Genomic DNA, 112,254 nt, shown 5'->3' on the forward strand with positions numbered 1-112,254 from the left:
CGGGTGCGGCCCTTGCCCGGCATCTGGGTGTGCTTCTGCACCCACATCAGCACCAGGTGCGCCGATATCAGCGCCAGCAGCGCCCCCGGGATGAGCAGGATGTGCAGGGAGTAGAACCGGGAGACGACGTCGTCGCCCGGATACTCCCCGCCGAACAGGAAGAACGTCACGTAGGTGCCGACCAGGGGCACCGACATGATCACGCCCTCGGTGACCCGCAGGCCGGCGCCCGACAGCAGGTCATCCGGAAGCGAATAGCCCGTCAGCCCCTCCAGCAGGGCCAGCGCGAGCATCGTGACCCCGATGATCCAGGTGAGCTCGCGCGGCTTGCGATAGGCGCCGGTGAAGAACACGCGCAGCGCGTGGATCATCATGCCGCCGATGAACAGCAGCGCCGACCAGTGGTGGATCTGCCTGACGAGCAGCCCGCCGCGCACGTCGAAGCTGATCTCCAGCGTGGAGGCGTACGCCTCCGACATCTGCACGCCCTTCAGCGGCGCGTAGGCGCCGTCGTAGATCACGTGGCCCATGCTCGGCTTGAACCAGAAGGTCAGGAACGTGCCGGTGAGCAGCAGGATGACGAACGAATAGAGCGCGATCTCGCCCAGCAGGAAGGACCAGTGGTCGGGGAAGATCTTGCGCAGGTTGCGGTTCAGGAAACGGGCCGCGCCCAGACGCTCGTCAAGGAACGACGATGTCCGGGCGATGGTGCCGGGGACCGCCTTCGATCCGGTTCGCATGGGCGCGACTCCCTTTCTGTCCGCGTTCACACCTAAGACGCCGGAGAGCGCGGATTTGTGACATCGCAGAAGCCCGCCGCAGTGGGTGGGATGTCACATTCAGCGGTGGTCTCGCGTCTTAGGAGTGACTGGCGCGCGTTCCGAACCACGGCGAGGTGATCCATGGCGACGTCCTCACACATCGGCCCCGGCTCATGGCGGATCGTCCTGGAGGCGACCGAAGTGAGGCTGACGACGAGCAGGCGCAGAGGTCCTCGGCTCCTGTACGCGCCGCCACGCCTCGACGGCGCCTTCTACCTGCGCCCCAACGCCGCCCTGGCGGGATTCGCGCTGCGGCTCCCCCTGCCGTCACACCGCGCCGAGCCGCCGGTGCTGCTCTGGGAGTCGGCGGAACTCGACCGCGACGCGCACGCGTGGCTGCGATTCGGACGTCAGGCGGTGCGCTCACCCGTCTCGGTCGTGTGCGCCGAGATCCCCGGCGAGCGCCCCTACGTGAAGATCGTCCTGGAGACGGTGTTCTCCTCGACGCGTTTGCGTCTGCCCGCCTGGCTGCCCCCGCGACCGGTGACGCTCAGGCTGTTCAGCGAGCTGCGTCACGGGTGAAGCCGGTAGAAGCGCCAGAAGCCGAAGTCACGGATCGGCAGCACGTCGAGGCCGGCGAATCCGGCCTCCCGGGCGTAGCGGCGCAGGGTGGCGGGGCGCATGACGGTGCCGGTGGCGGCCGACGGCTGCTCGCTCATCCCGTCCGGCAGGCAGATGAGCAGGCTGAACCCGTACATCAGCCGCTCGACGTCGTCCGCCTCCGGGGTGAACGTGTCGCCGACCGCCTCGTCCATGACGACGACGGTGCCGCCGGGCACGAGCGCCCTGCGGGCGGCGGCGAGGGTGTCCACCGGGCGCGGCATGTCGTGCACGCACTCGAAGGCGAACACCGCGTCGTACCGGCCCTCGCCGAGCGCGGCGGCGTCGCCGTGGCGGAAGGCGACACGGTCGCCGAGCCCGGCGGAGGCGGCGTTGCGGCGGGCCAGGTCGACGGAGGGCGCGTCGATGTCCACACCCTCGACCTTCGCCTCCGGGTACGCCCTGGCCAGCGCGATGGCCGACCAGCCGCCTCCGCAGCCGACGTCGGCGACGCGGGCGCCGGGGCGGCGCAGCAGCGCGTGCAGGTCCGGGATCCCGGCCAGGGCGTCCGGCAGCGCGTGCTCGAACCAGGGCCGGTTCATGTCGGCCTGCGACTCGCGCATGTCCGCCCCGAACGCCGCCCAGCCGACCCCGCCACCGGTGCGGTAGGCGTCCAGCAGGGCGGGCAGCTGCTCGGCGGCGGCGGCGAGCATGCGGGCCAGCGGCGCGAGGTAGGCCAGGCTGGACCGGTCGGTCAGCACCTCGGCCGCGCCCGGCGGCAGCGCGAACCGGCCGTCCGGCGCGACCTCCAGGATCCCGGTCGCGGCCTGCTGCTCCAACCACTCGCGGGCGTACCGCTCGGTGCCGCCCGCTCGTGCGGTCAGCTCGGCGGGGCCGGCCGGGCCGTGCTCGGCCAGCGCCCGGTACCAGCCGAGCCGATCGCCGAGGTGGATGGAGAGAAGCTCTATGGTGCCGAGCGCCGACCGAAGGAGTCGATCGGCGAACTCGTCGGTGCTCGTGGTCATGTTCGTCCCCCGTCCACTACCGGTACCTCGTCGAGGATCGGCGCCCACGGGTGACTCCTCCCCAGCTCAGGGCGGTCGATGCCCTGAGCCGGGGAGGTCGCCGGTCAGGTCACCGTCACGGTGTGCAGGAGCTTGTTCAGGCCGGTCGCGCTCTCCCAGGTGCCCTGGTTGGCGAGACGGACGGCGTACTCGGCCCGGGCGGGGAGCCGGGGGTCGGGGAGGTTGAGCAGCAGCTCGTAGCCGCCGGGAGGCAGGATGGCGGGCAGGGTGAGGGTCCGGGTGAGCGTCGTGGTGTCTCCCGCCTGCCAGCGGCGGGGGTCGGCGGAGAGGGGGAGGCGGTGTACGGCGGAGGTGGTGGTGTTCCGCAGGACCAGTTCGGCGCCTCGGGGGTTGACGGGGGCGGCCCATCCGTCGTTCCTGATCGTGACGGTCACCGGGAGCGCGCCGCCGCGCGGGGCCGTGGTGGGGTACGTCCCGCTGGTCAGGGCGAAGCGGTAGCCGAGGCTGCGGGTGATCTCGGGCAGGCAGCCTCCGGTGTTCCAGCCGGCGAGGACGCCGGTGTGGTAGTCGGTGTTGAGGTAGGACCAGTGGAACCGGGTCAGCTCGTCACGGGCGGTGGGGCAGTCGGAGCGGGGCGGGTTGGGGGCGCAGGTCTCGCCGCCCATGACCACGTGCGCCGTCTCCGCCTGCAGGTACGGATACTCGACGGCGATGTTCTCATAGGTGCCGAAGTCATCCGGACTGGCCAGGAAGCAGTCGTTGTGGTGGCCGAGCCGGGCGAGCGGTGAGCCGTCGTACGCCTGGCCCGGGGGCAACGGGCTGGTCGCGTACATCGTTCGCTTGAACTTGGGGGTGCGCAGCTGGACCATGCGGTCGCGCGGCAGCACACCGAGGATCTTGTCGACCACGGCCTTCCTGTTGGCCCAGTCCGCGGCGGTCACGGTGCCGGCGTTGCCGAAGTTCTGGGTGTAGTACCACTCGCCCCAGGCTCCGATGAAGCCGGCCTGCATCAGGTAGATGACGTCGGCGTTGCCGCTCAGGTAGGGGGCGAGCTGGTCCAGGTGGGCCAGCACGCGGTCCTTGGGGGCGTCGGCGCCGTCGGGGTCGGCGGTGTAGGCGAACCGCAGGATCGTCTTCAGGCCCGCCGCCCGGACGGTGTCCAGCTGCTGCTGCAGCTGGGTCAGCGCGGCCTGGCTGATCGGGCCGTTCCTGAACTCGGCCAGGTAGAAGACGCACATCACCAGGGAGATGTGCTGGTCGGCCCGGTAGCCGCGGAGGGTCGCCAGGGAGAAGTCGTTCTTGTCGCAGTCGCCGGTGTGGTGGTACAGGCCGCGTTCGGGGTTGGCGAAGGCGTCGGTGGTCGGCGTGTAGGTGACGGTCCTGCCGCTCCCGCCGCCGCCGCTGTAGGTGTGGGTGTACCTGGCGGAGGTCTCCAGGGGCGCTTCGACCTGGAAGACGAGGTCGGCGTCGTTGGGTGTGGCGGTCTCTCCGATGTCGGTACGGTTCAGCGTCCAGCGTGCGGTGCCGCCGGCGTCGGAGTAGGTGACCGGCCCGACGAGCGCCCAGCTCCAGCCGCTGCCGTTGTGGCGGTAGAGGCCGGCGTTCTCCAGCAGGTAGTCGGCTCCCGCGCCGGCCTGGGGGAAGCCGGTGGCGGGGTCACGGTCGGTGTCGATGTAGGTGCGGGCGTAGGCGGGGGCGCCGGTGTGGGCGAACTGGTACGTCACGGTGGTGGCCGTGTTCGTGGCCGACTGGCCGGTGATGGCGGCGTGCGCCGGGGGCGCGGTGAGGACGGCCGCGCAGGTGAACGCCATGAGGGTGAGGACGCGCGTGAATTTCGACATGCGGCTCCTAGGGGGCGAGAGTCACGGTCGGGAGGGTGCCGGAGGCGGTGGGCAGCCGGTCGGCGGCGGAGTTGTTCTTGATGAAGCCGAGCCTGAGCCGTTGGCCGGGCGAGAGGCCGAGGTCGGCGATCGGGATGGCGGCTTCGACGACGGTGGCGTTGCGAGCGAAGGACACCTGGCCGCGTGGGGTCCAGGACCAGCCTGATCCGCCGTGCCGGTAGAGGTTGGCGTTCTCCAGCATGTGGTCGGCGCCGGACGGGTTGCTCCAGCCGGCCGCGGCGAAGCCTGTCGCGGGGTTGACGTCGGTGTCGAGGAAGAACTGTTCCAGGACGTTGAGCCCGGTTCCCTGGGCGAGCACGTACAGGTTGGTGCCGTCGCTGACGGCGGAGAGGGATCGCACGCCGGAGGTGCCGGTCATCAGCGGCGTGACGCCGGCCCAGTCGGCGGCGGAGCCGTCGATGGTGAAACCAGGTACGGGGGTCGGCGTGGGGGTGGGGGTGGGCGTCGGTGTGGGGGTGGGAGTGGGGGTCGGGGTCGGGGTCGGGGTCGGGGTCGGGGTCGGGTTGGTGCCGCCGGGGATGGTGAACTTGACGGCGGAGCCGCCGAAGTTGGCCACCCGGAACCAGGTCCAGATCTCCGTCCCCGCCTTCGAGTCGGGGAAGACGTGGTCGCGGGCGAACTCCAGCTCCGCCCGGTTCCCCGACTGCGTCACGCGGACCGGCCAGCCCCGGTTGGCCGGCGCGTTGGGACCGGCGAACCTGAAGGCGTCGCCCTGCCCGGCCCCGGCGTGCGGCAGCAGATAGGCCTGGTTCAGCGACTCCAGGTAGACGCGGGCGTCCGGCGAGGTGGGCCACCACGGCTGCCACCCGGAGGGGCCGTCCCGGTCGTGGTCGAAGTAGATCATCTCCTGGGCCAGGTTCAGCGCCTGCCTGGCCTCGACCATCATGAAGAACTTGTCGCGGACGAACTTCGTGTAGACCTTGGTGATGCCCTTGGCGTTGTTCCCCGCGGCGTCGTCGAAGATCGGGGTCTGGCCGGACCACTCGGCGAAGGACCCGTCGGCGACGAAGCCGTCGTACAGGTCGACGGGGTGCGCGCCGGCCTGGCTGGGCGCCTCCCGGCCCTGGGCCTCCAGCCAGCGCTTGGCGTCGTCGTAGATCGCGGAGTTGAAGTGGTTCGCGCCGCTCACGTCGTAGCCCAGGTAGCCGCTGTTCGCCACCACCTCGTTCATCCACTTGTGCGTCCCGGAGGCGGGCACCCGGAAGTCGATGACGACCACGTTGAAGCCGTCGGCGGCGTTCGCCTGGGCGTTGACGTACTCCTTCCAGAAGCCGCCGAAGTTGTCCCGGTGCCGGTAGGTCGGTGTGGAGGGGACGGTGTTCCAGTTGTCGGCGTAGCCGGGACTGGTGTCGTAGAAGCCGGGGATGTAGGTGTTGTAGTACCAGGACTCGGTGACGAACACGTTGATCGCGTGCCGGTAGCGGGCGGCGAACCGCGATGAGCCCTCGTCGGGGTTGAAGTACCAGTAGCCGCGGTTGGCCGCCACCACCTTGGCCGGGTCCACCGCCTTGACCTTCTCCACGAGCTCGACCATGCCTTCGGCGGTGAAGCCGAAGTTGCCGCGCGGCCCCCAGGAGACCGACGGGCCCGCTCCCCCCACGGGGTCGGGGGTGTCGACGGTGTCGAGGAAGACCCCGTCGTACTCGCCGTCGTGCACGATCTTGTCGACCTGGTAGGTGACGAACTTCTGCCAGGCCGGGTCGCCGGCGTTGATGTAGCCGCCGCCGTAGTTCTTGTTGACGTCCACGACGCCGTCGCCGTCCTTCCAGTACCCGCCGTACAGGTACCTGGCGTCGTTCGTCCAGGTGCCCTGCTGGTCGAGGTACCAGGGCATGACGCCGCGGTTGCGCCACCGCAGCCTGTTCCCCCAGGAGGAGTGGTCGGGGGCGATGTCCAGCCCGGTGTACCCGGCGTAGCCGTCGTCGTAGGTGCCGTCCGGCGCGGCCCCGCCCTCGACGTCCAGGTGAGCGCCGGAGGCGTCGTAGTTCCACGGGTTCGGCCCGTGCAGCGGCCCGGACGGCCCGCTGTACCCGGCGGGGAGCAGGCCGAGCTCGATGCCCTTGGCGATGGTCATGTGGCCGGAGGAGCCGGGGACGATGGACGGCAGCATCTCCCCCACCGAGAGATAGCCGAGCACGGTCACGTCGTCGGCCGTGCCGAGTGCGCCGTCGAGCCCTCGCTTGATCTCCTGGACCTGGGCGCTGGTGACCGTCTCGAAGTAGAAGTGGTCGGCGGCCACGTCGAGCACCCGGAGGGTGGGTTCCAGCACGACCAGGTCGTAGCCCTTGAGCTGGTCGGTCTTGGCCTGGTCGAGCGGGCCGTACCAGAAGGCGGTCCGGCTGTTGCGGTCGAGTGTGGGGACCTTGCCGTAGAAGGGGGTCCGGCCCAGTTCGAAACCGGCGGCCTCGCCCCTTCCCGGCCCGAGCACGGTCACGGACACGGTCACGGTGGCGATCATGAGGATGGCGGCGAGGAGTAATCGGCGGGCACGGTGCGGGGCGGACAGGGGGGTCATGGCGGTTCGCTCCTTCGTTGCCGGACGAAATCAGGAGACGGTGATCACCGGGCCGTACGTCTCGGGCGAGCTGCCCGAGCCGTGGAAGACGACTCGGTGGGCGCCGGTCAGTGGCACCCGCCACACGAACAGGTCGTCGGCCGAGGACACCAGCGGGTTCAGGTCCACGGGCGTCCAGTTCCAGCCGGTGCCGGTGTGCCGGTAGTACCAGGAGTTCTCGATGAGGTAGTCGGCGCCGATGCCGGCGACCGCGAAGCCGGTGGCGGCGTCGTTGTCGTGGTCGATGTACACGTGGTGGAAGTCGAAGGGCAGGTTGTAGCGCGCCTGGTAGGTGGCGCCGGTGTCGGTGACCGAGCCGGTCTGCTCGGAGATGGGGTCGCCGCTGGGCTCGGTCGTGGTGACGGTCAGTGGCCGGGCGGGCGCGGACTCGTTGCCGCTCGCGTCCCTGGCGACCACGGTGAAGGTGTACGAGGTCGCCGGGGTCAGGCCGCTGACCGGGACGGAGGAGTCGGCGGGCAGCAGGGCGGCGGGCAGCCGCAGCAGCCGCCGGCCGTCCATGAGGACGTCGTACCAAGCGGTGTCCCGCGTGTGCGCCCAGGTCAGCCGGGCGCTGGCCACCTTGACCTGGTCGGCGCTCAGCCCGTCCGGGGTGGTGGGCGGCTCGGGGTCGGCTCTCCTGGTCCGCACGGGCACGGCGGTGCTCGCGGGCGAGGCGTTGCCGGCCGCGTCGCGGGCCTTGATCGTGATCGCGTGCTTGGTGCCCGGGTCCAGGTTCTTCAGGGTGACGGCGGGGACGCGGCCGGCCGTGCCCGCCACGCGCAGCCCGTTCACGTGTACGTCATAGCCGACGGCTCCGGGCGAGGGCCGCCAGGCGAGGGTGAGCGTCGTGGGGCCGCGCTTCACGGCCCTGGCCGGGCCGGGGCGCGCGGGCGCGGTCGTGTCCGGCGACCTGGCCGCGTCCAGCTCGGCCTGCCAGTAGTCCGGCAGCGTGTCCCAGGGGTTGGCCAGCACGTCGGGAGTGACGTACATGTGACCCGCGGCGCGCTCCCTGCCCAGGCGCAGCGCCTCGGTCATCTGGTCCTGGGTGGCGGTGGCGTGCACGAGGTGCCAGAACCGGCGCGGGTCCAGGCCGCGCTGCCAGGCGGGCGGCTGCCAGCCCTGGTAGGTCTCGTACGTGCCCTCGAACGTCAGGCTCACGTCGGCGATGTCGGCGTAGCACTGATCGGTGCCGATACCGGGGTTGATGACGGTGAACGCGCCACGGTGCAGGCTCTTGATCGACTCGTCCAGCGCCCGGTAGGTGTCGGAGTAGGCGTTGCCGGGGCCGCAGACGTTCTGCACCTCGTCCAGGAAGACGCCGCCGAGACCGTGCTCGCCGTACAGCTCGTACCAGCGGGCCACGTCCTGCTGCGCCTGCGCGAGCCAGGCGAGCGGGGTGGTCTCGCCGAGCCTGGTGGCGCGGCCGGTGCTGCCGAGGTAACCGGTGGCCACGTAGCCGAGCACGGTGACCCCGGCGGCGCGGGCGTCGGCGATGGCCTGGGCGTAGCCGGGGTCGAAGTCCTTGCCGGGACCGGAGAACGGGTTGGCCACGATGATCCCCACCCCGGGCTGGGCCACCTGCTCCCAGAGCTCGCCCGGGGCGAAGTACGCGGGCACGGCCAGGGAGACGCCCGCCGGGGCGTCGTCCGCGTGGGCGGTGCCGGATAACGAGGCCAGCAGGAGAACCGCCACCGCGGCGGTTCGGCGTGCATGCATAGGTCAGCCTTTGCTGCCGGTGTGGGCGATGCCCTGGATGAACTGGCGTTGCAGGAACACGAACACGGCGATCACGGGGAGCGAGGCGAGCAGCGAGCCGGCCATGAGGACCGGGTAGTCGGTCTGGTACTGGCCCTGAAGCGCCGCCAGCCCCGCCGACAGCGTCATCTTGTCCGGGTCGGTGTTGACCACGAGCGGCCAGAACAGGTCGTTCCACGCCCACAGCAGGGTCAGGATGCCCAGCGCCACCAGTCCCGGCCGGGCCAGCGGCAGCATGATCGACCAGTAGATCCGCACCGGACCGGCGCCGTCGAGGCGGGCCGCCTCCTCGATCTCGCGGGGCAGCGCGAGGAAGAACTGCCGCAGCAGGAACACCCCGAACGCGCTGAACAGCCCCGGCACGATGATCGCCTGGAGGCTGTTGAGCCAGCCGAGCGACGACATGATCTGGTACTGCGGGATCACGAACAGCTGCGGCGGCACCATGAGCACCGACAGGAAAACGCCGAACAGCACGTTCCTGCCGGGGAAGCGGAGCCGGGCGAAGGCGTAGGCGGCCATCGAGCAGAACAGCACCTGCCCGCTCACCCGCCCGGCGGCCATCAGCACGGTGTTGAGGAACTGCTCGCCGAACGGCAGCAGCTCGAAGACCTTGGCGTAGTTGTCCCAGCGGCCCTCGGGCAGGAAGGTCGGCGGCACCGCGGTGGCGCTGCTCAGCGTCTTGAGCGAGGTGATCACCTGCCAGACGAACGGCGCCACCATCGCCAGCGACGAGGCGATGAGCACCACGTGGACGCCGAACGCGCCGCGACGCTCAGACATAATGCACCCACCTCCGCTGGAGCCGGAACTGCACGATCGTCAGCGCCGCGATGAGCACGAGCAGCGCGATCACGATGGCGGCCGCGTAGCCGCGGTCGTTGGTGACGAAGGCGCGCTCGTAGAAGAGCTGCACGACGGTCTGCAGCCGCGAGTACGCCGGGTTGGCCCGCGCCGCCTGCCCGGACCCGGTCATCACGAAGACCAGGTCGAACAGCTGCAGCGAGCCGATCACCGAGATGATCGAGATGAAGAACGCGGTCGGCGACAGCATCGGCAGCGTGATGGTGAAGAACTGCCGGACCCGGCCGGCGCCGTCCATGGCCGCCGCCTCGTACAACTCCTTGGGGATGGCCTGCATCCCGGCCAGGAAGATGATCAGGTTGTAGCCGATGCTGCTCCAGATGCCGACCACGACCAGCGCGTACATGGCGGTGGCCGGATCGGCGATCCAGTTGGGCCCGTCGACGCCGACGACCGAGAGCGCCTGGTTGACCAGGCCGTAGTCGCCGTTGTAGAGCCAGCGCCAGAGCATCGCGACCGCGACCGGCATGGTGACCACGGGCAGGAAGAACGCCGTCCGGTAGACGCTCACGCCGCGCAGGCCCGGCCGGTTGATCAGCGCGGCGAACACGATGGCGAGAGGGATCCCGATCAGGCCGAGCGCGGTGTACATCAGGGTGTTGAGCATCGCCTGGCCCACCTCGGGATCGGCGAACAACCGGGTGTAGTTGTCCAGCCCCGTCCAGGTGTGCCCGCCGAACGCGCCCCACTCGGTGAAGGAGAAGTAGGCGGTCTGCAGGACGGGCCACAGGTTGAAGATCGCCAGGCCGAGCCCGGTGGGGGCGATGAACGCGTACCCCCACAGGGCCTGGCTGCGGTGTCCGCGCGGCTTCGCGGCGTGGGCCGCCCGGGCGGTGGTCATGTCACTCCTTGGCCAGCAGGTCGTTCATGCCGGCCGCGAGGTCGGTGGCGGCCTTCTCGATCGGCACCTCCCCGGTCCACGCCTTGGTGAGGTGGGTGAGCTCTGCCTCCTGCCAGGCCGCGGTGTTCTTGGAGACCGGGTACGGCACCGCGTAGGCGACGGCGTCGAGGAACGTCTGCAGCTTCAGCTCCGGATGGGCGGCCACCCAGTCGTTCTGCGTGCCGTTGTAGGCCGGGATAGGACCCTTCTTGCCCAGGATGTCGGCGGCCGGCTTGGAGCCGAGGAACTTGACGAACTCCCACGCCTCGGCCGGGTGCTCGGTCTTGGCCGACATCACGTTGGCCACGCCGTGGATGACGGTGGCCTGCTTCTCCCCCGTCGGCAGCGGGGCGACGTCCACCTTGTCCTTGGTGTAGTCGTTCTTGGTGAACTCCGCCACGTTCCACGACCCGCCCCAGTACATCGCCAGCTTGCCGGCCTCGAAGAGCTGGAGCGTGGCGGTGTCGGTCATGGTCTTGAGGTCGGGCGACTGCTTGGCGGCGATGAGGTCGGTCCAGAACTTCAGGCCCGCGATCGTCTTGGGGTCGTCGTAGCCGGACTTCTTGCCGTCCGGCGAGATCACGTGGCCGCCGGCCTGGTAGATGGTGTTGTACTGGTATTCCTGGAAACTCGTGAGCTGGGCGCCGACGGCGTACACGCCCTTGTCCGGGTCGGTGAGCTTGGCCGCGGCCTCCTTGAAGTCGGCCCAGGTCCAGTCGTCGGCCGGATACTTCACCTTCGCGGCGTCGAAGAGCGTCTTGTTGTACCAGACGCCCACCGTGTCCATGTCCTTGGGCAGGCCGTACAGCTTGCCCTCGAAGGTGTACAGGTCCACCAGCGGCTTGGGCCAGACCGAGGTGTCGACCTGCTCCTCGATCGGCTTGATCACGCCGTTGGAGGCGTACAGCTGGAAGTTGGGGCCGTTCATCCAGAAGACGTCGGGCGCCGCGCCGCCGCTCACCGCCGCCTTGAGCTTCGTCCAGTAGTCCGCCCACGGGGTGAGCTGGACGTCGACGGCGATGCTCGGGTGCGTCTTGGTGAACTCCGTGGCCAGCTCCTGCATGACGGCCTGCTGGGTGGCGTCCCAGACGCCGTAGGACAGCATCACCTTCTCCGGCGGCTGCGTGCCCGTGGCGGCCTGCTCACCACCCCCGCACGCGGTGGCGAGCAGCGCCGCGCAGAGAATGGCCGCACCTCTCCGTGCCGACTTCCACATCTCCCGGTCCTCTCCTAGAACGTGGGAGTAATCATGGAGTCCAGGGAAATTATTGGCAAGAGTCCATGTGTCACAGATGGCTCACGAGCGGCGCGCGGCCGTCGAGAACGCGTTCCTCGACGTCGTCGAGCGCCAGCCGCACGGCGCCGAGCACCACGGCCTCGTCGCCGAGCGCGGACATCAGCACCTCGGGCGTCCGGATGCACCAGCGGTCCAGCTCCCGCTTGAGCGGGTCGATGAGCACGTCGGCCGAGCGCGAGAAGCCGCCGCCGAGCACGACCATCTGCGGGTCCAGGGCCAGGACCAGCGCGGACACGCCGAGCGCCAGATCCTTGACGTAGCGGCGCACCGCCGTGGCCGCCGCCCTGTCACCGGCCCTGGCGGCGGCGAACACGTCGCCCGCCTCGCCGTTGGCGGCGCTCAGGTGCTCCTGCGCGCGGATCCAGCCGAGCACGGGCAGCGCGCCGATCTCGCCGGAGGCGTTGGCGAAGCCCCGGTGCAGCTTGCCGTCGATGACCAGGCCCGCGCCGGTACGCAGCCCCGCCAGCAGGAACACCATGTCCTTGGCGTAGCGGGCCACGCCGCGCCAGCACTCGGCCAGGGCGGCGAGCTTGCTGTCGTTCTCGACCAGCACCGGGGCCGGGGCCAGCCGGCGCAGGTGCGTGGCCAGGTCCACGCCGGTCCACTCGGGCAGCGCCTCCGACAGCACCACCCGGCCGACGCCGTCCACCAGGCCGGTCGTGCCGACGCCGGAGGCCCAGATGTCGCCGCCGGTCAGCCCGGCGCCCTCCAGGCACTCGGCGACCGCGCGGTCCACCGCCTCCAGGCGTTCGAGCCGGCCCATCTCGGGCGTGACGGCGACGCAGGCGCTCTGTTGCACGTCGCCGTCGAGGTCGGCGATCACCGTGCGGATCTTGTGGCCGCCGATGTCGACGCCGAGCACCCGGCCCGCGTCGGCCCTGAATCGGTAGCGCCTGGCCGGGCGGCCCACCCCGCCCGCCGTGGCCCCTGCCTCCGCGACCCAGCCCTTCTGCAGCAGCTCGCGGACCACGTCCTCCGTGGAGGCTCGCGACAGCCCGGTGCGCTTGGCGACCTCGGTGAGCGTGAGTGACGGCCGGCCCTGCAGTGCCTTGATCACGGCCAGCGCGTTGAGCTGCCGCAGCCGCGACAGGTCACCACCGCTCAGCTCCTCGGCCATCGGCCCCCCTTGCTGTCAGCTTCCCAAGACCGAATAATGACACTCTCCATGATAATTCTTCGGGGAAGGTTCCATGACTGAGGTGACTCTAGCCGTCGTCGGCGGCGGCCTGCGAGGACTCACGTACGCCCGCCGCGCGCACGCCACGAGAGCAGGGCGGGTGGTGGCGGTGGCGGAGCCCGATCCGCAGCGGCGAGCGGCGTTCGCGACGGAGTTCGGGATCGAGCCGGACCAGGTGCATCCGGGCTGGAAGGAGCTGGCGGCGGCCGGGCGGGTGGCGGACGCGGCGATCATCGCCACGCACGACCAGCTGCACACCGAGCCCGCGGTGACGCTGGCGGACCTCGGTTACCACATTCTCCTGGAGAAGCCGATGGCCACCGAGGAGCGGGAGGCGGTCATGATCGCCGACGCGGCCGGCCGCAACGGCATCATGCTGGCGGTCTGCCACGTGCTGCGCTACACGCCGTACACCCGGGTGGTCAAGGAACTGCTGGACGAGGGACGGATCGGGCGGCTGGTCAGCGTCCAGCACCTGGAGCCGGTGGGCTGGTGGCACCAGGCGCACTCGTTCGTGCGCGGGCACTGGCGGCGCGAGGACACCTCGGCGCCGATGCTGCTGGCCAAGGCCTGCCACGACGTGGACTGGCTCGTGCACCTGTTCGGCCGGCCGCCTGCCCGCGTGTCGTCGTTCGGCTCGCTGTCGCACTTCCGCCCGGAGGAACGGCCCGAGGCGGCGGCCGACCGGTGCCTCGACTGCCCGCTGGAGCCGTCGTGCCCGTACTCCGCGCCACGGCTCTACCTGGGCTGTCTCGGGGATCCGGACAGCGAGTTCTGGCCGCTGTCGGCCGTCACGCAGGGGCGGACCGAGGAGGAGGTGCTGGCGGCTCTGCGGACGGGGCCGTACGGGAGGTGCGTGTACGCCTGCGACAACGACGTCGTCGACCACCAGGAGGTGGTGATGGAGTTCGACGACGGGGCGACGTGCTCGTTCACCATGAGCGCCTTCACGCCGATGGAGCACCGGCGCACACGCCTGTTCGGCACCCACGGGTACATCGACGGCGACGGGCGTGAGCTGCGGGTGGTGGACTTCCGCACCGGCGACGAGGAGCTCATCGCAACGGGGGGCGCAGCGGGCCCGTCGGCCGCCGACGGGCACGGGGGCGGCGACGAGGGGCTGACGGACTCCTTCCTCGCCGCCGTGGCCTCGGGCGATCCGGCCCTGCTGCGCTCGGAGGCGGCCGAGAGCCTGATGACGCACCGCGTGGTGTGGGCCGCCGAGCGCGCACGCCGGACGGGCACGGTCGTGTCGCTCGACCGGTGAGGCGCTCACACGTTCTTGACCATGCCTCCGTCGATCACGTACTCGTTGCCGGTGATGTTGCTGGGCGCGGCCAGGAACGCGATGAGCCGCGCCACCTCCTCCGGCGTGCTGATGCGGCCGGTGGTCACGCCCAGCCCGCTGATCGCCTGCTCCACGAACGACTCGTGGGGGACGCCCTGCTCGCCGAACTGCTCGGCGATGACCTTGGTGAGCGCGTTGAGCGCGGCCTTGGAGACGTTGTAGTCGGCGGGGCCGGCGGCCACGGTGCGCGCTCCGACCGAGGAGACGTTAATGACCGTGCCGCTGCGCTCGATCAGGTGCGGAAGCGCGTGGTCATTCAGCCCCCTTCCGGGAATACGAGGTAGATCTTGACGCAAGGGCCTGTCTGGCGACACCACGAAAACTGCCGGTCACCGTCGTTTACCCGCCATGTTCAACCGGGGTTCCCGGGGGAATTTCTGGCGATAAGCGCGCGGAGAGATGCCGTGGCGTTTGGTGAATTGCTGGCGGAAGACCGCGACGGTGTTGTAGCCGACGTGATGGGTGATCTGCTGGATGGACAGGTCCGTGGCCTCCAGGAGCTCCGCCGCCCGGTGCAGGCGCTGGGCCGACAGCCAGGAGTAGGGCGTGGCGCCGGTGACGGCCTTGAAGCGGCGGATGAAGGTGCGCTCGCTCATCAGGGCGCGGGCGGCCAGGTCGGCGATCGAGATCGGCTGGTCCAGGTTGGCGCGCAGCCAGTCGATGACGCTGGTGAGGGAGGCGTCATCGCCGGCCGGGACGGGCCGATCGTGGTACTGGGCGTGGTCCCCCTCGCGGTGCGGGGCAGCGACCATCTCCCGGCCGATGGCGTTGGCCACGGCAGCGCCGTGCTCGCGGCGCAGCAGGTGCAGGCAGAGATCGATGCCGGCCACGCCACCGGCTCCGGTGATGAGGCGTCCCTCGTCGACATAGAGCGCCCGTGCCTCCACGCTCACCTCGGGGAACCGGGTGGCGAAGTCGTCCACCAGGCTCCAGTGCGTGGTGGCCCGCCGGCCGTCCAGCAGCCCGGCGCTCGCCAGCAAATACGCCCCGCCGCAGAGGGCGACGATGATCGCCTCCCGCCGGTGAGCGGCCCGCAGCGCCGCGGCCACGGCCGGAGACAGCCGCGGGATCGACGCGTCGCCTGGCAGCACCACGATCAGGTCCGCCTCGGCCAGCTCGGCCAGGCCATGCGTCACCCGTAACGGCAGGCCGAGGTCCGTCTGCACCATGCCCGGCACTTCCGCGCACACCCGGAAGTCGAACGCCGACAGCCCCAGCCGGGTGCGATCGGCGAACACCCAGCCGATCCCGCCCAGCGCGAAAGCGCTCACCCCGTCCATGACCAGCGCCACCACCGAACGAAACGGCGCCCTCACCCGGCGACGCCGACCACCGGAGGACGCTCCCGGACGATCAGTACCCAACGTACACAGCATGGACAGCACCCCTTCACCAGTCGGATCCAGCATCACCACGTCAGAGCAGGAACGGGTTCTCCCCGGACGCGACGGCCGAGAACAGCGCGGACCCGTGCCTGTCGTACAGGTGCCGCTGCAGGGCCGGACCGAAGCTCACCCGCGCGACGCCGAGCCCGGCGAGCTCGGCCCGCGACAGCTTCCCCTGCCCGTACGCGACGTTGATCGGCCCGGGGATGCCCTTGGCCAGGGCCCCGATCACCTCGGGGTCACCGGCGCCGATGGGATAGACGCAGTCCGCGCCGGCCGCGAGGTACCGGGCACCGCGGTCCAGGGTGGCGGCGAGCTGCTCCTCCGGCGACCCGGCCCGGCGTACGAACGAGTCCGTACGCGCGTTGACGACCAGGTCCACGCCCAGCGACACCGCCGCGCCGCGCACGGCGGCCAGGAAGTCGATCTGCTCGCCGACGTCGATCATGGCCCCGGTCGGCGGGTCGGAGTCCTCCAGGTTCAGCCCGACGGCCCCGGTCGCGGCGAACCGCTCGACCAGTTCGGCCGGCGCGAGCCCGTAGCCACGCTCGAAGTCGACCGTCACCGGCAGGCTCACCGCCCGGACGATCCGCGCGGTCGCGGCCAGCACCTCCTCGACCGGCGTCGCCTCTCCGTCGGCGTAGCCGAGTATCGCGGCCGTGGCGGCGCTGCTCGTGGCCACGGCCGCGAACCCGGCCGCCTCCACCATCCGGGCCGAGGCCGCGTCCCAGGCGTTGGGCAGCACGAGCGGATCACCCGCCACGTGCGCTTTCCGCAGCGTGGCGGCCTTCTCCTGTGCCGGGCGGGACAGCTCTGTCATCGAGTCCTCCATGTCATGAGTGATCCTCTGGGGCATCAGGCGCGCTCCCTCTGGGGTACGGCGCTCGCCACCAGGGATGGCGTGGCCGGTCGCCTGCCCGGCATGCCGAGCGCGACGAGCACGCCGGTGAACGCGAACGCGGCCACCGTGCCCATCGCCGCCGTGAATCCCGCGCTGAAGTCCCCGGCCGAGGCGTAGCCCCCGGTGCTCGCGAAGACGGCCACGGTGATCGTCACACCGAACACCCCGCCGAAGATCCGCAGCATCATGAACGCGCCGGACGCCTGGCCGATCTCCTGCGGCCGCACCGCTCCGACCACCGACTTCTGCGCCGCGGGCATGGCCATGGTCAGCCCGACCCCGCTTATGACGAGCGCGGGCAGGAGCTCGGGGTAGCCCGTGTCAGTGTCGGCGACCAGGGCGATCCAGCCCATGCCGACCGTCTGGAGCAACAGCCCGCCGACCACGAACGTGCGCTCGCCGTACCTGTCGGCCAGTCTGCCGGCGATCGGCGCGCAGATCATCAGGGTCGCGGTCCACGGCATCAGCCGCAGGCCGGCGCCGAGCGGCCCTTCGCCGTGCACGGTCTGGAAGTACTGCGCGAGAAAGAACAGCGTGCCGTACAGCGAGGCGAACACGCAGAAGTTGGCCGGGTTGGCCGTGGCGAACGCACGCACCCGGAAGAACCGCATCGGCAGCATCGGCGCCGGCGTGCGCCGTTCCCACAGCACGAAGGCGATCACCAGCGCGACGCCGAGCACCAGCGCGCCGAGCACCTCCGCGCTGCTCCAGCCCGCCGCGTTGCCCCGGACCAGGCCCCAGACGACGCCGAACGCGCCCAGCGTCACCAGCGCGACCCCGCCGAGGTCGAAGCGGTTGTTCGGGCCGAGGCTCTCGTGGACGCGCCGCGCCGTGAGCATGATCGCGAGCAGCCCGATCGGCAGGTTCAGCCAGAAGATCCACTGCCAGGCCAGCCCCTCGGCGATGACGCCGCCGATGAACGGGCCGCTGAACGTCGCCAGCCCGGTGATGCCCAAATACAGCCCCATCGCCTTGCCCCGCTGCCGTGGCGGGAACAGCGCGCTGATCAGGGTCAGCGACAGCGGCAGCACCAGCGCGGCGCCGGCCCCCTGCAACGCCCGCGCCGCGATCAGGACGCCGATGTCCGCCGACACCGCGCACGCCACCGACGCGACGGTGAACACCGCCAGCCCGGCGATGAACATCCGCCGGCGGCCGAACCGGTCCCCCAGCGCCGCCCCGGTCAGGAGCAGCACCGCGAACGTCAGGTTGTAGGCGTTGACCGTCCACTCAAGCGCTTCGACCGATGCCGTCAGATCCTGCCGGATCGTGCTCAGCGCCGTCGTGACGACCAGGCTGTCCAGGGCCATCATGAACGACGCCAGCGAAGCGAGCCCCAACGTCCACGCCTGCTCGGACGTCATCCGTCCCCCGTCGGAGCTCACCGTTCCCCCTTGCCGTCGGTGTTCACACGCAGCGAGCGGGGCAGCCCGAACCGGGTCAGCAGCGAGTTGTCGTGGAACCGCGTCAGCGCGGTGATCCGGTCACCGGTCAGGGTGAGCACCAGCACGCCGTGCGCGTGCAGGATCGGCGTGCGCGGGTCACGGACGTAGCAGCCGAAGGCCGGTTGGCCGTTCGCCCGCGTCGGGATCAGCATCTCGCTGCGGCACGCACGCAACGCGACCGTGGTCAGGAAGTGCCCGATGGCGTCCTTGCCCTGGTACTCCAGCGGCATCGGCGGCATGGTCAGCCACGCGTCGTCCGTCAGCATGGCCACGATCGCCTCGACGTCCCCGGCCTCGAAGGCGCGGGTGAAGTCAGCCACGATCCGGCGTTCCTGGGGCGAGTCCGGCAGCGGGGCGCTCTCCCGGCCGGGCAGCTCCCGCCCCAGCACGCCCCTTGCTCGCTTCAGCGCGCTGGTCACCGCGTTCTCGGTGGTGTCGAGCATGGCCGCCACCTCGGCGGCCCGGAACCCCAGCACGTCCCGCAGCACCAGCACGGCCCGCTGCCTCGGCGGCAACCGCTGCAGCGCCGTCAGGAACGCCAGCGACACCGACTCCCTGGCCTCGTAACGCGCCTCCGGTCCGGGCAGGTGGTCGGCGATCTGGTCGAGCAGCACGTCGGGGTACGGTTCCAGCCAGCTGGGCTCCTCCCGGCGGTGCGACGGCTCGGGCAACTGGACCTCCGGCTGGTAGGCCGCGCGTTCGTGCGGACGACGGGCGCCGGAGCGCAGCGCGTTGAGACAGCGGTTGGTCGCGATCCGGTAGAGCCAGGTCCGCACCGACGCGCGCTCCTCGAAACCACCGATCCCCCGCCACGCCGCCAGCAGCGTCTCCTGCAGCAGATCCTCGGCGTCCTGCACCGACCCGAGAATGCGGTAGCAGTGCACCTGTAACTCCCGCCGGTACGGCTCGACCAGCCGGCGGAACGCCTCCCCGTCCCCGCTGCGCGCCAGCGCCGGCAGATCCTCGGCCGGGGCATCGGTCCCCTCGGACGGCGGTATCCCTCGCATATCGGCTCCTTCCAGCCAACGACCCCTCTCGAATGGATAGACACCGCCGATCCCGAAAACTGGTCGGCCGGGGCGCGGGGAATCAGCGTGGCGGGCGCTGGTCGATGATCCGGCGCATCTTGCCGACCGACCGCTCGATGCCGTCGGGCTCCAGGACGTCGACCCGCACGCTCACGCCGATGGCGCTCCTGACCAGGTGACGCAGCTGCTCGCCGCCGGCACGCGCCAGGTCCGCCGTGGCCGTCGGCCGCCGCTCGACCCGTATCGTCAGCGCGTCGAGCGGGCCTTCGCGCGTCAGGACGCACTGGAAGTGCGGGGTGAGCTCACGGACCCGGAGCAGGAGCTCCTCGATCTGGGTGGGGAAGAGGTTGACGCCGCGCAAGATGATCATGTCGTCGGTGCGGCCGAGGATCTTCTCGATGCGCCGCATGGGGCGTGCCGTCCCCGGCAGCAGCCGGGTCAGGTCGCCGGTGCGGTAGCGGAGGACCGGCATCGCCTCCTTCGTAAGCGAGGTGAGCACGAGCTCGCCCTCCTCGCCGTCCGGGAGCACCCGCCCGGTGAGCGGGTCGACGATCTCGGGGTAGAAGTGGTCCTCCCAGAGGTGCAGCCCGTCCTTCGTCTCCACGCACTCCTGCGCCACGCCGGGGCCGATCACCTCGGACAGGCCGTAGATGTCGACCGCGTGCATGCCGGTCCGCTCCTCCACCTCGCGGCGCATCTCGTTCGTCCACGGCTCGGCGCCGAAGATGCCGACCCGCAACGACGACTCGCGGGGGTCGATGCCCTGGCGTTCCATCTCCTCGATCAGCACGAGCATGTACGACGGGGTCACCATGATGACGTCGGGCCGGAAGTCGCGGATGAGGGTGACCTGGCGTTCGGTCATGCCGCCGGAGACCGGTACGACCGTGCAGCCGAGCTTCTCCGCCCCCGCGTGCGCCCCCAGGCCGCCGGTGAACAGCCCGTAGCCGTACGCGTTGTGCAGCAGGTCGCCCGGACGCCCGCCGGCGGCGCGGATGCTCCGCGCCATGACCGTCGCCCAGGTGTCGAGGTCGCCGCGCGTGTAGCCGACCACGGTGGGCCGCCCCGTGGTCCCCGACGACGCGTGCACGCGCGCCACCTCCGCGCGCGGCACGGCGAACATGCCGAACGGGTAGTTCGCCCGCAGGTCCGCCTTGCCGGTGAACGGCAGCAACGCCAGATCCGCGAGCTCCCGCACGTCGTCCGGCCGCGCACCGGCGGCGTCGAGCGCCGAGCGGTAGTGCCGCACGTTCTCGTACGCGTGCCGTACGGACCAGCGCAGCCGGTCCAGCTGGAGGGCGCGCAACTCGTCGACGGAGGCCGACTCGATCGGCTCCATCCACAGGTCGGGGGTCAGGGCTCTCATGGTGGCTCCTCCTCGTCCGGCATCCGCCTGGCCAGCGTGCCTCAGCCGTCCGCCCCGATCCAGCCTTTCCCCGACCGGTCATCGCCCCCCGAGCCTTCCCCGGACACGACCGTCAAGGGGGTCCGGCCGCAGGCCGTCCAGCCTCATGAGAGGCTGCAGTGGTGACCACGACCGGGCCCGCCGACCCCGCCCCGGCCCGCCGACGCGGCCGCCCCGGCTACGACCAGGCGGCGATCCTGCGCGCCGCCGTGGAGCTGTTCAACCGCAAGGGGTACGACGCCACCAGCATGGGAGACCTGGCCAAGGAGCTCGGGCTGACGAAGCCGGCCATCTACCACCACGTCACGAGCAAGGAGCAACTGCTCGGCCAGGCCCTGGACGACGCCCTCGACGAGCTCACCGCCGTCGTGACCGCGGCCTCCCAGGACGCGGCCGGGACGAGCGCCTACGAGCGCCTGCGCGAGGTGGTGCGGCGCAGCGTCGAGGTCCTGGTGGCGCACCAGCCCTCCGTCACGCTCCTGCTCCGGGTGCGCGGCAACAGCGAGGTCGAGCTGGCGGCCCTCCAGCGGCGCCGCTGGCTCGACGACCGCCTCGCCGCGCTCGTCGCCGACGCCGTCGCGGAGGGCGCCCTGCGCGACGACGTGCCGCCGACGCTGGTCAGCCGCCTGGTGTTCGGCATGGTCAACTCGCTGGTCGAGTGGTATCGCCCGGACGGCGCCTACGACCGGGCGATGGTCGCCGAGGCCATCGCCGCCATCGCCTTCGACGGCCTGGCCCGGCACGAGGCCTGAACGGGCGGGGTCACCACGTGTAGAAGCCCTGGCCCGTCTTGCGGCCGAGGTGCCCGGCGGCGACCAGGTCGCGCAGGATCCGTGGCGGCTCGAACCGGTGCCCGAGCTCGCGCGCCAGGTGCTCGGCGATCGCGAGCCGTACGTCCAGTCCCACCACGTCGGTGGTCCGCAGCGGTCCCATCGGGTGGCGGTAGCCGAGGGTCATCGCCGTGTCGATGTCGGCCGCGCTCGCGACGCCCTCTTCGAGCATGCGCATCGCTTCGAGCGCCAGGCAGACGCCGAGGCGGCTGCTGGCGAAGCCCGGCGAGTCCGAGACCGTGATCGGTGTCTTGCCGAGCGCCGCCGCCCAGTCCCGGGCCCGCGCCACGAGCTCGGGGTCCGTACGGGGCCCGGTGACGATCTCGATGAGCTCGCTCACCGGGACGGGGTTGAAGAAGTGCAGCCCGAGGAAGCGTTCCGGCGCGGCCAGGCCGGCGGCGAGCGCGCCGATCGACAGGCTGCTGGTGTTCGAGGCGAGCACCGCGTCCGGCGCCCGCCTCTCGGCCAGGGCGAGCACCCGGACCTTGAGCGCCGCGTCCTCCGGGACCGCCTCGATGACGAGCTCGCACGGAGCCAGATCGGCGGGGTCGGCCGTGGTCCGCAGCCGGGAGAGGGCGTCCTCGGGCGGGACGGCGCCGCCTTTCGCGCGGGCCTTGGCCAGGCCGTCCGCCACCCGGTCCCTGGCCTGGCCGGCGGCCTCGGGCCCGTCCTCCACGACGATCACCCGGCTGCCCGAGGCGAGGAACGCGTGCGCGATCCCGGCCCCCATCCGCCCGCCCCCGAAGACGCCCACCGTGCGTGGCAGGCTCGGTGGCGGGGTCACTGGCTGAGTCATGAGCGTCGTTCCTTCCGCCGGTCCAGGAATGCCGTCATCCGAGCGTGTTTCTCCTCGGTCTCGAACAGAACCGCCTGCGCGAGGTCGTCGACGAACGGGTGCGCGGCCCTCGGGGCGTGGAAGACGGCCTTGGTGAGCCGGGTCGCCAGCGGCGCCCTGGCGTTGATCCGGTCGGCGAGCCGATGACCGGCGGCGAGCAGGTCCTCGGGCTCCACCACCTCGTTGAGCAGATGCGCGGCCCGCGCCTCTTCGGCCGTGAGGACGCGGCCCGCGAGCAGGATCTCCTTGGCCAGGGGTTCGCCGACGAGCTCGGCGAGCCGCCAGGCCGCGCCCGCCGCCGCGAGGATGCCGAGGTCGGTCTCCGGGTTGCCGATCCGCGTCCGGGGTGTGCCGATCCGGAAGTCGCAGGCGTAGGCGAGCTCGGCCCCGCCGCCCAGGGCGTACCCGTCGACGAGGGCCACCGTCGGCATCGGCAGCCGGTGGATCCGGTCGAAGATCTTCGAGTTGATGCCCCGCAGCGCGTCGTCCCGGTCGCGCTCGCGGAGCTGGGAGATGTCGGCCCCCGCCGCGAAGGCCGGTCCGGTGCCGGTGAGCAGGACAACGCGCGGCCCCTCCTCGACGGCGGCGCACGCCTCGTGCAGCGCGGCGACCAGCTCGCGGTCGATCGCGTTGCGGACCTCGGGCCTGTCGAGCCGCCACACGACCCGGTCCGCCGCCTCTTCGACGATGAGGGTCATGGGCGCTCCGCCAGGAGGGCACGGGCGGCGAAGGCTTCGGTCACGTGGAGCTCCTCTGCGTAGGTGGAGGTCAGGCGTCGTAGTCGACGGTGACGTTCGCGCTGACCGGGAACGTCTGGCAGGTGAGGACGAACCCGGCGTCCACCTCATGCTGGTCCAGGGCGTAGTTGCGGCGCATGTCCACCACGCCGTCGCGGACGACGGCGCGGCACGTCCCGCAGACGCCGCCCTTGCAGGCGAACGGCAGGTTCGAGCGGGTCGCCTGGGCCCCCTCCAGCAAGGTCGTCCCCCGTGAGACGGCCGCCGTCGCCCGCAGGCCGTCGAGCACGGTCGTCAGCACGCTGGTCGCCCCGGCCGGCACCCCGTCGGCCCGCCGGGGCATCGGCGGCGGAGCATCGACGTAGAACAGCTCGACGTGGACGTTACGCGCGGGGACTCCGAGGCCGGCGAGCACCTCCCGCGCGTCCTCCACCATGCGCAGCGGCCCGCAGAGCCACACGTGGTCGAACGTCTCCACCGGCACCAGCTCGGTGAGCAGGCGGCGCAGCCGGTCGCCGTCGAGCCGGCCGGAGAACAGCTCGACGTCGCGCGGCTCGCGCGACAGCACGTGGACGACCTGGAGCCGGGCGCCGTACCGGTTCTTCAGGTCGCCGAGCTCCTCGGTGAACATCACGGTGCGGCTCGTCCTGTTGCCGTACAGGAGCGACACCTGGGCGGCGGGGTGGGCCAGCACGGTGGAGGCGACCGACAGCATCGGGGTGATGCCGGATCCGGCGGCGACGCACAGGTGCCGCTCGCCACGCGCCGGGTCGGCCTGCCAGGAGCCGGTCGGCGTCTGCACCTCGATGCGCGTGCCGGGCGTCACCTCGTGGACGAGCCAGGAGGAGAAGAGGCCGCCGGGGATCTCGCGGACCCCGATCCGCGGCGCGGCGCCGGCCGGGGCGCAGATGGAGTAGGACCGCCGGTGCTCCCGCCCGTCCAGCACGCGGCGCAGGGTGAGCGACTGGCCGGCCCGGAAGGCGTACGCCTCGCGCAGTTCGCCGGGGACGGCGAACGTGATCGCGGCGGCGTCCTCGCACAGCCGGTCGACCGCAGCCACGGTCAGCGGGTGGAAGGCGGTGGACGCCCGGGTCGCCACGGGGCCCCGGGCGAGCGTGGTCATCTCATATCTCCTTGACATGCTCGAACGGTTCAAGGCAGTCGTTGCAGGTGTAGAGGGCCTTGCAGGCGGTGGCGCCGAACTCGGAGGTCAGCCGGGTGGCCGGGGAGCCGCAGCGCGGGCAGGCGGGGGCGCGCCGGGGCGGCCCGAGCGTGAGCGCCACCGGCCCGGATGTCCGGCGAGCCGGGCCGGGGGGCGAGAGCCCGGCCTCCCGCAGGGCGGCCCGGCCGCCTTCGGAGATCCAGTCGCTGGACCAGGGCGGGTCGAGCACGACGCGCACCTCGACGCGGGGGAAGCCGGCGTCGTTCAGCCGGTGGACGAGGTCGTCGCGCATCGTGGCCATGGCCGGGCAGCCGGTGTAGGTCGGGGTGATCGAGGCGACGACGATCTCGCCGCCGTCCGCCGCCCGCTCCACGCCGACGCCCCGCAGCACGCCGAGGTCGGCGAGGGTGAGCATGGGCATCTCCGGGTCGCGTACCCGCGCCGCGACCTCGGCGGCGCGGTCGGGGGCACGGTCGGGGGCGCTCACCACAGCCCGCTCGGGTGGGCGCGGGCGACCACCTGCATCTCGGCGAGCAGGAGGGCGAGCGCGTCGGTGTGCCGGCCCTCGCGTCCGCTGCCCGGCAGGGGCAGGCGGCCGGGGCGGGGGACGTCGCTCATGGCGAGCACCTGGTCGAGGAGGGCGTCCACCTCGCCGCGCGTGGTGGCGGGATCGACGGCGACGCCGGCCCGCGCGAGCGAGAGCTCGACGGGATGTGCGGACACCGGCTCGGCCTGGAGCGGCCACAGGGCGTCGAGGGCGGTGACGAGCCTGCGGCGTGACTCCTCGGTGCCCTGGGCGAGGGTGAGGAACCAGCGGGCCGCCCAGTCCCGGTGGTAGGCGAGCTCCTTGACGCCCTTGGCCGCGACCGCCGCCAGCACCGTGTCCCTGCTCGCGCGCAATCGCTCCAGCAGCGCCAGCCGGGCCGCCGAGAACAGCAGCAGGCGGGCGACGACGTGCGCGAAGTCCCCGTTCGGGACCTCGGCGAGGCGTACGTTGCGGAACTCCCCCGCGTCGCGGAAGAACGCCAGCGCGTCCTCCGGCGGCACCGGTGAGCCCTCGGGGAGCGCGGGCAGCACGCCGGGGTCGGCGGCGGCGGCCCGCGCCAGCAGCAGGCGGGCCTGTCCGAGGAGGTCGAGGGCCATGTTCGCCAGCGCGATGTCCTCTTCGAGGTCGGGCGCGCGGCTGCACCACTCCGACAGGCGCTGCGACATGATCAGCGCGTCGTCGCCGAGCATGAGGCAGTACGCGGCCAGCTCGGCGTGGTCGACGCCGTCGGGCACCGTCGTGTCGACGCCCGCCAGTGGGTCCTCGAAGTCGATGCCGAACGCCCACTGCGAGGAGTCCCCGCCGACCAGGCCGTCGAAGATGCTGCCGTGATCGTCGCTCACGGTGGTCCGCCTTCCTGGAGGTCAGATGTGCGGCACGTTCCCGGGGATCTCGTAGAACGTCGGGTGCCGGTAGACCTTGTCGCCGTTCGGCGCGAACAGGGGGTCCTTCTCGTCGGGGCTGGAGGCCGTGATGGCGTCGGCGCGGACGACCCAGATGCTCACGCCCTCGTTGCGCCGGGTGTAGACGTCCCGCGCGTGCCGCAGCGCCAGCACGTCGTCCGGGGCGTGCAGCGAACCGACGTGAACGTGGTTGAGGCCGCGCTTGCCGCGCACGAACACCTCGTAGAGCGGCCATTCCCGCCGGTCGGCGCTCATCGGGCGCCCGCCTCGGCGGACCGGCCCGCGAAGGCGGTGGCCGCCTCGCGCACCCAGGCGCCGTCCTCATGGGCGGCCCGGCGGTGGCGCAGGCGCTGGGCGTTGCACGGCCCGTCCCCGCGCACGACCGCGGCGAACTCCTCCCAGTCCGGATCGCCGAAGTCGTAGTGCCCGCGCTCCTCGTTCCAGCGCAGGTCCGGGTCGGGCAGCGTGACGCCGAGGGCATCGGCCTGCGGGACCGTCATGTCGACGAACTTCTGACGCAGCTCGTCGTTGGAGTTGCGCTTGATGCCCCACGCCATCGACCGCTCGCTGTTGGCGGACCGGGCGTCCGGCGGGCCGAACATCATCAGCGACGGCCACCAGAACCGGTCGACCGACTCCTGCACCATGGCGCGCTGGGCGGCGGTGCCGCGCATCATGGTCATGAGCAGCTCGTAGCCCTGCCGCTGGTGGAAGGACTCCTCCTTGCAGACCCGGATCATGGCACGGCCGTACGGCCCGTAGGAGGTGCGGCAGAGCGGCACCTGGTTGCAGATCGCAGCGCCGTCGACGAGCCAGCCGATGGTGCCGACGTCGGCGTAGGACAGGGTCGGGTAGTTGAAGATCGAGGAGTATTTCTGCCGGCCGGCGAGCAGCAGTCCGGTCAGCTCGGCGCGGGAGACGCCGAGGGTCTCGCACGCGGAGTACAGGTAGAGGCCGTGGCCGGCCTCGTCCTGCACCTTGGCCAGCAGGATCGCCTTGCGGCGCAGGGAGGGGGCGCGCGCGATCCATGCGCCCTCGGGCTGCATGCCGATGATCTCGGAGTGCGCGTGCTGGGCGATCTGGCGTACGAGGGTTCTGCGGTAGGCGTCCGGCATCCAGTCACGCGGCTCGATCCGGTCGCCGCGCGCGATGGTGGCGTCGAACGCGGCCTGCAGTCGCTCGTCCACCTCCGGCTCCACAGGAGTCGTCATCATCCCTCCATATTTACTTATCGCTCGGTCAGTAATACGGTGACACGACCGGGGGCACGTACGCAAGAGGGCGTCCGCCCGGCCGCCGAAAGGAGACGACTTGACATCCTCCGCCCGCCTGAAGGCAGGGGATTCCAACGCCAACTACCCCATGAGGAGGAGGTCGCGTTGAGGTTCGCGGTTCGTCGGCTCGCCCAACGGCGGGCCTCCCCGCGCGGACACGGCATGCCCTGCCGCGTGTGCGATGTTTCTGGCCGCGTTCACGTCGGCGTTGCCGGCGTATCCGCAGGACCGGCACCGGAAGGACGCTTGGCTCTCGCGCGCCTGCCGGTCCACGATCCCGCACGCCGAGCAACGCTGACTCGTGTACGCGGGGCCGATCCTCACGACCCGGCCGGGAGCCTTCTGCTCCAGCCGCGCCACCAGCCGACCCCACCCGGCGGCCAGGATGCCCCGATTCAGGCCCGCCTTCTGCCGAACACTGCGGCCCGGCGCATCGATGGTGCCCTTGGCCGAGCGGACCATGTTAGCGATCTTGAGGTCTTCGACGGCGATCACGCCGAAGCGGCGGGCCAGATCGGTGCTGGTCTTCTCCACCCAGTCCTTGCGCCGATCCCTCTCCCGGGCCTTCATCTTCGCGATGGCCACCTTCACCCTGCCGCGCCGGTGCGACCCACGCTCGGCCCGCGCCAGCTTGCGGAGGAGGCGCAGGAGCCGGGCCTTCTCAGCGTCGCGGAGGGTGGGAGCGTTGAGCAGCTCGCCGGTGGACAGCGCCGCCGACACGGCCACGCCCCGGTCCACGCCCACCACCTCCCCCGCACCGGGTGCGGGGATCGGCTCAGGGATCGCGGCGAAGGCCACATGCCAACGCCCGGCCGTGTCGCGGGTGACCCGATACGACTTCACACCCTCAGGGACGGCACGGGACCAGCGGAACCGCACCCACCCCACTTTCGGAACCCTGACCTCGCCGACGTGGCGGGACAGACGTCGTACGTCACCCGTCTTGACCGCGACGATCCGGAACCCTTCGCCCTGCCCCCGCCTGCGCCACGTCGGCCTGCGGTGCGTCCCGCCGAAAAAGTTCGCCATGGCCTGCGCGAAGTCCTTGAGCGCCTGCTGCTGGACGATGATCGACCCCGCGCGCAGCCACGCGAACTCGCCCCGCGCCTGCGTGAGCTGCCTGCACTGCTCGGCGAACCCCGGCGCGCTCTTACGCCCCGGCCTCCAATGGGCGTGCTGCTCCACCGCCAGATTCCAGACGAACCGGGCGTGCCCGCAATGCTCCAGCAACGCCACCTCCTGAGCAGGCGAGGGCTGGAGCCGGTAACGGGACACGCCGATCAAACTACCGACCGTCACCGACAAAACCAGGAGGCCAAAGTGCCCCACTGTTCCGGCTTTACTCCCCGCCCTGAAGGACGGGGCATCCAGCCGGTAGGCACCAGATGAGCGCGCTGCTGGAGAGCTACGCCGCCGGACGATGGTTCCGCGCGGCGGACGAGGGACAACCCCTGTCGGACGCCGCCACGGGCGAGGAGGTCGCGCGCGTCTCGAGCGTGGGTCTCGACGTCGCCGCGATGGTCCGGCACGCCCGCGACACCGGCGGGCCGGCGCTGCGATCCCTGACCTTCCACGAACGGGCGGCCCTGCTCAAGGCGCTGGCCAAGCACCTGTCGGCGGGCAAGGAGGAGCTGTACGCCCTGTCGGTGCGCACCGGCGCCACCTCGCGGGACACGATGATCGACGTCGACGGCGGCATCGGCACCCTGTTCAGCTACGCGAGCAAGGGGGTCCGCGAGCTGCCCAACGACACGGTCGTCCTCGACGGCGCCCTGGAGCGGCTGGGCAAGGGCGGCACCTTCGTCGGCCAGCACCTCTACACCTCGCGACCGGGTGTCGCGGTGCAGATCAACGCCTTCAACTTCCCGGTCTGGGGCATGCTGGAGAAGCTCGCCCCGGCCCTGCTCGCCGGGCTGCCCACGATCGTCAAGCCCGCGAGCCAGACCGCCTACCTCACCGAGCTCGCCGTCCGCCAGATCATCGCGTCGGGGCTCCTGCCCGAGGGTGCGCTCCAGCTCGTCGCCGGCGGCGCGGGCGGGCTGCTCGACGAGCTGACGGTCCAGGACTCCGTGGCCTTCACCGGCTCGGCGCACACCGCGGGCATCCTGCGCCGCCATCCGAACGTGCTCGACGGCGGCGTCCGGCTCGGCGTCGAGGCCGACTCGCTCAACTGCTCGATCCTCGGGCCCGACGTGCGGCCGGACGATCCGGAGTTCGCCCAGTTCGTCAAGGGCGTGGTCACCGAGATGGCGGTCAAGGCGGGTCAGAAGTGCACGGCCATCCGCCGGGTGCTCGTGCCCGGGGCGATGGCCGGTGAGGTGCTCGACGCGCTCGCCGCCGGCCTGGCAGACGTCACCGTAGGCGACCCGCGCAACCCGGACGTGCGGATGGGCGCGCTCGCCAGCCTCGGCCAGCGCGACGAGGTGCGCAAGGCCGTCGAGGCGCTGACGGCGAGCGCCGAGGTGGTCTTCGGCGACCCCGAGGGCGGGGCCCTGCTCGACGGCGACGCCGAGCGCGGCGCGTTCATGACCCCGCTGGTGCTGCGCGCCCGCCCCGGCGCCGCCGAGCCCCATGACGTGGAGCCGTTCGGCCCGGTGGCCACCGTGCTCGCCTACGACGGCGTGGAGGAGGCGGTCGCGCTGGCCGCCCGGGGCAGGGGCAGCCTGGTCGCCTCCGTCGCCACCCATGATCCGGGAGTCGCGCGCTCGGTGGTGCTCGGGCTCGCGCCGTGGCACGGCCGGGTGCTCGTCCTGGACCGGGACGACGCCCGGGAGTCCACCGGGCACGGCTCGCCGCTGCCCGTCCTCGTCCACGGCGGCCCCGGTCGGGCCGGCGGCGGCGAGGAGCTGGGCGGTGTCCGCGGCGTGCTGCACCACATGCAGCGCACCGCCGTCCAGGCCTCCCCGGACCAGCTCACCGCCATCACCGGCCGGTGGACGACGGGGGCCGCGCGCACCGAGTCCGGCGTCCATCCCTTCCGCAAGTCCCTGGCCGAGCTGCGCGTGGGCGACACGATCAGGTCGGCGGCGCGAACGGTGTCGCTCGCCGACATCGAGCACTTCGCCGAGTTCACCGGCGACACGTTCTACGCGCACACCGACGCCGCGGCCGCCGCACGGAACCCGCTGTTCGGCGGCATCGTCGCCCACGGCTACCTCGTGGTGTCCCTCGCCGCCGGGCTCTTCGTCGACCCGGCGCCAGGACCGGTCCTGGCGAACTTCGGCGTGGACGGGCTGCGCTTCCTCACCCCGGTCAAGGCCGGGGACAGCATCGACGTGACGCTGACCGTCAAGCAGATCACCCCGCGCGGCGGCGCCGACTACGGCGAGGTCCGCTGGGACGCCGTCGTCGGCAACCAGGACGGCGTGCCGGTCGCCACCTACGACGTGCTGACCCTCGTCGCCAAGTCCTGGCCGTCCACCCAGGCCCAGGAGGCCTGACCTCCCTCAGCCCTCCCGTGCCGCCCACTCCGTGCCCAGGCCGCGCGCCTCGTCGAACACCAGCCAGGTGCGCGTGGCCTGGACACCGGGGATGTCCTGGATGCGCTCCAGCACCACCCGCCTGAGCGCCTCGTTGTCCGGCGTCCTGACCAGGACCAGGATGTCGTAGTCGCCGCCGACCATGGCGAAGTGCTCGACGTACGGGGTCTCCCGGAGCCGGGCCGACACCGTGCGCCAGGAGTTCTGCTCGATGGTGACCGAGACGTACGCGCTGGTGCCCAGACCCGCCTTGTGCGGGGCGATCTGGGCGGTGAAGCCGGTGATCACCCCGTCGTCCATCAACCTCGTGATCCGGGAGTAGACGTTGGCACGGGAGACGTGCACGCGCTCGGCCAGGGTGCGCATCGAGATCCGGCCGTCACGCAGCAACTCGGCGATGATCGCGCGGTCCACCTCGTCCACGTGGCTGGCCGAATGTCCCGGCCAGCCTCCTTCGGCGCCGTCGTGGGACGACATTTGGCCCTCCTCAAGTCCCGATATGACCCGCTTGTCGCACATCATGCCCGATGTCTTGAACAGATGGCTCCAGAAGCGCACGCTTCGCTTGTCAAACGTCCAGAGAAAGTGAGCGTCGCCATGTCCGTGAGGAGAACGGTCGACCGTTTGCTGCCCTCACCCGTGCCGGTGCGCTTCGTCGCCGAGGACGGCACGGCCGTCCAGCCGCCCCCCGGTTACCCGGCGCCGGCGGACGAGCGGCTGCTGGAGGCGTACCGCAGGATGGTGCTGGGCCGCCGCTTCGACCGGCAGGCCACCGCGCTGACCAAGCAGGGCCGGCTCGCCGTGTACCCCTCCAGCCTCGGCCAGGAGGCCTGCCAGATCGCCGGCGTGCTCGCGCTGCGCGAGGACGACTGGCTGTTCCCCACCTACCGGGACTCGGTGGCCCTGGTCTCCCGCGGCCTCGACCCCGTCGAGGTGCTCACCCTGCTGCGCGGCGGCTGGCACTGCGGGTACGACCCCGCCCGCACGCGGGTCGCGCCCCAGTGCACCCCGCTGGCCACGCAGGCCATCCACGCCGTCGGCATGGCCGACGCGCTGCGCCGCAAGGGCGAGGACCGGGTCGCCATGGCCTTCGTCGGGGACGGCGGCACCAGCGAGGGCGACTTCCACGAGGCGCTGAACTACGCCGCGGTCCTCAACGCCCCCGTGGTGTTCTTCGTGCAGAACAACAAGTACGCCATCTCGGTGCCGCTGGCCAAGCAGAGCGCCGCGCCCGCGCTCGCGTACAAGGGGATCGGTTACGGCATCCGCTCCGAGCAGGTGGACGGCAACGACCTGGTCGCGGTGCTGTCCGTGCTGACCACGGCCGTGCGGCACGCGCGGACGGGCGGCGGCCCCTTCCTGGTGGAGGCGCACACCTACCGCATGGACCCGCACACCAACGCCGACGACCCCTCCCGGTACCGGGAGGCGGCGGAAGTGGAGCGGTGGCAGGCGGCCGACCCCCTCGCCCGCCTGGAGACCTACCTGCGCGAGCGCGGCGTGCTCGGCCCGGAGGCCGTCGACTCGGCCCGGGAGGCCGCCGAGGAGTTCGCCGCGCGCGTCCGCGACCGGATGAACGCCGACCCCGTGGCGGATCCGTTCGAGCTGTTCGACCACGTCTTCGCCGAGGCAACGCCCCAGCTGCGCGAGCAGCGGGCGCTGCTGGCCGCCGAGCTCACCGCCCCGGAGGACTGAGATGACCGCGATGACGATAGCGCAGGCGCTGAACGCCGCGCTGCGGGACGCGATGCGGGAGGACGAGCACGTTCTCGTCTTCGGCGAGGACGTGGGCCCGCTGGGCGGCGTCTTCCGCGTCACCGACGGGCTGACCAAGGAGTTCGGCGAGGAGCGGTGCTTCGACACCCCGCTGGCCGAGGCGGGGATCGTGGGGCTCGCCGTGGGGCTGGCCATGGGCGGCTTCCGCCCGGTGACCGAGATGCAGTTCGACGCCTTCGCCTACCCGGCCTTCGAGCAGATCGCCTCGCACGTCGCCAAGCTGCGCAACCGCACGCGCGGGCGGCTGTCACTGCCGATGGTGATCCGGATCCCGTACGCGGGCGGCATCGGCGGGGTCGAGCACCACTGCGACTCCAGCGAGGCCTATTACGCGCACACCCCCGGGTTGAAGGTCGTGACCCCCGCGACCCCCGACGACGCGTACTGGCTGCTGCGGGACGCCGTCTCCGACCCCGATCCGGTGATCTTCATGGAGCCCAAGCGGCTGTACTGGTCCAAGGACGAGACCACGCTCGGGGACCGGCGGGCCGGCGGGTTCGGACAGGCGGCGGTGCGGCGTACGGGGCGTGACGCGACGCTGGTCGCCTACGGGCCGAGCGTCTCGGTGGCGCTCCAGGCCGCCGAGGTCGCGGCCCGGGACGGCATCGACCTGGAGGTGGTGGATCTGCGGACGATCGTCCCGTTCGACGACGAGACCGTGGTGTCCTCCGTGCGCAGGACGGGCCGCTGTGTGGTGGTGCAGGAGGCCCAGGGGTTCGCCGGGGTGGGCGCGGAGATCGCGGCCCGCGTGCAGGAACGCTGCTTCCACTCGCTGGCCGCCCCGGTGCTACGGGTCACGGGATTCGACATCCCGTACCCGCCCCCGATGCTCGAACGCTCCCACCTGCCGGACGCCGACCGGGTCCTCGACGCGGTCGACCGGCTCCAGTTCGGCGACGAGCCCGACCTGCTCCACCTGGCCGGGGAGGCGTCATGACGACCACCGCCACCGGGCAGGTGTTCCGCCTGCCCGACCTCGGCGAGGGCCTGACGGAGGCCGAGATCGTGGACTGGAAGGTCGCCGTGGGCGACACGGTCGAGATCGACCAGATCGTGGTGGAGGTCGAGACCGCCAAGGCGGCCGTGGAGGTGCCGGTCCCGTACGCGGGGACGGTGCTGCGACTCCACGCGGAGCCGGGCGCCGTCCTACCGGTGGGCACCCCCCTCATCGAGATCGGCCCCGCCGCCCCCACGGACGCCACGGAGGCCGCCGCCCCCGGTGACACCGCGCGAGCCGCGGGGGCCGCGGGGGCCGCGAGCGCTGCGGACCGCTATCGCGAGGAGGAACGGGCCGGCTCCGGCAACGTCCTGATCGGCTACGGCACCGCCCCCACCCCGACCTCTCGCCGACGCCACCTCTCACGCACCCCCACCCCCCAACAACCCCCCGAGCCCACCCTCCAGGCACCCGAGCCCACCCTCCAGGCACCCGGACCCGCCCGACAGGCACCCCAGCCGGCGCGCCGGCCCTCCGAACCCGCCCGACAGGCACCCGGACCCGCCAGACAGGCACCTGAGGCAGTGCGCCCGCCCTCCGAGCCCGCCGGACAGGCATCCGGCCCCCAGCCCGCTCCCGCACCGAATCGCGCGCCCGGCCAGGCGCCTCGTGTGATCTCTCCGCTTGTCCGCAGGGTCGCCCGTGAGCACGGGGTGGATCTCGCCGCCGTCAACCCCACCGGCCCACGCGGAGTGATCCTCCGCCGTGACGTCGAACGGGCCATCGCCGACGCCGGGACACCGCCGCCCACAGCCGAAGCGCCGCTGACGGCCGAATCGGCACCCACGGCCGAGGCGGCGCCGACGGTCGGAGCGGCGCCGACGGCGGAGCGTGTCCCGCTGCGTGGGCTGCGCCGGGCGGTGGCCGACAAGGTGACCCGCAGCCGCAACGAGATCCCCGACGCCACGACCTGGGTGGACGTGGACGCCACCGCCCTGCTCACGGTCAGGGACGCGCTGAGACGTGCCCGCCCGGACCTGGGCATCGGCCTGCTCGCGATCCTGGCCCGCGTCTGTGTGGCCGGCCTGCGGCGCTTCCCCGAGCTGAACTCCTCGGTCGACACCGGCCGCGCCGAGATCGTCCGGCACGGGCACATCGACCTCGGCTTCGCCGCCCAGACCGATCGCGGCCTGATGGTGCCGGTGGTCCGCGACGCCCACCTGATGACGACCGCGCACCTCGCCGCCGAGCTGGCCCGGCTCACCGGCCTCGCCCGCGCGGGCGAGTTGCCGCCCTCGGCACTGACGGGAGGCACGTTCACGCTCAACAACTACGGAGTCTTCGGCGTGGACGGATCCACGCCGATCATCAACCATCCGGAGGCGGCGCTCCTCGGCGTCGGCCGCATCATCGACCGGCCCTGGGTGACCGATGGCACGGTCGTGCCCCGCAAGATCGCCCAGCTGTCCCTCACCTTCGACCACCGGGTCTGCGACGGCGCCGCCGCCGGCGGCTTCCTGCGCTTCGTGGCCGACTGCGTGGAGAACCCCGCCATCCTGCTCGCCCACGTCTGAAGGATCCCGCGAGACTACTGAGAGGAGCACACCGGATCGGGCCACAGGAAGCGGGCGGCCAGGAGCGCGACCAGCCCTCCGGCGAGGTTCATGGCCATCCGGGCCAGGGACACGGTCCACGGCTCCGGATGGCTGAAGTCGGCGAGCAGGAGGTACATCATCGGCATCCAGATCGCCCAGCAGGTGTAGTTCGCCGCCCGGTAGGTGTGCACCAGCACGCCGGCGACGCCCACGAACAGGGCGGTCACCGGCGCGGACGGCCGGCCGATGGCCGGTGACCGGAGACCGGCGACCGCCCTGGGACGAGCCGGATCGGGTCGGCGAACAGCAGCTCGCCATCCGGCCCGCGCACCTCCAGGTCGTTGCGGTGGGCGGTGTAGGCGTGCCGTTCGCCACGCGCCAGCCGCCCGGCCAGCATGGTCTCGCCGACGATTTGACGAGATTCAATCGTGCCCGGGAGGGTCGCGTTCCGCTTGCTGCTCAACGTCGCCTACCGGCTCCTGGGCTCGCTGACCCGGAGGATGTCGTCCAGGACGGCGTACACCCGCTGGTACGCCATGTCCCCGCAGCAGCGGGGGCCATCGAGGCTCCTGGCGGCCGGCTGACGACTGCCCGACCGTACCGAGTGGAGCGCCTGGTTACGTCTCGCGCCTGTTCAGCAGTTTGGGCAGGGCCGCCAGCGTCGCCCCGCCCGCGCCGCCGCCGCCGAGCAGGGCGCCCGGCCATTCCGCGCCGGTGGCCAGGACGAGCGCGCAGGTGATCGCGGCGATCATGAACGTCACAGTGAGCGTGAGCAGCTGACGCGTGGTGAACATCGGTCCTCTTTCCTCAGATGCGGTCGTCGGCCCAGAACTCGATGAGCTCTTCGGGGGTCAGGTCGTCAGGACGCGCGGCGGGCGGCGTGCGTCCCGTCGCGAGCACCCAGGTCGTCAAGAGCGTGACCAGCAGGTGTTCGTCCGCCGGGCAGGGAGCGTCAGCGCAGTACGCGATGCTTGACGGACGAGCCGTGAGTAACGGCATGGGGGGACGGCCTCCCGGAGAGCGGCGATGAATGCGGCCAAGCATGCGTCGTCGTGAACGCAGTCGGCCAGCGGTCCAAACGCGCTCGGACGGAGCCGTACAAGACCGGAAAGGAAGTGCCGGGAGGTAAACGTCCGCTACCTTCCGACGTCGTCCGGATTTATCCTGATTCATCCGGCGACAGTCTCTTCAATAGGGACAAAAGCCCAGCAAGGTCCCCCAATCGGTGCCCAGTGCTGCTCTTGAGGCTGTTGTGTCAACGATCATCCGAAGGGGTTACAGCGACCGGACGAGATGGAATCTGCGAAGTGTCCTGGACTGCGAGACTATTTCTGAAAATATGGCGACACTAGATGACCTTCCGACGCCACCAAGGACGATGACTAACACACTCAGGTCAGGATCCCATTCCGCCTTCATAGCTGCGCTCATAGAGCTGCGGGAATCGGCCGGCCAGCCCAGCTATTCCCAGATGAAACGGCTGTCGCGCGCGCCGGCCGTCCCCAAGGAACTGCCTGAGAGCACGCTCAGCGACATCCTCAACGGCAAGCGTGAACGCCTGCCCGACTGGGAGCTGGTCGCCTCCTTCGTGATGGTCTGCCGGACCCACGCCGAGCGGACCGGCCTGGCCACGGACCCCCTCGGCACCGTGGAGCAGTGGCAGGCCCGCTGGCGTGCCGCCAGGACCGAACAGCCGAGGCCGCATGCCATCGGGTCGTACGATCTCTACGGCACACCCGCCGACGAGGCCGAGCGGCGCACCACCCGGACGGTCGCGCGCCTGGTCCGCCAGGCGGCCGGCGGCGACGCCGAGGCCGCCTACCGGCTGGCGATCATCCACGTGCTGACCGGTGAGGCCGCGGCCGCGCGGTACTGGATCTACGCGGCGGTCCAGCGCCGTCATCCCGATGCCGAGACCTTCGCCGGCGATCCACGCCCGATCGAGTTCGCCGCACACCAGTCCTTCTCCTACGGCCAGGCCTACGAGCAGGAGGGCCCGGCCAAGCGCGACATCGCCAGGTTCTACTACAGGCTCGCAGCCGACCGCGGTCACCCGCGCGCCGCCGAGTGCCTGCGGGCCCTGCGCGCCGTCCCGTTCGGCAAGCTGCTCCCCGCGCCCGTCGGCACAGAGCATCGTCCCGAGGCCGGATGACCTGAAGGCGAGCACTGATCGTCAGAGTAGAGTCCAGGAGAGTGCGCAGGCGATTCGGTGAGACTCGGACGGCGGATGTCCTGATCGTCCTCCTGGCGTGGTCACTGTCCACCCCGGGAGTCTCCGGGACGGCCTTCGCGGCCCAGCTCATCATCGGCGGGTCGGCCTCGGTCGCACTGCTCTGGCGCCGTGAGCGTCCTGTCCTGGTCCTCTGCTTCAGCCTCGCCTGCACGCTGGCGCTGTTGCTGCTCGTGCCACACCCGGTGTTACCCGCCGCGCTCGCCTGGGCCCTGTACTCCGTGGGCAGGCGCACCCCGTCGCGCGTCGCCTGGACGACGGCCGCGATCAGCGGGCTCCTCTACGGCGGCATGCTCGTGGTCCTGCACCTCACCGGCGCGCCGATGCTCGCCCGTGACGGGGACGGGCCGCTGCTCTCCGCCCTCCTGCTCGCCGTGCTCCTCCAGCTCCCGATCGTCCTGCTGGTCGCGCTGGGCAATCTGGTACGGCTCCGCCATGAGCTGAAGGAACGCGACCTGGCCGAGTCGGCGCGCAACGCCGTCCAGGTGGAGCGGGCGCGGATCGCACGCGAGTTGCATGACGTGGTGGCCCACCACATCACCACCATGAACGTCCTGCTCGGTATGGCGCGTACGGTTCTGCGGCAGGATCCCGGCCGGGCGGAGGAGACGATCGTCACGGCCGAGCGGAACGGCCGGGACGCCATAGCGGAGCTGCGGCAACTGCTGCACGTCCTGCGGGCCGAGCAACCCGGGGGGACTCGGGACGACGATCACGCCGCCGGGGTCGCCCTCCTGCCCTCCCTGGCGGACCGGGCGCGGGAGGCCGGTCAGCGCGTCACCCTGGAGGTGGCCGGGGAGCCCTTCCCCCTGCCGGCGACCGTGGACCACACGGTCTACCGGATCGTCCAGGAGGCGCTGACCAACTCCCGCAAGCACGCTTCCGGCGCCATGGTCACCGTCACGGTGAAGTATCTTGCCGGCATGATGGACGTGCTGGTCGGCGACGACGGTCCGGCCGGGCGGAGCACGACGGCGACAGAGGGCTTCGGCTTGCGGGGGATGGCCGAGCGGGTCGCCCTGTGCGGCGGGGAGCTGCGCATCGAGGCCGTTCCCCAGGGAGGTTTCCGTGTCCACGCGCGCATCCCGGCCGATCAGGGTGCTGATCGTCGATGACCTCGCGCTGATCCGGGCCGGGTTCGGCGCGATCCTCCGGACGCAGGAGGACATCACCGTCCTGGGCGAGGCCCAGGAGGGCGAGGCGGCGTACGAGTTCTGCCTGCGGTCGGCTCCGGACGTGGTGCTGATGGACATCCACATGCCCAACGGCGTCGACGGCGTCACGGCCACCCGGCGCATCACCGGCGAGCTGCCCGGGGTGCGGGTGGTCATGATCAGCACCTTCGATCTCGACGAGCACGTCATGGAGGCGCTGCGCGCCGGCGCCTCGGGCTTCGTGTCCAAGGAGGTCCCGCCGGAGGAGCTGGTCCGGGCGGTGCGCGTCGCGCACCAGGGCGAGTCGGTGGTGACCCCGCGCCTGCTGACCAGGCTGATCGAGACCTTCGTCCGGACGCCGCGCCCGCGCCGCCGTCCCCGGCTGGCCGGTCTCACCGAGCGCGAACAGGACGTGCTCGTGCTGATCGCGCGCGGCTACTCCAACGCCGAGATCTCCGCCTCGCTCCAGGTCGCCGCCTCGACCGTCAAGAACCACGTGACCAGCCTCTTCGCCAAGATCGGCGTCCGTGACCGCGCCCAGGCGGTGATCCTGGCCTACGAGACGGGTCTCGTACGGCCCAACGAGTAGGGGCCTGGGCGTGGAGCCCTGGGAGTAGGGCCCTGGACGCGCCGCTCCTGGGACCAGGCTCCCAGGGCGAGATTCGTCCCGGCGACGGACGAGACCCCGCCGGCCGGGCGAGACGCTGAGCACATGCTTGGAACGAGCCCCTTACCCACCGCGGTCCGCCTGACGCAGGTCTCCCACGTGTACGGCGCGAAGGAGACCGCCGTCACCGCGCTCAAGGACGTGAGCCGGGATTTCACACCCGGCACCTTCACCGCCGTCATGGGACCGTCCGGATCCGGCAAGACGACCCTTCTGCAGTGCGCGGCCGGGCTGCTGGACCCGACCTCCGGCTCGGTCTTCCTCGGCCCGCACCGGCTCAACGGCCTGACCGAGAAGAAGCTGGCGATCCTGCGCCGGGAGCTGGTCGGTTTCGTCTTCCAGGCGTTCAACCTCATGCCGGCGCTCACCGCCGCCGAGAACATCACCCTGCCACTCCGGCTGGCGCGCCGGAGCGCCGACCCGGCGTGGACGAACGAGCTCGCGGAGCGCGCGGGCATCGCCGACCGTCTGGGCCACCGCCCGCACGAGCTGTCCGGCGGGCAACAGCAGCGGGTGGCCATCTGCCGGGCGCTGATCACCAGGCCCCAGGTGCTCTGCGCCGACGAGCCGACCGGCGCCCTGGACAAGGCCGCGAGCCGGGCGGTGCTGTCGGTGCTGCGCGAGGCCGTCGACGACCTGGGGCAGACCGTGATCATGGTGACCCACGACCCGATCGCCGCGGCGACCGCCGACCAGGTGCTCTTCCTGGTGGACGGCAGGATCACCGACGTGATGGACGCGCCCTCCCCCGAGCGGGTGGCCGCCACCGTGACGCGGCTGGCGGGTGCGGAGTGATGCTGTCCATCGCCTGGACCACGCTGCGCCGCCGGCCGGGCGTGCTGCTCGGCGCGTTCCTGATGATCGTCATCGGGTCGGGCCTGATCAGCGCGTTCTCCCTGATCCGGCACTCGGCGGTCAACGCGGAGGCGCCGATCGAGCGGTATCGGGCCGTCCCGGTGGTCGCCGGGGGCGCCGAGGGGCTGTTCACCCGGGACGCGGTCGATCGCGTCCGGGGGCTTCCGGAGGTCCAGGAGGTCGTGCCGGAGCTGACGTTCACCGCGATCGTGCTGAAGGCGGACGGGCGGCCGGCGTTCCCGCTCACGAGGATCGCGCAGTTCGGCCATGGCTGGGCCGGCGCGAAGCTGACCCCGTTCGCGCTCAGCGCCGGGCGGGCGCCCGCCGGCGACGGCGAGGTCGTGCTGGACCGGCAACTGGCGGCGGCGGCCGGGGTCTCGCCCGGTGACCGGCTCCAGGTGCTGGTGGCGGGCGCGACCCGGACGTATCGGCTGGCCGGGATCGCCGAGCCGGGCTCCGGCGGCCCCCTGGCCTATCAGCGCACGCTCTTCTTCACCGAGGAGCACGCCGCCGAGCTGGCCGGACGCGGCGGCGGGCGGGTGGACGGCCTAGGCGTCCTGGTCGAAGCCGGATCCGACCCCGCGGCCGTCGCGGCCGCGATCCGTCCCCTGCTGAGCGGGACGATCCGGGGCGACGCACCCGGCCCGGCGGGGCTGCCGACCCTGCAGGTCCTCGCGGGCGCCGACCGCGGTGTGCTGGAGGGCAGCCTGCCCAGCGATCGCGCGACCGGCCAGACCATGGTCATGCTGACAGTGATCGTCGCGTTCATGGCCGTCACCCTGATCAGCGGCGCGTTGATCACCTCGATCCGCCGCCGGTCGAGGCAGCTCGCCCTGCTCAGAGCCGTCGGCGGCACCCCTGGTCAGATCAGGGTGCTCTGCTGCGCCGAGGCGCTGCTGCTGTCGCTGCTGGGCGGGCTGGCCGGCGGTCTCGCGGGGCTGGGACTGGCCGAGGTGCTCGTCGCCGCCCTGCGCTCCAGGGAGATCTTCAATCCGGCCTTCCGCGTCAGCTACAGCGCGGAGCCGCTGGTCCTGGCCCTCGTGGTCACCCTCGTGGCCGGTCAGGTGGCCGCCTGGCTGACCGCCCGCGCCGCGTTGCGGATCAGGCCCGCCGAGGCACTGGCGAACTCCTCGTCGGTGGCGGAGCGTACCAGGAAGAGCGCTTTCAAGATCATCGCGGGTGTTCTGGCGCTGGCCGGCGCGGGGGTCGTCCAGATCGTCGGCATGGCCGGGCTGATGCCGCCCGCCCTGCGCGGGGTCTACGGCGTGCTGGCGAGCGGGCTGGTCATGATCGGCATCGGGCTCGTCGGTTCGTGGATCGTCCATGGGCTGACCCGTCTCGGCCGCGCGCCCGTCGCCGCGCTCTCCCCGGTCGGCGGCTACCTGGCCGCCGCCAACGTGCGCTTCAGCCATCGCCGGTACGCCGGCGTCGTGGCGCCGCTGGCCGTGGGCGTCGCGATCGCGGGGTGGGCGCTGAGCAGCCTGCCGCTGTACACCCTCAGCACCACCGAGGAGACGGCCGAGCGGATCTACGCGGACCACATCCTCAGGACGCCGCTGATCCGCGACACGTATGTCGGCCTCGGCGAGGACGTCCGGCAGGCGGCCGCGAGCATCCCCGGCGTCACCGCCACCGCCGGCCTGTGGGAGGTCTGGGCGCAGGCCACCCCGCTGCGCCCCGGCCAGGACGGGACCGTCCAGGACACCGCCGCCACCTACGCCAGCGTCGTCACCGGAGCGGCGGACGACCTGCTCGACCTCCAGGTGCGGCAGGGGAGGCTCTCCGAGGAGGGCGTGGCCGTGGGCGCCTCCTACGCGCGGCAGCGCGGCATCTCACTCGGCGAGCGGGTGCAGGTGCGCGTCTCCGGCGCGGCGAAGCCGGTCGACCTGCCGGTCGTGGCCATCTTCGCGCGGGACAAGGGCGGCCAGGAAGGCTTGGTGATCCCCGGTGCGGCGCTCACCGATCAGGTGGCCGCGCCCGCCTACGAGCGCATCCTGGTGCGCGCCGGGGCCGACCCGGCCGTCGCCCGCCGGTTGCACGCTCTCGCCGGGAGGAGCGGCCTGGTCAAGGTGGAGACGCCGGCCGAGTTCCGTGAGCGGTTCGTGGCGGAGCGTTCCGCCGCCACGTCCGATCTCGGCGTCCTGTCCGTGGTCCTGGTCGGCGGCTTCCTGCTGCTGGCCGCGGTCATCGCGCTGGTGCTGGGCGCCGCCGACCGCGCCGGGGAGTTCCGCTCCTTCCGCCAGATCAACGCGGACCGGCGGCAGATCACCCTGATGGTCGTCTGGGAGATGGTCCTGACGGTCGTCCCGGCCTGGGTGCTGGGGGTGGCGGCGACCGGGTGGATGGCGTTCCTGATGGCCGGCGGAGATGTGGCGGAGGCCGTGCGGGCGCTGCCGACCGGCACCCTCGCCGCCTTCGGCCTGGCCGGGTTGGTCACCGCCGTCGCCGGAGCCCTGGTGGCCTCGCGTACGGCGATGACCGGCCTGAACCGGTTCGAGATGAACTGACGCGTGACACCGCCTCGGGCCCCGGCGCAACGCCGGCGCCAAGCGATCGTCGGCGCTGAGCGATCGTCCGGCGGCGGTCACGCGGGTGCGGGAGAGTTCAGGAGGCGGCCGAGCCAGTCGCCGCGCGTCCGGCGCGCGGCGGCCGACAGGCTCGCCTGCGGGAACAGCGCGTCGAACCCGTGGAAGCCGCCCGCCCAGATGTGCAGTTCGGCCTGGCCGCCGGCCGCCCAGATCCGGGTGGCGTAGTCGACGTCCTCGTCACGGAAGACCTCGGCGGTGCCGGCGTCGATGTAGGTGGCCGGCAGGCCCGAAAGGTCGTCCGCCACGGCGGGCGAGACGTAACCGGGCACATCCTGGCCGTCGAGGTCGCCGAGGACCGCCCGCCAGCCGAACGCGTTCATCTCGCCGGTCCAGGTGCCCGGCCCGTCGGCGTACTGCCTGCTGGAGGCGGTGCCGTCGCGGTGGTCGAGCATGGGGCAGATGAGCACCTGCCCGGCGATCGCCGGTGTGCCCCGGTCGCGGGCCAGCAGGACGGTCCCGGCGGCGAGGCCGCCACCGGCGCTGGCCCCCGCGACGACGATGCGGGCGGGGTCGACGCCCAGCTCGTCGGCGTGCTCGGCGGTCCAGATCAGCCCCAGGTAGCAGTCCTCGACCAGAGTCATGCCGGTGGCCTCCGGCGCGAGCCGGTAGTCCACGGTGACGACGACGGCGCCGAACTCGGCGAGCCACTCCAGCGGGATGTCGATCTGCGAGAAGCGATCCCCCAGGATCATCCCGCCGCCGTGGATCCAGTAGACGCACGGCGCCGCCGTGGAGCGGCCGGGCCCGGCGGGGCTGAAGATCGACAAGGGGATCAGCGCGCCGTCCGGACCGGGAACGGTGACCTCGCGCCTGTCCACCGTGAGACCTTCGAGGAAGGTCTCGACCGGTGCCGACGGATACTGGCGCAATTGGGCGAGCACCTCGGGGGTGAGCCGGGGCATGGACGGCATCTCGGCCAGAGCGGCCTGCAGTTCGGGGTCGAAGCCGGGGCGGGGCAGAGTCATGGGGAGCTTCCTTTCGTGGTGGCGGGCGGTGTCAGAAGGCGGCTTTGCCGCCGACCGGCACCGCGTCGACGTACTCGGACTCGCCGGCGAGCAGCGGCTGCAGCTTCGCGACGAGCGCCTGCGCCTCCTCGGTGGCGAAGAACCGGCCGTGGGCCTCCTCGGTGCTCCAGCCTTCGATGACGTGGACGAGATCCCGGTTGCCGGCCGAACGGCTCACCAGGAAGACGACGCAGTCCTCGTTCGACAGGGACGGCGCGTCGAGCAGGAACTCGACCAGCTCGTCGCCCTTTCCGGGCCGGGCGGTCAGGGTGGCGTGGAAACCGTGCTCGACGTTCATGGGGACTCCTTCGATCGTGGTGCTCCGGGGATGTCGATGAGTCCATGTAAGCAGCTCGACCTGCGGAAACGTTAGAACGATGCTGTCGGCTTCTTGCCCGATCCTCTCATTGCCTGGAGGATCGAGTACGTGTTTCAATCGGCGCATGAGCCTCGATGAGCTGCGTGTCCTGATCGATCGCCACGCCCGGCCCGACATGACGACCGCCATCGACGGCGTGCTGGTCTCGAAGGTCGGCCACTCGGCTCCGCCGTCGCCGGCGATGTCGGGCACAGTGCTGGCGCTCATCGCACAGGGCGCGAAACGGATCGCGCTGGGCGACCGGGTGTACGAATACCGCGCCGGTCAGTACCTCCTCGCCTCGGTCGACATGCCGATCACCGGCCACTTCACCGAGGCGAGCCCCGACCTGCCCGCCCTGGGGTTCGGCCTGGTCCTGCACCCGCCCACCGTCGCGGAGCTGCTGCTGCAGGCGGCCCCCGGAGACCTCCCGTCCGACAGCGGCACGCCGTCCGGCATGGCCGTCAGCGACGCGTCCGACGCGCTCGTCGACGCGGTGATCAGGCTGCTGCGCCTGCTCGACCGGCCACGCGACGTGGCGGTGCTCGCGCCGCTGCTCAAGCGGGAGATCCTGTGGCGGCTCATGACCGGCGAACAGGGCGCGGTCGTTCGCCAGCTGGGCCTCGCCGACAGCGGCCTGGCCCACGTCGCTCAGGCGGTGCGGTGGATCCGCGACCACTACGCGCAACCCTTCCGCGTCGAGGACGTGGCGCGGCTGTCCGGCATGAGCGTGTCCGCCTTCTACCGCAACTTCCAGGCGGTCACCGCGATGAGCCCCATCCGGTTCCAGAAGCAGATCCGGCTGCAGGAGGCCCGGCTACTGCTCGCCACCCATCCTCACGACGTCACCGGTGTCGGTCGTCGCGTCGGCTACGACAGCCCGTCGCAGTTCAGCCGTGAGTACCGCCGCCAGTTCGGCGCGCCGCCCAGCCAGGACGCGGCCCGCCTGCGTGGCTCGGCGCCCTCCCTGGTGTGAGGATTCACCCGTTCTCGCCGATGGCAGGGCGCGGGCCCGATGCTACGGTTAGCCCCCGATATACACATGAGGGGACGCATGTTTGGCATTGTCCGGCCGTGTCAGCACGTCATGTGCAAGGGGCTCTATGCGGACTGGATGGGCCACCTGTGCGGGCTCTGCCTGGCCCTCCGCGACGAGCACGGGCACCTGTCCCGCCTGGTGACCAACTACGACGGCCTGCTCGTGTCCGTTCTCACCGAGGCCCAGTCGCCCGCCGCCGCGCCGCGCCGGAGAGCGGGCGCGTGCGCGCTGCGCGGCTTCAAGGGCGCCGACGTGGTGGAGGCCGCAGGGGTACGGCTGGCGGCCTCGGTGTCGCTGCTCCTGGCGGCCGGCAAGGTGCGCGACCACGTGGCCGACGGCGACGGCGTGTACGCCCGCCGCCCGGTGGCCGCCGGGGCCACCCGCCTGGCGCGCCGCTGGTCGGCGGCGGGCGCCGCCACGGCCGGCACGCTGGGGTTCGACGTCACCCCGCTGACGGCGGTGGCCCATCGCCAGGCTCTCCTGGAACGCGCGCCGGCCCGGCCGGGGATCACCGGGTTACGTGAGCTGACCGGGCCCACCGAGGACGCCGTCGCCGCCGCGTTCGCGCACACCGCGACACTCACCGGCAAGCCGCACAACCGGGAGGCCCTGGAGGCGGCAGGGCGCGGCTTCGGGAGGCTGGCGCACCTGATCGACGCGGTGGAGGACCTGGCCGACGACCGCGCGTCCGGGTCGTACAACCCGCTGGCCGCCACCGGCACCGGCCTGGACGAGGCGCGCCGCCACTGCGACGCCACGCACGCGGAGTTACGCGCCGCCGTGGACGAGCTGGACCTGCCACGCCCGGCGCTGACCCGCGCGCTGCTGGTCCGGGAGACCGGCAGCGCCGTCTCCCGCGCCTTCGCCACCGCCGGGACGCCCGGCACCGGCTACCCGCCCGGCCACTCGCCCGGCCACTCGCCCGGCCACCCGTTCGGTCACTCGCCTGGCCCTCCCGGCTCCCCCGGCACCGGCTACCCGCCCGGCACCCCTGGCGCGCCTCCGGAAGGGCGGCCGCCGAAGCGCGACCCCGGCGGTCTGCTGTCGGCCATGTGCGCCGCGCTTACCTGCTGCACCTGCGGCCTGTACCGGCCGTCATGGGACGAGGAGCACCAGAGCTCCTGCTGCCAGCGCTGCGACTGCTCCGGCTGGGACTGCTGCGGCAATTGCAGCAATTGCGGCTCCTGCTGCCCCGGTGAGGACTGCTGCTGCGGTGACGGCTGCTCGTGCGACTGCAACTGCGGCTGACCGCCGTGTCTCAGGACCCGGCATCCGCGGATGCGGAGGCCACCAGAGTGACGCCGGCACGTCCCCTGGGGAGACCTGTCATCCCGCACTGCCCGTCAGGAGCCGACGCCGTGCAGGTCAAGGAGACGCTCACCGGCCTGTGACCTCGTCGCCGGCAAGGGGATCTCGAAGTGGACGGTGTGCGAGGTGGCCGGGTCTCCGTCGCGGTCGTCGTGCACCAGGGTCGCCTGGGAGCGCCAGAACTGTTCCGCGCCGGGCACTCGGGTGTCGGTGTGCAGGTAGAGGCGCTCGTACCCCGGCGTGGTCGCGACGAAGGCCTGGGCCAGCCGGACCAGGCGCCCGGCGAGCCCGCGGCGGCGGTGCTCGGGGTCGACGTAGACGCGGTAGAGCTGGGCGGTGCTGGGGTCGGGGTAGCGTTCGGCCAGCCAGGCCGGGTGGGGTGGGCTGTTGGGGGCGGCGGCGCGTACGCCGGTGGTGGCCACGACCTGCCCGTCGTGGACGGCCACGAAGAGCGCGTGCCGGGGTTCGCGCAGGTAGACGCCTTCGAGGTCGATGACGTCGGCGTGCCATTCGGGGCGGAAGCCGTAGCGGAGGTCGTGGTAGAAGGTGTCGAGCATGACCTTGCGGGCGCCGTCGAGGTCCGCGACTCCGGCCGGGCGCGCGTCGTACTGGTCGTTCATGGTGTGGGCTCCTGTTCGAGCGTGGTCAGGACGTGCGTGGCCGGGCCGTACTCGACCAGCCGGCCGTCGGCGACGACGGCGACGTGGTCGGCGAGCCCGGCCACCACGCCGAGATCGTGGCTGATGACGACGAGGGTGAGGCGGCGGCGGGCGGCGAGGCGCTGGAGGTGCCGGAGAACCGTGGCCTGGGTGAGGGTGTCGAGCCCGGAGGTGATCTCGTCGCAGATCAGCACGTCGGGCTCGGCGAGCAGGGCGCGCGCGAGGGCGGCGCGCTGTAGCTCGCCGCCGGACAGTTCGCCGGGCCGCCGCCGCGCGGTGCCGGGCGGCAGGGCCACTTCGGCGAGGGTCTCCAGGGCGGCGGCGGTGGCCTGCGGGGTGCTCATGCCGCGTAGTCGTACGGCGGTGCGGGCCACCTGATCGAGGACGGCGCCGTTCGGGTCGAACGAGGCGCGGGCGTCCTGGAAGACGTACTGCACCGCGGCCAGGTCGGCCTTGGTGCGGCGGCGCAGGGAGGGGGCGAGCTCCCGGCCGTCGAGCCGGACGGAGCCGGAGTCGGGGGTGTGCAGCCCGGCCAGGCAGCGGGCGAGGGTGGTCTTCCCGCTGCCGGAGCGGCCGACGACGGCCAGGCACTCCCCCGCGCCGACGCGCAGCGACACGCCGTGCAGGGCCTGCCGCGCGCCGTGCCGGGCAGCCAGCCCGCTCGCCTCCAGCCGAACGGTCGCGGCCAGGTCCCGTTCGGGCGTGGCAAGGTTCCGGGCGGTCGCGGCGGGCGGGCGCGGGTGCGTGGCGAGGTCTCGTTCGGGCGTGGCGGGCGGGCGCGGGTGGGCGGCGAGGAGGGCTCGTGTGTACTCGGCGCGGGGCGCGTCCAGCACGGACGCGGCCGGTCCGGCCTCGGCGACGTGGCCCTCGCGCAGGACGACGACGTGGTCGGCCAGCGCGCGTACGACGTCGAGGTCGTGGCTGAGCAGCACGATGGAGATGCCCTGACGGACCAGTGCCGACAGCTCGCCGACCACCTCGTCCCGGGTGAGGTGGTCCTGGCCCGTGGTCGGCTCGTCGGCGACGATCACCGCTGGGTCGCCGAGCAGGGCCTGCGCCAGCACGAGCCGCTGCTGCTGGCCTCCGGACAGCTGGTGCGGGTAGCGGCGCAGGAACGCCCGGTCGGCCGGCAGGCTGGCGCGGCGCAGCGCCTGCTCCACGGATGTGCCGTGCCGGGAGGCGATCTCCTTCAGCACGGCCCCGATGCGCCGTACGGGATTGAGCACGGAAGACGGATGCTGCGGGATGAACCCCACGGTTCCGGGCGCGGGCGGCCGGTCAGGACCGACCTCCCGCCCGCCCACCCGGACCGTGCCGGTCACCTCGACGCCCGGCGGGTGCTCGCCGAGGAGCGCGAGCCCGGTCGTGGTCTTGCCGCTGCCGGAGCCGCCGACCAGGGCGAGCACCTGCCCTGCGGGCAGGTGGAAGCTGAGCCCGTGCAGGATCGGCGCGGCGCGCAGGTCAACGACGTCGATCATGTACGGCCTGCCGAACGCGAGGGGCGACCGGCGGACAACGCGCGGTCGAAGGTGAGGTTGAGCCCGACCGACAACGCCACGATGAGCAGCGCCGGGACGACCACCGCCCAGGGCTGGAGGAACAGCCCGCCCCGGTTGCGGTCCACCATGACGGCCCAGTCGGCGGCGTCGGGCGCGACCCCGATGCCGAGGAAGCTGGCCGCGGCCACCAGATAGAGCGCACCGGTCATCCGGGTGCCGAGATCGGCGGCGAGCGTGCGCAGCATCGAGCGGCCCACGTACCGCACCGCGATACGCGCGCGGCTCTCCCCCTGCAGCCGCATGGCCTCCAGCGCGGGCCGGGCGGCGATCTCCAGGGCGGCGGCGCGGGAGATCCTGGCCACGTCCGGCAGGTTGATCAGCATGACGATCGGCGCCAGGCTCAACGCGCCCACCGGCGCGACCGTGGCCAGCAGGATGAGCAGCAGCAGGGACGGCACCGCGAGCAGCAGGTCCAGCGGGCGCATCAGCAGCTCGTCGAGGACACGGCGGCGGCTCATCGCGGCGGCGATGCCCCACGGGACGCCGAGAAGGTAGGCGCCCGCCGTGGCCAGCAGCGCGACGAGCACCAGGCTCCGGCCGCCGAGCAGCACCTGATGCCAGGTGTCGCGGCCGATGAAGTCCGTGCCGAGCGGGCCTGAGCCGGCGAACGCCACCCCCCGGGTGAGCTCGTCGGGCACGAACCACGGCCCGGCCAGGGCCACGAGCAGCGGGATCGCCAGCAGCAGCCGCCTCATGCGCGCGGCGCCAGCCGGAAGGCCGCCAGGTCGGCGAGGAGATTCACCAGCACGGTGGTGGTCGCGAAGACCAGCGCCAGCCCCTGCACCACCGGCAGATCACGGCCGTCGACGGCCCCGGTCAACGTCGTGCCCAGGCCGGGGATGACGAAGACCGCCTCGACCACGATCACGCCGCCCATCAGCCAGTCGGTGGTCCGGGCGACCTGCTGGACGGCCGGGGCCAGCGCGTTCGGCAGCGCGTGCGCGATCCGTACCCGGGAGACCGTCAGCCCGAGCCGGAGCGCGTGCCGCGCGTAGTCGGAGCGCAGCGCGTCGATCATGCCCGCGCGGACCAGCCGGCTGATCGAGCAGATCGGCCGGGCCAGCAGCACCACCAGCGGAAGCACCAGCACCGCGGGCTGCGCGAGCAGGCTCGGCACGCCCACGGCGGTGGGCGGCAGCCACCCCAGGCCCACGCCGAACACCGCGATCAACACGATGGCCAGGGCGAACTCCGGGATGGCGTACAGCGCGACGCTCACCGAGGTCAGCGCCCGGTCCAGCGGACGGCCCTCGCGGACGGCCGCGGCCACGCCGACCAGCACCGCCAGCGGCACCAGGACCAGCAGCGTGAGCCCGGCCAGGACCAGCGTGGGCTGCAGCCCGTCGAGCAGGATGTCGGCCACCGGCCGGTCCGAGACGATGGAGACGCCCAGGTCCAGCCGGGCCAGCCCGGCCAGCCAGTCGAGCAGGCGCTCCAGCGGCGGCCGGTCCAGCCCCAGCGCGGCGCGGATCTGCGCGATCCGCGCCGGATCGGGGCTGTCGCCGGCCATCGAGACGGCCGCGTCGCCCGGCAGCGCCTCGACCAGAAGGAACACCGCCACCGCGACGGCCAGCACCTGGCCGAGGCCGAGGAGCGTCCGCCTCGCGGCGTAACGGGGCAGGTTCACCCGAGGCGTACCTTGTCGAAGCGCGCCCAGTCGAGGGTGTTGGCCGGCGCGCTCGTCACGCCGGTGACGTTCGCGGCCGTGCCGACGATCCAGTCGGCGAACCCCCACACCAGCAGCCCGCCCTCGGCGTGCAGCATCTCCTGCATACGGTGGTACGCCTCGCCGCGGGCCCGCTCGTCGGCGGTGGAGACGGCCTTGTCGTACAGCGCGTCGAACTCCGGCCTGGCCCACCGGGTGGCGTTGGTCGTGGAGGTCGACAGCAGCCGCTGCGCGATGTGCGTCTCGATCGGCATCGCGCCGGAGCGGAAGCTGACCAGGGAGCCCTTGGTGAGGATGTCGGCCCAGTACGTGTCCTTGTTGCCGGTCACCACCTCGGCCTTGAGGCCGGCCTTGCGGATCTGGTCGGCGAAGACGCTCGCGGACTCCACGAAGCCGGCCGCAGCGTTGGAGGTGGTCAGCTGGACGGTGAGCCCTTCCGCCCCTGCCTTCCTGATCAGCGCGCGCGCCTTGTCCAGGTCGGGGACGCGCTGGGGAATGTCGTCGGCGTAGTACTGGTAGCCCTTGCCGTACAGGTCGTTGCCGACCTGGCCGGCGCCCGGCATGACGGTGTCGACGAGCTGCTGCCGGTCGGCGAGCAGGAACATCGCCTCGCGCAGGCCGGGGTCGTCGAACGGCGGGCGGTCCACCTTCATGGCGAACGCCTGCACGCCGCTGTTGGGCGAGCGGACCATGGTGACGCGCGAGCCGTGCTGCCTGGCGGTGGTGGGGGTGAGGTCGTGGGCGTACTCCACCTGGCCGCCGAGCAGCGCGTTGATCCGGGCGGACTCCTCGTTGGCGATGACGAACTCCAGCTCGTCCAGGTGCGGCGGGCCGTCCCAGTAGTCCGGGTTGCGCTTGAGCAGCGTGGCGCGGCCGGGCTGGAAGGAGACGAAGGAGAAGGCACCCGAGCCGACAGGCTTGGTGAAGTCCTCGCTCCCCTCGGGGACGATGTAGGCGCCGAACGCGGCCATCACGTTCGGGAACTCCACGAACGGCCGCCTCAGCATGAACTCCACCGTGCGGTCGTCCACCGCGCGGCTGTTCGCCAGGTCGATCATCGCGAGACTGGACCTGGCGCGGAAGGTGCGCTTCGGGTCGAGGATGCGGGCGTAGCTGGCCAGCACGTCCTGGGCGCGGACGGGGCGCCCGTCGTGGAAGGAGGCGGGCCGCAGGGTGATGCGCCAGCGCCGCAGATCGGCCGACGGCTCCCACTTCTCCGCGAGCCTGGGCTGGGGCGACACGTCGGGGCCCAGGTCGGCGAGCTTGTCGAAGAGGGCCTTGGACCTGGCCGCCTCGACGAACAGGTTCGCCAGGTGCGGATCGAGGACTTCGGTGGCGCCGCCTCCCGCGAAGGCGGCACGCAGCCTGCCCCCCGTCGAGGCCGACCCGGCGGACCCGGCGGTCGGCGTGGCGGCACAGCCGGTGAGGGCGGCGGCCGCGAGTGCGGCGGTGAGTCCGAGGAATCCCCGGCGGTCTGGGTGGTCGTTCATCGGGTGGCGCCTTTCCATCGGGCGGACGGCGGCGCGGTCAGAAGGGGCACCGGCGTGACCCCGTCAGGCCACGCCTGCGTTCGCAATGGAAATCATTATCATTCCTTGGCCTGTGCGCGCAAAGTTGACGAACGGTTGGCGGTACTGTCAATCGAGGAGCGGTGGCCGGGATTGCGGGCATCGTGGTGATCCGGATCTATCACCGGTCGGCCCGGCTGACCGAGGTCAAGGTGTCGGTTCCGCAGCTGAGCGAGTTGACGTTCGTGGTCGACGGCAACGAGAGCCGCAACGTCGCCAGGCAACTGTTCGTGGAGACGGTGACCCGCGTTGCCACGCAGCCTCTGAAGGACGACGAGGGCTTGACCCGAGAGGCGCTGACGTCGCTGTACGGCCTGTTCGCCACCACTCGCGACACCTTGAAGTCCAGCAGGCCATCGGTCCCGGCACCGGGCGGGCTGACGGTCGAGCACCTGGCGATCACGATGCTCAACCAGGAGCTCCGCCCGTTCCTGTCGAAGTGGCACCCGCGGCTCCGCGAATTCGAGCAGGCACGGCCGGACGCCACCGAGGCCGACTGGCCGGAGAACGCCGTGTGCCGCGCGGAGCTCCGTGAGGCGCAGCGACGCATCCATGCTTACGCGATGGGATTCGCCAAGCCGGCCGGCGTTCGCGAACCGGAGGCCATGGCCAGTGCGGTCCCCTGAGGAGTCCGGTACATACCGCTACGACGCCTTCCTGCCGTCCGGCGCACAACGCGACCAGCGGCGGTGGTGCGAGCCACCCGCCCTCAGGGCAGCGAGGCGGGCAGTCCGAGGGCGGTGAAGTGCTCGGGGCCGATGAACGAGGTGATCTCGCAGATGTACGCCTCCCGCAGCGTGAACACGTTGACCGCCCAGGCGAGGTACGCGCCGGCGTCGTCGTTCCAGAGGTAGCAGCCCACGCCGGGCTGGCCGTTCGCGCTGGTCGGGAGGTGCCGCCAGGCGCCGCAGCTCTTCAGCGGGACCCGCACGGCGAACTCGGTGACCGTCTCCAGCCCGCGGTACCAGTGCGGCAGCGGCGGCATCGACCAGGTGACGTCCTCGGTCAGCAGCGCGACGAGCGCGTCGGCGTCGTCGCGTTCGAGCGCGCTGGAGTAGCCGGTGACGATCTCCCGCAGGCGCGCGTCGCCGATCTTGCGCAACGTCTGCTGCTGCGTACGGGAAGGGACCTTCTCCGCGACGACCCGGCGAGCCCGCGCGAGGGCGGAGTTCACCGACGTGGCGGAGGTGTCCATCATCGCGGCGATCTCGGCGGCGGAGAAGCCGAGGACCTCGAAGAGCACCAGGGCCGCCCGCTGGTTGCCCGGCAGGTGCTGCAGGGCGGCGACGAACGCCAGCTCGACCGCTTCGCGCTGCTCGTAGCGCGCGGCCGGGCCGGCCGGGCCGCCGGCGAGGGCCGTGTCCGGGTAGGGGCCCAGCCAGGCGACGTCGGACAGGGGGACGGCGTCGACCACGGGATGGTCGCTGGCCGGGCCCAAGTCGACGGGCAGCGCCCGCCTGCCGCGGGCCTCGACGAGGTCCAGGCAGGTGCGGGTGGTCACGGTGTAGAGCCAGGAGCGCAGCGAGCTACGGCCCTCGAAGCGCGCCAGCCCGCGCCACGCCCGCAGCAGGGCGTCCTGCAGAGCGTCGTCGGCGTCGTGGGTGGAGCCGAGCATGCGGTAGCAGTGGGCGTGCAACTCCCCGCGCAACGGCGCCACGAGGCGGGTGAACGCCGCGCCGTCACCGTCGCGGGCGAGCGCCAGATCATCCTGCGCCGACGCGCCGCCCCCGTCGCGGGCCGACGTCAGATCATCCCGCGTCGGCGCGTCGTCCCCGTCGCGGGCCGACGTCAGGTCGTCCCGCGTCGGCGCGTCGGCAGGCCGTGAAGAATTCTTCTCCATAAGCGACGATTGTGCCCTCCGCAGGGAGTCCCTACTTCGACCGGACACCGATGTCCCCCTGCCAGGAGGCCCAGATGAGCCAGACGATGCCCGCCATCTCCGCGACGCTGGAGGTTCCCGACGCGCGCCTGTACTACGAGGTGCGCGGCGAGGGCCCCCTCGTGGTGCTCGTCGGCGCGCCGATGGGCGCCGACTCCTTCGCGCCGGCGGCCGACCTGCTCGCCACCGACCACACCGTGCTCACCACCGATCCGCGAGGCATCAACCGCAGCCCGGTCGACGACCCGGACCAGGACTCGACCCCGGAGCTGCGCGCCGACGACCTCTCCCGGCTCCTGACCCACCTGGACGCCGGCCCGGCCGCCGTCTTCGGCTCCAGCGGCGGCGCGGTCAGCGCGCTGGCCCTCGCCATCGCCCGTCCCGAGCAGGTGCACACCGTGGTCGCGCACGAGCACCCGGCCTACGCCGTGCTCGACGACCGCGAGCGGCTGCACGCGGGAGCCGATGACATGATCGCCACCTACTTCGCCGGTGACGTCGTCGGGGCCTGGACGAAGTTCATGGCCCAGGCCGACATCTTCCTGCCGGAGGGGTTGATCGAGCAGATGTTCGGCGGGGAGCGCGACCCGCAGCAGGTCGCGGACGAGCGCCGCTGGTTCGCCCACGAGTTGCGCCCGACCACCCGCTGGGAGCCCGACATCACGGCTCTGCGCGAAGTGCCGACCCGCATTGTGATCGGCATCGGCGAGGAGTCCACCGGCCAGCTGTGCGACCGCACGTCGACCGCGCTCGCCACGGCGCTCGGCATCGAGCCGACGACGTTCCCCGGCGACCACACCGGGTTCGCCGACGACCCCGAGCGGTTCGTCACCCGGCTGCGCGCGGTCCTGCGCGAGAGCTGAGCACCGGACGACTTGAGATGCCCACGCGGAAGGCTCCCGGAACGCGGGGATTCAGTCGGCGGCCAGGTTCAGCGGTGTGGTGACGATCAGGCGCCATTCGCCGCCGAACAGCGCGTCGTTGTCGTCCATCCAGGCGATCGTGGGTCTCCCCTGGTCGTTGAGGGTCATGGCCAGACCGTCGCCGGGGCCCCATCCGATCCTGGCCACGGCGGTGCGCACGCAGCGAGGTCCCGTACAGGTGGCGAGCATGAGGCGTGTCCCGTCGTGGCTCTGGTACGCGACCAGCGGACGGCCCGCCCGGTCCAGGACCATCACCGGGGTCGACCGGTAGGGGCCGCCGGCGTCCAGGGTGATCACTTCGGACTGGGCGCAGTCGGGTGTGCGGCAGTCGAGCAGCTTGGTCGCGCGATCGTTCCTGTCCCGGTAGGCGATCAGCGGCCGGCCGTCCGGCCGTACCACCAGGGCCAGGCCGGTGTCCCGGCCCCGCTCACTCTCGACGCTCGGCGGGTAGGGAGGGACGGGCCTGGTCACGCGGGTCCGCAGGCATGCGGCGTCCGCACAGGAGATGACATGGATCTGGCCGTTGTGGGTGTCGAACCGGGCGGCGACAGGCCGGCCGCCCGGTGCCGTCGTGACGGCCAGGCTGGGCACGCCGGGCAGGTACGAGGTGGCGTCCAGCCGTGCGACCCGCTTCTGCTCCGGGCGTGCGCAGGCCACGTCGGCGCAGAAGACGAAGGAGACGATGTCCTTGGTCGGGTCCGCGTCACCCTTCACCCGCTCCTTGTCGGCGAAGGCGACGACCAGGCCGCCCTGCCGCACGGCCATCGCCACCCCCGCGTAGAACGCCGGACGCTCCGCCTTCGCGACGATCCCACCGCCGGGGACGGGCACGCACGCACCCGCTTCACACGTCAGCATCCTGAGGGCCTCTCCCGACCAGGTGGTGAGCAGGAGCCGCCCGTCGGGCAGGCGGACGCTGACCGCGCCGGGAAGCGGATCCGTGCCGGCGACCCGCTGCTCCGCCCACGTGAAACTCGTCTTCTCGCAGGAGGTGTCGGCACAGGTCAGCAGGCTGGCGTAGTCGTCGTAGCCGTCGATGACCATGGCCAGGCTCCCGCCACGGCCGGCGTGCACGTCCCGCAGGTCGAAGGGCCGCAACTCCGGACCCTCGTCAGAGGAGCCCGAGGAACCGGACGGCTCCGCCTTCTGCCACGACTCGGTCACGTTCGTCTGGGAGACCTCCAGCCAGCCGAACGGATTGACCAGCACCACCCCGCTGAACAGCACCCCGGGCAGCAACACGGTCGGCAACAGCACGCGCCTGAACGGGCCCGGCGGGCTGCCGGGGAGGCCGCGTACCAGGTCCTCGTCCTCGTTCGAGTCCTCGGTGCGCCAGGCCAGGCAGTGCAGGAACTGACGGGTGACCACGGCCGCCTGGACGGGCGTGACGGCCAGGGCCAGCGCGAATCCCGCCACGCCCGATCCCACGGTCTCCAGGGCGCCGGGCAGCAGCCCCAGCCCCCGTCCCAAGCCCCAGGTCGCCGCGGCGGGGACGACGACCACGCCGAAGGCGAGCGTGAACGCCGTCGCCCTACGGCGCAGCCTGCTCAGCCGGTAGGCGTGGCGGATCGCGCCCAGCGGCGTACAGCCGTGCAGCATGACGCCCGGCACGGCCAGCAGCCCCGGCGTCGCCGTCAGCGCCAGCGTCACCATCACGGCGATGGCCATCCACTCCTGGCGGGTCAGCAGCAGGACGCCGAACCCGGCGGCCCCCACCGCCGCGTACGCCAGCACTCCCACCACGACCAGGAGCAGCGTGGACGGCAGCCGTCGAGCGGCGGCCCGCAGCGCCGCGACAGGCGACACCGGCCGGTCGACGAGCCGTCCAGCGGCCAGGACCACCGTCGCGGGGAACACCAGCGCCTGCCCCAGGATGCCGGCCGCCGCCGGCAGCCCCGCCCAGACCAGCAGCGAGCCGTCGGACCCGCCGATGAAGTGGAGCCGGTCGTTGATCACCGCCGCCGAGTCGTCCAGCGACACCACCAGCATCAGCTGGATGAGCACGGAGACAGGCACGTACACCAGCACGCCGGGCAGCACGAGGGGCACCAGGTGCCGCCCGGCGCTCAGGTAGCTACGCCACAGAACGCCGGACTCGCGTAGCTCGTCAGCGGAAGTCACGGATCGAACGGTGACAGGAACCTTGTCCAGATCGCTCCCCATTTGCCGGAACCGGTCTGGCCACTGCGGGCTACTCGAAGAGGGACGGGTCTCCGGTGCCCCGGCGGAGGATCTCCGGCTCGTCCTGGGAGAAGTCGACGACCGTCGTCGGCGTCGCGCCGCACTCGCCGGCGTCGATGACGGCGTCGACCTCGTGGTCGAGCCGCTCCTTGATCTCCCAGCCCTGCGTCAGGGGCTCGGTCTCGTCGGGCAGCAGCAGGGTGCTCGACAGCAGCGGCTCGCCGAGCTCGGCCAGCAGCGCCTGCGTGACGACGTGATCGGGGATCCGGACGCCGACCGTCTTCTTCCGGGGATGCATCAGCCGCCGCGGCACCTCCTTGGTCGCGGGCAGGATGAACGTGTAACCGCCGGGGGTCGCCGCCTTGACCGAGCGGAACAGCGCGTTGCTCAGATGAATGAACTGGCCGAACTGCGCGAAGTCCCCGCACATCAGGGTGAAGTGATGGTCGCTACCGAGGCTGCGGATCTCCCGGATCCGGTCGATCCCGTCCCGGTTGCCCAGCCGGCACCCCAGGGCGTAGCACGAGTCCGTCGGGTACGCGATCAAGCCGTCCGCCCGCAGGAGGTCGACGACCTGGCTGATCAGCCGAGGTTGCGGATTGTCCGGATGCACATCGAAGTACTTCGCCACACCTTCGATCTTAGGAGCGGCCACGACACCCCATGACACTCACCCCGAGCCGAGGGCGGTTCCGGCGGCCGGTGCCGTCCCGACGCGGAGATCGTCGAAGTCGACGGCCGCGCGGCCCGTGATGAGGTGCACGGATCCCGGTCCGGTGATCGGTTCCGGATCGGTGACGCTGACACGGGGTGTCGTCTCCGCGCCGACGAAGGCGCGGATCTCGGCCCCGCGCATCTCGACGCGGAGCTTGACCGGCCCCGTCACGGCGGCTCCGGCGCCCGTCGCGATGACGCCGACGCCCGCCCGGTGAACGTCGACCGAGCCGTCGGGGCGCAGGTAGACCAGGTATCCGGACTGGGTGTAGGCGTCGCCGGGCCTCGCCGTACGCACCTGGACGCCGGCGAACGCCGTCGAGGTCGCGAGCGTACGGAAGTCGAGCTCGGTCTCGACGAAGCCGTCGGTGATCAGCAGGTCGTCCACGACGGACTTCCAGCCCGTGCGCGTCGTGTCCCGCTGGCGGTAGGTCCCGTCGACCACGGCCCACGAGCCGTCGACGGCGGTCCACGCCTCCGACGTCGCGGCGACCGAGGAGAAACTGTCGCGGAAGACGACCCCCTGGGCGTCCGGCACGACGCGCAGGTCGACGGTGTCGATCTCGGCCGTCCCGTCGGCACGCAGCGTCTCCGCGCTGAGGCGGCACGCTCCGGGAAGCGACGTCTCACGTACGGTGACCTTCAGCTCGGCGGGGCCCGAGGCGGTGGCGTCACCGCTGAGGCAGCGGCCCGAGACCGTCACCTCGCCGATGCCACGTCCGATGCCGCGTCCGGCGACGCGTACGGCGACCTCCTGCCCCGCCACGACGTCGGTGCGGTCCGCGGTGGCGGTCACCAGGTCGCGGCCGACGTCGGAGCGGGCCGCGGCGGCGACCAGGCGGGCGGCGTCGCGCCGGGTGACCACCCGCTGGCGCGCCAGCGCCGCCGACGTCCTCGTGACATGCCGGACGAAGGCGGCGTGGCCGTCCCACTGCTCGCCGGCGCGCAGGAGGTCGGCGACCGTGCAGCCGGTGCCGTCGTCGGCGTTGGCGACCCCGGTGTCCCTGCCGCCGATGCGGACCGTCGCCGACTCGTCCGAGCCGGCGCACGCGTCGTCGAGGACGCGGATGTCGTACTCCAGCCTGCCCGTGGCCCTGACATCGAGGACCTGGAGCCTACGGTCTCCGCCCGCCACCGGGAAGGCGGAGGGCCACAGGGCCGCGCCGCCCGCGCCGGTCCAGCGGATCTCCACGCTGCGCCCGTCGCGGTTGACGACGACGCCGGAGACGTTCTCGGCGGTCGCCCGGGAGCCGACCTCGACTTCTCCGCCGCCGATCCACTGGACGGTGTCGTCCGGGTCGAGCACCAGCGGGACGCGTTCGAAGAACTCGCCCGAGCTCTCGACCCGCACCTTGAGGCGGTCACCGAGGGTGACGGACTTGGTCACCGGGCTGCCCGCCGCCGCGTAGCGGATCTCCAGAGCGTCGGAGCCGGAGACCGTCGCGGGATCGACGGGCGTCCCGTCGCGGAAGAACGTGGGGACCGGCTGGTCATAGGCGTCGACGTGCACGCCGTCCGCGGCGACCCAGCCGGTGCCCCAGGACAGCTCCGCGTCCGCCGGGCGGGTCCTGGGGGCGCCGGGGCTCGGCGCGTTCTGGCTCTGGATGACGACGCCGAGCCGGGGGTCGTAGAGGTAGCCGAGCCCGAACCGCTGGTTGTCCCAGAAGCCGTACTGGGTGTCGACGTGCTTGCCGAAGCCCATGCCCGCGACGTATGAGGGGCGCTTGGCGAACACGAACCGCTGGCCGGTGACCGAGTCCGCGCGGTATTCGGTGTACGGGGCGCCCGCGTAGGGGCGGAGGGTGCCGATCGCCTCGCGACGCTCGGCGGCGGTCGGGTGGTACTCCTGCTTCAGCGCGACGTCACGGATGACCGAGGGATCGAGGTAGGCCCACGTCGGCGCGATCAACGACTGGACCGAGGCCGCCCAGCCCGCCTGGGCGAAGGCCGCCCGGCGCTCCTGGAGCTCCTCGCGGGTGGCCGCGTAGGCACGCGCCTGCGGGATCACCGAGCCCCAGAGGTCGTTGGAGCCGATGGGCAACTCGTCGGCGTGGTTCCAGCCGCGGTGGCGTGAGTCGGCCGCCGTGTTGATGGCGTAGCCGTCGAGCCGCTCGTCGTAGAGCAGGTTGTACTGGGCCCAGTCCAGGTAACGCGCCTGCATCCGGTCGATCGTCGCCCGGGTCGCGGGGTCGCCCCAGCCGACGAGGTCTTCGGAGTGCACTTCGAGGCTGTACCGGTGGGCGACCGTCCCGTCCCGGTAGAAGCCGGCCTCGCTCTGCGCGATCCGCTCGTGGTCGGCGAGGCGCTGCTGGAACCGTACGCGTAACGCCGCGTCGTCGAGGCGGACGAGAAGGCGCGAGATGCCGACCAGCCCGCCCGCTACCTGGTTGGCGAACTGGGAGCCACGCGGCCCCCACACCTCCTCATCCTCCAGGAACCACCTCGCGGCCGCCCTCATGGCCTCGGTCAGGGAGGCGACCAGGCTCGCCTCGACCGTGCCGTCCGCGTCGAGCATCTCCAGCATGAAGGCGTACAGTTCGAGCGCGAAGCCTGTCGCGGCCCGCGAGTGCAGGTCGCCGCCGCCCTGGGGGAACGAGCCGTCGGCGTTCTGGGTGCCGAGCATGAACCGCAGGGCGGCCTCCAGGCGCGCACGCAGGCTCCGGTCCCGGTGGTACGGGTTCCATGGACGGTCGGCGGTGTAGAAGTAGGCGAGGGTGAGGACGTTCTCCATGACGCGCGCGTCGTTCGGACCCTGGCCCGGTCGCCAGCAGCCGCAGGTGATGAAGCCGTCGTCGTCGACGCTGTTGGCCAGCCGCGCGAGGTTGGCGAGGTAGGGGGCGATCTGCTGCTCCAGGCCGGTGAAGTCGCCCAGGTCGATCGTGCCCGCATCGAGGGCGGCGACCTTGGGCAGCGGTCCTGATGTCTGAGCCGTGGCCGGCGGGGTCGCTGTCAGGGCCAGCGCGGCGCTGACGGCCACCGCGATGATCCGGCGGCCCGCGCCGGGGGGTGTCAAGCTCATGATCGTGCCTCCAGGAGGCGCTGTGAATCGATTCACGGCGCGGTGTGCGCAGATCGTAGTGACGGCCTCGTCACGATGTCAACGGCCGTTACGCGAGGCCGCCGCCTGGGAGTGAGGTCGCCCGGATCACGAGCTCAGGGTCGAAACGCCCCTGCGTGTCCTGCTCTTTCTCCAGGCCGAGCAGGATGCGGACGGCGCTGGCGCCGAGCGCCGCCGAGGGATGCCGGATGGTGGTGAGCGGCACGATCGCGAAGTCGGCGAACTCTATGTCGTCGTAGCCGACCAGGGAGAGATCCTCCGGCACCCGGATCCCGGCCGTGATCAGCCCGTGCAGCAGGCCGAGCGCGAGCAGGTCGTTACCGGCCACGATCCCGTCGGGAAGGCCCGGCTTCGGCCTCCCGGCCAGCTCCCCCGCGACCGCCTCGCCGGCCTTCGCGGTCTGGACCCGCACCCGGATCACCTCGATCGTGGCGGGCGTCGCGGACTCGGCGACGGCTCGCTTCGCCCCTGCCAGCCGGAGATCGACGTGGGGGTGCGGGCCGCCCGCGAAGAGCAGGCGTCGCCGCCCCTGGGCCAGCAGGTGCGAGGCTGCGAGGTGGCCTCCCCGCTCGTTGTCGCCGGAGATGGCGGGGTAGTCGTGCGGGCCTTCGGCGATGCCGACCAGCACGAACGGCGTCCCCCGCTTCCTCAGCTCGATCAGCTCGGTGGGCACACCGGCCACCGGGACGGCCAGGATGCCGCTCACCTGCTGAGACTCGAAGAACTTGAGGTAGGCGCGCTCGCGCTCGCGGCTTTCGTCGCTGTTGGCGACCAGGATGAAGCGGCCATGGGCGGCGGCCTCCGCCTCGGCCCCCGCGGCGATCTCCGCGTAGACGGGGTTGCCCGTGCTGGAGACGAGCAGACCGAGCGCGAGACTGTGGCCGACCCGGAGCCGCCGTGCCGCGTCGTTGCCGACGTAGCCGAGTTCGTCGGCGGCGGCCAGGACCCGCCGGCGCAGCTCCGGCGAGACGCGGTCCGGCTGGGTGAACGTGTAGGAGACGGTCGCGCGGGACACTCCGGCGCGTGTCGCGACATCGCCGACCGTGGCGAGGGAATCCGCGGCCTTGGGCCGCCTCGGCGCCGGTTCGAGCGTCATCGATCTCCTCTTGGGTCAGGTCCGCAGGGTCACCGCTAGCCTAACGCGTCTGTGAATCGATTCACGCCACTCCATTGACACCGAATCCCGGCGACACGTAACCTGCCCGACACGCTGTGAATCGATTCACGAGACTTGCGAGAGGAGTCATACGGTGGCTTTGCCGCATGCGACCACGACGGCCGCGCCCGGGGCGCGGGACCCGGCCGCGCGAACGCCCCCCGCCGCACCGGGCGGCAAGAAACGCCGGGTGGGCGTACGAGCTCCCTGGTGGTTCCTCGTACCGGCCATCGCGGTCTATCTCTTCATCGTCGTGGCTCCCAGCGTGAACGGCGCGCTGTTCTCCTTCACCGACTGGAACGGGCTGCGCGCCGACTGGTCGTTCGTGGGCCTGGACAACTTCGGCGCGGTCTTCTCCGACCGGGCGGCCGGCGACGCCCTGGTCAACACCCTCATCCTGGCGGCGGTGGCCACCGTGGCGCAGAACGTCGCGGGGCTGCTCCTGGCGCTCGGCGTCAACAGCATGGTCAAGAGCCGGTACCTGCTGCGGGTGATCTTCTTCGCGCCGGTGGTGCTGACGCCGCTGGTGGCCGGATACGTGTGGAGCTTCCTGCTCTCACCCGACGGCGCGCTCAACGACGCGCTGCGCGCGGTGGGGCTGGGCGGGCTCGCCCATGACTGGCTCGGCGATCCGGACACGGCGCTGTACGCCATCGTGGCCGAGATCGTCTGGCAGTTCTCCGGGTACTCGATGGTGATCTACCTGGCCGGGCTGCAGGCCATTCCGGCCGAGGTGCTGGAGGCGGCGACGATCGACGGGGCGGGCGCCTGGAGCAAGTTCCGCCGGGTCGTGCTGCCGCTGCTGAACGGCGCGGTCGTGATCAACGTGATGCTCTGCCTGATCGGCGGGCTCAAGCAGTTCGACCAGGTGATGGCCATGACCGGCGGCGGCCCCGGCACCTCGACCGAGACGATCTCGACGGCGATCTACAAGAGCGCCTTCTCGCTCGGCGACTTCCCCTTCTCGATCGCGCTGGCGGTCGTGATGACCGTGATCATCGCGTTCCTGGCCTCGGTGCAGTTCCGCCTGACACAGAGGAAGAGCTCCTGATGCACCGATACTCCTGGCGGACGCTGACCCGTGAGGTCACGCTGATCCTGCTCGCGCTGGCCTTCCTGGTCCCCCTGGCCGGCCTGCTCAACGTGTCGCTCAAACCCCAGGACAGCCAGACCAGCGCGCTCGCCCTGGAATGGCCGCCCACGTTCGCCAACTACGCCGAGGCGTGGACCCAGGCCAACCTCGGGGCGGCGCTGGCCAACAGCTTCGCCATCACCTCGCTGAGCGTCATCCTGATCGTCGCCTTCGCGGCGATGGCCGCCTACCCGCTGGCCCGCGTGACCCGCGGCTGGTCCCGCTACACGTTCTTCTTCGTCATCGGCGGGCTGCTCATCCCGGGCCAGCTCGCACTGCTCCCGCTGTACGCGACCATGCGCGACGTGGGGCTGCTCGGCTCGCTCTGGTCGGTGATCCTGATCAACGTCGGGCAGCAGATCCCGTTCTCGGTGTTCCTCTACACGATGTTCCTGCGTGAGCTGCCCCTCGACTACGAGGAGGCCGCGCTGATCGACGGGTGCGGGCCGGTGCGCTCGTTCGTCAGCGTCGTGTTCCCGCTCCTGCGTCCCGTCACCGGCACCGTGGTGATCCTCAACTCGGTCGGCATCTGGAACGAGTTCTTCACCCCGCTGCTCTACCTGGGCGGCAGCGACAACACCACGGCTCCGGTGGCCATCTACGGCTTCGTCAGCCAGTACGTGTCGCAGTGGCCGCTGATCTTCGCCGGTCTGGTGATCAGCGTCATCCCGATCCTCGTCGTCTACTTCGCGCTGCAGCGACACATCATCAAAGGCTTCGCCGGCGGGCTCAAAGGCTAGAGCCGCCATCCCCCTTCACACCCCCTGGAGTTCTGTCATGAAGTCTGTGCGAACGATCGCGTCCGCGTGCTGCCTCGCCGTCGCGGTCACCGCCTGCTCGACCTCTGGCGGCGGCGCCACCGGCGCGGCATCGGAGGACAAGGTGTTGACCCTGGCCGCCGCGGGCCAGGGACCCGCCAAGGCCGCCGTGGCGGCGTTCGAGAAGGCCAATCCCGGCGTCACCGTGAAGACGATCTTCACCGAGGACGACGCCTCCTACCAGCAGCAGATCCGTACCCAGCTCTCCTCCGGAACGGCGCCGGACGTCTTCCGCATGTGGCCGGGCGGCGGCAACACGATGGCCGTACGCGACCTGAGCAAGGACGGCATGCTGATGGACCTGTCGGCGGAGAGGTGGGCCGGCGGCCTCGGCCCGGACCTCAAGGCGGTCACCAGCGACCCGGCCGGCAAGGTGGTCGCGGTCCCGGTGACGATCGGCGCCATCGGCGCGGTCTGGAACGACCAGGCGCTGCGGGCGAGCGGGCTGGCCAAGCCGGCGACCTGGCCGCAGGTGCTGGCGTTCTGCCGGGACGCCAAGGCCAAGGGGGTCGTGCCGTTCGCGCTCGGCCTGAAGTCGGCCTGGGTGACCCAGCTCGTGCCCTACGCGCTGACCGCCTCCCTGGTCTACGGTCCGACCCGGGACTTCACCCAACGGCAACTGGACGGCAAGGCCGCCTTCGCGGACTCCGCGTGGAAGCAGGCGCTGGAGAAGTATCTGGAGATGCGCGACGAGGGCTGCTTCAACGACAGTCCCAACGGCGTCGGCTACGACGAGCAGATGCGGATGTTCGGCCAGGGCAAGGCGCTCGGCGTGGTGCACGTGCTGTCGGCGGTCCAGTCCGCGATCGAGTACGCGCCCCAGGGCACCACGTTCTCCATGACCCCGTTCCCCGCCACCGACAGCGCCGACGGCACGTACGTGCCGGTGTCGGTGGGCATCGTCTACGGGGTCAACGCCAAGGCCGAGAACCCGGCCCTGGCCAAGAAGTTCATGGAGTTCCTCGCCTCGCCGGAAGGCCAGGCGCTGTACGCCACCGCCTCGGGCAGCAGCCCGGCGCTGACCAGCCCCGCGTTCAAGGCCGACGCGCTGCAGCAGCCGGTGCTGGACGCCGTCGAGTCCGGCCGCTCCACGCTCTACCCGGACCAGTCCTGGCCCAACGCGAAGGTCCAGCAGGAGCACCTGACCTCGATCCAGGAGTTGTTCAACGGGACGGTGGACGTGCCCACCGTGCTCTCCCGGATGGACAAGGCGTTCGCCGCCACCACGTGACCACCACACCGACCGGAGGAACCTCGGTGAGCGCCATGGAAGCATGCCTGTGGATCACCCCCAAGATCTTCGACGACCTGCGGGAGCCCGCGCCCGGTGTGGCGGCGTTCTTCGACCACCACGCGGACTGGCTCGCGGACCGGCCGGTCACACTGGTGTTCTGCGCGGGCAACGGCGATCACATCCTGAACTACCGGGGCCTGGCCGGCCGACGGGAGCGCTTCGACTGGGCCCGCTACAACTGCTTCGCGCTCGGCCCCGGCGGGCCCGCCGCCATGATGCGGGCCCACAACCTCGACTGGCTGACGCGGGTGCGCGACGGCGGTGAGCGATCGGCCAATCCGTACTCGGCCGGGCCGATGTTCGCCCTGTCCGAGCAGCCGATGGACTACGACGTCCTGGCCGGCATCTACGCCGCCGTGCGGGCCGAGGCGGGGCGGCGCGGGCACCGGGTGAACCTGCTGGAGTACCTGGAGCCCGGTCCCGAGTTCTGCCGTAGCGAGTGGAAGACCTCGCTGCATCCGGAGGTGGCCGCCAGCGCCGCCGACGCCGGAGGCCACCTGGTGCCGGGCGTCATCGACGTGACCGCCCCGCTGTCGGCCGACTCGCGGACCTACGCCGCCTATCCCGGCGGCATCCCGTCCGGGCTGCTCGCCGGGGACTTCGTCGCCGCCCAGACCGCCGCCTTCACCCGGGACTTCGGGCTGGACGGCGTCATGCTCGGCAACCAGTTCGGCCTCATCGGGTTCTGGCACCCGGACAACGCGCCACCGCTCACCCCCGGGCGAACGGCCGGGATCGAACGGTTCTTCCTGCGCCTGCGCGAGGCGATGGGCGAGCGCCTGGTCTACTGGATGGACACCTACTGGCGGGCCGACGTCGAACGCTCCGCCTGGGGCATGACCGACGCCGCCTACCGCAGCCTCGACGCGATCCTGGTCAGCACCTTCGCGGTGCTGGTCGAGCGGACCGAGATCGTCCCCAACCTGCTCAGCAAGGCCGCGCTCAACGGCCCTCGCCCGCTGCTCGGCCTGGACTTCGTCGACCCGTGGTACTGGTATCGCACCTACCTCGACGACCGGCGTACCTACCTCTACCAGCGGGAGGTCCTGGCGGCACACGCCACGTCCGTGGCCGGCGTCTCCTTCTTCGCCAACGACACCTTCGGCCACTTCGTGCCCGAGGCCGAGCTGAAGAGCACCCTCGACGTGGCCGTCCGGGCAAGCTTGATCGATAAGGGTGGGAGGCGGCGGGACAGCGACTACGCTTGCGGCACTTGATCTCCGAGCCTGACGTCGCATGCCGCGATCGTCCACAATGACGAGGTGCCGTGGTTACGCACGAAGAGCTGGTCGAAGCGTTCGGCGCCGACGGCCTCCTGCTGATGGACGCCGAGCGGCTCCGGGGCCTCTCGGAACAGGACGCGTCCATCCTGGGCCAGGTCGGGTTACCGGTGCGGGCGGACCTGGCGTTCACCACCTCGGTCGTCGGGGAGCCGGCGGTGGGGTCGCCGGCGGTGTTCCGGACGGGCGCCGGGGAGGTCGACGTCCTGGTGCTCGGCGGGACGCCGGGTGACCGGGGGACGCGCTACTTCCTCGACCTTCACAGCGGCGCCGTGGGGCTGCTCACGTTCGACGACGAGCCACGGGCGGAGCAGGTCAACAGCTCGCTGGGCCACTTCCTGACGTTCCTCCTCCGGCTGGAGCTGCGCCGGCGCGCCGTGGGCGGTGAGTCCCCGGACGCCGGGCGGCGGCACACCGAAGAGCTGTGGCGGTCGTTGCGGGCGCTGGATCCCGTGGCCTTCGCCGACGCCGAAGCCTGGTGGCCCATGGTGATGGACCACCAGCTCGCCGAGGATCGCCCGCACTCCGACCGGGACCGTTTCGAGCGGTCGCTCGGCCGGCTGGAGGACGAGGGCTGGCAGATCGTCGACGCCGAGCGGTTCGCGACCGACATCGGGACGAGCGGGCTGCTGAGCCCGGCCGTGGGTGACCACTTCACGCCCGATGGGGCGCTGGTGAAGGATGTCGCCCTCGCGTGGCGGGGCGGGCTGTCGTCCAGGATCCAGTCGGTGTTCGCCCGGGAGGGCCTGGTGCTCTCCGTTCCGGGGCAGTCCGAGCGGAACGACGACTATGACGCGCTGCTGGAGATGGACGCCGACGAGCTGAGCAAGCAGGCGGACGCCGCGATGGACGCGCTCTTCGCCGCCGTCCACGGCCTGGCCAAGCCGGAGGAAGGCGTCGTGACCTGCCTGGCCACGGACCGGTCCTCGGATCTGTGCCGGATCGTGAGCGCGCTGGACCGGCTGGCCGCGCACGGCTATCTCGCCGAACCCGATCTCTGGCCGACCTCCTCCGGCGGCTGGCAGACGGTCCACGACCTGACCGCGGCCGGGGAGTCGCCCAAGGCCCTCTTCTGGACCACCCAGGCGCACACGTCCTGCTTCGACGCCCGTGGCGACCTGGTCGACGAGCTCGCGCTGCAGTGGGCCGGCGATCGGGACCTGATCGCCGGCGTCCTGGCCGGCACCGGGCTCGCGATGGGGATCCCGGAGGACGAGGGCAGCACGTTCCTGCTCCGCCCGCTCCGGACGGGCAGATCGTACGAGGTGCGCTGATCAGCCGGCGTCCGGCTCCCAGACCCAGTTCCGGCGGCTGTACAGAGGGCGCAGGCCCGAGCGCAGCATGTTGTTCAGCGAGGGGTTGGCGCGTCTTTCCGACGGCATCCCGGTCTCCGCGACCAGCCAGCGGCAGCCCAGGTCCGCGGCAAGCTCGGCGCGCATGGTCAACAGGGCCGACTGCGCGCCCCGGTTGCGGTGCTCGCGCAGCGTCGCGCCGGAGTTGAGTGAGGCCACCTCCCCGCGGACGAAGAGATTGGCGGTGGCGACCATCGTGTCGCCGTCCCACGCGGCCACCGGGTGGAAGCCCGGATGGTCATAGGTGGCCGCCAGCATCTCGGTGAACCCCTCCTCGGGCATCCCGAACCCGCGGAAGGTGACCGCCGCCCACTCCCGCACGTCCTCGGGGCGGACGGGCTCGACGACCAGCTTGCTCTCGGCGGGCCAGAAGTCCTCCACCCGGCAGGCCAGCTTCACGTAATGCGAGGCCGGCCGGAGGCCGGAGGCGGCGCGGATCTCGTCCCAGTCGGGCGGCAGCACCGAATGAGCGATCTGGAACGTGGTCCCGGTGCTGCCCTGCGAGCGGTAGAAGTCCAGCACCCGGCCGATGAGATCGTGCGTGACCGGCTCCTCGAAGCCGAATCCCAGCGCCTTGTTCCAGAACCCGGTGACGTCGTGACGGATCGACAACGCCACCCCGCCGCCGATGCGCGTGGTGGCGATCCCCAGCTCCACCTTGACCGACGGCGCCGCCATCGACTCCAGCTGGTACATGAACTCCGCCTCGACGCCTTCGGCGAGAGCGCTCGACAGGTCTTCCATGCCCTTCCCCTCATGTCCCCTCATGCGCGATGTGCCCGCACGCTCTCTCAAGGGGTTGTCCACTCTCCAGCTCGTTTCCTGTCCACTTCCTGTCCACCCGCGCCGTACGTGGCCGCCCGGAACAGGAAGGACGCCCAGGAGCGGTAGGGCCGCCATGCCTCGGCCAGTTTCCGGTACGCGGCCTTGGGCGCGTCCTCCGGCAGCCCGTACGCCTCGCGCAGGATCGCGAACAGGCGCGGCTCGTCGCCCGGGAACGCGTCCGGCGCGCCCGCGCCGCGGATCAGGATGAGCCCCGCCGAGAACGGCCCCACGCCGGGCAGGGCGCGCAGCTCGGCCAGCGCCTCCTCCGGGGGGAGCGCGCGCAGGTGCTCGGTGGTGAGCACGCCGTCGAGCGCCGCGCGGGCCAGCCCGCGCAGCCACTCCTCCTTCTGCGCGGGCAGGCCGAGCCCGCCGGCCTCCAGCAGCGTCACGGGCGGCGGGAAGACGGCGTACGCCTGCCCGTCCATGGTGACCTCGGCGCCGTACCGCTCGGCGATGCGCTGCTTGATCCTGGACGCGACGAGCATCGACGATCGCTGTACGATCACCGCCCAGCAGGCCGACTCCCACGGGCTCCAGAAGCACACCGGTCGCAGGCCGGGGCTGCGCCGCTGCAGGTCGCCGAGCACCGGATCGCCCTCGCCGAGCCTGGCGAAGCCGCCGCCGTCCACGTCGAGGGAGAGGATCCGCGCCACCTCGCCCCTGATCTCCCGCCCGGTGGCCCGCGTGGTGGCCACGGCGACACCGCCCGGCGCGGCCGTCACCCGCACGCCGATCGGCAGCCAGTCGGACTCCGCGCAGTAGCCGAACCGCAGCGCCCGCCCGTCGGAGGGCAACGCGCTGGTGGCCGGCCAGTCCTCCACGAAACGCAGCGACGCGCCGAAATCGAACGGCCCGTCAGCGGAAAGCGCGAACTCATGCATCCTCATGCGCCCATGCTGCCCGCCCCGACCCCACCCGCGCACACCCACCTGCCGATGGGTGCGCCCATGCCGCCACCCACCCCACCTCCGGGTGCGCCCATGCCGCCACCCCCTCGCCTCCGGGTGCGTCCATGCCGCCACCCACCTCGCCTCCGGGTGCGTCCATGCTGGGGGTGAAGTAGTGTTCGGCCCACGAATCGCGTGGGAGGTGAGGATGGCACGCATCGTCTTCATCGGCGCCGGTGACGTGGACCTGATGCGGAGGATCGTCTCCGACCTGCTCCTCGCCCCCGCGCTGCGGGGCGAGCTGGAGATCGTGCTGTACGACGACGACCCCGGTCATCTGGCGACGGCCGAGGCGCTCGTCAGGGCGCTGGACGCCGAGGCGGGATCGGCCGCGGTGATCAGCGTCTGCCCGGTGCGGCGCAAGGCGCTGGAGGGCGCCGACTTCGTGGTCGGCTACCTCCATGTGGGCGGCTTCGAGGCGACGCTGCGCGACTTCGAGATCCCGCACCGCTACGGCCTGCGTCAGACGATCGGCGACACGATCGGCATCGGCGGCATCTTCCGTGGCCTGCGCACCATCCCGGTCTATGTCGAGCTGGGCCGGGAGATGGCCGAGCTCTGCCCGGACGCGTGGTTGCTGAGCTGCAGCGATCCGATGGCGATGACGGGCTGGGCGGTGCAGGAGGGCACCACGTTCGAGCGGTTCGCGGGCGTGTGCCACGCGGTGTGCGACACCCACGCCTACCTGGCCGACCTGGTGGGCCGTGGCCTGGACGAGGTGCGGTTCCTCACCGCCGGGGTCAATCACCAGTCGTTCGTGCTGCGCTTCGAGGCCGACGGCCGCTCGCTCTACCCGGAGCTCGACGCGGTGCTGGAGGCGGACCCGGAGCTGGAGCGGCACGTACGGGTGGAGATGTATCGCCGTTTCGGCCATTTCCCCACCCAGTCCAGCGAGCACGCCGCCGAGTACGTGCCGTGGTTCATGCGGCACACGGCGGAGACCTCCCGGCTCGGCGTGCCGGTGGAGGAGTATCTGCGCCGGGCCGGCCGGAGCCTGCACCAGTATGAGGAGACCAGGCGCGCGCTGTCGGCGGGCCGGCCGCTGCTGGTGCGCTGGCAGCATCAGGAGCCGGCCGCCGCCGCCATCCTGGCCATGCTGACCGGCCAGGAGAAGGAGGTCTACGTCAACGTGCGCAACCGGGGCCTGATCGACAACCTGCCCGAGAGCTGCTGCGTGGAGGTGCCCGCCCTGGTCGACGCGGCCGGGGTGCACCCGCAGCCGGTGGGTGAGCTGCCGCCCCAGTTGGTCGCGCTGAACCGTACCTTCCTCAATGTCGTCGAGCTGACCGTGCGCGCGGTGCTCGACGGCGACCCGCGCCATGTGCACCACGCCGCGATGCTGGACCCGAACACCGCGGCCACCCTCCCGCTGCCGGCGATCGAGGCGCTGTGCCAGGAGCTGATCGAGGCCCACGGCGACCTGCTCCCTGAGGCGATCCGTTCCACCGGCCGTTCCACCGGCCGTCCTGCTGGCCGTCCCACTGGCGCCCGCTCATGACCGAGTCGGTGCCGACGGAGGTGCGGCGCGAGCGCATGCTCGGCATGATCATGGAGCAGGAGTTCGCGCGGGTGGCCGAGCTGGCCGAGGCGTTCGGCGTGTCCAGCGTGACGGTGCGCGCCGACCTGGACGCGCTGGAGGAGCAGGGCCGCATCCGGCGGGTGCGCGGCGGCGCGGTGGCGGCGGGTCCGGCGCCGCGCACCGAGCCGTCCTTCGAGCTGTCGCTGGGCACCGCCGCGGTGGAGAAGGCGCTGATCGCCAGGGCCGCCGCGCGGCTGGTCGGCTCGGGCGAGAGCGTGATGATGGGGGCCGGCACCACGACCGCCTACGTCGCCAGGGAGCTGGTGGCGCGCGCCGACCTCACCGAGGTCACGGTGTTCACCAACGGCCTGCGCACCGCGCTGGAGCTGGAGCCGGCGCTGCCCCGGTTCGCCGTCGTGCTGACCGGCGGGAGCCTGCGCCGCCAGCAGCACTCCCTGGTGGATCCGCTCGGCGGGAAGCTCATCGAGGGGGTCCGGGTGGACACCGTCCTTCTCGGCTGCGGCGGCGTGCACCCCGACGACGGGATCACCAACGTCAACCTGCCCGACGCGGAGATGAAGCAGCGGATGCTGCGCTGCGGCGGGCGCCGGATCCTGGTCGCCGACTCCGCCAAGCTCGGGGTGACGAGCATGGCGCCGATCTGCGCGCTGTCGGAGATCGACCTGCTCATCACCGGCGAGGCGGCCGATCCCGCGCTGGTGGCGGTCCTGCGCGAGCGCGGCCTGAAGGTGGAGCTGGCTAGCTGAGCAGGCTCGTCCGCAGCTCCGGCGGCAGCAGGTCCCCGTGGGCCTTGGTCAGGTCGTCGCACATGCGCCAGATGGCGTCCAGTGACAGCGTGGCCGAGGCGTTGGGGTCGATCATGACCGCGTGCCGTACATGCTCGGGGCGTCCTTCGAGCGCCGCACGTACCGTGAGCTCGTTGACGCTCACGTAGGTGCGGTTGAGCGCGGCGAGCTGCGGCGGCAGCGCGCCGACGCGGGTGGGCCGGACGCCGCCCGCGTCCACCGCGCAGGGCACCTCGACGACGCAGTCCGGCGGCAGGTTGGAGATCAGGCCGCCGTTGACGACGTTGCCGTAGACCACCCGCGGGGTGCCGGTCACGATGCTGTGGATGATCTGCGGCGCGTACTCCTCGGTGCCCTCGACGGGCAGCTCGGCGCCGGTGCGGACGGCCTCGCGGGTCCGCTCGTACTCGCGGACGTTCTCCGCGCTGATCCCCACATAGTCATCCACGGGGATGCGCAGCCGGTCGATCTCGGCGTCGTGCCGGAGCAGCCAGGGCAGGTATTCGGCGGAGTGCTCGCTGGTCTCGGTCGGGTAGCGGCCCAGCCGCCGGTACATCTCCACCCGGACGCGCCGCCGCAGCTCGGCGTCGCGGTCGATGGCGGCGTCCAGCCGGTCGTAGAGGTTCTCGCCGTCCCGCTCGAACCGCAGCACCCACGCCTGGTGGTTGACGCCCGCCGCGAGATAGGTGATCTCTTCGTACGGCACCGCCACCAGCTCGGCGAGGCTCTGCATGGTCCAGTAGACCGAGTGGCACAGGCCGACGACGTTGCGCACCTTGCCGCTGAGGTACCAGACGTTCATCGCCATCGGGTTGGTGTAGTTGAGCAGCAGCGCGTCGGGGCAGACCGCGGCCATGTCGGCGGCGATGGCGTCCAGGACCGGGAAGGTGCGCAGCGCGCGGAAGACGCCGCCGACGCCGATGGTGTCGGCGATCGTCTGGCGCAGGCCGTAGCGGGCCGGGATCTCGAAGTCGGTGACGGTGGCGTCGTGCCCGCCGACCTGGATCATGTTGATGACGAAGTCGGCGCCGTCCAGGGCGATCCGGCGGTCCGGCTCGGCGGTAATCTCGGGGCGTGCGCCCCGCTCGGCGGCGATCCGGTGGGCCACGGCCTCGGCGACGCGCAGCCGCTCGGGGTCGATGTCGTGCAGGACGACGCGGATCTCCCGCAGCTCCGGGTAGGCCAGCAGGTCGGCGAGCAACCCCTGAGTGAACACCACGCTGCCCGCGCCGATGAAGACGATCTTCGGGTTTCTCATGCTGGAACGACTTCCTCCCAGGTCGGCTGTGCCGCTGTGCCCCCCGCGGCTCGGGTGCCGTAAATCACCGCCCCACGTAGCGGCCATGGGCAGGAACGCTCCCAGCATCTTCGATAACTTGTCAAGTCTTGCGAAGTGACCTCGCATAACGCTCGCATCGCGTTTCGCATCGAAGGTATTGACAAGGTTTTGAAAGTGGCGAAGATGGACTCCATCCCGCCGTCCAGGAAGTCTGGAGATGCCGCGACGATGACGGCCATGACACTAGAGAAGACAGCGACCCTCCGTAGACAGCGCAGGGACGGCAGGGTCGCGATCGGGTTCCTCGCCCCGGTGTGCCTCGCCTTCGCCGTCTTCTACCTGTACCCGGCGATTCGCGGTGCGTGGTACTCCCTCACCGACTGGAACCTGCTGTCCGACCCGGCCTTCGTCGGCCTGGACAACTACGCGACCCTGGTGAGCGATCCGCTGTTCTGGAACGCTCTCAAGGTCACCGGCTACTACGTGGTGCTGACCATCACGCTGCAGATCGTCGGCGGGCTCGGCCTGGCGGCGCTGCTGCACCGCCTCACCCGGTCGCTGCTGATCCGGTCCCTGCTGCTGGTGCCGTGGCTGGTGCCCAGCGTGACCACCGCCCTGCTGTGGATGTGGCTGCTGGACGCCAACCTGGGCTTCTTCAACCATGTGCTGAGAGGTCTCGGCATGGAGAACCAGGGCTTCCTGACCTCGCCCGACCTGGCGCTGCCCAGCGTGGCCGTGATCAACGCCTGGAGCGGCGTCGGCTACACCGCCCTGCTGCTGTACGCCGGCATGCTGCTGATCCCGCCGCAGATCTACGAGGCGGCGGCGATCGACGGCACCGGTGAGGTGCGCCAGTTCTTCTCCATCACGATGCCGCTGCTCCGGCCCATCCTGGCGTTCGTGCTCGTGGTGTCGCTGATCGGCTCCTTCCAGCTCTTCGACACCATCGCCGTCACCACCAAGGGCGGGCCCGTCAACGCGACCCGGGTCGTCTACTTCTACATCTACGAGCAGGCGTTCACCCACTTCAAGATGGGGTACGCCTCCGCGCTGGCGCTGAGCCTGGTGCTCATCCTCGGCGTGCTGACCTTCATCCAGCTGCGCCTGCTGCGCGCCTCCACCTCGGATCTCACGTGAACCTGCCCAAGATCGGCCGCCTGGTGGCGTGGCTCTGCCTGATCGCGGCCCTGCTGATCTCGCTGTTCCCGCTCTACTGGATGCTGCGCACCGCCATCACCCCGGGCCGGGAGCTCGGCGCCGACAACGCCACGCTGCTGCCGGACAACCCCACGCTCATCAACTTCCAGCGGGTGCTCGGCCTGGTGAGCCGGGAGGAGGCACGGGCCGCCGGCGGCTCCGGTGCCGACCTGAACTTCTTCCTCTACCTGCGCAACTCCATCCTCTACACCGGCCTGATCACCATCGTCCAGACGCTGATGTGCGCGATGGCCGGCTACGCCTTCGCCCGGCTGCGCTTCCGGGGCAGGGACACGCTGTTCGGCGTGTTCGTCGCGGCGCTGATGGTGCCGCCGATCTTCACCCTGCTGCCCAACTTCGTCCTGGTCAAGGACCTCGGCTGGCTCAACACCCTGCCGGGGCTGGTGGCGCCCACCCTGCTCATGACGCCGTTCGCGGTCTTCTTCCTGCGCCAGTTCTTCCTCGGCATCCCGCGCGAGGTCGAGCAGGCGGCGCTCATCGACGGCGCGGGCGCGTGGACCGTCTTCTGGCGGGTGGTGCTGCCCATGACGAAGGGCCCCCTGCTCACCCTGGCCCTGACCACCGCGGTCTGGACCTGGAACGACTACCTGTGGCCGCTGCTGGTGGCTCCGGGCGAGGAGTCGCGGGTGCTCACCGCGGCCCTCGGCGTCTTCCTCAGGCAGTCGCCGAACACGGCGCCCGACTGGACCGGCCTGATGGCGGGCTCGGCGTTGTCGGTCATCCCGGTCCTGCTGCTGGTGGCCTTCTTCGGCCGCCGGCTCGTGGACTCGATCCAGTTCTCCGGCATGAAGGGATAAATGATGAAAAAGCTGGTCATAGCGGTGAGTGCCGTGGTGCTCACCGCGTCATGCGGCGGGGGCGGTGGCACGTCCGCTGGCGACGGGGTCACGCTGAACTACGTGCTCTGGGACGACGTGCAGCAGGGGGCCTACCAGCAGTGCGCGGACGCCTTCCAGAAGGCCAACCCGGACATCACCATCAAGATCACCCAGAGCGCCTGGGACCAGTACTGGCAGAACCTCACCACCCAGATGGTCTCCGGCGACGCCCCGGACGTGATCACCATGCAGGCGTCGTTCTATCCCCAGTTCGTGAAGAACGGCCAGCTCCTGGACCTGCAGCCGATGGTGACCGCGGACAAGGTCGACCTCACCCAGTACTGGCCCGGCCTGGCCGAGCAGTGGGTCAAGGACGGCAAGAGGTACGGCCTGCCCAAGGACTGGGACACCATGGCCATCGTCTACAACGTCAAGCAGGCCAAGGAGGCCGGCGTCGACCTGAGCGACCTGACCTGGAACCCGGACGACGGCGGCACCTTCGAGGACGCCCTGGCCAAGCTCACCGTCGACACCGCCGGCAAGCGCGGCGACGAGCCCGGCTTCGACAAGACCAAGATCGCCGTGCACGGCTACGCCCCTGAGCTGAACGACGGCTCCCTGGGCCAGAACAGCTGGGGCAACCTGGCGGTCTCCAACGGCTTCTCCTTCATCGACAAGAACCCGTTCGGCACCAAGTACTTCTACGACGACCCCAAGCTCATCGAGACCGCGACCTGGTACAAGAGCATCGCCGACAAGGGCTACACCCCGTCGTACGACAAGACCAGCTCACTCGGCACCGACGCCGTGCTCACCTCCGGCAAGGCCGCGCTCGGCATCACCGGCTCCTGGATGATCAAAACGTACCTGGACGCCACCGAGCAGGAGTTCGCCTTCGCCCCGCTGCCGACCGGCCCGCTGGGCCGCAAGTCCTCCTTCAACGGCCTGGCCGACGTGATCTACGCCGGCACCGAGCACAAGGACGCCGCCTGGAAGTGGGTGAAGTTCCTCGGCTCCACCGACTGCCAGAACATCGTCGCCGACAACGCCGTCGTCTTCCCCGCCATCCTCAGCGCCACCGAGCGCGTGCTGGCCGCGCACGAGAAGGCCGGCCGGGAGGTGCAGCTGTTCGTGGACGAGGCCAAGGCGAAGGACGGCACGTTCCTGCTGCCGGTCAGCGACCACGGCGACGAGATCAACCAGATCGTGGGCACCGCGCTCGACGAGGTCTGGCTCGGCCAGAAGGACGCCAAGACCGCCCTGACGGCGGCGAACCAGCAAGTGAACGGCCTGTTCGCGGGAGGCTGAGATCATGAGTCCCCCCTAGCGAGAGGCAGAGCATGCGACTTCCCCGGCATCTGATCGCGGCGCTGGCCGCCTTCTGCACCATCGCACTGACCGGGACGGCCCAGGCGGAGACCCGGACACAGGCACGACCCGCGCCCACCGCCGCCTCCGAGAAGGTCAAACTGCCCGCCCCCGTCCCCTGTCCCGGCTGCTGGCGGCCCGCGCTGAGGACGAGTTGGCAGTGGCAGCTCGCGTCCGTGCCCAAGGAACCGTTCCGCGACGTCACGATGTACGACATCGACGGCTTCGACGCCACGAAGGCGACCGTACGACGTCTGCACGCCACCAAGGCGGGCCGCAAGGTCGTCTGCTACATCAGCGCCGGGTCGTACGAGGAATGGCGGCCGGACGAGGCCGACTTCCCCGCCTCGGTGCTCGGCGACCCGCTCGACGAGTGGGAGGGCGAGCGCTGGCTCGACATCCGCAAGTACACCGGCGCCCTGGGCGACGTCATGCGAGCCCGCCTGGACATGTGCAAGGCCAAGGGCTTCGACGCGGTCGAGTTCGACAACGTCGACGGCTACACCAACGAGACCGGCTTCGACCTCGACGCCGCCGACCAGCTGCGTTACAACGCATGGCTGGCCAACCAGGCCCACACCCGCGGCCTGTCCGCCGGCCTGAAGAACGACCTCGCCCAGATCCCCGCGCTGCTGCCCTACTTCGACTGGGCGCTCAACGAGCAGTGCTGGCAGTACAAGGAGTGCACGACGAAGCAGAACGGCGACTACGGCTACGACCAGTTCGTCAAGGCGGGCAAGGCGGTGTTCACCGTCGAGTACGAGCTGCCCACCTCGAAGTTCTGCGCCAAGTCCAACGCCCAGAACTTCAACTCCCTGAAGAAGAAACTGAACCTGGACGCGTACCGAGTCGCCTGCAGATAGCCCTTTCGCCCGGTCGTGCGCACCCATGCACGACCGGGCCTTCTTGACGTGATCCCCGGACGGCCGAGAAGATGGCGGCTTCATCCAGAGGATCCGAGGGACCTGGCCCGGCGACGATCCGGCAACCTGCCTGCGCGAAGGTGCCAATGCCAGGAACGATGAGGAGAGCCATGCGGCCGCGGCTTGACGTTCCCGTGCTCCACGGATCGCTCGTACGACTGGCACCGCTCACCGCGGGTCACACGGCGGATCTCGTACGGGCGGCAGAGGAGGATCGTTCCTCCTACGCCTACACCCTGGTGCCACGGGCCACCGAGATGGACGCCTACCTGGCGGCGCAGTTCGCCCGCGAACGCGAGGGACTGATCCCCTTCGCCCAGGTTCGAGTGGCGGACGGGATGGCGGTGGGCTGCACCGCCTTCTGGAACCCGCGCACCTGGCCGGCCCGGCCGGAGCTCCGCGCCATCGAGATCGGCTGGACCTGGCTCGCCGCCTCGGCCCAGGGCACCGGGATCAACGTCGAGGCGAAGCTCCTGCTGTTCACCTACGCGTTCGAGACGTTGGGCGTGACCCGCGTGGACCTCAAGACCGACGCCCGCAACGAACGCTCCCGCCGCGCGATCGAACGCCTCGGCGCGCGTTTCGAGGGCGTGCTGCGCAACTGGTCACCATCGTGGGCCCCCGGCGAGGAGGGGCGGCTACGCGACTCCGCCATGTTCTCGGTCATCGACACCGAATGGCCCGCCGTCAAGTCGTCCCTGCACGCCCGCCTCGAAGTCACCGATCCATGACGAAGCTGTGCACCTCTTTCCGCCTCGCGTACGCGCGCACGATCGCCGCCCCTCCCCCAGCACACCCACGAGAGAAACACCCAGCGGCCCGATCTCCTGCTCCTCCGAGCCCGGCAGCTCAGCGACTTCCGGTACGTCTGCCGATCTTGACGGTAGTCCAGCGACATGATCCAAAGGAGACACCGGCCCGTCCCGTCAGAGGGCGGATCGATGTCAACAGCACAGATCGCCCCAAGAAGGGAAGTCGTTATGGACGTCGGGAAGAGCAGGCGCCTGGCCACGCTCGCATCAGTGGGTGCGCTGACGGCAGCACTGTTACCGGTAGGAGGCATGGCTACCGCCTCGTCTGCCACGCCTCAGGTTCATGCCTGTGTCAGCAAGATCACCCGCGTTGCTCGGATAGTCGACCCGGGAGCCGGGTGTCTCTTCACCGAGGTTGCCGTCCAGTGGGGTGCCGAAGGACCGGCCGGCCCGGTGGGAGCCGCTGGACCGCAGGGCGAGCAAGGGCCCAGGGGTGACACCGGCCCCGCCGGGCCCCGAGGCGAGGCTGGGGAGACCGGCCCGCAAGGCCTCAAGGGCGACGCGGGGGAGACCGGCCCCCAGGGCGAACAGGGGCTCCAGGGAGCACAGGGACCCAGGGGCGAGAAGGGTGATCCCGGAGGAGTGAGAGGGGCCGAAGTAAAGGAGGCTCCCATCATCGGCGGCTCCGGCGCAGCCATGTGCGACCCCGGCCAGTCCGCGACCGGCGGCGGCTACAAGATCAACAACGGTACGGGCCACGCCTACCAGAGCCTCCCCGTATTCGGCGTGTCCAAGGACCCACGAGGCTGGGAGGTCAGGACAACCAACTCAGCCAACGGAACCGTCTATGTCATCTGCGCCCCTTGGGGCTGACCACCAGGCATGATCCCTGACTCTCGACATCCCCAGCCGGCCTTGGCCGCTCATCCAAGCGCCACATGATCGAGAAGGGGACAGCCTCATCGGCCTTGTCGAGGGCCACGGTGACATAGGACCGCCTGCACGGTTTCAGAGGATCAACCACACGGCCGCTTTCAGCGCACGGAGAGCTATCGTGATGCGCGAGCAGTTCGATCATCTGACACCCCCGCCGAATGGGACGCCTTCCTCAACGGCGTGAAAGCCAACGAATTCGGCTGAGTTCGTACATAGCCGTCACTACAGAATCCGAGCCGACCAGGCGGTCAGCGCACCGAGCCCCAAAGAGCCATTCGGGCAGAGAGTCAGAAATATCCTGACTCTCTGCCCGGCTGCCACCCGGCAGCCCAGCATGCCGGCGCATCGCGGTGTCGGCCTCATCTCGCCACATCGGACGCCATCCGCGACAGCGTGAGGGCCGGCGATTCAGCCGGGCGGGTCAGAGCGAGAATGCCGCCTTCGTCCATTGGTACTGGGCGTCCAGTGCCTCGCCCAGCAGCCCGAACAGCTCCCCGGGCAGCGCCTCCTCGACGCGGGCAGGTGGCCCGAAACGTCCCCGCGCGTCCCGCTCGGCCACCAACATCACCCGGCCGCCCGCCCGGTCGACCCCCAGCACCGTCACCGCGTCCCGGACATCCACGCATGCCTCGGCGTCGCCCTCGCGGTAATACCCCTCGGCCAGGTTGTGCAGCAGCGCGACGGCGGCGCGGCCCGGCGCCATCGACTTCGCCGGACAGACGAGCACCATCGCGTCCACACGCATGGTCGACGCCATCCGCTGGGTGGGCTCGTCGAAGGACCCCTTCGGCGGCACGGGCTGAGCCCGCATGGAGTCGGCGGCCATGGTGAGCAGGGACGCCGGATGGACGGCCGCCGCCTGCGACCCCAGGTCGAACGGCAGATATCCGACCATCGGAAAGGGCGGATCGGGCATCGTGTTGTAGCCGAGGAAGAGGCCGAGCGAATCGGGTGCGCCGGACAAGGCAGACAGCGCGCCTTGCGCCACCCGGCCCAGTCCCCCGCATCCGTGGTCGGGCAGGTCATTGGCGGAACGCAACATCGACATGCACATAGTGTCGCAGATCGATCACGAAGAGTTGCTTTCATCGCCGGCGAACGACCCCCGAAACGCGGCGCGACGATGAAACATGGGGTCGACCATCTACGCTACGCATCGCTAGTATCACAGTGAGTAGCCATGGACGGTCGGCAGAAACCGTCACGCCACTTGTGCACCCCCCGTCCTCACCCTGGCGAGGGTTTCACCCCAACTGCCGATGAGAGAAAGGGATCAACCCACTATGCACAAAGCTCTCAAGACCGCCATCGTCATGACCAGCGCCGGCGCCGCGATGAGCCTCCTGGCGCTCCAGGGCATTGCAACAGCAGCAGCGGCGATCCCCGCGGGTAACGCCCCGTCCTGCGTCACCGTCTGGCAGAACACGGGCACCATCACCAAGACCGGCTACGCCAGGAACGACTGTGGCGAGACGATGAACCTCAAGATCGTCTGGGCGCACGGCGTCGACGGAAGCTGTCAGACCGCACGCCCTGGCGACACCATCTCGAGCAAGGTGCCGCGCGGCCCGAGGAACTTCGACGGCGCCGGCCTGTGCTGACCTGAAACCACAGGCAGGAACAACTCCCGCTCGATGCGAACGGGGGTTGTTCCTCAGACCCGACCGGCCACTTGAGCTGCGAAGGGCGGCGAACATGATGTCACGCATTCGCCCTCAGTCCTACGCTATGCATCACTAAGGTCACGTGGCGTGGCCATTGATGTCGGCAGAAACCAGTTGCGAGCCCGCTCATCCGCTGGCGAGTGATGCCCTGGAGAAGGAACCATCAGCCGCGCTGTTGCTCTTCTACGGCGCCGAGTGCGGCCTCAAGGCGGAAATCCTCCACCAGCGTGGCCTGAGAACCACCGCTGACCTTCCTGACCACCTGCGCAACCATGACCTACAGCGCCTGGCCAGAGAGCTGAACCTACCGCCGGGGCTGTGCGCCCAGATGCGCCCCTGCGCCGCCCGGAGAAAACAGGAGTCGCAGGTCTCCTTCAGCGAGCTTCACGAGGCCTGGAGATACGGCCGGTCCCTCGACGAAAAGCATGAGCTCCAGGCAGTCGCGGTGTTGCGTGCATTGCTGGACTGGTGTGGACAAGAATCGAGGGCATGACCATGCCCACTTCTAGCGCCGGCGTCCCGGACCACATCTATACCTGGGTTGACATCAACGACCACCTGACGGTCTTGGCTGCGTGCCGGGCTTGGCCGACGTGGTTGTTGGAGTGCGACGCGTTCTGGGATGGGCTGGAACTGACGGTCATCCCCGGAACACCTCCCGAGCTCGCTCTGCAGTGGCTGGGAGAGTCGTTCGGCGTAGGGTCGATGGTGGGCGAGGCCGGGGAAGCGTCGCTGCGGCTCGACGGGGTGCCTGGGCGCCCGTCTGATCGTCTGCTCCCGGTCTCCATCAGGGAGCGCGAGGTCGCCCCGGCCCGCCGCGAACTGCGGTGGCGCGAACGGCACATCGTCCGGGCGCTGGGCGAGCCGCTGCCCGCGCCTGAGACGCAGTTCGCAGGCGGAGTGCAGATCGCGGCGCTGCATTCGTTCAAAGGCGGAGTCGGCAGGACTCTGCACGGCGTGGCACTTGCCCACGCGGTCGCCCAGCGAGGCGACAAGGTGCTGCTGGTGGACGCCGACCTCGAAGCTCCCGGTATCACCTGGATGTTCGCGGCACAGGGGCGGCGGATCGACTTCAGTTACGAGGACTTCCTCGCGCTCCTGCACTCTTCGGAAGACGGTCGTCCCGACGACGCCGTCACCCTCGGCGCGGCCTACCTGCCCAACCAGAGGGCCGGCAACGTCATCGTGCTGCCGACGAAGCGCTCGCTCCTCGATATGGCCCCACCTCGGCTGGAACCTGTCGATCTGCTCACTCCTGGCCGGTCGATCTACTTCCTCACCGAATCGCTCGCAGAGTTGGCCGTGCGGTTGGACGCTCGCACCGTGCTCGTGGACCTTCGCGCCGGGACCAGCGAACTCACCGCCCCCGTCCTGCTGGATCCGCGGGTCAAGCGGGTGTTCGTCACCACGATCAGCGATCAGTCGTTGCGCGGGACGGTGCGTACGATCAGAGAGCTCGGCCGCCGGGCGCCGACCCGACCGGAGATCGATCCGCCCGGTTCAGTGATCATCACCCAGTTCCGCGATCAGGGCCACGAAGATCTGGCCACCGACGCCGCAGCTCAGCTGCGTGACGCGGTCGCGTGGACACTCGCGCCTGACGATGGCGGCGCGGAGGATCGGACAGTCGACGACGACGTCGCTCTTGAGCCCATATTCAGCCCGTTCCAGGAACGCCTCCTGGCTCTTCCCGCGTCATGGGATGCCGTGGTCGATCTGATCCGCCGACACCAGTTGCCGGAAATGCTCTCGTCGCTCGCCGACGAACTGGGGCAGGTCAGTCAGGTCAACCTGAACGATGCCGCAACTGCCGCTGACGACATCCGGCGCGAGATTCATCTCGATGACCTGCCGAGCCGCCGAGGGGGCCTCAATCGTTTCAGCCGGAAGCTCGTTTACGCGGAGACGGCAGAAGACTCCGACTTTCTCGCGACCGAGTCCCTCCGGAATCTGCTCGCCTCACATCGCACCGAACCCCCACTTTGCGTGGTGGTCGGAGCCAAAGGTTCCGGCAAGACCTTCACCCAGCTCCAGATGTGTTTCCGCAGCACCTGGCACCAGTACGCGGAATCCGTGGGTGTCAACGATGTCACGCTCGAAGCCCTGTTGGTGCCGGTCTTCGTGTCGAAGAACCTGAAGACTTCCACCACGGATCGCCTCGAGAAATTGCAGCGAGACGCGAGCGCGTACCCCGACCATGCACTTGCGAGCCCGCTCGACCTCCGCGATCTGATCGCCGAAGCGCTGCGCTCGAACTTGTCAGACATCGAGTGGCGGCGAGTGTGGCTGACCTGTCTCGCCCGCTCGATCGGTCTGAAAGCCACACCGGACAACGTCGAAGCCTCTCTGGCAGGCTTCGCTGCCGACAACAGCCGGATCTTTCTTGTCGACGGGCTGGAGGATCTGCTCCAGAACTTCTCCCAGGACAAAGCGGAAAGCCAGGCTCTGCGGGTGCTTCTCGTGGATTGCCTGGACTGGCTGCGAAGTCTGCGCGGCCGGCCACTCGGGCTCGTCGTATTCGTCCGGCGTGATCTGGTCCAGGCTGCCATTCGGCAGAACTATCGACAGTTCTTCGCCCGATACAGCGAGTACGAACTCAAATGGAACCCGTCCGAAGCGCTGCGGCTCGCCCTGTGGGCCGCGCAGCGCTCTGGCGCCCTTCCCGACATCACCCCGGAGCAGGTGTTCAGGGCTACCGAGCAGGAGCTGGGACATATGCTCACTCAGCTGTGGGGCGAGAAAATGGGCTCGACCAGATCGCGTGAGGCTCGGTCGGTGGGCTGGTTCCTGGCCGCGCTGTCGGATTTCAACGGGCAGATCCAGGCCCGTGACATCATGACATTCCTGGCCGAGTCGGCCGCCCTGTCGGTGGACGATTCGCGATGGGCCGACCGTCTGCTGGCGCCGGCGGCCATGCGCAAGGCGCTTGTGGCGTGCAGTCAGGACAAGATTCGTGCGATCAGTGAAGAGAGTCCCCTCGTCGGAGCCCTGCTCAAGCGGCTCGATGAGCTGCCGGTCGAACAGAAACGCATTCCCTCCGGTCCCAAGGCCCTGCAACTGGCAGGCGATGATTTGGAGATCCTGGCCGCGAACGGGGTCGTCTTCCGTGAGGAGGACCAGTACTGGATCCCGGAGATCTTCCGGCACGGTCTCGGGTTCAAGGCGACAGTCCGTCCGAAGATCCTCGCGATCGCGAATCTGGTCCGGCAGCAGATCACGTGATCCCCCGCCCGTCGCGACGGGCGGGGGATCACGCTGTCAGTCCGCGACGAGGCGGGCGCGCTGTCCTTCGCGCTCGCGCTGCCGCCTGACCACGTACGTCCCCGGCGCGCATCCCGACGCCCCGTGCTCCGGATGCAGCAGGTAAACAGGGGTGAAGGCCTCGAAGATGCCGATCGCCAGCCAGTCGGGGTCGGTCACGCGGGTCGTCCAGCGGCAGGTGCCCGGTTCGGCGACGAGTGTGTGCGGGTTGCCGCCGGAGCCGCCGCGGAGCAGTTCGACGCCCTCGGGCGGCACGTCCGTCCAAGGGCCGTCCGGCCAGGCGCGCACGGACGAGGCGAGCATGGCCAGTGGGATGACGATGAGGTCGCCCTGGGCCTGGAGGCCGTCGACGACGGGGATGCGCACCGACTGCTCAAGGTGGTCGAGCACGGCGAGTCCGGTCTGCTGGGAGAGCGATGCGAGTGTCACGGTCATGGGGATCACCTCAGGTTCGGCGGAGGAGTTGGGAGTACTGCTCGGCGGACAGCCCGTACGTCCAGGCGGCGGCGTCGACGGGGTCGCGGAGGAAGCCCGGCACGGTCAGCCCGTACTGGCGGCGGCGCCCGTCGCGTTCGACCGACCCGTTGACCGCGATGAGCACCTTGGTCTCGGCGCGCATGTCGTACAGGCGCAGGTGTGAGCCGGGGTTGCCGGGGTCCGGTGCGGTGGCGACCAGGTGCAGCCCGGCCTGATCGATGTAGGCCGGCCAGCCGAGGCGCTCGATCGCGCACCGCCTGATCTCGACGTTGGGCTCGCGGGCGATCCGCTCGACGCTGGGATCGGTGATCACCCAGGCGGGCACCCGCCTGCCGTGCCAGGCGTGCGCGTCCCAGCCGTCGGTGTAGCGGATGGCAGGGCCGTCGGCGCGATGCAGCCTTACCTCGCCGATGTCGTCCCCCGGCTCGGTGTGCAGCGCGACGGGCCGCTCGGAGACGACGCACACGTCTTCGCGGGGCCACCACCAGCCGCACGATCGGACCGCCGCGGCCCACAGATCCAGCTGATGGGTCTGCTCAGGTGTGAAGACCACGCCGACCGCCCGGCGCAGGCCGTCGTAATGGGCGATCCAGGACGGTGACTGGGCCACGTACCAGCGGTCGGCCGGGTCGTAGCGGGACTCCCGCCTCTGCAGGAGTGCTTCCGTCAGCGCGCTGTCGACGGACCGCGCCAGCGGGGCGCGAACCAGCCTGCCGATCAGCTGGTCCAGCGGGCGTTGAGCCCAGGTGAGTCGGCCGTTGAGCCCCATGCAGAGCGTCTGCATAAGGGAGATCAAGGCGCGCGTCACCGGCCAGTCGGCCAGTCGTTCGATGCTCTCAGCAGGGCCGATGCCCGGCGGGACGGTCTCCAGGGCCATGAGCGGCGAGGAGACCCAGTGGAAACGGGGTGGGGCGTACCCGATCAGGCGGTAGAGCCCGGAGATGGCCGCCTCGGCGGCCGGACGGTCGGCGGGCCGCGTCGTCAGCGCGCAGCCCATCCATTCTTTCCGGATCTCGGCAGCTTCCCGCTGCACGAGCGTGTTCACCGGAGGGGGGCGACAGCGCCCCTTTCATTGATCATGCCGCAGATGGTGACAGATCGGCACGCCATCTGTCTAGTAGTAACCCTTCTCGCCGTCGATGAGCTCCCGGATGACGTCCAGGTGGCCGGCGTGCCGGCCGGTCTCCTCGACCATGTGGATGAGCATCCAGCGCAGCGACGCCTGGGCGGAGCGGAAGTCCGGATGTTTGCCCACGTCATCCATCGAGTGGGCGGCGACGATCTCGTTGGACACCGCGCACTGCCGCTCGTACTCCTCCAGAAGCCGGGCGAGCGGGACGCCGTCGGCCATCATGTCGGCGTCCTCGGGCCCGTCCTCGTCGAACTGGGGGCCGGTGGCGGGCCGGCCCAGGAACAGCACCTCGAACCAGCAGTGCTCGACCCAGCGCAGGTGGGAGACGACGCCCGCCATCGTCATCAGCGGGGAGTCCGGCAGGACGGGCCGGTGGGCGTCCTGCTCGGACAGGCCCTCGCACTTGTAGTGCACGATCGCGCGCTGCATGTCGAGCCAGCCGACCAACTGGGTGCGTTCGTCCGCCACGAAGGGCGGGCGGCTGCGAGGAGGTGTCATGGAGGCTGACGTTACTTCAACCGCCGTCACATCTCACCACGATTTCTACCGGCGGCAGAGGGTCCTGTCCTTCGGCGGGACGCGGCTGATCAGATAGCGGTCGACCGCGCCGTTCACGCAGGTGGAGGGGCCGCCGTAGGCGGTGTGGCCGTCGCCGTCGTAGCCGAGCAGCACGCCGGACGAGAGCTGGCCCGCCAGCGCTTCGGCGTCCTTGTACGGCGTGGCGGGGTCACGGGTCGTGCCCACCACCAGGATCGGCGGCGCGCCCTTGGCCCGCACCCGGCCGACGATGCCCTCGGCGCCCTTGACCGGCCAGAAGGCGCACGGTGAGAGCAGCCCGTCGGAGAAGTACTTGCCGAAGTAGCGCGACTCGGGCACGTACGTCACCTCCGAGCGGGTGGCCCTGCTCGTGGGCGGGTAGTCGGCGCAGTTGACGGCGGTGAAGGCCTCGCCGCTGTTGTCGTAGGAGCCGTCGGCCAGCCTGCCGTTGTAGCCGTCGGCGAACGTCAGCAACGCAGTCCCGTCGCCCTTGAAGGCGTCGCCGAGCGCGGCGCGCAGCGACGGCCACCGCTCGCGGGAGTACATGGCGGCCATCACGCCCCGCCACACGAGCGCCTCGTTGACCTGCCTGCCGTCGAGGTCGTTGCGCAGCGGCGACCTGTCGGCCCGCTTGAACAGCTTCGCCACCTGCTTGAACGACGCGCTGACCTTGTGCGTCCTGAACGGGCAGCCCGGCCTGTCGTAGCAGTCGCGCAGGAAGGACGTGAACGCCGTCTCGAAGCCGTGCGCCGCCGCGCCGGGAGCGCCGCCGCGCGTGGCGGGGTCGATCGCGCCGTCGAGCACCATCGCCCGCACCCGCTTCGGGAACAGCTCGGCGTACGTGGCGCCGAGCAGCGTGCCGTACGAGAAGCCGAGGTAGGTCAGCCGCCGGTCGCCCAGCGCCGCCCGCAGCACGTCGATGTCCCGGGCGGCGTCGCGGGTGCCGACGTGGGCCAGCAGCCGGCCGGAGTTCGCCTTGCAGCCCTGGGCGTATATCTGCTGGTACGCGTCGCCCTTGCGGACCTCGGACGGGGTGTCGGGGGTGGGGTCGAGCGCGTGGTAACTGTCCAGCACGCCGTACGAGACGCAGCGGACGGGCGAGGAGAGCCCGACACCGCGCGGGTCGAACCCGACCACGTCGAAGCGGGCGAGCAGCGCGGGCGACAGGAACCGCTTGGCGTTCCTGGCCAGCTCCACCCCCGACGCTCCGGGACCGCCGGGGTTGAGCAGGAGTGAGCCGATCCGCTTCGGCCCCTTGGCCCGCAGCCGGATCACCGCGATCTCGATGCGCTTCCCCTGGGGCTTGGCGTGGTCGAGCGGCACCTTGACCTTGGCGCACTGGAACCCGCCGCCGCAGGCGGACCAGGCGAGCCGCTGCCCGTCGTAGCCGCCCGTTCCTTCCGGGCCGCCGCCGGCCTGCGCCGAGGCAGGCACGGCGTCAGGCACGGCGGAGCCGAGCAAGCCGATGATCGACACTAAGATGACCGCGAATAAGCGTCGCATGTTCCCGTCTCCATCTGGCGGCCGCGTGGACTTTCCCTGGCTCCCAGATGGTCGGCGAAACCGGTTGCGACGCCCTTTAACCCGGCTGACGACAGGCGGTCACGATGAGGCCGCGCCCCGGGCGGAGAGCGGGACCCCGACGGTGATCTCGCCGCTCAGCCTGTAGGCGCCCTGAAGGTCCAGATCGTCGCCGCTCCAGAACTTGCCCGGGTCGTACCAGTTGGGGCGGCGGCCCGTCGGCAGCAGCCCCATCGCCTCGTAGGTGACGGCCACGACCTCCGCGCAGTAGGCGCTCTCCAGCGTGCGCTCGCGCGCCCGGCGGCGCAGCTGCGGGACACGGCCCCTGGCCCAGCGCGCGGCCAGCCGCGCCGTGGACGGGAACGGCGTGCCGTCCAGCCGGGCCACGGTGCGCAGCGCCGCGTCCTCCATCTCGGCGGTCGCCTGGGGTTCGAGCTGCCGCAGCCAGGGGCGCTGGCCGTAGCGGTCGGCCCAGACCGTCACCGCGTCACGCAGGTCGTGCAGTTGCACGCCGCGCTGGTGGGTGCCGGACCACAGGTCGGGCAGCGACCTGCCGAGCTCGGCATGCCACATCATGGGCGGCATGTCCTCGATCACGATCGCCATGCCCACATGGTTGACCGGGCTGTTGGTCATCGTCTGGATGGCGCGGTCGGGCACCGAACGCCCCCGGAAGATCCACAGATCGCCGGTCCTGGTCAGCTCAACGGCCTCGTCGAGAGTCAGCACACCGCTAGCGTAGGCACATGCGCTTGTGGAAGATAATCGGGCTGGCAGGAGCCGCGGGCGTCGCGGCCACCGGAGTGGCGATCGCGCGTGCCGAGCGCCGCCGCCGCGCCTACACACCGGAAGAGATCAGGGTACGGCTCCGCGAGCGGATCGAGGATCAGCCGGAGGGCCGCAGGTCGTAGACGAAGACCACGTCGGGATAGGCCGGGTTGTCGTCGTAGCCCTGGATCCCGCCGAGGTAGGCCCTGCGTGAGTTCACCACCCACGGGATCGCCGCGGCGGCCCGCTTGTCCAGCACCCGCACGGTGGCCTGGGCGAAGGCGCGCTGCGCGGCGGCCTGGTCGGTCACGATCAGCTCCGGCAGCGTCTCGAGCAGGGCGTCGGTGGCCGGGTCGTTCATGTACGACAGGTTGAACAGCGGCGGGTCCGCACTGTGGAAGACGTTGCCGAACCAGGAGTAGCCGTCGGCGTAGTCCGGCCACCAGTACATGAGGAAGATGTCCTGGCGCTTCTTCTTGCCCTCCTCCCACTGGGCGGTCCAGGGCATCGCCCTCGCCTTGAGCGTGACGTTGAGCGGGGCGAGGTCCCGGCGCAGCCTCCTGACGAGCAGCCGCTGGTCGGTGTCGCCCTCGGCGTAGGAGAGGGTCAGCGTGAGCGGCTCGCCTCCCGGGCCGTACCCGGCCTGCTGCAGCAGAGTGGCCGCGGCCTGCAGGTCCTGCCTCGGCACGCGGCCCCGGACGTGACCGAGCAGGCCCTCGGGCACGATGCCGCTGGCGGGCGCGACCCCGCCGCGCAGGGCCCTGACCACACCCCCGTAGTCGACGGCCTTCTGCACCGCCCGCCGCACCCGCAGGTCGGTCATCGGCCCGTTGGCCATGTTGAACAGCAACATCGCCGTCTGGAACGAGGGCTGCTCGGCCGTGCGGATGCCCGGCGTGGACACCGCCCTGGCGAACAGCCGGGAGTCGAGCCGGTACACGAAGCTGACCTCGCCGCGCAGCAGCAGCCGCCAGGCCCGGGTGGGATCGGGCACGACGCGGTACTTGACCGTGCGGTAGTGCGGCCGGTCCCAGCCTCCCCAGTAGTCGCCGTACGACTTGAGCGTGAGCTCGTGCTCACTGCCCTTCTTCCACGCGGCCACGGTGTACGGCCCGGAGCCGGCGTCCCGGCCCGCCGCGAACCAGGTGCGCAGGTCCGGCGCCGCCTCGGTGTCGTAGATGTAGGCCGCGTACGCGGAGGAGGCCACCAGGTCCAGCGGGACCGGGTAGCGCAGCGTGAAGATCACGGTCGACGGATCCTCGGCCCGGATGGAGGAGACGGCGTCCCAGATGTAGGAGGCGCCGGTCTTGGCCTGCCGGGTGCGCTCGATCGAGGCCTTGACCGCGCTCGCGTCGAGCGGCCGGCCGGTGTGGAAGGTCACGCCCTGGCGGATGGTGAACGTCCAGGTGCGGCCGTCGGGCGAGGTCCGCCACGAGGTGGCCAGCCGCGGACCGGCCCTCTTGGTGACCGGATTCCACAGCGTGAGCGTCTCGTAGACGTTCTGCAGCGCGACGACTTCGTTGGAGTAGGACCGGCTCGGGTCCCACTCTGTGATCATGTCCAGGTGCCTGACGTAGACGAACGCCGAATCTCCTGGCGGAGCCTGCCGCACCTCGGGCGGGACCGAGCAGGCCGTGATCAGCAGCACCAGCGCGGCGACCGCTGCGAGTCGACGGCGCAACCTATCTCCCTCAGTGACCGAATCTACCTGCGAAACCTACTGCATGATCATGGTTACGTGTCCAAAGCCGCTGAAAAATTGGGCATTCCGGAGATCCGATTGCTATCCTCTTGGCTTGTCCCGTCCGGGGTTGCCAGCAGGGGACCGACCGGAGTGAGGTGTCATGGGTCGTAGCCGCACGATCCGCACAAAGATCATCGGCCTGCTGCTGGTTCCGCTGGCTTCGATGGTCGTGCTGTGGGGAGTCATCACCGCGGTCACGGCCGGTGAGAGTCTGGAGCTCCGGCAGTACACCACGCTCTGGACCAACCTGCGTCATCCCGCGCACAAGCTCGGCAGCGAGTTGCAGCGTGAACGCCTCGCCTCGGTGAAGTTCCTGCATGCCGGAAAGACGGCCGACGACAGGTCGGCCATCTCCCAGCAGCGTGCTCGCAGTGACAGGGCGAGAGAGGAATTCAAGAAGCTCTCGGGCCGGTCCCGGGACACGTCGGAGGCGATCCGCACGCAGGTTGACGTGGTTCACACGCAGTTGAGCAGGCTCGACTCGGTCAGAGGGGAGATCGACGCGGGCCTGTCCGATCGGCTGCACACGGTCGAGGCCTACAACGCGGCCATCGACGCGCTCTTCGGGCTGCACCGGCGGGTCGGCTTCATCGACGACATCCCAATCTACGAGCAGTCCCGCCTGGTCATCGACCTCGGCTACGCCGAGGAGCTGCTGACCAGGGAGCAGGCCATCGCGATCGGCCCCACCACGGCGGCCGAGCGCAGGCTCTTCACCCAGCTCGTGGGCAACCGGCGCTTCCTCATCGACCACGCGCTGGGCGAGCTCGACCCCGCCCTGCGCGAGATCCAGGTCGCGATCATCACCTCGCCCGCCTATCAGCGGCTGCGGCTGATGGAGGACCAGATCATCGCCGGCGGCGCGCCGCGCGGCTGGCTCGCCACGACCGAGGCGCTGTCCAAGTCGTTCGCGGAGGCGCAGCTCAAGGCGAGCATGACGCTCTCGGCCCGGTCCGAGCCGGTGGCCGACGCGGTGCTCGTCCGGGCGCTCATCCTCGCGGGCACCTGTCTCCTGCTGATTATCGTGTCGATCGTCTTCACGCTGCGGATGGGCAACCGCCTGTCCAAGGAGCTGCTCACCCTCAGGGAGGCGGCGCTCGACGTGGCCAGGGAGCGGCTGCCGCAGGTCGTCGCTAAGCTCCGCAGCGGGGAAGCGGTGGAGGTGCCCGAGCTGTCGGTGGCCAGCACCACCGTGGAGATCGGCGACGTGGGCCAGGCCTTCTCCACCGTCCAGCAGACCGCGGTGGAGGCGGCCGTGGGCCAGGCGCAGCTGCGCGACGGCGTCGGCCACGTCTTCCGCAACCTGGCCAGGCGCAGCCAGACGCTGCTGCACCGCCAGCGCATCCAGCTGGAGGACATGCAGCACAAGGCCACCGACCCGGACGCGCTCGAAGACCTGTTCCGGCTGGACCACCTGACGACGCGCATGCGCCGCCACGCCGAGGGCCTGATCATCCTGTCGGGCGCCACCCCGGGGCGCGGCTGGAGCCGGCCGGTGCCGCTGCTGGACGTGGTCCGGGGCGCGGCGGCCGAGGTCGAGGACTACCAGCGGGTCATCGTCGAGCCGATGCCCGCGCAACGTCTGGACGGGCCCGTGGTCGGTGACGTGATCCACCTGATCGCCGAGCTGATCGAGAACGCCACCGTCTACTCACCCCCGCACACCACGGTCATGGTGCGCGGGGAGGCGGCCGCCCGCGGCTTCGCCGTCCACGTCGAGGACCGCGGGCTCGGCATGAGCGCCGAGGAACTTGCCGACTTCAACGGGCGGCTGGCCAGTCCTCCCGAGTTCGACCTGGCCGACAGCGAGCAGCTGGGTCTTTTCGTCGTTTCCCGACTGGCCGCCCGGCATGACATCCGCGTGACGTTGCGCGGTTCACCATATGGAGGGACCACCGCCATCGTGCTGATCCCGGCAGAGCATGTGACAGATCCCCCGGCCGAGCCGGCGGAACCCATCAGGCAGCCGGCACGCCCCATGCGGGTGGTGCAAGGTGAGTGACGAGCGCTGGCTGGACGAGGACGCCGGCCCCATCGTCCCGGCCTACTTACTCACCAGAGGCCGGACCGTCCCCGCGAGCGAGGCCATCGACCTCATCGCGGTGATCATCACCTCCGGCGGGCTCACCCCGCCGGTCGGGCTCGGTCCCGAGCATCTGATCATCCTGCAGAAGTGCACCAAGCCGACCCGGCTGGTGGACGTCGCGGCCGAGCTCAACCTGCCCATCGGCGTGGTGCGGGTGCTCGTCGGCGACCTCCACACGCAACAGCTCGTCCAGGTGGAGTCGCCGCCTCCGGCCCCCGACGCCACGGTGCTCCTGGAGGTGATCACCGGGCTGAAGGCGCTGTGACGCCCCCTCAAGGGCTCAGCACGGCTTCGGCCCGGTGACAGGCCCCCGCTCAGGCGCTCAGCACGTCCTCGGCCCGGTGACAGGCCACCCGCCGCCCCGCCACTTCACGCAGCGCGGGAGCGCGCTCACACTCGGGTACGGCCAGCGGGCAGCGCAGGCGGAACGGGCAGCCCGTCTCAGCCGGCCGCGTCTCGGCCCGCCCTCTCGCCACCGGCGGCTCTCCCCCCAGCTTCGGTACGGCCTCGCGCAGCGCCAGCGTGTAGGGATGGGCGGGTCGGGCGAGAAGGTCGGCCGTGCCTCCGGACTCGACCACGCGGCCCGCGAACAGCACGTGGGAGGTCCTGCACAGCCGTGCCACGATCGCCAGGTTGTGGGTGATGAGCAGGCGTTCGGTGTCGAGCCCCGCCAGCAGGTCGAGGATCTTGGCCTGCACCGTCACGTCCAGGGCGCTGGTGGGCTCGTCGAGGATGAGCAGGCGCGGGCGTACGGCCAGCGCCCTGGCGATCACCACGCGCTGGCGCTGGCCGCCGGAGAGCTGGTGCGGGCGGCGGGCGGCCAGGTCGGGGCTGAGGCCGACCTGTTCGAGCAGGCCGGGGACGCGGTGCCGGTCGCCGCGCGGCAGCGCCTCGGCGATGGAGCTGCCGACGCGCATCCGGGGATCCAGGGCCTCGGCCTGGAACACCGGCTGTACGTCACTGCGGAACTTCCGCATCTCCACTTTTCTCAGGTCTTGCTCGCCGTACCAGATATTTCCTGACATGGGGGCGAGGAGGCCGAGGAAGGCGCGCGCCAGCGTCGTCTTGCCCGACCCGCTCTCGCCGATCAGGCCGACCCCGCCCTCGGTGATGTCCAGGGTGACGTCGTGCACCACAGGCGTACGGCCGTAACCGAGCGTCACCAGCTCCGCCCGGAGCGACGTCCGCACCGACGTCCTCACGCCAGGGCTCCTTTCCGCCGCGTCTTCATGGGAGGGCCTCCAGGAGTTCGCGGGTGTAGGGGTGGGAGGGGCGGGCCAGCACCTCGGCGGCGGGGCCGCTCTCGACGACCTCGCCGTCCTTCATGACCAGCACCCGGTCGGCGATCGTGGACACCAGGGCCAGATCGTGGGAGACGAGCAGCAGCGCCAGGCCCCGCTCCTCCCGCAGCCTCCGCAGCACCCCGACGACCTCCGCCTGCACGGTCACGTCCAGGGCGCTGGTGGGCTCGTCGGCCAGGATCACCTCGGCGCCCAGCGCGATGGCCAGCGCGATGGCGAACCGCTGCGCCTGACCGCCGGAGATCTCGTGCGGGTAGCGGCGCAGGATCTCCGGATCGAGCATGACCGCCTCGACGGCCTCGACCATGACCCGCTCCAGCCCGTCTTTCCCAGACCCGGCCGCCCCAGGGTCACCGTCGCGGGTGCCGCCGACGGGCGGGCCGGCGATGCCGTGCAGCTTGAGGGCGCGGCGCATCAGGGTGCCGAGGCGGGTGGTGGGGCTGAGGGCCGCCTGCGGGGACTGCATGACCAGGGCCACGCGTGCGCCTCTGATCTCGCGGAGCCGCCGGGCGGAGGCCTGCAGCACCTCAACCCCACACACCCGGATATATCCCGAAATTTCGGCACCCTCCGTGAGCCCGAGCAGGGACAGCAGCGTCGTCGACTTGCCCGATCCGCTCTCCCCCACGATGGCCACGCACTCCCCCGCGCCCACGTCCAGCTCCGGCACCCGGGCGACGACCCGCGTCCCGTACCGCACCTGAAGGTCCCTGACCTCGATCACCTGATGACCCTCCGGGGATCCAGCGCGTTGCGCAGCCCCTCCCCCAGCACGTTGAACGCGAAGGCCGTCACCAGGATCGCCAGCCCGGGGAAGGTGACGACCCACCAGTTGGTGGTGAACAACGTCTGCCCCTGGTCCACCATCAGCCCCCACTCCGCCGTCGGCTCCTGCGCGCCCAGCCCCAGGTACGACAGCGCGGCGGCGGTGAGGATGACCCCGCCGGCGTCGAGCGACAGCTGGACCAGGACGGGCGTGATCGAGTTCGGCAGGACGTGCCGGACGATGATCACCGGCGCGGGCACGCCGAGGCAGCGGGCCGCGTCCACGTACGGGCGGGTGGCGACGGAGGCGGCCACCGACGCCGACAGCCGCGCGTACCACGGCCACCAGGTCACCGCGATGGCCACGATCACTGTCGTGACGTTCGGCTGCAGCACCATGGCCAGCATCAGCGACAGCAGCAGCGCGGGAAAGGCCAGGAAGACGTCCGTCACCCGCATGATCACGTCACGCACCCAGCCGCCGGCGTACCCGGCGACCAGGCCGAGCGTGACGCCCACGGCCGCCGACACCGCCAGCACGGACACGGCGATGAACAGCGACGTACGGCCGCCGTACAGCACTCTGGTGAGCACGTCGCGGCCGACCTGGTCGGTGCCGAACCAGTGCTCGGCGCTCGGCGCCAGCAGGGCGTTGACCGGATCCACCTCGTCCGCCGGGTACGGCGCGAGCCAGGGCGCGAGCAGCGCGGCCGCCGCGATGACCACGATGAGCACCGCGCCGGTGGCGGCGAACCGGTCGGTGATCCTGGGGAGGGTACGGCGCAGCCGCGCCTCGGGGAGTCCTGTCACCATGCTGCCATCCGGGCTGTCATCCGGCCCTGACCCTCGGGTCGATCAGGCCTTGAAGGAGGTCCACGACGAGGTTCGCCAGCACGTAGACCACCGCGACCAGCAGGGTCACCCCCGCGATGGCCGGGGTGTCGAGCGAGGAGATGGCGGAGGCGGCGTAGCGGCCCAGGCCCGGCCAGTTGAAGACGGCCTCGACCAGGAAGCCGTTGACGATCGAGTAGGCGAAGACCAGGGCGATCAGCGACAGCACCGGGTTGAGCGCGGGCCGCAGCGCGAACCTGGTCAGGATGGACGTCTCACCGAAGCCGAGCGCGCGTTCGAGCCGGGCGTGGTCCTGGCCGGCCTCCTCGATGAGCATGGCGCGGGTCATCTGGGCGATCACCCCCGTCGGGTAGGCGGCCACCACCAGCGCGGGCAGCACCAGGTGCCGCAGGGTGCTGGTGAAGATGGGCCAGTTGCCGGTGATGAGCGCGTCGACGATGGTGATGTTGGTCCAGAGGGTCAGCGGGCTCGTGGTGTCGAGCGAGGAGTCGTACTCTCCCGCGACGGGGAACCAGCCGAGGTTGCTGGCGAAGACCGTCTGCAGCGCCAGGGCCAGCCAGAACACGGGGACGGAGACGGCCAGCATGCTGGTGACCCGTACCCCTAAATCCGGAAATTTCGTCTTAAAGCGGGCGGCGAGCACCCCCACCGGAATGCCGACCACGATCGCGAACAGCAGCGCCGCCCCCACCAGCTCCAGGCTCGCGGGGAACGCCAGGAGCAGATCATCACGTACCGGCTGCCGGGTGTGCAGGCTGGTGCCCCAGTCTCCCGTCACGAGGTCCCTGACGTAGTTCCAGAGCTGCGCCCACAGCGGATCGTCCAGCCCGAACCGCTCCCGCGCGGCGGCGAGCTGCTCGGGCGTGGCCTTGGGGCCGGCGAAGGCCACCGCCGGATCGCCCGGCACCAGCCGCATGACGACGAAGGTGAGCATGACCACGCCGGCCACGACCAGGAGCGCCTGGCCGAGCCGGCGGATCAGGTAGCGCAGCACACAGGCCTCAGCTCGCGCGCTTGAGGTCGTAGAAGAAGACCACGTTCGGATAGGCCGGGTTGTCGGCGTACCCCTGCACGTCCGCCGTCAGCGCGCGCTGGTAGGTCTGCACGTACGGGACTGCGACGGCGGCCTGCTCCTGCATGATCTTCTTCGTCAGGTTCTCGTACGAGGTCTCCGCCGCGAACAGGTCGGTGGCCGTCAGCTTGGGCAGCTCGTCGATGGCCGCGTCGATCTCGGCGTTCTTCAGGTACGAGAGGTTGAGCTCCGGCTTGTCCTTGCTCCTGAAGACGTTCAGGAACCACGAGTACGCGTCGGGATAGTCCGGATACCAGTACATGACGAAGATGTCCTGGCCCTTCCCCTTGCCCTGGTCCCACTGGGCGTTCCAGGTCATCGGCTTGGCCTGCAGGGTCACGTTCAGCCTCTGCAGCGCCGAGGTGAGCAGGGTGACCAGCAGCTTCTGATCCTCGTCGCCCTGGGCGTAGGTCAGGGTGAGCTTGAGCTCCTCGTTGTCGGCGCCGTAGCCCGCCGACGCCAGCAGCTCCTGCGCCCTGTTCAGGTCCTGCTTGGCCTCCAGGTTGGCCACGTGACCGACCAGGCCCTCGGGCACCAGCCCGCTGGCCTTCACGCCCGAGCCCTTCAGCGCCGCGAGGAGGCCGTCGTAGTCGATCGCGAGCTGCAGCGCCTGCCGTACCCGCACGTCCTTGGTGGCGCCGCCGGCGGTGTTGAACAGCACCAGCAGGTTCTGGAACGACGGCGTCCGCGTCACCTGCACGCCCTCGGTGTCGCTCGCCTGCTCGAACAGCTGCGGGTTGAGCCGCTGCACGAAGTTGACCTCGCCCTGCTTCAGCAGCTGCCAGGCGGTGGTGATCTCCGGCGTGACCCGGAAGGCGACCTTCTTGTACTGGTCGGGCTTCCAGCCGCCCCAGTAGTCCTCGAACGCCTTCAGCGTGAGCTCGGTCTCCTTGCCCTTCTGCCAGCTGTCGATCGTGTACGGTCCCGTGCCGGCGTCGGTCTTGCCGTCCTTGACCTGGTCCACGGCCTCGGTGTCGTAGATATAGGCGGCGTAGCCGGAGGAGGCGACCACGTCGAGCGGCGTGGCGTACTTGAGCGTGAACTTCAGCGTCGAGGCGTCAGGGGCCTCGATCGTGTCGACCGCGCCCCAGATGTAGGCCGCGCCCGAGTTCTGCTTGATCGTGCGCTCGATGGCCTTCTTGGCCGCCTCGGCGTCGAGCGGGGCGCCGGTGTGGAACTTCACGCCCTGACGCAGCTTGAACGTCCACTCCTTGCCCTCGGCCGCCGAGCTCCACTCGGTGGCCAGGCGCGGCTCGGGCTTCCTGGTCTCGGAGTTGTAGCGGGTCAGCCCCTCGTAGATGTTGGACATCGCGACGATCTCGTTGGAGTACGAGGTCGCGGGGTCCCAGTCGGTCACCACGTCGAGGTTGGGGGCGTAGACGAAGGTGTCGTCGTTGGACGCGGCCGGCTGGGGGGCAGGCTGGGTCGCCGCCGTCTCGCCGGTGCTCGGCGCGGGTGACGCGGCGCCGCGTACCTGGCCGCCCGCGCACGCGGACGCGGCCATGGCCACGGCGCCGGCGAGCCCGGAGAGGAGCAGACGCTTGTGCCAGCGCATGTGGGGGGAGTCCTTTCGATCTGTCACCGGGTGAGGGGTCCGGCGGCTTTGACGTGCACCCGTACGGCGGGTTCCGACAGGTAGCTCAACGGCACCTCGAGGAGATCGACGATCTGGACGCCGGCCGGATCCGCGCCTGCCGCGACGGCCCGCGCCGCAGCCTCCTCCTTGACCCTTTCGATCGCTTTTGACCGGCTTTCACCTGCAGGCATGATCGTATCGACTCTGCCGCTCGCCAGCGCGATGGCGGCGCCGACGGCGTTGGCCACCGACGCGTGCTCCGGGCGGATGACCTGACTCACCCCGGGGATCCGCTCCGGCAGCAGGAACGCCCCGCCACCCACCGCCACCAGGGGACGGTCGGCCCGGCCGAGGGTCATGCGGTCCACCGCGTCCAGCGCCAGCTCGTCGGCGACGGCCAGCGCCCTTTGCAGAGTGTCGCGAATATCTTCCGACATGTCGCCCACCGCCGCCCGTCCCCCCGACGCCCGTCCCGCCGAAGCCCGTCCCGCCGTCCCTCGCGCCGCCAGCGCCGACAGCGCCGCCTCCAGTCGCTCGTGCCAGTCCGAGACGCCTCGGGGCAGGCGCCCGCCCGCCACGGCCGCGTCCGTGAGCGTCGCGGTGCCGCCGCCGAACACCAGCGCCTCCTCGGCGATCCGGTACCCGACCGAGTCCGGCCCGACGGCTCCCTCCCGCACCACGCTCCCGCCGCCCAGCGCGATGGCCAGGATGTCCGGCATGCGGAAATTCGTCAGCACGCCGCCGATCTCCACCGCCGCCGCCGACTCCCGGGGGAACCCGCCCACCAGCACACCGAGGTCCGTCGAGGTACCGCCCACGTCGGCGACGATCGCGTCCTGGACCCCCGACAGGAGCGCGGCCCCGCGCAGCGAGTTCGCCGGGCCGGAGCCGATGGTCGACACCGGCAACCGCGCGGCGTGCTCCACCGTCATCAGCGTGCCGTCGTTCTGGGCGAGGTACGGCCTGGCCGACAGCCCGCGCTCGGCCAGTGCGCCCGTCAGCGCTCGCGTGACGTGCCCGGCGACGGTGTACAGGGCGGCGTTGAGCACGGTCGCGTTCTCGCGTTCCAGCAGGCCGAGCGAGCCGATCTCGTGGCTCATCGAGACGGGCAGCCCGTACTCCCGCCTGACCAGCTCCTCGATCACCCGCTCGTGCTCGTCGTTGGCCGGGCTGAACACGCTCGTGACCGCGACCGCGTCGGCCCGCACCCCGTCCAGGAAGCGGCGGACCGCGTCCAGGTCGAGCGCGCCGATCTCCCGGCCGTCCACGTAATGCCCGCCGGGCACGATGGCCTCGCCCGCGGAGACGACCTCACGCAGGTCGGCGGGCCAGTCGGAGAGCGGCGGCACGGCGGTGGTCGCGGGCGCGCCGAGCCGCAGCACCGCCACCCGGCCGAGGTTCCTGCGCTCCAGGATCGCGTTGGTGGCGTGCGTGGTGCCCAGCATGACGCGGGTGACGCGGCTCCACGCCGCCGTTCCACGCTCTGTCCCGTACGGCGCGAGCTCGGCCAGGACGGCGTCCAGAGCCGCCCGCAACCCGCCGGTGACGTCCGGAGTCGTCGGCCGCTTGGCCTTGGCGATCACCCGCTCGGACGCGTCCAGCACCACCGCGTCGGTGTTCGTGCCCCCGACGTCGATGCCGACGCGCAGATCGCCCTCAGCCACGCGACTCCTCCTTGACCGGCGCCTCGATGGGCACGTACTCCAGGTCGTAGCCGAACGCCCGCGGCCCGGCCGTCTCCAGGCCCTTGGGCGTGCGCCAGAGCGGGTCGCACGGCCAGGCGAGCACCGCCACGCGCTGGCCGTACCGCAGGCTCTCGGTCTGGATCGCGGCGGCCGTCTCGGTGTCGACCACCGTGATGAGGTCCGGCACCATGGCCCGGACCTCGCCGTCCTCGACGGCGACGAGGTTCTCGTTCTGCAGCTCCAGCCGGAGCGTGCGGCCGCGGTCGTCGCCGGTGCCCTCGATCGTGGCCGTGCCCCTGACGAAGCCGCCGGTGGTGCGCCGCTCCACGTCGGTCAGCTTGCCGGTGATCAGCCTGGCCGCCCCGAGCTCACGCTGGAGGGCCGGCAGCGGCTCGGCCGCGCCCTCGGTGGACCGGCCGACCTCCAGCGCGCGGGTGACCGTACCCTCGATGACCGCGCCGCGTGCCCGCGCGGCGGTGATGACGTAGTCGGCCATCAGCGCGTGCGAGCCGGCCGCCACGCACACCGCCCGCGCCAGCCGCTCCGACCACAGCCCGTCGATGGGACGGATCGTCACGACGTTGCCCACGATGTCGGACATGATGACGAGGTCGGCGGGCAGCCCCGCGACGTACATGGAGACCATCTGAACCTCGGGGAACGCCCGTCCCATGCCGTCGGCGTCGAGCAGCGGCAGGCCGAGCTGGGCCGCCCAGGCCACCGGCGCCACGCCGTTCGAGCCGCCGATCTCCGACGACATGACGGCGGCGGGCGGCCTGCCGAAGATCCGTTCGACCTCCTCGGCGACGCGCCTGGGCTCGTCCTCGCTGTAGATCATCTCGTGGCCCACCGTCGGCGCGCCGATCCCTGACAGCGGCATGACCAGGGCGTCCTCGGGCAGGTCGGCCAGCCGGACGAGCGGCACCTCGCCGTACGTCTGGATCGCCCGCACGGCCGCCAGCGCGCCGGTGCGCACGTCTCCCCCGCCGCCGGTGCCGAGCACCGCGCATCCTCGCGCCAGCGCTGGAACGTCTTCCACTTCGATGCTGCTCATATGGCGACACAACCAAGCACATAAGACCGCATTACGCTACTTAATCGGTTGCCTTCGCTGCTCTCTCGGGAGTCGATTCCCACACCCGCCACCGTGCTCTGGTACATCTGGAGCCATGCGGATCTCAGTGGCGGCCGACAGCCTGGACGGGGTGGCCGAGCAGGTCGTGACGGCGCTGCGCGAGCGCGGCCACGAGGTCGTCCCGCACGGCGCGCTCAGCGCCGAGGAGCGCGACGACTGGGCGTGGGCCTCGGAGTCGGCGGCCCGCGACGTCAGCGAGGGGCGCGCCGACCAGGCGGTGGTGTGCTGCTGGACCGGCACCGGCGCCTCCATCGCCGCCAACAAGGTGCCCGGCGTGCGCGCCGCCCTCTGCGTCGACGCCTACACCGCCGACGGCGCCCGCAAGTGGAACGACGCCAACGTGCTGGCGATCAGCCTCCGGCTCACCTCCGCCGTGATGCTGGAGGAGATCCTCGACGCGTGGCTGGCCGGCCTGCCGAGCACCGACTCCGTGGATCAGGCGAACGTCGCGCATCTGGGCGAGATCTAGAAGCGTCGCTATCGTCGGGCAATGACCGACTTGAGGTGCACGTACTGCGGCGAGGACGGCTTGCAGGCCGGGTTCATTCTGGACGCCGAGAGCCCGAAGGGTTTCGGCAGGTGGGTGGAGGGCGCGCTGGAGCGGGGGATCTTCGGCGGCGCCAAGCTGGCAGGCCGCCCCAAGTGGGAGATCGAGGCCCACCGCTGCCCCAACTGTCAGCACCTGGAGATGTTCGCCAGAAGGCGTGCCTGACCCGCGCGTCCTGGGAATCGTCGGTGCCGCGCTCTAGGGTGCAGGCATGACCCACGTGCCGGTGCCGGCGAGCGCTCCCGCCGAGGCCTTGATGGTTCACCCTGCGCGGACTCTGGTCATGAAAGACGGCGTCGTCCTGCACAATTGACCGGCGGGACCATCGAAAGGCAGGCAAGTGCTCTCTATTCACCAGCGGATCGCCGAAGAGCTCGGGGCGCGCGAGGGGCAGGTGCGAGCCGCGGTCGACCTGCTCGACGGCGGCGCCACGGTGCCGTTCATCGCGCGATACCGCAAGGAGGCCACCGGCGCCCTCGACGACGCCCAGCTGCGCACCCTCGAAGAGCGGCTGCGCTACCTCCGCGAGCTCGAAGAGCGCCGCACCGCGATCCTGGAGTCGATCGAGTCGCAGGGCAAGCTCGACGACGAGCTGCGCGCGCAGATCATGGCGGCCGAGACCAAGGCCCGCCTTGAGGACATCTATCTGCCCTTCAAGCCCAAGCGGCGCACCAAGGCGCAGATCGCCCGCGAGCTGGGCCTGGAGCCGCTGGCCGACAAGCTGCTCGGCGACCCCTCGCTCGACCCCGCCGAAGTCGCCGAGTCCTTCGTCACCGAAGGCGTCGCGGACGCGGGGGCCGCGCTGGAGGGGGCCAGGGCCATCCTGATCGAGCGGTTCGCCGAGGACGCCGACCTCATCGGCGGCCTGCGCGAGCGGCTGTGGACCCACGGCCGCCTGGCCGCCAAGGTCCGCGAGGGCAAGGAGGAGGCGGGGGCGAAGTTCTCCGACTACTTCGAGTTCGCCGAGCCGTTCACCAAGCTGCCCTCCCACCGCATCCTGGCCATGTTCCGGGGCGAGAAGGAGGAGATCCTCACCGTCACGCTGGAGCCGGACGACAGCCCCGATTACGAGCTGCGCATCGCCTCCCGCTTCGGCGTCTCCGACCAGGGCCGCCCCGCCGACAAGTGGCTGACCGAGACGGTCCGCTGGGCCTGGCGCACCCGCATCCTCGTGCACCTCGGCATCGACCTGCGGATGCGCCTGTGGCAGGCAGCCGAGGACGAGGCCGTGCGGGTCTTCGCGGCCAACCTGCGCGACCTGCTCCTGGCCGCCCCCGCGGGCAGCCGCACCACCATGGGCCTCGACCCGGGGCTGCGCACCGGCGTCAAGGTCGCCGTGGTCGACGCCACCGGCAAGGTCGTCGACACCGCCACCATCTACCCCCACGAGCCCAAGCGGCAGTGGGACCAGTCGCTGGCGGTGCTGGGCGCGCTGGCCCAGAAGCACGGCGTCGAGCTGATCGCCATCGGCAACGGCACCGCCTCCCGCGAGACCGACAAGCTGGCCGGCGAACTCGTCACGCACATGCCGACCATCACCAAGATCGTGGTGTCCGAGGCCGGCGCGTCGGTTTACTCCGCCTCCGCCTACGCCTCCCAGGAGCTGCCCGAGCTCGACGTGTCGCTGCGCGGCGCGGTCTCCATCGCCCGCAGGCTCCAGGACCCGCTGGCCGAGCTGGTCAAGATCGACCCCAAGTCCATCGGCGTCGGCCAGTACCAGCACGACCTCGCCGAGTCCCGGCTCTCCCGCTCCCTCGACGCCGTGGTCGAAGACTGCGTCAACGCCGTGGGCGTCGACGTCAACACCGCCTCGGCCCCGCTGCTGACCCGCGTGTCGGGCATCGGCTCCACCCTGGCCGAGAGCATCGTCCGCCACCGTGACGCCAACGGCCCGTTCAAGGCCCGCAAGGCGCTCAAGGACGTCGCCCGCCTCGGGCCCAAGGCCTTCGAGCAGTGCGCCGGCTTCCTGCGGATCCCCGGCGCCGACGACCCCCTGGACTCCTCCAGCGTCCACCCCGAGGCCTACCCGGTGGTCCGCCGCATCCTCGGCTCGGTCCGTACCGACCTCAAGTCCCTGATCGGCAACACGGCGGCGCTGCGCTCCATCAAGCCGCAGGAGTTCACCGACGAGACCTTCGGCCTGCCGACGGTCACCGACATCCTGCGCGAGCTCGAGAAGCCCGGCCGCGACCCGCGCCCCGCCTTCAAGACCGCCACTTTCAAGGAGGGCGTCGAGAAGCTCTCGGATCTCAAGCAGGGGATGATCCTGGAGGGCGTCGTCACCAACGTCGCGGCCTTCGGCGCGTTCGTCGACGTCGGCGTGCACCAGGACGGCCTGGTCCACGTCTCCGCCATGTCCCACAACTACGTGAAGGACCCGCGAGACGTGGCCAAGTCGGGCGACATCGTCCGGGTCAAGGTCCTCGACATCGACATCCCCCGCAAGCGCATCTCCCTCACCCTCCGCCTCGACGACGACCCCGCCCAGTCCACCACCGGCGGCCCTCGCGCCGACACCGCCCAGCCCGGCGGATCGGCCGAGGGAGGCCGCCGCCCACGCGGCGGCCGAGGCGACGGCGACCGCACCGGCGCGGGCGGCCAGCGCGCTCGCGGCGACGGCGCCCAGCAGGGGCGTGGCGACGGCCCTCAGCGAGACGGCGGCCAACGTGACGGCGGCGGCCAGCGCGGCCGTGGCGACGGTGCCCAGCGAGACGGCCAGCGGCAGCGCGATGGCGGCAAGCGTGACACGGGCCAGCGCGGTGGAGGTCAGCGGCGCGCGGAGCCATCGGGCGCCATGGCCGAAGCCCTCCGCAAGGCAGGCCTCACCGGCGACAAACCCTGACCAACCCTCATCCCTGCACCTTCCGCCGCAGGCACCGCGAGGAATGCCGCCCACCGCAGGCGTTCCCTACGGGGGACGTATCGCGGCAGGCCACGTCACAAAGGACACACCGCCGCAGGCGTTCCCACGGAGGACGCACCGCCGCAGGCGTTCCCACGGAACGCCTGCGGCGGGCTCCTGTCTTCGGCGGCGGGACGGACGCCGAGGGGACTTCCAGGGCGGTTTAGGGCACCCGGCTCGGGACCCCGGCCAAGACAACGCTGACCGCCCGCAGGACGGCGCTGGAGCGATGTTTCCCGCCACAGGCGTCTGCGGCCCCCTGGGCGTGAAACGAAACACCGAGGCGATCTCGTACAGGATGGTGAAGAGCCACCCCGCTCGGGGACCCCGGCCGGAGGCGGCGCCGGCTGGTCTGCGGCGCTAGATGCCCCAGGCCGGGATCGTGGCGACGGTCTTGCGGGCGTAGTCCTTCATGTCGCTCACGATGATCGCGGGGGGTTGGGTGACCATGTCACCCAGGTCCTGGCAGTGGCCCCAGAGGTCGATGACGAAGGCGTCGGCGTTCCAGTCGGCGAGCTTGCCCTTGATGTCGCCGGTGGTCCGGCCGGCGACGAGGACGTAGTGGTTGTCGTGGCCCTTCTTGAGCTCGACGACCTCGATGGGGACGGTGAACGTCGGCGCGGTGCTCTTGAGCGCGTAGACGCACAGGTGGGCGAACAGGATGCACGTCAGCGGCCGATCGGCGTCCTGTTCGAGGGCTCCGGCGACAATCTCGCCACCGGCGAACCAGTACTCGGGAGTGGTCGTCCAGGTCTTCATCTCGCCCGGGGTCCGGGAGACGCCGTCCGAGGGCCGGACGAGCGCGATCTTCCTTTCGAGCTGCCCGGCGAGATGGAGTTTCTGCTGGTCGGCGCTCTGGTTGACGGGATTGGCGACCTTTGACTTCGCGTAGGCACTCAGCACTTCGCGGGCGACCCTGACATCACTCATCCGCACCACTTTCGTCGTGCGCGGTGCGCCTCCCGGTCTGAGGCGACTCCGCGCAGACCCCCCATTCTGTGCCTGAGCGCCGCGACGGTGAGTATCCTCACGGACACAATTGGCTGGCATGAAGTGCCCGGTAGAAGTCCTTCCCGAGGGCGGTGTTGTGCACTTCAGCCGGCGCGGGCCGCCATGTCACCCCGACCGTCAGGACCAGCTTGCCGCGTACGTGTCCCACGTCGCTGCGGGCCGGCGGCACGCGGACAGCTCGCTGCCCTCCTGGCACGCCGCGCCCGGTCCCGCTGGGCCACCGCCGCCTCCGCCAGGGGGTATGTGGCCGCCACCGTGATGATCAGGACGCCCTCGGCGGCCGGCTCGGCCGAGCGTTCCTGAGGGCAGGCCGCGAAGGTGATGCCGAACCGCTCGGCGCGGAAGTCGGCGATGGTGACGATGCGGTCGGTGCCGCCGCGCGGGTCGACGGAGTCAGGGAGCGCGCCCCGGCCCGCGACGTCGAACACGCGTCGACGCCGTTAGGGCGAGCGCGCGTACCCGCTCGGTCAGCCCTGCGCCGTAGGTGGAAGCCGTACAGGATGGAGCCGCTACGGGGGCGCGGTCGTCAGTCGGCCGCGCGGGAGCGGTCCGCGATCGACTTCTCGATCACCTGGGCGAGAGCGACGAAGGACTCGATCTCGTCGGCGGACAGCCCCTGGACGGAGATGTCCTCAAGGGCGGACCACATGGCCTCGATGGGCTCGCGCATGGCGCGGCCTCGGTCGGTGAGCCGGACGAGCTGCACCCGCCGGTCGTGTTCGGCCGGTTCGCGGGTGAGCAGGCCTGCCTCCTGCATGCGCCGCAGGGACTTGGAGACGGTGGAGTGGTCGAGGCCGACGGCGTCCAGGAGCTCCGACTGCGTCTGGCCGTCCCGGTCGAACAGCCGCATCAGCAGCAACTCCTGGCCGGGGTGAAGGCCCAGATCCCGCAGCATCCCGGCCGCGTGCGCGCGGTGGGCGCGGGCGAGGGTGAAGATCGAGAAACTCAGGCGTCCGCCGCCTGCCGCGCTGGGCCGCCGGTCCGGTGGGGAAGTGGTCATGCCTCGCCTCTGGCTGACGCTCGCATGGAGCTCTGTGGTCGTCGGCTGGTGAAATGGTCGTCGAAGCCTCCGTGGGGAGATCCCGTCAAGGTATCACCAATTAGGTGGCTAGCCAATTAGTCAGGTCGGTGCAGCTCAGCGGCGATGTTCGGGGACTCCAGAACTCCGCTCGCAGCGCAACGCCCACACCGCCGGGGCGAGGCCGGGGGCGATACGGTCGAAGGGTGAGCACCACAGCTTTCGACACGACCATCAGTCAGGCCCGCGACCTGCTCAGGTGGCGTTCCCCGCTGCGCACAGAGCTCTGGGCCGCCCGGCTCACCACCGAGGCGCGGGCCGACGAGACGCTCCTGCAGCAGCTGGCGCGGGACGGCGGAGCGGAGGCCCGGCTCGCCCTCGCCGCTCTGGCGGCGGTCAATCCCGAGGAGCCCGCCACTCCGGGCGCGGTCAATCCCGAGGAGCCCGCCACGCCGGGCGAGGACGACGACGACGTCCTCGGGCCCCACCTGCGGGCCGGTCGCGAGGCCATCGGCTCACTTCCCGGCTGGGTGGCCCGCATGGGCCAGGTGACCTGCGAAGGAGCCTGGTACGGCAAGGCCGACCGCTACGGCGAGCAGACCCTGGCCGCCCTCTCCTTCCGCTACGGCAACGGCAAGGAGCCGCACCTCCTCGTGGTCGGCATCGACCAGGTCCACGGCGGCCTGGCGGTCGACGCCGTCGTCGAGGAGCTCAAGTTCCTCGACGATCTCGATCTCGCGCCCACCGACGCGGGGGTGGTGGCGGGGCGCATCCTGGACGCGTTCGAGCTCACCGACCTCGTCATGGGAGCGGAGGTCGCGCCGACCCTCCCCACCGTCCGCGCCCTCGCGCTCTCCCGCGCGCACGCCGTCCCCCACCCTGTACGGCATGCGGGCGACGACCTCGTGGCCCGTTTCCACGACCTGCCGGACGAGCCGGCGGCGCGGGAGGCGTTCGACGCGCTGGTGGACTTCCTCGGCGACCGTCCGCTCTGGTGGAGTCCGGCCAGGGCTTCGCAGTTCCTCACCGCCTGGCTGCCCCGGGAGGCCCTGCTGTCGGATGAGGCGATCGCGGCCATGCCCGAAGTGGTCCGGCTGTGGACCCGCCACCACGGCGAGCACCCCGAGATCCTGCGCCGCATCGACGCCGACGCGCCGGGGCTGCCCCTTCTCATGGCGGACGACTCCCTGGCCAGTGTCAACAAGCGCATCAGCCGGCACCGGGCCTGACCACCGCCGCCCGTTCTCGCGGCTACCGGGCCGGCGGTGGAAGCGAGGCATCGGGCAAGGGCGGCTATGCTGCGCAGTGACGTTCACGCCGCCCCAGCTCGGGCGTTCCAAGGGAGATCTACGCAATGTACAAGGAGTTCGCTGCCGAGGCCGTCGTCTGGCTGGTGCCCATCGTGGTTCTCATCGGTCTCGCCCTGATGGTGACCTCCTGACGACCGACACCGGATACGCCTGACGGGTTGGACGGCGGACGCCGTCAACGCGCCTGATGGTCGGCACCCTGATGGTGCCGGCCCTTCAGCGACGGCTCATCTGTAGTACTCGTAGCGCACGACGGTGTTCGCCTTCTTGTCGAAGCGGATCTCGCCATCGAGCCACCGGTTCCACAGGGTGGACAGCGTGCGGGTTTTGACCGTGCAGCCTCCCCAGCGGACGCGCTTGGGGCGAATCTTGCCGATGTAGTCGTAACACGATCCGGCCTTGCGGCCGTTGATCTTCAGGCGTGCGTTCACATTCACCGAATAGACGGTTGTCCGGGACTTATTGGTGATTCGCACCTTGATGCGACAGGTGTCCTTGCAACGGCCGAAGTAGATGGTGTATTTGATCAGCTTGGGCGCGGTGACCGTGGCTCTGTCAGCGGTGGCCGAGACGCTGGTCGCCGCCGGAGCAGCGGCCAGTTGCCCGGTGGCGGCACCCGCCGGAGGTGGTGCGAGGGTGACGGTGACCGCTGTCGCGAGTAAGAGCGCGCCGGCGCACTTCCTGATCATGTTGCCCCCATAGCAACGAAACCAGCCGCTTCCCCCTGATGAAAACGGCCTCCCGCTTTCCGATTAACCGCCAGGAAAGCGACAGGGTCAATGATTACCGACAAAAGTCAGACATACGCCTAATGTCCGGCCGAACCGGCCGAGCAGTGGACCGCTGTGCCTCGGCTGATCGTCTCGGGGAGCGCGAGTGTGCCGCGAACGGGCATCACTCGGCGAAGGGCGGTGAGTCCCCTGCCTCGTTGAGCTCGGCGATGGCGAGCTCGGCCGTGGTCCGGATGTCGAAGAACTTGTCGAGCGCGGTGATCGCGAACAGGTGCTTGCACCTGCCGTTGAGCCCGGACAGCAGCAGCCGCCCGCCGGACGCGGTGACCGCTTTGTGCAGGTAGACCAGCACGGACAGCCCTGAGGAGTCGCAGACGGCGACAGCCTGCATGTCGATGACGAGCAATGGTGGCTGGGTCAGGTCGAGAGCCTTGGTGACACGATCGCGAACCTCGGCCGCGGATCCGAAGTCGAAGTCTCCCGTCAGCCTTGCGATGACGCACGGGCCCTGAAGCCCGAGACTGATCGACAAGGCTTGATCTGAACTCACCCAGCTCCACCTACCCGCGTTTGTGCTGTCCTTCCCCACACTTTACGAGAGGTCGCGTCGAGGGTCGGACACCAGCATCTGCTCGATCTGCTCATCGGACACACCGAGTCGCGCAGTGCGGCCAACACGTCGTCGTGAATGTGATCGTAGCGGCAGTTGGCCCTGTCCCGCTGAGGCGCACGTCCCAGGCAGAGGCAAAACAGCTCCCACCCCGGCGAGGGCGCGGCTGAGCGCGATCCGACGGCGCGCCAGGGGCCACGAAAGTGGCCCCTGGCCGAGCCGTCGGGCCGGCGATGACGATCCGAAAACGGCCCATACCAAACACCGCCAAACCAACGGCAAATACTCCAAATCGTTACTGCCACTCGTCAGACCGACCGGCTCATCCCCCGAGCCGCGCGAACAACGGCTCCGGCCGCGGCAACCGCACCTCCCCCACCGCGCCCCCCGCTGCCTCCCCCACCGTGTCCCCCACTGCCGCCGCCACACGAGCCGCCGCAGTGGGCAGGAAAGGCGCAAGTTGTACGGCCAGCGCCCCGCAGGCGTGCACCAGAGTCGCCAGGGAGACCTCCCTGTCGGCCGGCGACTGGCGCCAAGGCTGCGCCGTTTCGACGTACTTGTTCGCCTCCTCGACGATGGCCCAGACGGCGCCGGCCGCCCGGCGGAAGTCGAAGGCCGCCAGCGCCTCGTGCACCAGCTCCGGCGCCCGCTCACAAGCGTCGATCCGCTCGGGAGGCACGTCCGGCACCAGCCCGCCGTGAAAGCGGTGGACCATGGTGACGACCCGGTTTACCAGGTTGCCGACGCCGTTGGCGAGGTCCTCGTCGGCCCTGGCGATCAGCCGCTCCTCGGTGAAGTCGGCGTCGCCCACGCGCGGCACCTCACGCAGCAGCCACCACCGCACCGCGTCCACGCCATAGGCGCGCACGAGCGCCACGGGATCGACGACCGCCCCGGACGACTTGCTGATCTTGTGCCCGGCCGCCGTCAGGTAGTCGTGCACGAAGATCCCGGTGGGCAGCGGCAGACCCGCCGAGAGCAGCATCGCCGGCCACGTCACCGCGTGGAAGCGGATCACGCCTTTGCCCATCAGGTGGATCTTGCGCGGCTCCCGTACCCACCAGCGTTCGTACCCGTCGCCGTCCAGCGCGGTGATGTAGTTGGCCAGCGCGTCCCACCACACGTAGATCACCTGGCTCGGATCGCCGGGCACCGGGATTCCCCAGCCGCGCGAACGGGCCGCGGAGCGCGAGATGCTGATGTCGTCCAGGCCCGCCTCGATGAACGCCAGCACCTCGTTCCTGCGGGCGGCGGGCTCGATCGTCAGCCGGCCGCTGCGGATCAGCTCCAGCAGCGGCCCCTGATAACGCGACAGCCGGAAGAACCAGTTCTCCTCCGACACCCGCTGCAACGGCGTCCGGTGACCTTCCGGGCACGGACCCTCCGGGTAGAACTGCTCGCAGCCGACGCAGTAGAGCCCCTCGTAGTGCCGCCGGTACAGGTCGTGCCCGATCGCCTGCCAGATCCGTTCCACCCCGGCGCGGTGCCCCGGATGGGCGCTCGTCCGGACGAACGCGTCGAACGACAGGTCCAGCGGCTCGCGCAGCCCCTCGAACGCGGCGGCGTTGCGATCCACGAGCTCACGCACCGGCACGCCTTCGGCCTCGGCGGCCAGCACGTTCTTCAGCGAATTGTCGTCGGTGCCCGTCTGGAAGCGCACCGGCTCGCCGCGCCGCCGATGATGCCGGGCGAGCACGTCCCCTTGCACGATCTCCAGCGCGAACCCCAGATGCGGACGGGCGTTCACGTACGGGATGGTCGTCGTGATGTACATCGGATGCCTCCAAAGGGCCCCGGACACGACGAGAGGCCCCGGTCGCAGGGCCTCAACAGAACGTCGCCGGTGAGCCCCGCTAGGGGGCCATCATCACCTGATGCGCCGTCATGCCCCCATCGTAACGCCCGTCATCAGACGAACCCAGCCAATTTGTAGAGCACGAGCGACCCGGCGACCGCCACGTTCAGGCTGTGCCCCGTACCGATCATGGGGATCTCGACCACGGCATCGAGCAGATCGACCGCCTCGGCGGGGATCCCGGCCGCCTCGTTGCCGAGCACCACGATCGTCGGCTGCCTGGCCATCGGCAGGTCGGCCAGCCTGATCGCCTCCTCGGCCAGCTCCACCCCCACCACCCGGTCACCGGCCGCCCGCCGCTCCCCGAGCCACCGCAGCGGCCGCACCCAGTGCACGCACGCCCCGGCGCGCAGTGTGTTGCCCTTGTCCAGTGCCTCGGGCACCCACGGCAGGCGGGGCACGGCCATACAGGCTCCGACCGCGTCACAGGTGCGCAGCAGGGTGCCCAGGTTGACGCCGTGCAGCGGCCACAGCGGCGCCACGGTCAGATGGCCGAGACAGCGCGGCGGGCGGTGGCGCCGTACAGACCTCAGATCTTTTCTCGTACGGACCCTGACCCCGCTCATGCGCGCGGGCGGATCTCCTCCGCGGAGGTCGTCATGTGGAGGGCGCTTTCAGCGGCACGCCCGAGCCATCGAAGGGAGCCCTCAGGGTAACCCTCCGGCCCGTCCGTTCCAAGGCCGATGCCGCACCGCCCAGACGACGGCCCCGACGGCGAAGACGGCCAGCCCGGCGAGCACCGACTGCCCCGGGAGGGTGGCGGCGAGGCCCAGACAGAGCAGCAGGCCCAGCCCCGAGACGACCTTGGGAGGCGCGCCCTCGTCGCGAGCGAGCGTCAGCGCGCTGGCGTTGGCGATCGCGTAGTAGACGAGCACCCCGAACGACGAGAACCCGATCGCCCCTCGCAGATCGGCCACCAGCAACAACCCGATCACCGCCACACTCACCACCAGCTCAGCCCGCCGCGGCACCTGCACAGCACCCCCGCCTACAGCGGAAGACCCTCCCGACACGTTCTGGGCACGGGCTGAATCGCCGGAACCGCCCGAGGCGTCCTCCGGCCGGCCGGAAGCGGGGGGACCACCGAGCGCGGGGCGGACTGGGGACAGGACGGCGAGGACGGCTGGGAGGTCGCGTTCGCGTGCCATGGCGAGGACGGTGCGTGAGACGCCCAGGAGCAGGGCGAGCAGCGCGCCGAGCGCGGCCACGGCCGCCCCGGCGCCGACGACCGGCCGTAGCCAGGCCGCGCCCGCCGCGTCCACCACGTCGGCGAGCGGCGCGGCGGAGTTCGCCAGCGCCCACGGCCCCAGCTCGGTCAGCGCGGCCGCCGCCACCAGCGCGTAGACCACCAGCGTGATGCCGAGCGCGAGCTGGATGGCGTGCGGGATGGTGCGGCCGGGGTCGCGGACCTCCTCCCCCATGGTGGCGATCCTGGCGTAACCGGCGAAGGCAAAGAACAGCAGCCCGGCCCCCTGCAGAACCCCCCAGAGTCCGGGGTCGGCGACCTCAGCCGTCAGGGCCTGGACGAAGGACCGGGTCGGGCCGTCGGGGAGACCTGCGAGGTCGGAAAGCTGGATGACCTGCTCTTTGTCGATGATCTTGGCGTTCGGCGGCAGTGTCTCACCGGCCCCATCGGACGGCATCGGCCGATCAGCCTGGTCCGACGCGACGGTGCTGGTGTCGCCGCTGGTGGGCGGGTGGCTCAGGAAGGCGGCGCCCACGACGGTGGCGAGGACCACGAGGACGAGCGCCACCATGACGCGGGCGGCCGTGGCCGAGCGCTGCACGCCGAAGAGGTTGAGCGCGGTCAGCGCCACCACGGCGGCGATGGCGAGCGGCCTGGCCAGGTCGGGGGCCACGTAGGCGCCGAAGGTCAGCGCCATCGCGGCGCAGGACGCCGTCTTGCCGACGGTGAACCCCCACCCCGCGAGGTAGCCCCAGAACGGGCCCAGTCGCCGCCTGCCGTACACGTAGGTGCCGCCGGACTCGGGATAGCGGGCCGCCAGCCGGGCTGAGGAGGTGGCGTTGCAGTAGGCCACGACGGCGGCCAGCGCCAGCGAGGCGGGCAGCCACGCCCCCGCCGCCCCGGCGGCCGGGGCGAAGGCCGCGAAGATCCCCGCGCCGATCATGGCGCTCAACCCGACGAACACCGCGTCGGCGGTGCCGAGCCGCCGCGCCAGCCCCTCCGCCATACGCCTCCCCCCGTTGTGCTCGCAGCAACTCTGCACCATCCGGCCGACACTTTGCCACGGCGGGTCCCGGCCACCCGCACCCAAGGTGGAAGTCCGTACGAGCATCCGGCGCGGCTACGCCGGGTAGGCGTGGGTCTCTGTGGCCTTGACGGAGGCCCAGACCGTCTGGCCGGGGGTGAGGTCCAGGTCGGCGAGGGCGGCGGCGGTGATGTCCGCGGCGACCGCGATCGGCCCGTCGAGGTGTACGCGGACGCTGTCGCCGTGGGGTT

105 protein-coding genes and 1 riboswitch (2 of these 106 cut by a window edge) are annotated in these 112,254 nt (G+C 71.0%); of the genes, 39 read left to right on the plus strand and 66 right to left on the minus strand.

The window, feature by feature from the left end; genetic code table 11:
* Nucleotides 1-740: the 5' end (the start) of a cytochrome bc1 complex cytochrome b subunit gene (gene qcrB / locus ACTMTF_RS20925; RefSeq protein ID WP_441112201.1), read on the minus strand. The gene continues 874 nt to the left of window position 1, outside the view; 740 of the gene's 1,614 nt are visible here — the first part of the coding sequence; it begins with the start codon at nt 738-740; its stop codon lies beyond the left edge, outside the window.
* Nucleotides 741-902: 162 nt separating this feature from the next.
* On the opposite strand from qcrB, the gene ACTMTF_RS20930 reads away from it, so the two are divergent.
* On the plus strand, nt 903-1,343 hold the full coding sequence (locus ACTMTF_RS20930) for a hypothetical protein (RefSeq protein ID WP_441112202.1): 441 nt from the start codon (nt 903-905) through the stop codon (nt 1,341-1,343).
* On the opposite strand, the gene ACTMTF_RS20935 is transcribed toward ACTMTF_RS20930, so the two are convergent.
* From ACTMTF_RS20935 to ACTMTF_RS20970, 8 genes are all read right to left on the minus strand, one after another.
* The gene (locus ACTMTF_RS20935) at nt 1,334-2,386 is read right to left on the minus strand and encodes a class I SAM-dependent methyltransferase (protein ID WP_441112203.1); all 1,053 of its coding nucleotides are present in this window, start codon (nt 2,384-2,386) and stop codon (nt 1,334-1,336) included. The genes ACTMTF_RS20930 and ACTMTF_RS20935 overlap by 10 nt on opposite strands.
* Before the next feature lie 104 nt (nt 2,387-2,490).
* Nucleotides 2,491-4,227 (minus strand): DUF4832 domain-containing protein, encoded by a 1,737-nt coding sequence (locus ACTMTF_RS20940; RefSeq protein ID WP_441112204.1) that lies wholly within the window; start codon nt 4,225-4,227, stop codon nt 2,491-2,493.
* A 7-nt stretch (nt 4,228-4,234) separates the two neighbouring features.
* Nucleotides 4,235-6,802, minus strand: a complete 2,568-nt coding sequence (locus ACTMTF_RS20945) for a hypothetical protein (protein WP_441112205.1) — start codon at nt 6,800-6,802, stop codon at nt 4,235-4,237.
* Between the two features lie 30 nt (nt 6,803-6,832).
* Entirely contained in the window at nt 6,833-8,557 is a 1,725-nt protein-coding gene (locus ACTMTF_RS20950) for a spherulation-specific family 4 protein (protein ID WP_441112206.1), read from the minus strand.
* A 3-nt stretch (nt 8,558-8,560) separates the two neighbouring features.
* On the minus strand, nt 8,561-9,379 hold the full coding sequence (locus ACTMTF_RS20955; RefSeq protein ID WP_441112207.1) for a carbohydrate ABC transporter permease: 819 nt from the start codon (nt 9,377-9,379) through the stop codon (nt 8,561-8,563).
* The gene (locus ACTMTF_RS20960) at nt 9,372-10,301 is read right to left on the minus strand and encodes a carbohydrate ABC transporter permease (protein ID WP_441112208.1); all 930 of its coding nucleotides are present in this window, start codon (nt 10,299-10,301) and stop codon (nt 9,372-9,374) included. The genes ACTMTF_RS20955 and ACTMTF_RS20960 overlap by 8 nt, the downstream gene beginning before the upstream one ends.
* Before the next feature lies 1 nt (nt 10,302).
* Nucleotides 10,303-11,556 (minus strand): ABC transporter substrate-binding protein, encoded by a 1,254-nt coding sequence (locus tag ACTMTF_RS20965; RefSeq protein WP_441112209.1) that lies wholly within the window; start codon nt 11,554-11,556, stop codon nt 10,303-10,305.
* A gap of 70 nt (nt 11,557-11,626) precedes the next feature.
* Nucleotides 11,627-12,754, minus strand: coding sequence for an ROK family transcriptional regulator (locus tag ACTMTF_RS20970; RefSeq protein WP_441112210.1), 1,128 nt, complete (start codon nt 12,752-12,754; stop codon nt 11,627-11,629).
* A 73-nt stretch (nt 12,755-12,827) separates the two neighbouring features.
* Here ACTMTF_RS20970 and ACTMTF_RS20975 point away from each other — a divergent pair, with 73 nt between their 5' ends.
* A complete protein-coding gene (locus ACTMTF_RS20975) occupies nt 12,828-14,081 on the plus strand; it encodes a Gfo/Idh/MocA family protein (RefSeq protein WP_441112211.1) in 1,254 nt (417 codons plus the stop codon).
* 5 nt (nt 14,082-14,086) lie between these two features.
* On the opposite strand, the gene ACTMTF_RS20980 is transcribed toward ACTMTF_RS20975, so the two are convergent.
* The 6 genes from ACTMTF_RS20980 to paaK all read right to left on the minus strand — a co-directional run bounded on the left by ACTMTF_RS20980 (nt 14,087) and on the right by paaK (nt 20,287).
* The gene (locus ACTMTF_RS20980) at nt 14,087-14,479 is read right to left on the minus strand and encodes an SDR family NAD(P)-dependent oxidoreductase (RefSeq protein WP_441112212.1); all 393 of its coding nucleotides are present in this window, start codon (nt 14,477-14,479) and stop codon (nt 14,087-14,089) included.
* Between the two features lie 12 nt (nt 14,480-14,491).
* Nucleotides 14,492-15,454 carry a GlxA family transcriptional regulator gene (locus ACTMTF_RS20985; protein ID WP_441112213.1) on the minus strand — a complete coding sequence of 321 codons (963 nt, stop codon included), beginning with the start codon at nt 15,452-15,454 and terminating at the stop codon, nt 14,492-14,494.
* Nucleotides 15,455-15,578: 124 nt separating this feature from the next.
* Nucleotides 15,579-16,367: an isocitrate lyase/PEP mutase family protein gene (locus ACTMTF_RS20990; protein WP_441112214.1), complete on the minus strand. Its 789-nt coding sequence runs from the start codon at nt 16,365-16,367 to the stop codon at nt 15,579-15,581.
* Between the two features lie 35 nt (nt 16,368-16,402).
* Nucleotides 16,403-17,833 carry an MFS transporter gene (locus tag ACTMTF_RS20995; protein WP_441112215.1) on the minus strand — a complete coding sequence of 477 codons (1,431 nt, stop codon included), beginning with the start codon at nt 17,831-17,833 and terminating at the stop codon, nt 16,403-16,405.
* A complete protein-coding gene (locus ACTMTF_RS21000; RefSeq protein ID WP_441112216.1) occupies nt 17,830-18,900 on the minus strand; it encodes a sigma-70 family RNA polymerase sigma factor in 1,071 nt (356 codons plus the stop codon). Before ACTMTF_RS21000 ends, ACTMTF_RS20995 begins: the two co-directional genes overlap by 4 nt.
* An 82-nt stretch (nt 18,901-18,982) precedes the next feature.
* Nucleotides 18,983-20,287 (minus strand): phenylacetate--CoA ligase PaaK, encoded by a 1,305-nt coding sequence (paaK, locus tag ACTMTF_RS21005; protein WP_441112217.1) that lies wholly within the window; start codon nt 20,285-20,287, stop codon nt 18,983-18,985.
* Between the two features lie 161 nt (nt 20,288-20,448).
* Here paaK and ACTMTF_RS21010 point away from each other — a divergent pair, with 161 nt between their 5' ends.
* Complete coding sequence (locus tag ACTMTF_RS21010) at nt 20,449-21,078, plus strand: TetR/AcrR family transcriptional regulator (RefSeq protein ID WP_441112218.1); 630 nt, start codon at nt 20,449-20,451, stop codon at nt 21,076-21,078.
* A gap of 10 nt (nt 21,079-21,088) precedes the next feature.
* On the opposite strand, the gene ACTMTF_RS21015 is transcribed toward ACTMTF_RS21010, so the two are convergent.
* The 8 genes from ACTMTF_RS21015 to ACTMTF_RS21050 form a co-directional block, all read right to left on the minus strand.
* The gene (locus ACTMTF_RS21015; RefSeq protein WP_441112219.1) at nt 21,089-21,952 is read right to left on the minus strand and encodes a 3-hydroxyacyl-CoA dehydrogenase family protein; all 864 of its coding nucleotides are present in this window, start codon (nt 21,950-21,952) and stop codon (nt 21,089-21,091) included.
* Nucleotides 21,949-22,689 (minus strand): enoyl-CoA hydratase/isomerase family protein, encoded by a 741-nt coding sequence (locus ACTMTF_RS21020; protein WP_441112220.1) that lies wholly within the window; start codon nt 22,687-22,689, stop codon nt 21,949-21,951. The genes ACTMTF_RS21015 and ACTMTF_RS21020 overlap by 4 nt, the downstream gene beginning before the upstream one ends.
* Nucleotides 22,690-22,759: 70 nt before the next feature.
* Nucleotides 22,760-23,851, minus strand: a complete 1,092-nt coding sequence (gene paaE / locus ACTMTF_RS21025) for a 1,2-phenylacetyl-CoA epoxidase subunit PaaE (protein ID WP_441112221.1) — start codon at nt 23,849-23,851, stop codon at nt 22,760-22,762.
* A gap of 1 nt (nt 23,852) precedes the next feature.
* Nucleotides 23,853-24,380: a 1,2-phenylacetyl-CoA epoxidase subunit PaaD gene (gene paaD / locus ACTMTF_RS21030; RefSeq protein WP_441112222.1), complete on the minus strand. Its 528-nt coding sequence runs from the start codon at nt 24,378-24,380 to the stop codon at nt 23,853-23,855.
* Nucleotides 24,374-25,279, minus strand: coding sequence for a 1,2-phenylacetyl-CoA epoxidase subunit PaaC (gene paaC, locus ACTMTF_RS21035; protein WP_441112223.1), 906 nt, complete (start codon nt 25,277-25,279; stop codon nt 24,374-24,376). The genes paaD and paaC overlap by 7 nt, the downstream gene beginning before the upstream one ends.
* Before the next feature lie 21 nt (nt 25,280-25,300).
* Nucleotides 25,301-25,594: a 1,2-phenylacetyl-CoA epoxidase subunit PaaB gene (gene paaB, locus ACTMTF_RS21040; RefSeq protein WP_397004361.1), complete on the minus strand. Its 294-nt coding sequence runs from the start codon at nt 25,592-25,594 to the stop codon at nt 25,301-25,303.
* Complete coding sequence (paaA, locus tag ACTMTF_RS21045) at nt 25,591-26,553, minus strand: 1,2-phenylacetyl-CoA epoxidase subunit PaaA (RefSeq protein WP_441112224.1); 963 nt, start codon at nt 26,551-26,553, stop codon at nt 25,591-25,593. The genes paaB and paaA overlap by 4 nt, the downstream gene beginning before the upstream one ends.
* 141 nt (nt 26,554-26,694) lie before the next feature.
* The gene (locus ACTMTF_RS21050; RefSeq protein ID WP_441112225.1) at nt 26,695-27,888 is read right to left on the minus strand and encodes an RNA-guided endonuclease InsQ/TnpB family protein; all 1,194 of its coding nucleotides are present in this window, start codon (nt 27,886-27,888) and stop codon (nt 26,695-26,697) included.
* 110 nt (nt 27,889-27,998) lie between these two features.
* Between ACTMTF_RS21050 and paaZ the strand changes: the two genes are divergently transcribed.
* Nucleotides 27,999-30,053, plus strand: a complete 2,055-nt coding sequence (gene paaZ / locus ACTMTF_RS21055; protein WP_441112226.1) for a phenylacetic acid degradation bifunctional protein PaaZ — start codon at nt 27,999-28,001, stop codon at nt 30,051-30,053.
* A 6-nt stretch (nt 30,054-30,059) separates the two neighbouring features.
* Here paaZ and ACTMTF_RS21060 read toward each other — a convergent pair whose 3' ends face one another.
* On the minus strand, nt 30,060-30,569 hold the full coding sequence (locus ACTMTF_RS21060) for an Lrp/AsnC family transcriptional regulator (RefSeq protein WP_397004369.1): 510 nt from the start codon (nt 30,567-30,569) through the stop codon (nt 30,060-30,062).
* A gap of 120 nt (nt 30,570-30,689) precedes the next feature.
* Between ACTMTF_RS21060 and pdhA the strand changes: the two genes are divergently transcribed.
* From pdhA to ACTMTF_RS21075, 3 genes are read left to right on the plus strand one after another with little or no spacing between them, the layout of a single operon-like run.
* Nucleotides 30,690-31,787 carry a pyruvate dehydrogenase (acetyl-transferring) E1 component subunit alpha gene (pdhA, locus tag ACTMTF_RS21065; protein ID WP_441112227.1) on the plus strand — a complete coding sequence of 366 codons (1,098 nt, stop codon included), beginning with the start codon at nt 30,690-30,692 and terminating at the stop codon, nt 31,785-31,787.
* Between the two features lies 1 nt (nt 31,788).
* Nucleotides 31,789-32,805 carry an alpha-ketoacid dehydrogenase subunit beta gene (locus ACTMTF_RS21070; protein WP_441112228.1) on the plus strand — a complete coding sequence of 339 codons (1,017 nt, stop codon included), beginning with the start codon at nt 31,789-31,791 and terminating at the stop codon, nt 32,803-32,805.
* Nucleotides 32,802-34,379: a 2-oxo acid dehydrogenase subunit E2 gene (locus ACTMTF_RS21075; RefSeq protein WP_441112229.1), complete on the plus strand. Its 1,578-nt coding sequence runs from the start codon at nt 32,802-32,804 to the stop codon at nt 34,377-34,379. Before ACTMTF_RS21070 ends, ACTMTF_RS21075 begins: the two co-directional genes overlap by 4 nt.
* A 14-nt stretch (nt 34,380-34,393) precedes the next feature.
* Here the strand turns inward: ACTMTF_RS21075 and ACTMTF_RS21080 are convergent, their stop codons facing one another.
* The 4 genes from ACTMTF_RS21080 to ACTMTF_RS21095 form a co-directional block, all read right to left on the minus strand.
* A complete protein-coding gene (locus ACTMTF_RS21080) occupies nt 34,394-34,627 on the minus strand; it encodes an FUSC family protein (RefSeq protein ID WP_441112230.1) in 234 nt (77 codons plus the stop codon).
* Nucleotides 34,624-34,863, minus strand: coding sequence for an urease accessory protein UreD (locus ACTMTF_RS21085; protein WP_441112231.1), 240 nt, complete (start codon nt 34,861-34,863; stop codon nt 34,624-34,626). Before ACTMTF_RS21085 ends, ACTMTF_RS21080 begins: the two co-directional genes overlap by 4 nt.
* A gap of 154 nt (nt 34,864-35,017) precedes the next feature.
* Complete coding sequence (locus tag ACTMTF_RS21090; RefSeq protein ID WP_397004377.1) at nt 35,018-35,194, minus strand: hypothetical protein; 177 nt, start codon at nt 35,192-35,194, stop codon at nt 35,018-35,020.
* Nucleotides 35,195-35,207: 13 nt separating this feature from the next.
* Nucleotides 35,208-35,399: a hypothetical protein gene (locus ACTMTF_RS21095; RefSeq protein WP_397004379.1), complete on the minus strand. Its 192-nt coding sequence runs from the start codon at nt 35,397-35,399 to the stop codon at nt 35,208-35,210.
* Nucleotides 35,400-35,871: 472 nt separating this feature from the next.
* Here ACTMTF_RS21095 and ACTMTF_RS21100 point away from each other — a divergent pair, with 472 nt between their 5' ends.
* The 5 genes from ACTMTF_RS21100 to ACTMTF_RS21120 all read left to right on the plus strand — a co-directional run bounded on the left by ACTMTF_RS21100 (nt 35,872) and on the right by ACTMTF_RS21120 (nt 41,813).
* Entirely contained in the window at nt 35,872-36,552 is a 681-nt protein-coding gene (locus ACTMTF_RS21100; RefSeq protein ID WP_441112232.1) for a hypothetical protein, read from the plus strand.
* A gap of 41 nt (nt 36,553-36,593) precedes the next feature.
* Nucleotides 36,594-37,745, plus strand: coding sequence for a sensor histidine kinase (locus tag ACTMTF_RS21105; protein WP_441112233.1), 1,152 nt, complete (start codon nt 36,594-36,596; stop codon nt 37,743-37,745).
* Nucleotides 37,699-38,373 (plus strand): response regulator transcription factor, encoded by a 675-nt coding sequence (locus ACTMTF_RS21110; protein ID WP_441112234.1) that lies wholly within the window; start codon nt 37,699-37,701, stop codon nt 38,371-38,373. The genes ACTMTF_RS21105 and ACTMTF_RS21110 overlap by 47 nt, the downstream gene beginning before the upstream one ends.
* Before the next feature lie 123 nt (nt 38,374-38,496).
* Nucleotides 38,497-39,246, plus strand: coding sequence for an ABC transporter ATP-binding protein (locus ACTMTF_RS21115; protein ID WP_441112235.1), 750 nt, complete (start codon nt 38,497-38,499; stop codon nt 39,244-39,246).
* A complete protein-coding gene (locus ACTMTF_RS21120) occupies nt 39,246-41,813 on the plus strand; it encodes an FtsX-like permease family protein (protein WP_441112236.1) in 2,568 nt (855 codons plus the stop codon). The genes ACTMTF_RS21115 and ACTMTF_RS21120 overlap by 1 nt, the downstream gene beginning before the upstream one ends.
* 77 nt (nt 41,814-41,890) lie before the next feature.
* On the opposite strand, the gene ACTMTF_RS21125 is transcribed toward ACTMTF_RS21120, so the two are convergent.
* Together ACTMTF_RS21125 and ACTMTF_RS21130 are read right to left on the minus strand one after the other, a co-directional pair.
* Nucleotides 41,891-42,859: an alpha/beta hydrolase gene (locus tag ACTMTF_RS21125; RefSeq protein WP_441112237.1), complete on the minus strand. Its 969-nt coding sequence runs from the start codon at nt 42,857-42,859 to the stop codon at nt 41,891-41,893.
* Between the two features lie 31 nt (nt 42,860-42,890).
* Nucleotides 42,891-43,196 (minus strand): putative quinol monooxygenase, encoded by a 306-nt coding sequence (locus ACTMTF_RS21130; RefSeq protein ID WP_397004393.1) that lies wholly within the window; start codon nt 43,194-43,196, stop codon nt 42,891-42,893.
* A gap of 145 nt (nt 43,197-43,341) precedes the next feature.
* Between ACTMTF_RS21130 and ACTMTF_RS21135 the strand changes: the two genes are divergently transcribed.
* Nucleotides 43,342-44,232 carry an AraC family transcriptional regulator N-terminal domain-containing protein gene (locus ACTMTF_RS21135; protein ID WP_441112238.1) on the plus strand — a complete coding sequence of 297 codons (891 nt, stop codon included), beginning with the start codon at nt 43,342-43,344 and terminating at the stop codon, nt 44,230-44,232.
* A 78-nt stretch (nt 44,233-44,310) separates the two neighbouring features.
* Complete coding sequence (locus ACTMTF_RS21140; RefSeq protein ID WP_441112239.1) at nt 44,311-45,543, plus strand: DUF5685 family protein; 1,233 nt, start codon at nt 44,311-44,313, stop codon at nt 45,541-45,543.
* A 95-nt stretch (nt 45,544-45,638) separates the two neighbouring features.
* Here the strand turns inward: ACTMTF_RS21140 and ACTMTF_RS21145 are convergent, their stop codons facing one another.
* From ACTMTF_RS21145 to ACTMTF_RS21165, 5 genes are read right to left on the minus strand one after another with little or no spacing between them, the layout of a single operon-like run.
* Nucleotides 45,639-46,223 (minus strand): GNAT family N-acetyltransferase, encoded by a 585-nt coding sequence (locus ACTMTF_RS21145; RefSeq protein WP_441112240.1) that lies wholly within the window; start codon nt 46,221-46,223, stop codon nt 45,639-45,641.
* Nucleotides 46,220-47,740 (minus strand): ABC transporter ATP-binding protein, encoded by a 1,521-nt coding sequence (locus ACTMTF_RS21150; protein ID WP_441112241.1) that lies wholly within the window; start codon nt 47,738-47,740, stop codon nt 46,220-46,222. Before ACTMTF_RS21150 ends, ACTMTF_RS21145 begins: the two co-directional genes overlap by 4 nt.
* Complete coding sequence (locus ACTMTF_RS21155) at nt 47,737-48,516, minus strand: ABC transporter permease (protein WP_397004403.1); 780 nt, start codon at nt 48,514-48,516, stop codon at nt 47,737-47,739. Before ACTMTF_RS21155 ends, ACTMTF_RS21150 begins: the two co-directional genes overlap by 4 nt.
* The gene (locus ACTMTF_RS21160) at nt 48,513-49,448 is read right to left on the minus strand and encodes an ABC transporter permease (protein ID WP_397004405.1); all 936 of its coding nucleotides are present in this window, start codon (nt 49,446-49,448) and stop codon (nt 48,513-48,515) included. The genes ACTMTF_RS21155 and ACTMTF_RS21160 overlap by 4 nt, the downstream gene beginning before the upstream one ends.
* Complete coding sequence (locus tag ACTMTF_RS21165) at nt 49,445-50,977, minus strand: ABC transporter substrate-binding protein (RefSeq protein WP_441112242.1); 1,533 nt, start codon at nt 50,975-50,977, stop codon at nt 49,445-49,447. Before ACTMTF_RS21165 ends, ACTMTF_RS21160 begins: the two co-directional genes overlap by 4 nt.
* Nucleotides 50,978-51,138: 161 nt before the next feature.
* On the opposite strand from ACTMTF_RS21165, the gene ACTMTF_RS21170 reads away from it, so the two are divergent.
* Nucleotides 51,139-51,681 carry a hypothetical protein gene (locus tag ACTMTF_RS21170; RefSeq protein WP_441112243.1) on the plus strand — a complete coding sequence of 181 codons (543 nt, stop codon included), beginning with the start codon at nt 51,139-51,141 and terminating at the stop codon, nt 51,679-51,681.
* Between the two features lie 83 nt (nt 51,682-51,764).
* Here ACTMTF_RS21170 and ACTMTF_RS21175 read toward each other — a convergent pair whose 3' ends face one another.
* A complete protein-coding gene (locus ACTMTF_RS21175; RefSeq protein WP_441112244.1) occupies nt 51,765-52,895 on the minus strand; it encodes a sigma-70 family RNA polymerase sigma factor in 1,131 nt (376 codons plus the stop codon).
* Nucleotides 52,896-52,969: 74 nt separating this feature from the next.
* Here ACTMTF_RS21175 and ACTMTF_RS21180 point away from each other — a divergent pair, with 74 nt between their 5' ends.
* Nucleotides 52,970-53,797 carry an alpha/beta fold hydrolase gene (locus ACTMTF_RS21180; protein ID WP_441112245.1) on the plus strand — a complete coding sequence of 276 codons (828 nt, stop codon included), beginning with the start codon at nt 52,970-52,972 and terminating at the stop codon, nt 53,795-53,797.
* Nucleotides 53,798-53,848: 51 nt separating this feature from the next.
* On the opposite strand, the gene ACTMTF_RS21185 is transcribed toward ACTMTF_RS21180, so the two are convergent.
* From ACTMTF_RS21185 to ACTMTF_RS21200, 4 genes are all read right to left on the minus strand, one after another.
* Nucleotides 53,849-55,978: a hypothetical protein gene (locus ACTMTF_RS21185; protein ID WP_441112246.1), complete on the minus strand. Its 2,130-nt coding sequence runs from the start codon at nt 55,976-55,978 to the stop codon at nt 53,849-53,851.
* 70 nt (nt 55,979-56,048) lie between these two features.
* On the minus strand, nt 56,049-56,669 hold the full coding sequence (locus tag ACTMTF_RS21190) for an L-threonylcarbamoyladenylate synthase (protein WP_397004417.1): 621 nt from the start codon (nt 56,667-56,669) through the stop codon (nt 56,049-56,051).
* 39 nt (nt 56,670-56,708) lie between these two features.
* On the minus strand, nt 56,709-59,771 hold the full coding sequence (locus tag ACTMTF_RS21195) for a hypothetical protein (protein ID WP_441112247.1): 3,063 nt from the start codon (nt 59,769-59,771) through the stop codon (nt 56,709-56,711).
* Nucleotides 59,772-59,859: 88 nt separating this feature from the next.
* Nucleotides 59,860-60,906: a LacI family DNA-binding transcriptional regulator gene (locus ACTMTF_RS21200; RefSeq protein ID WP_441112248.1), complete on the minus strand. Its 1,047-nt coding sequence runs from the start codon at nt 60,904-60,906 to the stop codon at nt 59,860-59,862.
* A gap of 154 nt (nt 60,907-61,060) precedes the next feature.
* Between ACTMTF_RS21200 and ACTMTF_RS21205 the strand changes: the two genes are divergently transcribed.
* Genes ACTMTF_RS21205 through ACTMTF_RS21225 form a run of 5 tightly spaced genes read left to right on the plus strand, consistent with a single transcriptional unit; the run spans nt 61,061 to nt 66,764 of the window.
* Nucleotides 61,061-62,017, plus strand: a complete 957-nt coding sequence (locus ACTMTF_RS21205) for a carbohydrate ABC transporter permease (RefSeq protein WP_441112249.1) — start codon at nt 61,061-61,063, stop codon at nt 62,015-62,017.
* Nucleotides 62,017-62,838 (plus strand): carbohydrate ABC transporter permease, encoded by an 822-nt coding sequence (locus ACTMTF_RS21210; RefSeq protein WP_441112250.1) that lies wholly within the window; start codon nt 62,017-62,019, stop codon nt 62,836-62,838. Before ACTMTF_RS21205 ends, ACTMTF_RS21210 begins: the two co-directional genes overlap by 1 nt.
* Nucleotides 62,839-62,875: 37 nt before the next feature.
* The gene (locus ACTMTF_RS21215) at nt 62,876-64,147 is read left to right on the plus strand and encodes an ABC transporter substrate-binding protein (protein ID WP_441112251.1); all 1,272 of its coding nucleotides are present in this window, start codon (nt 62,876-62,878) and stop codon (nt 64,145-64,147) included.
* 26 nt (nt 64,148-64,173) lie between these two features.
* Entirely contained in the window at nt 64,174-65,427 is a 1,254-nt protein-coding gene (locus tag ACTMTF_RS21220) for a hypothetical protein (protein ID WP_441112252.1), read from the plus strand.
* 50 nt (nt 65,428-65,477) lie between these two features.
* Entirely contained in the window at nt 65,478-66,764 is a 1,287-nt protein-coding gene (locus tag ACTMTF_RS21225; protein WP_441112253.1) for an SUKH-4 family immunity protein, read from the plus strand.
* Here the strand turns inward: ACTMTF_RS21225 and ACTMTF_RS21230 are convergent, their stop codons facing one another.
* Both ACTMTF_RS21230 and ACTMTF_RS21235 read right to left on the minus strand, forming a co-directional pair.
* Nucleotides 66,765-67,586: a GNAT family N-acetyltransferase gene (locus ACTMTF_RS21230; RefSeq protein WP_441112254.1), complete on the minus strand. Its 822-nt coding sequence runs from the start codon at nt 67,584-67,586 to the stop codon at nt 66,765-66,767.
* Nucleotides 67,587-67,633: 47 nt separating this feature from the next.
* On the minus strand, nt 67,634-68,554 hold the full coding sequence (locus ACTMTF_RS21235; RefSeq protein WP_441112255.1) for a DNA-3-methyladenine glycosylase family protein: 921 nt from the start codon (nt 68,552-68,554) through the stop codon (nt 67,634-67,636).
* A gap of 208 nt (nt 68,555-68,762) precedes the next feature.
* Here ACTMTF_RS21235 and ACTMTF_RS21240 point away from each other — a divergent pair, with 208 nt between their 5' ends.
* Nucleotides 68,763-70,112 carry a family 4 glycosyl hydrolase gene (locus tag ACTMTF_RS21240; protein ID WP_441112256.1) on the plus strand — a complete coding sequence of 450 codons (1,350 nt, stop codon included), beginning with the start codon at nt 68,763-68,765 and terminating at the stop codon, nt 70,110-70,112.
* Nucleotides 70,109-70,900, plus strand: a complete 792-nt coding sequence (locus ACTMTF_RS21245) for a DeoR/GlpR family DNA-binding transcription regulator (protein WP_441112257.1) — start codon at nt 70,109-70,111, stop codon at nt 70,898-70,900. The genes ACTMTF_RS21240 and ACTMTF_RS21245 overlap by 4 nt, the downstream gene beginning before the upstream one ends.
* On the opposite strand, the gene ACTMTF_RS21250 is transcribed toward ACTMTF_RS21245, so the two are convergent.
* Complete coding sequence (locus tag ACTMTF_RS21250) at nt 70,893-72,197, minus strand: alpha-glucosidase/alpha-galactosidase (protein ID WP_397004441.1); 1,305 nt, start codon at nt 72,195-72,197, stop codon at nt 70,893-70,895. The two genes, ACTMTF_RS21245 and ACTMTF_RS21250, sit on opposite strands and share 8 nt — an antisense overlap.
* 258 nt (nt 72,198-72,455) lie before the next feature.
* Between ACTMTF_RS21250 and ACTMTF_RS21255 the strand changes: the two genes are divergently transcribed.
* From ACTMTF_RS21255 to ACTMTF_RS21280, 6 genes are all read left to right on the plus strand, one after another.
* Nucleotides 72,456-73,355 carry a carbohydrate ABC transporter permease gene (locus ACTMTF_RS21255; protein WP_397004443.1) on the plus strand — a complete coding sequence of 300 codons (900 nt, stop codon included), beginning with the start codon at nt 72,456-72,458 and terminating at the stop codon, nt 73,353-73,355.
* Complete coding sequence (locus tag ACTMTF_RS21260) at nt 73,352-74,233, plus strand: carbohydrate ABC transporter permease (RefSeq protein ID WP_397004445.1); 882 nt, start codon at nt 73,352-73,354, stop codon at nt 74,231-74,233. The genes ACTMTF_RS21255 and ACTMTF_RS21260 overlap by 4 nt, the downstream gene beginning before the upstream one ends.
* Nucleotides 74,234-75,562 (plus strand): ABC transporter substrate-binding protein, encoded by a 1,329-nt coding sequence (locus ACTMTF_RS21265; RefSeq protein WP_441112258.1) that lies wholly within the window; start codon nt 74,234-74,236, stop codon nt 75,560-75,562. It begins immediately after the preceding gene.
* Nucleotides 75,563-75,594: 32 nt separating this feature from the next.
* Nucleotides 75,595-76,485 carry an endo alpha-1,4 polygalactosaminidase gene (locus ACTMTF_RS21270; RefSeq protein WP_441112259.1) on the plus strand — a complete coding sequence of 297 codons (891 nt, stop codon included), beginning with the start codon at nt 75,595-75,597 and terminating at the stop codon, nt 76,483-76,485.
* Nucleotides 76,486-76,562: 77 nt separating this feature from the next.
* Nucleotides 76,563-76,650: riboswitch (SAM riboswitch) on the plus strand.
* Between the two features lie 5 nt (nt 76,651-76,655).
* Entirely contained in the window at nt 76,656-77,276 is a 621-nt protein-coding gene (locus tag ACTMTF_RS21275) for a GNAT family N-acetyltransferase (RefSeq protein WP_441112260.1), read from the plus strand.
* 474 nt (nt 77,277-77,750) lie between these two features.
* The gene (locus tag ACTMTF_RS21280) at nt 77,751-78,170 is read left to right on the plus strand and encodes a hypothetical protein (RefSeq protein ID WP_441112261.1); all 420 of its coding nucleotides are present in this window, start codon (nt 77,751-77,753) and stop codon (nt 78,168-78,170) included.
* A gap of 484 nt (nt 78,171-78,654) precedes the next feature.
* On the opposite strand, the gene ACTMTF_RS21285 is transcribed toward ACTMTF_RS21280, so the two are convergent.
* Nucleotides 78,655-79,281 (minus strand): hypothetical protein, encoded by a 627-nt coding sequence (locus ACTMTF_RS21285; RefSeq protein ID WP_441112262.1) that lies wholly within the window; start codon nt 79,279-79,281, stop codon nt 78,655-78,657.
* Between the two features lie 235 nt (nt 79,282-79,516).
* On the opposite strand from ACTMTF_RS21285, the gene ACTMTF_RS21290 reads away from it, so the two are divergent.
* The 3 genes from ACTMTF_RS21290 to ACTMTF_RS21300 all read left to right on the plus strand — a co-directional run bounded on the left by ACTMTF_RS21290 (nt 79,517) and on the right by ACTMTF_RS21300 (nt 83,119).
* Nucleotides 79,517-79,834, plus strand: coding sequence for a hypothetical protein (locus tag ACTMTF_RS21290; protein ID WP_441112263.1), 318 nt, complete (start codon nt 79,517-79,519; stop codon nt 79,832-79,834).
* Between the two features lie 145 nt (nt 79,835-79,979).
* Nucleotides 79,980-80,390, plus strand: coding sequence for a hypothetical protein (locus ACTMTF_RS21295; protein WP_441112264.1), 411 nt, complete (start codon nt 79,980-79,982; stop codon nt 80,388-80,390).
* A complete protein-coding gene (locus tag ACTMTF_RS21300) occupies nt 80,387-83,119 on the plus strand; it encodes a MinD/ParA family ATP-binding protein (RefSeq protein WP_441112265.1) in 2,733 nt (910 codons plus the stop codon). The genes ACTMTF_RS21295 and ACTMTF_RS21300 overlap by 4 nt, the downstream gene beginning before the upstream one ends.
* A 36-nt stretch (nt 83,120-83,155) precedes the next feature.
* On the opposite strand, the gene ACTMTF_RS21305 is transcribed toward ACTMTF_RS21300, so the two are convergent.
* The 5 genes from ACTMTF_RS21305 to ACTMTF_RS21325 form a co-directional block, all read right to left on the minus strand.
* Nucleotides 83,156-83,593 (minus strand): hypothetical protein, encoded by a 438-nt coding sequence (locus ACTMTF_RS21305; protein WP_441112266.1) that lies wholly within the window; start codon nt 83,591-83,593, stop codon nt 83,156-83,158.
* 10 nt (nt 83,594-83,603) lie between these two features.
* A complete protein-coding gene (locus ACTMTF_RS21310; RefSeq protein ID WP_441112267.1) occupies nt 83,604-84,680 on the minus strand; it encodes a DUF6745 domain-containing protein in 1,077 nt (358 codons plus the stop codon).
* A gap of 69 nt (nt 84,681-84,749) precedes the next feature.
* Entirely contained in the window at nt 84,750-85,265 is a 516-nt protein-coding gene (locus tag ACTMTF_RS21315) for a DinB family protein (RefSeq protein ID WP_441112268.1), read from the minus strand.
* A gap of 45 nt (nt 85,266-85,310) precedes the next feature.
* Complete coding sequence (locus tag ACTMTF_RS21320) at nt 85,311-86,807, minus strand: alpha/beta hydrolase (RefSeq protein ID WP_441112269.1); 1,497 nt, start codon at nt 86,805-86,807, stop codon at nt 85,311-85,313.
* 99 nt (nt 86,808-86,906) lie between these two features.
* Entirely contained in the window at nt 86,907-87,551 is a 645-nt protein-coding gene (locus ACTMTF_RS21325; RefSeq protein WP_441112487.1) for a hypothetical protein, read from the minus strand.
* Nucleotides 87,552-87,571: 20 nt separating this feature from the next.
* Between ACTMTF_RS21325 and ACTMTF_RS21330 the strand changes: the two genes are divergently transcribed.
* Nucleotides 87,572-87,736, plus strand: coding sequence for a hypothetical protein (locus tag ACTMTF_RS21330; protein WP_397005459.1), 165 nt, complete (start codon nt 87,572-87,574; stop codon nt 87,734-87,736).
* Here ACTMTF_RS21330 and ACTMTF_RS21335 read toward each other — a convergent pair.
* A complete protein-coding gene (locus tag ACTMTF_RS21335; RefSeq protein WP_441112270.1) occupies nt 87,712-89,274 on the minus strand; it encodes an ABC transporter substrate-binding protein in 1,563 nt (520 codons plus the stop codon). The two genes, ACTMTF_RS21330 and ACTMTF_RS21335, sit on opposite strands and share 25 nt — an antisense overlap.
* Before the next feature lie 163 nt (nt 89,275-89,437).
* On the opposite strand from ACTMTF_RS21335, the gene ACTMTF_RS21340 reads away from it, so the two are divergent.
* Nucleotides 89,438-91,339 carry a sensor histidine kinase gene (locus ACTMTF_RS21340; protein ID WP_441112271.1) on the plus strand — a complete coding sequence of 634 codons (1,902 nt, stop codon included), beginning with the start codon at nt 89,438-89,440 and terminating at the stop codon, nt 91,337-91,339.
* The gene (locus ACTMTF_RS21345) at nt 91,332-91,688 is read left to right on the plus strand and encodes a DUF742 domain-containing protein (protein WP_397004479.1); all 357 of its coding nucleotides are present in this window, start codon (nt 91,332-91,334) and stop codon (nt 91,686-91,688) included. Before ACTMTF_RS21340 ends, ACTMTF_RS21345 begins: the two co-directional genes overlap by 8 nt.
* 49 nt (nt 91,689-91,737) lie before the next feature.
* Here ACTMTF_RS21345 and ACTMTF_RS21350 read toward each other — a convergent pair whose 3' ends face one another.
* The 7 genes from ACTMTF_RS21350 to ACTMTF_RS21380 are packed head-to-tail and all read right to left on the minus strand — an operon-like array spanning nt 91,738 to nt 99,728.
* A complete protein-coding gene (locus tag ACTMTF_RS21350; RefSeq protein ID WP_441112272.1) occupies nt 91,738-92,625 on the minus strand; it encodes an ABC transporter ATP-binding protein in 888 nt (295 codons plus the stop codon).
* A gap of 25 nt (nt 92,626-92,650) precedes the next feature.
* A complete protein-coding gene (locus ACTMTF_RS21355) occupies nt 92,651-93,448 on the minus strand; it encodes an ATP-binding cassette domain-containing protein (protein ID WP_441112273.1) in 798 nt (265 codons plus the stop codon).
* Complete coding sequence (locus ACTMTF_RS21360) at nt 93,445-94,302, minus strand: ABC transporter permease (RefSeq protein ID WP_441112274.1); 858 nt, start codon at nt 94,300-94,302, stop codon at nt 93,445-93,447. Before ACTMTF_RS21360 ends, ACTMTF_RS21355 begins: the two co-directional genes overlap by 4 nt.
* A gap of 16 nt (nt 94,303-94,318) precedes the next feature.
* Nucleotides 94,319-95,335 carry an ABC transporter permease gene (locus ACTMTF_RS21365; protein ID WP_441112275.1) on the minus strand — a complete coding sequence of 339 codons (1,017 nt, stop codon included), beginning with the start codon at nt 95,333-95,335 and terminating at the stop codon, nt 94,319-94,321.
* A 7-nt stretch (nt 95,336-95,342) separates the two neighbouring features.
* On the minus strand, nt 95,343-96,968 hold the full coding sequence (locus ACTMTF_RS21370; protein WP_441112276.1) for an ABC transporter substrate-binding protein: 1,626 nt from the start codon (nt 96,966-96,968) through the stop codon (nt 95,343-95,345).
* Between the two features lie 23 nt (nt 96,969-96,991).
* Nucleotides 96,992-98,653 (minus strand): hydantoinase/oxoprolinase N-terminal domain-containing protein, encoded by a 1,662-nt coding sequence (locus tag ACTMTF_RS21375; RefSeq protein WP_441112277.1) that lies wholly within the window; start codon nt 98,651-98,653, stop codon nt 96,992-96,994.
* The gene (locus ACTMTF_RS21380; RefSeq protein ID WP_441112278.1) at nt 98,646-99,728 is read right to left on the minus strand and encodes a DUF917 domain-containing protein; all 1,083 of its coding nucleotides are present in this window, start codon (nt 99,726-99,728) and stop codon (nt 98,646-98,648) included. The genes ACTMTF_RS21375 and ACTMTF_RS21380 overlap by 8 nt, the downstream gene beginning before the upstream one ends.
* Before the next feature lie 115 nt (nt 99,729-99,843).
* Between ACTMTF_RS21380 and ACTMTF_RS21385 the strand changes: the two genes are divergently transcribed.
* The 3 genes from ACTMTF_RS21385 (at nt 99,844) to ACTMTF_RS21395 (ending at nt 103,198) form a co-directional block, all read left to right on the plus strand.
* Nucleotides 99,844-100,278, plus strand: coding sequence for an RpiB/LacA/LacB family sugar-phosphate isomerase (locus ACTMTF_RS21385; protein ID WP_441112279.1), 435 nt, complete (start codon nt 99,844-99,846; stop codon nt 100,276-100,278).
* A 21-nt stretch (nt 100,279-100,299) separates the two neighbouring features.
* Nucleotides 100,300-100,521: a hypothetical protein gene (locus ACTMTF_RS21390; RefSeq protein ID WP_441112280.1), complete on the plus strand. Its 222-nt coding sequence runs from the start codon at nt 100,300-100,302 to the stop codon at nt 100,519-100,521.
* Between the two features lie 175 nt (nt 100,522-100,696).
* The gene (locus ACTMTF_RS21395) at nt 100,697-103,198 is read left to right on the plus strand and encodes a Tex family protein (protein WP_441112281.1); all 2,502 of its coding nucleotides are present in this window, start codon (nt 100,697-100,699) and stop codon (nt 103,196-103,198) included.
* Between the two features lie 420 nt (nt 103,199-103,618).
* Here ACTMTF_RS21395 and ACTMTF_RS21400 read toward each other — a convergent pair whose 3' ends face one another.
* The 3 genes from ACTMTF_RS21400 to ACTMTF_RS21410 all read right to left on the minus strand — a co-directional run bounded on the left by ACTMTF_RS21400 (nt 103,619) and on the right by ACTMTF_RS21410 (nt 105,269).
* Nucleotides 103,619-104,188: a hypothetical protein gene (locus tag ACTMTF_RS21400; protein WP_441112282.1), complete on the minus strand. Its 570-nt coding sequence runs from the start codon at nt 104,186-104,188 to the stop codon at nt 103,619-103,621.
* A 164-nt stretch (nt 104,189-104,352) separates the two neighbouring features.
* Nucleotides 104,353-104,697, minus strand: coding sequence for a hypothetical protein (locus tag ACTMTF_RS21405; RefSeq protein WP_441112283.1), 345 nt, complete (start codon nt 104,695-104,697; stop codon nt 104,353-104,355).
* Between the two features lie 98 nt (nt 104,698-104,795).
* Entirely contained in the window at nt 104,796-105,269 is a 474-nt protein-coding gene (locus ACTMTF_RS21410) for a MarR family winged helix-turn-helix transcriptional regulator (protein WP_441112284.1), read from the minus strand.
* A gap of 224 nt (nt 105,270-105,493) precedes the next feature.
* Here ACTMTF_RS21410 and ACTMTF_RS21415 point away from each other — a divergent pair, with 224 nt between their 5' ends.
* Nucleotides 105,494-106,516, plus strand: coding sequence for a hypothetical protein (locus ACTMTF_RS21415; protein ID WP_441112285.1), 1,023 nt, complete (start codon nt 105,494-105,496; stop codon nt 106,514-106,516).
* Between the two features lie 308 nt (nt 106,517-106,824).
* Here the strand turns inward: ACTMTF_RS21415 and ACTMTF_RS21420 are convergent, their stop codons facing one another.
* The 6 genes from ACTMTF_RS21420 to ACTMTF_RS21445 all read right to left on the minus strand — a co-directional run.
* Nucleotides 106,825-107,286: a hypothetical protein gene (locus ACTMTF_RS21420; RefSeq protein WP_441112286.1), complete on the minus strand. Its 462-nt coding sequence runs from the start codon at nt 107,284-107,286 to the stop codon at nt 106,825-106,827.
* Between the two features lie 205 nt (nt 107,287-107,491).
* Complete coding sequence (locus ACTMTF_RS21425) at nt 107,492-107,878, minus strand: STAS domain-containing protein (RefSeq protein ID WP_441112287.1); 387 nt, start codon at nt 107,876-107,878, stop codon at nt 107,492-107,494.
* Between the two features lie 382 nt (nt 107,879-108,260).
* Nucleotides 108,261-109,712 carry a methionine--tRNA ligase gene (locus ACTMTF_RS21430; RefSeq protein ID WP_441112288.1) on the minus strand — a complete coding sequence of 484 codons (1,452 nt, stop codon included), beginning with the start codon at nt 109,710-109,712 and terminating at the stop codon, nt 108,261-108,263.
* Between the two features lie 134 nt (nt 109,713-109,846).
* Nucleotides 109,847-110,359 carry a TrmH family RNA methyltransferase gene (locus ACTMTF_RS21435; protein ID WP_441112289.1) on the minus strand — a complete coding sequence of 171 codons (513 nt, stop codon included), beginning with the start codon at nt 110,357-110,359 and terminating at the stop codon, nt 109,847-109,849.
* Nucleotides 110,360-110,440: 81 nt separating this feature from the next.
* Nucleotides 110,441-111,985 (minus strand): APC family permease, encoded by a 1,545-nt coding sequence (locus tag ACTMTF_RS21440; protein WP_441112290.1) that lies wholly within the window; start codon nt 111,983-111,985, stop codon nt 110,441-110,443.
* Nucleotides 111,986-112,099: 114 nt separating this feature from the next.
* A protein-coding gene (locus tag ACTMTF_RS21445; RefSeq protein ID WP_441112291.1) for an ABC transporter ATP-binding protein crosses the window boundary here: on the minus strand, nt 112,100-112,254 show its final stretch. Its footprint extends 883 nt past the window's final position; the window shows 155 of its 1,038 coding nt (coding positions 884-1,038); its start codon lies off the right edge, out of view; the stop codon is at nt 112,100-112,102.

The organism is Nonomuraea sp. ZG12 (assembly GCF_052068115.1).
Classification (GTDB): Bacteria; Actinomycetota; Actinomycetes; order Streptosporangiales; family Streptosporangiaceae; genus Nonomuraea.

Excerpts from the sequence above, each read along its gene's own strand:
- ACTMTF_RS20930 (WP_441112202.1), top strand. The coding sequence starts at position 903 with ATGGCGACGTCCTCACACATCGGCCCCGGCTCATGGCGGATCGTCCTG.
- ACTMTF_RS20935 (WP_441112203.1), bottom strand. The coding sequence starts at position 2,386 with ATGACCACGAGCACCGACGAGTTCGCCGATCGACTCCTTCGGTCGGCG.
- ACTMTF_RS20940 (WP_441112204.1), bottom strand. The coding sequence starts at position 4,227 with ATGTCGAAATTCACGCGCGTCCTCACCCTCATGGCGTTCACCTGCGCG.
- ACTMTF_RS20945 (WP_441112205.1), bottom strand. The coding sequence starts at position 6,802 with ATGACCCCCCTGTCCGCCCCGCACCGTGCCCGCCGATTACTCCTCGCC.
- ACTMTF_RS20950 (WP_441112206.1), bottom strand. The coding sequence starts at position 8,557 with ATGCATGCACGCCGAACCGCCGCGGTGGCGGTTCTCCTGCTGGCCTCG.
- ACTMTF_RS20955 (WP_441112207.1), bottom strand. The coding sequence starts at position 9,379 with ATGTCTGAGCGTCGCGGCGCGTTCGGCGTCCACGTGGTGCTCATCGCC.
- ACTMTF_RS20960 (WP_441112208.1), bottom strand. The coding sequence starts at position 10,301 with ATGACCACCGCCCGGGCGGCCCACGCCGCGAAGCCGCGCGGACACCGC.
- ACTMTF_RS20965 (WP_441112209.1), bottom strand. The coding sequence starts at position 11,556 with ATGTGGAAGTCGGCACGGAGAGGTGCGGCCATTCTCTGCGCGGCGCTG.
- ACTMTF_RS20970 (WP_441112210.1), bottom strand. The coding sequence starts at position 12,754 with ATGGCCGAGGAGCTGAGCGGTGGTGACCTGTCGCGGCTGCGGCAGCTC.
- ACTMTF_RS20975 (WP_441112211.1), top strand. The coding sequence starts at position 12,828 with ATGACTGAGGTGACTCTAGCCGTCGTCGGCGGCGGCCTGCGAGGACTC.
- ACTMTF_RS20990 (WP_441112214.1), bottom strand. The coding sequence starts at position 16,367 with ATGACAGAGCTGTCCCGCCCGGCACAGGAGAAGGCCGCCACGCTGCGG.
- ACTMTF_RS21000 (WP_441112216.1), bottom strand. The coding sequence starts at position 18,900 with ATGCGAGGGATACCGCCGTCCGAGGGGACCGATGCCCCGGCCGAGGAT.
- paaK (WP_441112217.1), bottom strand. The coding sequence starts at position 20,287 with ATGAGAGCCCTGACCCCCGACCTGTGGATGGAGCCGATCGAGTCGGCC.
- ACTMTF_RS21015 (WP_441112219.1), bottom strand. The coding sequence starts at position 21,952 with ATGACTCAGCCAGTGACCCCGCCACCGAGCCTGCCACGCACGGTGGGC.
- ACTMTF_RS21020 (WP_441112220.1), bottom strand. The coding sequence starts at position 22,689 with ATGACCCTCATCGTCGAAGAGGCGGCGGACCGGGTCGTGTGGCGGCTC.
- paaE (WP_441112221.1), bottom strand. The coding sequence starts at position 23,851 with ATGACCACGCTCGCCCGGGGCCCCGTGGCGACCCGGGCGTCCACCGCC.
- paaB (WP_397004361.1), bottom strand. The coding sequence starts at position 25,594 with ATGAGCGCCGACCGGCGGGAATGGCCGCTCTACGAGGTGTTCGTGCGC.
- paaA (WP_441112224.1), bottom strand. The coding sequence starts at position 26,553 with ATGATGACGACTCCTGTGGAGCCGGAGGTGGACGAGCGACTGCAGGCC.
- paaZ (WP_441112226.1), top strand. The coding sequence starts at position 27,999 with ATGAGCGCGCTGCTGGAGAGCTACGCCGCCGGACGATGGTTCCGCGCG.
- ACTMTF_RS21060 (WP_397004369.1), bottom strand. The coding sequence starts at position 30,569 with ATGTCGTCCCACGACGGCGCCGAAGGAGGCTGGCCGGGACATTCGGCC.
- pdhA (WP_441112227.1), top strand. The coding sequence starts at position 30,690 with ATGTCCGTGAGGAGAACGGTCGACCGTTTGCTGCCCTCACCCGTGCCG.
- ACTMTF_RS21070 (WP_441112228.1), top strand. The coding sequence starts at position 31,789 with ATGACCGCGATGACGATAGCGCAGGCGCTGAACGCCGCGCTGCGGGAC.
- ACTMTF_RS21075 (WP_441112229.1), top strand. The coding sequence starts at position 32,802 with ATGACGACCACCGCCACCGGGCAGGTGTTCCGCCTGCCCGACCTCGGC.
- ACTMTF_RS21090 (WP_397004377.1), bottom strand. The coding sequence starts at position 35,194 with ATGTTCACCACGCGTCAGCTGCTCACGCTCACTGTGACGTTCATGATC.
- ACTMTF_RS21095 (WP_397004379.1), bottom strand. The coding sequence starts at position 35,399 with ATGCCGTTACTCACGGCTCGTCCGTCAAGCATCGCGTACTGCGCTGAC.
- ACTMTF_RS21100 (WP_441112232.1), top strand. The coding sequence starts at position 35,872 with ATGAAACGGCTGTCGCGCGCGCCGGCCGTCCCCAAGGAACTGCCTGAG.
- ACTMTF_RS21115 (WP_441112235.1), top strand. The coding sequence starts at position 38,497 with ATGCTTGGAACGAGCCCCTTACCCACCGCGGTCCGCCTGACGCAGGTC.
- ACTMTF_RS21120 (WP_441112236.1), top strand. The coding sequence starts at position 39,246 with ATGCTGTCCATCGCCTGGACCACGCTGCGCCGCCGGCCGGGCGTGCTG.
- ACTMTF_RS21125 (WP_441112237.1), bottom strand. The coding sequence starts at position 42,859 with ATGACTCTGCCCCGCCCCGGCTTCGACCCCGAACTGCAGGCCGCTCTG.
- ACTMTF_RS21130 (WP_397004393.1), bottom strand. The coding sequence starts at position 43,196 with ATGAACGTCGAGCACGGTTTCCACGCCACCCTGACCGCCCGGCCCGGA.
- ACTMTF_RS21135 (WP_441112238.1), top strand. The coding sequence starts at position 43,342 with ATGAGCCTCGATGAGCTGCGTGTCCTGATCGATCGCCACGCCCGGCCC.
- ACTMTF_RS21140 (WP_441112239.1), top strand. The coding sequence starts at position 44,311 with ATGTTTGGCATTGTCCGGCCGTGTCAGCACGTCATGTGCAAGGGGCTC.
- ACTMTF_RS21145 (WP_441112240.1), bottom strand. The coding sequence starts at position 46,223 with ATGAACGACCAGTACGACGCGCGCCCGGCCGGAGTCGCGGACCTCGAC.
- ACTMTF_RS21150 (WP_441112241.1), bottom strand. The coding sequence starts at position 47,740 with ATGATCGACGTCGTTGACCTGCGCGCCGCGCCGATCCTGCACGGGCTC.
- ACTMTF_RS21155 (WP_397004403.1), bottom strand. The coding sequence starts at position 48,516 with ATGAGGCGGCTGCTGCTGGCGATCCCGCTGCTCGTGGCCCTGGCCGGG.
- ACTMTF_RS21165 (WP_441112242.1), bottom strand. The coding sequence starts at position 50,977 with ATGAACGACCACCCAGACCGCCGGGGATTCCTCGGACTCACCGCCGCA.
- ACTMTF_RS21175 (WP_441112244.1), bottom strand. The coding sequence starts at position 52,895 with ATGGAGAAGAATTCTTCACGGCCTGCCGACGCGCCGACGCGGGACGAC.
- ACTMTF_RS21180 (WP_441112245.1), top strand. The coding sequence starts at position 52,970 with ATGAGCCAGACGATGCCCGCCATCTCCGCGACGCTGGAGGTTCCCGAC.
- ACTMTF_RS21195 (WP_441112247.1), bottom strand. The coding sequence starts at position 59,771 with ATGAGCTTGACACCCCCCGGCGCGGGCCGCCGGATCATCGCGGTGGCC.
- ACTMTF_RS21200 (WP_441112248.1), bottom strand. The coding sequence starts at position 60,906 with ATGACGCTCGAACCGGCGCCGAGGCGGCCCAAGGCCGCGGATTCCCTC.
- ACTMTF_RS21210 (WP_441112250.1), top strand. The coding sequence starts at position 62,017 with ATGCACCGATACTCCTGGCGGACGCTGACCCGTGAGGTCACGCTGATC.
- ACTMTF_RS21215 (WP_441112251.1), top strand. The coding sequence starts at position 62,876 with ATGAAGTCTGTGCGAACGATCGCGTCCGCGTGCTGCCTCGCCGTCGCG.
- ACTMTF_RS21230 (WP_441112254.1), bottom strand. The coding sequence starts at position 67,586 with ATGGAAGACCTGTCGAGCGCTCTCGCCGAAGGCGTCGAGGCGGAGTTC.
- ACTMTF_RS21235 (WP_441112255.1), bottom strand. The coding sequence starts at position 68,554 with ATGAGGATGCATGAGTTCGCGCTTTCCGCTGACGGGCCGTTCGATTTC.
- ACTMTF_RS21240 (WP_441112256.1), top strand. The coding sequence starts at position 68,763 with ATGGCACGCATCGTCTTCATCGGCGCCGGTGACGTGGACCTGATGCGG.
- ACTMTF_RS21245 (WP_441112257.1), top strand. The coding sequence starts at position 70,109 with ATGACCGAGTCGGTGCCGACGGAGGTGCGGCGCGAGCGCATGCTCGGC.
- ACTMTF_RS21250 (WP_397004441.1), bottom strand. The coding sequence starts at position 72,197 with ATGAGAAACCCGAAGATCGTCTTCATCGGCGCGGGCAGCGTGGTGTTC.
- ACTMTF_RS21255 (WP_397004443.1), top strand. The coding sequence starts at position 72,456 with ATGACACTAGAGAAGACAGCGACCCTCCGTAGACAGCGCAGGGACGGC.
- ACTMTF_RS21265 (WP_441112258.1), top strand. The coding sequence starts at position 74,234 with ATGATGAAAAAGCTGGTCATAGCGGTGAGTGCCGTGGTGCTCACCGCG.
- ACTMTF_RS21270 (WP_441112259.1), top strand. The coding sequence starts at position 75,595 with ATGCGACTTCCCCGGCATCTGATCGCGGCGCTGGCCGCCTTCTGCACC.
- ACTMTF_RS21275 (WP_441112260.1), top strand. The coding sequence starts at position 76,656 with ATGCGGCCGCGGCTTGACGTTCCCGTGCTCCACGGATCGCTCGTACGA.
- ACTMTF_RS21285 (WP_441112262.1), bottom strand. The coding sequence starts at position 79,281 with ATGTCGATGTTGCGTTCCGCCAATGACCTGCCCGACCACGGATGCGGG.
- ACTMTF_RS21290 (WP_441112263.1), top strand. The coding sequence starts at position 79,517 with ATGCACAAAGCTCTCAAGACCGCCATCGTCATGACCAGCGCCGGCGCC.
- ACTMTF_RS21300 (WP_441112265.1), top strand. The coding sequence starts at position 80,387 with ATGACCATGCCCACTTCTAGCGCCGGCGTCCCGGACCACATCTATACC.
- ACTMTF_RS21305 (WP_441112266.1), bottom strand. The coding sequence starts at position 83,593 with ATGACCGTGACACTCGCATCGCTCTCCCAGCAGACCGGACTCGCCGTG.
- ACTMTF_RS21315 (WP_441112268.1), bottom strand. The coding sequence starts at position 85,265 with ATGACACCTCCTCGCAGCCGCCCGCCCTTCGTGGCGGACGAACGCACC.
- ACTMTF_RS21320 (WP_441112269.1), bottom strand. The coding sequence starts at position 86,807 with ATGCGACGCTTATTCGCGGTCATCTTAGTGTCGATCATCGGCTTGCTC.
- ACTMTF_RS21330 (WP_397005459.1), top strand. The coding sequence starts at position 87,572 with ATGCGCTTGTGGAAGATAATCGGGCTGGCAGGAGCCGCGGGCGTCGCG.
- ACTMTF_RS21340 (WP_441112271.1), top strand. The coding sequence starts at position 89,438 with ATGGGTCGTAGCCGCACGATCCGCACAAAGATCATCGGCCTGCTGCTG.
- ACTMTF_RS21360 (WP_441112274.1), bottom strand. The coding sequence starts at position 94,302 with ATGGTGACAGGACTCCCCGAGGCGCGGCTGCGCCGTACCCTCCCCAGG.
- ACTMTF_RS21370 (WP_441112276.1), bottom strand. The coding sequence starts at position 96,968 with ATGCGCTGGCACAAGCGTCTGCTCCTCTCCGGGCTCGCCGGCGCCGTG.
- ACTMTF_RS21380 (WP_441112278.1), bottom strand. The coding sequence starts at position 99,728 with ATGAGCAGCATCGAAGTGGAAGACGTTCCAGCGCTGGCGCGAGGATGC.
- ACTMTF_RS21385 (WP_441112279.1), top strand. The coding sequence starts at position 99,844 with ATGCGGATCTCAGTGGCGGCCGACAGCCTGGACGGGGTGGCCGAGCAG.
- ACTMTF_RS21390 (WP_441112280.1), top strand. The coding sequence starts at position 100,300 with ATGACCGACTTGAGGTGCACGTACTGCGGCGAGGACGGCTTGCAGGCC.
- ACTMTF_RS21400 (WP_441112282.1), bottom strand. The coding sequence starts at position 104,188 with ATGAGTGATGTCAGGGTCGCCCGCGAAGTGCTGAGTGCCTACGCGAAG.
- ACTMTF_RS21410 (WP_441112284.1), bottom strand. The coding sequence starts at position 105,269 with ATGACCACTTCCCCACCGGACCGGCGGCCCAGCGCGGCAGGCGGCGGA.
- ACTMTF_RS21420 (WP_441112286.1), bottom strand. The coding sequence starts at position 107,286 with ATGATCAGGAAGTGCGCCGGCGCGCTCTTACTCGCGACAGCGGTCACC.
- ACTMTF_RS21430 (WP_441112288.1), bottom strand. The coding sequence starts at position 109,712 with ATGTACATCACGACGACCATCCCGTACGTGAACGCCCGTCCGCATCTG.
- ACTMTF_RS21435 (WP_441112289.1), bottom strand. The coding sequence starts at position 110,359 with ATGAGCGGGGTCAGGGTCCGTACGAGAAAAGATCTGAGGTCTGTACGG.
- ACTMTF_RS21440 (WP_441112290.1), bottom strand. The coding sequence starts at position 111,985 with ATGGCGGAGGGGCTGGCGCGGCGGCTCGGCACCGCCGACGCGGTGTTC.